The following is a 115,343-nucleotide window of genomic DNA, read 5'->3' on the forward strand; positions in this document are numbered from 1 at the left end:
GCGCTACGGCTTGCGAGATCAGAGTCAGGCCGATGACGTACGCCTGCTGTCTCGGCGCGATCCCCCAACTACGGGCGAAGACCAGTTCGTACACCAGGATCAGCGCGACCATGGCGATGCGCACCAGCGCCTGACCGTGTTCGCTGTCGGTACGGTTCGAAAGTCGATGTCGGAACCAGGCGATCGCTGACCTCACGTCACACCCCCGGCCGCACCGACGCCGTCGAGAACTTCTCGCAGATCATGTGCAGTTGCTCGCGCCCGCGGAACAGCGCGTCGACGCAGCGCGGGTCGAACAGGCGCCCGCGTTGGGCGTAGAGATAAGCTAGGGTTGCGTCCATGGTCCATGCTTCCTTGTAGGGACGCGGCGAGATCAGCGCGTCGAAGACGTCGGCGACCGCGACGATCCGCGCTTCCAGCGGGATCGCTTCGCCGACCAGCCCGTCGGGGTAACCGCTGCCATCGTAACGCTCATGGTGGCGCAGCGCGATCAGCGCGCCGACCTGGATGAAGCGGTTCTGGCTGCCGCTGAGCAGTTCGTAGCCGATGCGCGGGTGCATGCGCATCACCGCCATCTCTTCCTCGTTGAGCTTGCCGGGCTTGAGCAGCACCGCATCGGGAATGGCGATCTTGCCCATGTCGTGCAGGCTCGCCGCCATCTCGATGACCCGCACCTCGTCCTCGGACAGGCCGAGCTGCTCGGCGATCAGGCCGGCCACGTGCGCCATCCGCTCCAGGTAGGCGCTGGTGCCGGCGTCGCGGTACTCGATCGCCCGCGCCAGCCGCGACAGGGTTTCGCGTTCGCGCTCCTCGACCTCGCGCATGCTGGCCAGCAGGCGCTGCTCCAGCGACATCGCGCGCTGCTTGATGTTCTCGCTCTGCAGCCGCAGCTGCAGCAGGTTGTGGCAACGCGCGCGCAGCTCGCGCGGGCGGATCGGCTTGACCAGGAAGTCGATGACCCCGGCTTCCAGCGCGGCCTGGCGGATCGGCTCGTCGCCGACCACGGTGATCAGGATGATCGGAATGTCGCGGTGCTTGGGCTGGCGCCGCAGCCGGCGCGCGAATTCCAGCCCGTCCATGCCGGGCATGCGGTAGTCGAGCAGCAGCAGGTCGACCTTGCCGGCCTCGCACCAGGCCAGCGCGGCCTGCGAGTCGCCGAAGTCGCGCACGGTGAGTTCCGGGGCGACGTCCTCGATCACGTGGCGCAGCATCGTGCGCGCAGACGTCTGATCGTCGACGATGACGATGTTCAAGCGATGGTCCGTCCCCTCCGCCCAGTCTGGGCGGTCGCCGCTGGAGGATACTCCGGACAGGCTCATGCTGGCATCTTGCATCTGCGATCCTCCCGCCCACGCGCACCGGGCTGCTGAGACAACAACGGGAAACGCTCCGGTGCCGGCCACGCCGACCCGATCGCCTCACTTCAGCTGACTTGCCAACCGCCTGCTTGCCGACGCACGATACAAGAACCACGCCAGGGCTGCGCCCCTGGTTAGATTAAGCCTCCGGCCGCATGTACGGAAACAGCAGCACATCACGGATCGAGCTGCTGCCGGTCAGCAACATTACCAGCCGGTCGATGCCGATGCCCAGGCCGCCGGTCGGCGGCAGGCCCACTTCCAGCGCGCGGATGTAGTCGGCATCGAAGTGCATGGCCTCGTCGTCGCCACCCTCCTTCGCCGCCACCTGGGCCTGGAACCGGGCCGCCTGGTCCTCCGGATCGTTGAGCTCGGAGAAGCCGTTGGCGATCTCCTTGCCGTTGATGAACAGCTCGAAGCGGTCGGTATAGCCGGGTTCGGTGTCGCTGGAACGGGCCAGCGGCGACACCTCGACCGGGTGGTCGGTGATGAAGGTGGGCTGGATCAGGGTGTGCTCGACGGTGGCCTCGAAGATCTCCAGCAGCAGCTTGCCCCAGCCGTAGGACGGCTTGGTGCGGATCTTCAGCCGCTCGCAGTGGCGCAGCAGCGCGTCGCGGTCGGTGCAGTCGGCGACGCTGATCTGCGGATTGTGGTGGCGTACCGCCTCGTCCATGCGCCAGCGCCGGAATGCCGGCGCCAGGTCGATGTCGGCGCCGTCCCAGTGCACCTGGGTGGTGCCGAGCACTTCCTGGGCCACGTCGCGGATCACGTTCTCGGTCAGGTCCATCACCTCGTGGTACGTGGCGTAGGCCTCGTACAGCTCCATCATGGTGAATTCGGGATTGTGCCGGGTGCTGACGCCTTCATTGCGGAAGTTGCGGTTGATCTCGTAGACGCGTTCCAGGCCGCCGACCACCAGCCGCTTCAGGTACAGCTCCGGCGCCACGCGCAGGTACAGGTCCAGGTCCAGCGCGTTGTGGTGGGTGGTGAACGGCTTGGCGGTGGCGCCGCCGGGGATGTAGTGCATCATCGGCGTCTCCACTTCCAGGAAGCGGCGCGCGTCCAGCCAGGCGCGCATCGCGCGGATGATCTTGGACCGCTTGACGAACACCTCGCGCGCCTCCGGCGACACGATCAGGTCGACGTAGCGCTGGCGGTAGCGCTGCTCCACGTCGGACAGGCCGTGCCACTTGTCCGGCAGCGGGCGCAGCGCCTTGGTCAGCAGCCGCAGCGCGGTCGCGCGGACCGACAGTTCGCCGGTCTTGGTGCGGGTCAGCCCGCCCTCCACGCCGATGATGTCGCCGATGTCCCAGCCCTTGAAGGCGTCGTAGGCCGGGCCCAGCGCGTTGGCCTGCAGGAACAGCTGGATGCGCCCGGACTCGTCCTGCAGCTGCACGAAGCTGGCCTTGCCCATCACCCGCTTGGCCAGCAGGCGCCCGGCCAGGCGCAGGGTGCGGCCTTCGGCCTCCAGCGCCTCGGCGCTCCAGCGCTCGGCATCGGCGAACTCGGCCTGCAGGTCGCCGGCGAAATCGTGACGGCGGAAATCGTTCGGATAGGCCACGCCCTGCGCGCGCAACGCTCCCAGCTTGGCGCGGCGTTCGGCGATGAGGCCGTTCTCGTCGACGGGAAGGGACGGCGCGGGGGTCTGCTCGGTCATGGCAATGGGTACGCGGGAAGAAGGGAGAGGATGCAGCAGATGCGGGTGCCGCGGCGCCGGTCCGGGTCGGCCTGCGCCCGTGCCGGGCGCAGGCCGACGGTTCAGGCGTCGCTGCGTTTGGCGCCGACTTCCAGGCCGGACTTGAGGCTGGCCTCGACGAATTCGTCCAGGTCGCCGTCCAGCACCTTCTGGGTGTCGGTGCGTTCGATGCCGGTGCGCAGGTCCTTGATCCGGCTCTGGTCGAGCACGTAGTTGCGGATCTGGCTGCCCCAGCCGATATCCGACTTGGTCGCCTCGACCGCGTCGCGCTCGGCGTTGCGCTTCTGGATCTCCAGCTCGTACAGCTTGGCGGCGAGCATCTTCATCGCGTTGTCGCGGTTCTGGTGCTGGCTGCGCCCGGTCTGGCAGGCGACCACGATGCCGGTCGGCACGTGGGTGATGCGCACCGCCGACTCGGTCTTGTTGACGTGCTGGCCGCCGGCGCCGGAGGAGCGGTAGACGTCGGTCTTCAGGTCGGCCGGGTTGATGTCGATGTCGATGTTGTCGTCCACTTCCGGCGACACGAACACCGAGGTGAAGCTGGTGTGCCGGCGGTTGTCCGAATCGAACGGCGACTTGCGCACCAGCCGGTGCACGCCGGTCTCGGTCTTCAGCCAGCCGTAGGCGAAATCGCCTTCCACGCGCAGCGTGGCCGACTTGATCCCGGCCACTTCGCCGCCGGAGACTTCCATCAGTTCGGTCTTCCAGCCGCGCGACTCGCACCAGCGCAGGTACATGCGCAGCAGGATCTCGGCCCAGTCCTGCGCCTCGGTGCCGCCGGCGCCGGCCTGGATGTCGACGAAGGCGTTGCTGGCGTCCATCTGCCCGGAGAACATGCGCTGGAATTCCAGCTTCTCCACGTGCGCCTGGAAGCGCTCGACGTCGGCGACCACCGCCAGCGCGGTGTCCTCGTCGTTCTCGCTCTCGGCCAGTTCAAGGAACTCCAGCGCCTCGTTGAGCCCGTCGAGCACGCTGGCGATGCCGCCGACGGTCTTCTCCAGGTTGGCGCGTTCGCGGCCCAGGCCCTGGGCGCGCTCGGGGTCGTTCCAGACGTCGGGGCTTTCCAGCTCCCGGGTGACTTCCTCTAGGCGTTCCTTCTTGACGTCGTAGTCAAAGAAACCCCCGAAGCGACAGCACCCGATCGGACAGATCGGCGATGCGGTGGCGGATGGGATTGAGTTCGATCATGGTGGCATTCCGGCAAACAAGAGCGCGATTCTAGCAATTCCGGCCGCCGCGCCACAGCGCGCGCCGCCCTTCCGGCGCGGACGGCACGCCGAATTCACTCGGCGAGCGGCGCCGCCTCACCCTCCCCGGCCGCCGCGCGCAGGGCGGCGCGGTAGCGGCGACTGCACGGCACATGGCTGCCGTCGCGCAGGTGCACGCGGGCCTCGCCGGCGTCCAGCGGCTCGATCGAGACCACGCACGCCAGGTTGACCATGTAGCTGCGGTGGATGCGCACGAACCGCGCCGGATCGAGCCTGGCCTCGATCGCGGCCATCGTGCTGCGCAGCGGGTAGTCGTGGCCGCGCACGCGCAGGTTGACGTAGTTGCCCGAGGCCTGCAGCCATTCGATGTCGGCGGCGGCGACCAGGAACTCGCGGCCGAGCTTGCGTACCAGGAAGCGCTCCGGGCGCTCCAGCGGCTCCACCGGCGGGCCTTCGTCGGGCGCGCCGAGCAGGGCTGCCTCGCCCTGCCAGCGGCGCAGCAGGAAACGGTACATCTCCACGCACAGCAGCATCGAGGCCAGACTGCGCACGTCCTTCAGGTATTCGTAGGCCAGCCCCTGCGGCCACGGCCCGAAGTCGTAGTGCAGGCCCTGCAGGCGGTACACCGCGCTGCGGATCGCGACCATGCCCAGCACGTGCAGCACCGACAGCGCGACGCTGCCCAGCAGGTAGGCCGGCAGCCGGCGCCGCCAGTTGTCCCAATGCAGCGGACAGTGCCGGGTCAGCAGCACCAGCAGCGGCACGATCAACAGGAACACCAGGCCGCTGGACCATTCCCACAAGGCCGGCTCCCAGGCGGCGAAATGCAGCCCGGTGCGGCGGATGTCGATCAGTACGGTGATGCTGTTGGCGATGCCGTTGACCAGGGTGAGCGCGACCCAGAAGCCGATCTCGAAGCTGCGGCGCCACGGCAGGAAACGGGAATAGACGCTGGTGGCGGGTGCGGGTTCGGACATGCCGCGCATCTTAGCGGCAGCGGGTGCGGGCGCCACGCCGGCAGGGCGATTGCGGCCCTCCCGAAGTCCAGTCGCGCCCCCTTGTGGGAGCGACTTCAGTCGCGACGCATGAGGCCCACTGCGAACCGCCACTCCCGACACCGGCGCCTTGCATCTGCAGGGGCGCCAGCGCCGCCGGGCGGGCTCCGTGCTGCCGATGCGCCTGTGGCCAAGGCGAGAGCGCGGTGTGCGGAGGGGACATCAGGCCATCGGTGGCGACCGGCCGCCCCGGTACCGTCCATGATGATTGGAAAGCCCCAGGGCCATCGTCGATGACGAACGGATAGAGAAGCGCGCCCGACCGCTTGCGGCGGCCGGACGCAGCGGCCTCAGCGCACCTCGAACTCGCCGACCAGGATGGTGTCCTTGCGGTCCTTCAGCCGCAGCGTCACCTGCTGGTCGCGCTGCGCGGCGGTCCCCCAGCCGGTGCTCAGCTGCAGGTGCAAGGTGGTGGCGCCGGTGACCAGCGGCTGGCGGTCGCCGAAGAAATTGGCCTCCACCTTGTACTTGCCCGGCTTGGCCCGGCGCAGCGAGAACTCTTCCGGCCCGTAGCCGCCGGTGAAGTCCTGCGACAGCTGCCCGCCCTGGTACGTGGAGCGGTGCGCGTAGTAGCAGCGCTCGCCGTTGGGATCGGTCACCCACAGGTCCATGTCGCTGTTGTCGCTGTCCCAGTTCAGCACCACGCGCAGGTCCAGCGGCAGGTTGCGCAGCAGGCGCGGATCGACGAAACCGGTCTGCAGCGGGTGCGGCGCGCGCGCCACGATCGCGTTCAACTCGTTCAGTGCGATCAGCGCCACGCCGTCGAAGCGCGGATCCCAGTCGCGCGCGACCACCTGGTACAGCTGTTCGATCGCGGCCTGTTCGTTGCCCGCCGCGGCCTGGGCCAGGCCCAGGTCGCGGAAGCTCTGCGGCTCCTCCTCGCCCAGCCGCAGCACCTGCTCGAACACCGGCACCGCCAGGTCCGCCCTGCCCGCCTGCAGCAACCGGTAGCCGAGCACGCGCAGCACGTGGCGGTTCTCCAGCTGCAGCTCGGCCAGGTTGGACAGCACGCGCAGCGCCAGGTCGCGCTGGCCGCGTTCGAACAGCACGTCGGCCACGTCCAGGTAGAACGCCACGCTGCCGGCATGCGCGGCGCGCTCGCTCAGGTACAGCGGATAGACCGTGTCCGGCGCGGCCGCGCGCAGGCGCCGGGCGTACGGCGAATCCGGCTGCCAGGGCTGCAAGGCCAGCGAGATCGTGGGGGGCGCGCGCCTGCCGGCGCGGTCGGCGGCATCCGCCGCGGGCGCTGCCGATGCCGCGACCGCGCCTCTGACGACCACCGCCTCCAGCGCAGCAGATTCTGCCGCCTGCATCGGCGCGGCGGGTGCCGGGGACGGCGCCATGGCCATCGCCGGCATCGGCCGCGAAACCTCGTCCCGCCGCTGCCGGCGGGCAGCGTCCTCCTCGCCTTGCGGCTGGGCCTGCGGCGGCGCGCTCTTCGGGAACGCGCGCTGCCACCAGGCGATGCGCTGCGCGAACTCCTCGGCGACGCGATCGATGCGCTGCTTGCGCTGCTCGCCTTGTTCCTGCTGGCGCTGCGCCTGCGCGCGCGCGACCGCCTCGCGCAACGCCGGCGGCGGCGCGATGTCGTAGCGCACGTAGTCCTCGACGTTCTCCAGCACCAGCAGCGAGGTATCGGCGCTGACCAGGCCGAAGCGGCTGGCCAGCTGCTGGCGGCGCGCGGCATCGCCGAGCGGATCGGCGGCCAGGCTGCGCAGCATGGCCCGCGCCCAGGCGCCGGGCACCAGGTCGCCGGGCACCTCGCTGGCGCCGCGCAATGCGATGCGCAGGCGGCGCGTGCTGGCGGCGGTGGCGATCTCCAGCTGCAGCGTCGCGTCGTCGGCGAGCAGCCGCCCTGCGACGCGCAGGTAGCCGTCGTCGGCATGGCGCGAGTCGGCGACCAGGTCCGCGACCTTGTCGCCGCTCAACGCGACCAGTTCGCCGCCACGCTGCAGCAGCCGTTCGCTCGCCTGCGGCACGCCCTGCGTGCCATGCAACTCGATCAGGCGTCCGCCGCGCGCTTCCGCCGACGCGGCCAGGCGCGCGGCATCGGCGTGCATGCCGGCCGAATCGATCGCGTACAGGCGCTGGCCCGGCGCCAGCGCCGGCAGCGTTTGCGCGCCGTAGTTGCCGAGGCCGTCGCTGAACAACAGGTACTCCTGGATCTCCGCCGCCGGCCGCCAATCTCCCAGCGCGCTGGCGCCATCGGGCTGCAGCTGCTGCAGCGCGGCCTTCAGGGCGCTCCAGTCGCCGCCGCGGACCTGGAAGCGCCGCGGCGCCTCGGCGCGGTCGCGCAGCACCAGCAGATCCACCTGCGCGTTGTCGACCGCGGCGAAATAGCGCTGCAGCAAGGCCAGCTCGGCGGGAATGTCGCGTTGCCGTGCCGAGCCGGAGGCGTCCCACAGCAGGCCGATGCGCTGCGGCAGCGGGCGCGCGCCATGCAGATCGGCGATCGGTACCAGCGCCTGGAAATAGCGCTGGCCATCGTGGCTGCCCGCGGCGACGCGCGGTTCGCCGGCCGCGCGCAACGGCAGCGACAGCTCCGTCGGCAGCTGCGCCGGCGTGCCCGACCACGATGCCGCGTAGCCGCCGGGCGTCGGTTGCAGACGCAGGCCGGCAGGCAGCCCCGCGGTATCGACCGGCGCGGCCTGCGTGCTCAATTGCAGGCGCAGCGTCTGGGCGCCGGCCGCATAGCCCAGCGGCAGCCGCCACTGCCAGCCGGCCGCGGTCCGCGCCAGCGATTCGCGATAGACCAGGCGCACGCGGCGGCTGCCGTGCGCGGGGAGCGGATACAACCGCAGCTGGAACTGGTTGCCGGCGGTCTGCTCGACCAGGCCAGGGTCCACGCCACGCCGCTCGATCGCCTCGAACACCTGGCGTCCGCGCGCCTTCGGCACCGGCACCGCATCGCGCATCCGTCCGTCGACGTCCAGCGCGAAACCGCTGATCTGCTGCCCGTCGCGCAGCGGGAACGCCAGTTGCCCTTCCAGCACCCGTGCGTTGGGGTTGAAGAACACCAGCTCCACCGTGGTCTCGGCCAGGCCCGCCGCGGCATGCGCGCTCACCGTCGCCGAGCGCAGTTCGACCGGGCGCTCGCCCCGCTCGGTGTGCAGCAGCGGTGCGACGAGGTGCCGCTGTGGCGCGGACTGTGCCCGGACCGGCAGGCAGATCGCCGGCAATAGCGACAGCAACAACAAGCACAGGCCTTTGCGCGCGACGTACGGCATGGATCACTCCTTGATGGGACGGTACTGGTTGAACGTGCGGCGTGGCGCTGCGGGGTTATCCCAATCTTTCGCGCGGCGAGCTCCTGGGAGAGAACGAATTCGTGCACCCGACTCACCCTCACCCCAACCCCTTTCCCGATGGGAGAAAGCTAAAGCGGCGCTGCTGTTCCTTCTCCCCCTCGGGACCACGGTCCCTTTCGAGGGGCGAAGGTGCCCCGCAGGGGCGGATGAGGGTACGCACGCCGCCGACTGCTGCAACCGTGCGCATGGCCCTACCCTCACCCCAACCCCCTCTCCCGGTGGCAAAGGGGCTAGAGCAGCGCTGTTCCTTCCCTTTGCCGCAGAGGTCGGATGTCGCTCGCCGTCGGGCCGATCCCGATACGGAGAGCACCCCCTTTCCATTTAACGGTGGAGTGCTCGGTCAGCCGCCCAGGCTCTGGCAGTGCTCCACCACCAGTTGCACCGCCCCGCCGCCGCGGTAGTCGTCGGCGACCAGGCGGTAGGCGATGTGCACGCGGCGGCCGGGTTCGCTGCCGCGCCAGCCGTTGAAGTGGATCGCGTTCAACGGGTCGCTGCGGCCGGCGCAGCGCAGGCTCAGCTTGAGGTGGCGCTCCTTCAGCACGCGCCACTGCAGCACTTCGAACTCGCCGTCGAACAGCGGCTCGGGGAAGCCCTGGCCCCACGGCCCGGCCAGGCGCAGGGCCTCGGCATGGCGATGGTCGAGCTCGTGCGGATCCAGCGCGCCGTCGCTGAGCAGTTCGGCCTGCAGCAGCGTCGCGTCCAGGCTGGCCAGCGCGTGTTCGCGGAACAGCTGTTCGAACTCGGCCAGCGCGTCGTGGCGCAGGCTCAGCCCGGCCGCCATCGCATGGCCGCCGAACTTCTCCATCAGCCCGGGCTGGCGCGCCTCCACCGCCGCCATCGCATCGCGGATATGGAAGCCGGGAATCGAGCGCGCCGAGCCGCGCAACTGGTCGCTGCCCGGTTCGGCCGGGGCGAAGGCGATCACCGGGCGGTGCAGCCGGTCCTTCATCTTCGAGGCGACCAGGCCGATCACGCCCGGATGCCATTGCGCATCGAACAGGCACACCGCCACCGGCGGCGCGTCGGGCGCGGCCAGCAACGCCCGCGCCACTGTGGCCTCGGCCTCGTCGGTCATCTGCTGCTGCACGGCGCGGCGCTCGCCGTTGATCTGCTCCAGGGTCGCTGCGATCTCGCGCGCCTGCTGCGGGTCGTCGCACAGCAACAGTTCGATGCCCAGCGCCATGTCCTCGAGCCGGCCGGCGGCGTTGAGCCGCGGCGCCAGCGCGAAGCCGATGTCGCTGGCGCTGAGCCGGGCCGGATCGCGGCCGCTGGCCTCGATCAGGGCGCGCAGCCCGATGCAGCCGTCGCCGCGCTGCAGGCGGCGCAGCCCGGCCGCCACCAGCGCGCGGTTGTTGGCGTCCAGCGGCACCAGGTCGGCGACGGTGCCGACCGCGACCAGGTCCAGCAGCACGGTCAGGTCCGGCACCTGCGCTGCGAACGCGCCGCGCTCGCGCAGGTGCCGGCGCAAGGCCAGCAGCACGTAGAAGATCACGCCGACGCCGGCCAGCGCCTTGCTCGGGAACGCGTCGCCGGCCAGGTTCGGATCGACGATCGCGTCGGCCGGCGGCAAGACGCTGCCCGGCAGGTGGTGGTCGGTGACCAGCACCTGCCAGCCCAGCGCCTTAGCCGCGGCCACGCCGGCGTGGCAGGCGATGCCGTGGTCGACGGTGACCAGCAGGTCCGGCTGCAGCGGCGCCAGTTCGGCGACCAGCGCCGGCGACAGGCCGTAGCCATGCACCATGCGGTTCGGCACCGCGTGCAGCACCTGCGCGGCGCCGAGCAGGCGCAGCCCGCGCACCGCGACCGCGCAGGCGGTGGCGCCGTCGCAGTCGAAATCGCCGACCACCAGGATGCGCTTGCCCGCCGCGATCGCATCGGCCAGCAGCGCGACCGCCGCCGCGATGCCGCTCAGCGTTTCCGGCGGCAGCAGCTGCGCCAGCTTCGGCTGCGCCAGGCTGGCGTCGTGCGCGCCGCGCGCGGCGTAGATGCGGCGCAGCAGCGGCAGCACGCTGTCCGTCCACGGCCCGCCTTCGGCGGATGGCCGCCGGGCGATGCGCAGCGACGGGCTCATGCGTCCAGGCGCGGCAACGGCTGCCGCCAGAAACGCCAGCGCTGGCCGCGCGCGATGCGGAAGCGCGCGCCGTCCTCGAAATCCAGCAGCAACTGCTGCAGTTCGCCGCGGCGCAGCGCTTCGAGCAACGGTTGCATCACCTCGCCGACGAACTGCTCGGGCGCGCGCAACTGGCGCAGGTCGACCAGCGCATCCACCCGTGGCGCCTGCTCCGTGCCGATGCCGGCGGCCTGGGCCAGCGCGCGCAGCAGCGGTTCGCGGCTGCGTACCTGCGCATGCGTGGTGCCGACCGCGGCCGGCAGCGCGCCGCCGCCCCAGAACCACAGCGAGTTGATCGCCGGCTGTCCGCGCGCGGCGCGTTCGCGGTTCCAGGGATGCTGGTGCAGCACGATCTGCGCTTCGGTCAGCAGCGCCCGCCAGCGGCGCGCGCCCTCGCCCTGCGGCAGGTGGTCGAACAGGTCGGCGCCGAGCACCTGCGCCGGCGCGGTGAACTCGGGCAGCGCGCTGCCCGGGTCCAGGCGCAGATACCAGCGGGTGGGTTCGGGCGCGTCCAGGGCCAGGCCGGCCTCGGCGAACGTGTCCTGCAGCGCGGGCAGCAGCGCGGCCAGGTCGGCGGCGTCGATCGCGAGCATGTCGCCATGCGCCATCAGCCGCGCGCCCTGCATGTCCGGCACCACGTAGGCCGGATCGGCGCGCAACCACACGCCGTCGCCGGCGTCGCCGGCATCCAGTTGCCGGGTCAGTGCCGCCACCGGCCATTGCCCGGGCGGCAACGCGAAATGGCGGCGCAGTTGCGCTTCGGCGCCGGCATCCAGGCGCTCGCGCTCGGCGCGGCCGAGCGCCCGCGCCACCTCGCCGGTGAGCGCCGGCGCGGCCAGGCGGGCCCGCTCCGGCAACAGCAAGGTGGCGACGGCCACGGCGTCAGCCGAGGTACTGGACGCTGACGATCTCGTACTCGCGGCGGCCGGCCGGCGCGTCGATGCTGACGCTGTCGCCTTCCAGCTTGCCGATCAGCGCGCGCGCCAGCGGCGAGGAGATCGCGATCAGGCCCAGCTTGATGTCCGCCTCGAGGTCGCCGACCAGCTGGTAGCGCTTCTCTTCGTCGGTCTCCACGTCGGCCAGGGTCACGGTCGCGCCGAACACCACCTTGCTGCCGACCGCCAGCTTGCTGACGTCGATGACCTCGGCGTGCGACAGCTCGCTCTCCAGCTGCTTGATGCGGCCTTCGATGAAGCCCTGCTGCTCGCGCGCGGCGTGGTACTCGGCGTTTTCCTTCAGGTCGCCGTGCGCGCGCGCCTCGGCGATCGCGGCGATGACCTCCGGGCGCTTGACCGACTTCAGCTGGTCCAGTTCCTCGCGCAGCCGCTGCGCGCCTTGCATGGTGATCGGGGCTCTCACGCTTCCAGCTCCTTGTGCAGTTCCTGCAGCGCCCAGACCGGACCGGTGCCGCGGAATTCCAATGAATGCACCAGCGCACGCGCGCCGGCAACGGTGGTCGAATAGGTGACGCGCTGCTGCAGGGCTTCGCGCCGGATCGAGAACGAATCGGAGATCGCCGCGCGACCTTCGGTGGTGTTGACGATATACACGATTTCGCCGTTCTTGATCAGGTCGACGATGTGCGGGCGGCCCTCGGCGACCTTGTTGATCTGGTCGCACTGCAGGCCGTTCTGGCGCAGCCACGCGCAGGTGCCGCTGGTCGCCACCAGGGTATGGCCGCGCTCGACCAGCGCCTGCGCCACCGGCAGCACGCGCTGCTTGTCCGGGTCGCGCACCGACAGGAACGCCTTGCCCAGCGGCGGCGCCTTGATCCCGCCGGCTTCCTGCGCGCGCGCGAAGGCGGCGCCGAAGCTGCGTCCCACGCCCATCACCTCGCCGGTGGAGCGCATCTCCGGGCCGAGGATCGGGTCCACGCCCTGGAACTTGGCGAACGGGAAGATCGCTTCCTTCACCGAGTAGTAGTCCGGCACGATCTCCTTCAGCGCGCCCTGCTCGGCCAGGGTCTTGCCGGCCATGCAGCGCGCGGCGATCTTGGCCAGCGCCATGCCGGTGGCCTTGGACACGAACGGCACCGTGCGCGAGGCGCGCGGGTTCACTTCCAGCAGGAATACGATGTCGTCGCCGGCCTCGTCCACCTGCACCGCGAACTGGGTGTTCATCAGCCCGACCACGTCCAGGCCCTTGGCCAGCATCACCACCTGGCGGCGCAGTTCGGCCTGGGTCTTGGCCGAAAGCGAGTACGGCGGCAGCGAGCACGAGGAATCGCCCGAATGCACGCCGGCTTCCTCGATGTGCTCCATCACCCCGCCGATCAGCACCTGGCCGTCCTTGTCGGCGATGATGTCCACGTCCACTTCCACCGCGTTGTCGAGGAAGCGGTCCAGCAGCACCGGCGAATCGTTGGACACCTTGACCGCGTCGCGCACGTAGCGCGCCAGGTCCGATTCGCCGTAGACGATCTCCATCGCGCGGCCGCCGAGCACGTAGCTCGGGCGCACCACCAGCGGATAGCCGATCTCGCGCGCCAGCACCAGCGCCTCCTCGGCGTTGCGGGCGATGCGGTTCGGCGGCTGCTTCAGGCCCAGCTTGTCGACCAGCTGCTGGAAGCGCTCGCGGTCCTCGGCCAGGTCGATCGAGTCCGGGCTGGTGCCGATCACCGGCACGCCGTTGGCTTCCAGCGCGCGCGCCAGCTTCAGTGGGGTCTGCCCGCCGTACTGGACGATCACGCCCTTGGGCTGCTCCAGTTCGACGATCTCCAGCACGTCTTCCAGGGTCAGCGGCTCGAAGTACAGGCGGTCGGAGGTGTCGTAGTCGGTGGACACGGTCTCCGGGTTGCAGTTGACCATGATGGTTTCATAGCCGTCCTCGCGCAGCGCCAGCGCCGCGTGCACGCAGCAGTAGTCGAACTCGATGCCCTGGCCGATGCGGTTGGGGCCGCCGCCGAGGATCATGATCTTGTCGCGGTTGCTCGGCTTGGCCTCGCACTCGTCCTCGTAGGTCGAATACAGGTAGGCGGTGTCGGTGGCGAATTCGGCCGCGCACGAGTCCACCCGCTTGTACACCGGGCGCACCTTGTGCGCGCGGCGCAGCGCGCGGACCGCGGCTTCGTTGGTGCCGGTCAGCTGCGCCAGGCGCGCGTCGGAGAAGCCGGCGCGCTTGAGCTTGCGCAGCCGCGTAGCGTCCAGCGAGCCCAGGCCGTCGCTGGCCAGTTGCTTCTCCTGCGCGATCAGGTCCTCGATCTGGTCCAGGAACCACGGATCGATGAACGACAGCGCATGCACCTGCTCCACGCTCATGCCGGCGCGGAACGCATCGGCCACGTAGAACAGCCGTTCCGGGCCGGGCGCCTTCAGCTCGCGCTTGAGCGCGGCCAGGTCGTCCTCGCTGCCCAGGTCCAGGCCGGTCGGGTCGAGCCCGATCTTGCCGGTCTCCAGGCCGCGCAGCGCCTTCTGCAGCGATTCGGAGAAGGTGCGGCCCATCGCCATCACCTCGCCCACCGACTTCATCTGCGTGGTCAGGCGCGCGTCGGCCTGCGGGAACTTCTCGAACGCGAAGCGCGGGATCTTGGTCACCACGTAGTCGATCGACGGCTCGAACGAGGCCGGGGTCAGGCCGCCGGTGATCTCGTTCTTCAGTTCGTCCAGGGTGTAGCCGACCGCCAGCTTGGCGGCGACCTTGGCGATCGGGAAGCCGGTGGCCTTGGACGCCAGCGCCGAGGACCGCGACACGCGCGGGTTCATCTCGATCACCACCACACGGCCGGTCTGCGCGTTGATGCCGAACTGCACGTTGGAGCCGCCGGTGTCCACGCCGATCTTGCGCAGCACCGCGATCGAGGCGTCGCGCAGGCGCTGGTATTCCTTGTCGGTCAGGGTCTGCGCCGGGGCCACGGTGATCGAGTCGCCGGTGTGCACGCCCATCGGGTCCAGGTTCTCGATCGAGCAGACGATGATGCAGTTGTCCGCGGTGTCGCGGACCACTTCCATCTCGAACTCCTTCCAGCCCAGCACCGATTCCTCGACCAGCACTTCGCTGGTCGGCGACAGCTCCAGGCCGCGGGTCACGATCTCGATCAGCTCCTCGCGGTTGTAGGCGATGCCGCCGCCGCTGCCGCCGAGGGTGAAGCTGGGGCGGATGATGGTCGGGTAGCCGACCCGGGTCTGGATCTCCAGCGCTTCCTCGAGGGTGTGCGCGACCGCCGCCTTCGGGCACTCCAGGCCGATCTCGCCCATCGCCACGCGGAACAGCTCGCGGTCCTCGGCCATCATGATCGCCTCGCGCTTGGCGCCGATCAGCTCCACGCCGTACTTCTCCAGCACGCCGTGGTCGGCCAGGTCCAGCGCGCAGTTCAGCGCGGTCTGCCCGCCCATCGTCGGCAGCAGCGCGTCGGGCTTCTCCTTGGCGATGATCTTCTCGACCGTCTGCCAGTTGATCGGCTCGATGTACACGGCGTCGGCCATGTTCGGGTCGGTCATGATCGTGGCCGGGTTGCTGTTGACCAGCACCACGCGGTAGCCCTCGTCGCGCAGCGCCTTGCACGCCTGCGCGCCGGAATAGTCGAACTCGCAGGCCTGGCCGATGACGATCGGGCCGGCGCCGATGATGAGGATGGTTTTTAGGTCGGTGCGCTTGGGCATGGGGATTCTCAGTAAAGTCGGTCCTGCCACGCCGCGGGGGCGCGCCAGGTGATCTGGTCGGACGATCGGGCGTCGATCGCACCATGGTCGACCGCGGCGCGAACCTCGCGCTGCATCGCGGCCCAGCTGGGAGCGGCGGCGCCGATGCGCGCGCCGATCCGGTTGTTGTGGGCGTCCATCGCCCGGCTCGCGTTGCCGCGCCCGTCGCGCTCCATCGCCGCCGTCACCCAGTCCACGCAGCGCGGCGACAGGGTGTAGGCGACGATGGCGCTGGCCAGGCTGTGGCGGTACGCATCGGCCGGGCCGTTGCGTCCACCCGGCAGGCCGGCGCCGAGCCACTGCGCATAGACCGCGACCAGCACGAACAGCGGATACGCCGCCAGCACCAGCAACGCCAATGCGCCCCGCCGCCAACGGCGCGGGCGCAGCGGCGATGCCGGCGCGGCGTGCATCAGGCGGCGGCCGCCATCAGCGCGGTGAAGCGGTCGAACAGCGGCGCCACGTCGCGCGGGCCCGGCGAGGCTTCCGGGTGGCCCTGGAAGCTGAAGGCCGGCGCGTCGGTCAGTTCGATGCCCTGGTTGGTGCCGTCGAACAGCGAGCGGTGGGTCACCCGCACGTTGGCCGGCAGCGACGCTTCGTCGACCGCGAAGCCGTGGTTCTGCGAGGTGATCATCACCCGGCCGCTGTCCAGGTCCTGCACCGGATGGTTGGCGCCGTGGTGGCCGTGGCCCATCTTCAGGGTCTGCGCGCCGGCGGCCAGCGCCAGCAGTTGGTGGCCCAGGCAGATGCCGAAGGTCGGGATCTTCCTGGCCACGAATTCCTTGATCGCCGCGATCGCGTAGTCGCACGGCGCCGGATCGCCCGGGCCGTTGGACAGGAACACGCCGTCCGGGTTCATCGCCAGCACTTCCGCCGCGGGCGTCTGCGCCGGCACCACGGTGACCTCGCAGCCGCGCTCGGCGAGCATGCGCAGGATGTTGAGCTTCACCCCGTAGTCGTAAGCGACGACCTTGTACTTCGGCGCGGCCTGCGCGAACGCGTTGCTGTCCAGGTCGAGCTGGCCGTCGCGCCACGGGTAGGCCTTGTCGGTGGACACCACCTTGGCCAGGTCCATGCCCTTCAGGCCGGGGAACTTGCGCGCCGCTTCCAGCGCCGTGTCCACGTTCACCTCGCCGGCCATCAGCGCGCCGTTCTGGGCGCCCTTCTCGCGCAGGATGCGGGTCAGCTTGCGGGTGTCGATGCCGGCGATGGCGACCACGCCGCGCTGGATCAGCCAGTCCGGCAGCGACACCTGGCTGCGCCAGCTGCTGGGGCGGCGCGGCACGTCGCGCACGATCAGGCCGGCCGACCAGACCTGGGCGGCCTCGTCGTCCTGGTCGGTGCAGCCGGTGTTGCCGATATGCGGGTAGGTCAGGGTGACCAGCTGGCGGGCGTAGGACGGATCGGTCACGATCTCCTGGTAGCCGGTCATCGCGGTGTTGAACACCACTTCGCCGACCGACAGGCCGGTGGCGCCTACGGATTCGCCCTCGAACACGGTGCCGTCTTCAAGGACAAGGATTGCGGGTTGAGTCACGGGGTTCGCCTTGGGGAGAGAGGAACCCTGCCCCACCAACTTGCGGCTGCAAGAAACCGCGAACTCGGCGCTTCTCCGGGTCCGTGGCGATGGGTAACAGGCGAGCGAGAATTGTACCGGCGCGGCCCCGTCCGCGCCAGACGTTTATGTGAAAGCGCCGTTCAGCCGAGCAGGTCGCGCAGCCGGTAGGCCCCGGGCGCGCGGCCCGGCAGGCGCGCGGCGGCGTGCAGTGCGCCGCGGGCGAAGATGTCGCGGTTGCTGGCGCGGTGCACCAGCTCCACCCGCTCGCCGAGCCCGGCGAACTGCACCAGGTGCTCGCCTACGATGTCGCCGGCGCGCAGGCTGGCGTAGCGCGGCTGCGCGCCGCCGTGCGCGGCCGCCTCGCCCAGGGTCAGCGCGGTGCCGGAGGGGGCGTCCTGCTTGTGCACGTGGTGCGATTCGACGATGTCGCAGTCCCAGCCCGGCAGCGCCGCGGCGGCGCGTTCCACCAGCTCGTTCAGCACCGCCACGCCGAGGCTGAAGTTCGACGCCCAGATCAGCGGGATGCGCTCGGCCGCGGCGGCCAGCGCCTGCCGCTGCGCCTCGTCCAGCCCGGTGGTGCCGGACACCAGCGCCGCACCGCGCGCCACGCACAGCGCCAGCACCGGGTCGAAGCCCTGCGGCAGGCTGAAGTCCACCGCCACGTCGAACGCCGGCGCGCCGTTCAGCTCAGCCGCGGCGAAGTACGGCACCCCGTCGGCGACGCGCTGCGCCGGCGCGCGACGGATCACCGCCGCCACCACCTGCAACGCCGGCTCCTGCACGGCCAGCCGCAACAGCGCCTGGCCCATGCGGCCGGACGCACCATGTATCAACACACGCACGGGGGAAGTCGTCATCGCGCAAGGCTAGCGGTTTGTGGCGGTGGGCGACAGGGGCGAGGCATGGGCGGCAGGCCTGCGGAGGGCATTGTGGCGCGGCTCATTCCTATCCGGATCAGCTTGGACGGCGCTGGAGCCTGAAGACGGATCGCTCCGTTCGTCGCGGCTGAAGCCGCTCCCACAGGGACTTGCGGCCAGCACACGGGTGCAGTGCAGGAAGGGCTTCAGCCCTGACAGCATCTGACGCCGGAAGGGTCGTCGCTCCGCCCGTCGCGGCTACTGTGGAAGAGACTTCAGTCCTGACGGGGTCGGAAGCCGGAAGCCCCACTGCTGCGTTCGTCGCGGCTGAAGCCGCTCCTACAAGGAGCTGCGACTAGCAGGCTGGGCGCACTGTAGGAGGGGCTTCAGCCCCGACAGTATCCGAAGGCGGGCAGTCCACCGCTCCGTTCGTCGCGGCTGAAGCCGCTCCTACAAGGACTTGCGGCCCGCATGCCCGGCGCATTGTGGGAGGGACTTCAGTCCCGACGGCATCCGCGGCCGGAAAGCCCAACGCTCATTCGCCGCGGGATCAGTGGCGCGCCCTACTCCGCCGCCGGTTGCCCCAGCAGGCGCTTGTCCCAGCTCTCGACCTCGCGCTGGGCCAGGCGTCGCTCGAACAGCACGCGCCAGTTCGGTACCAGCGGCAGCTCCAGCACCTGCTCCAGCTGCGTCGGGTCCACCTCACGCCGATACAGCAGCTGGACCAGGCGGGCCAGCGACCACGCCGGATACGGCCGCTCCAGCAGGGTCAGGCGGTCGCCGGCGGCGACCTCGCCCGGTTGCAGCACGCGGTAGTACCAGCCGGTGCGGCCGCTTTCCTGCACGCGCCGCGCCAGCGTCGCCACACCGAAACGGTCCGACAACTTCCAGCACGGCTGCCGCGACTGCGACACCTCGACCAGCGCCGTGCCCAGCCGCAGCCGGTCGCCCAGGCACAGGTCGGCCTCGGTGGCGCCGTGCGTACTGAGGTTCTCGCCGAAGGCGCCGGGCGCGTCCAGCAAGGCGTGCGCGCCCAGTTCGTGGCGCCAGGCCGCGTAGTGGTCGCGCGGATAGTGGTGCAGCGCCTTGTCCGGGCCGCCGTGCACGCGGCGGTCGCCCTGCTCGTCCAGTTCCAGGCCTTCGGGGCCGATCCGCAGCCGGCCGGGCTGCGGCCGCTTGTCGATCGCGCTGCGGCTGCCGGGCCGGGTGAAGTCGCGCGCGCGGCCGACCAGCACCGCCTCCACGCCCAGGTCCAGTACCGCCGACGTCATGCGCGGGCGCCCGCGTGGCGCATCAGGCCGCGACGCCGCGAAGCGCGGCGACCTCGGCCTGCAGCAGTTCGCCGAGGATGCGCACGCCGGCGTCGATGCGCGCTTCCGGCACGGTCACGAACGACAGGCGCAAGGTGTTGCGCTGCGGCTCGACCGCGAAGAACGGCGCGCCCGGGACGAAGGCGACGTTGCGCTCGATGGCCTTGGCCAGCAGCGCGCCGCCGTCCATGCCCGCCGGCAGTTCGACCCAGATGAACATGCCGCCGGCGGGACGGTTCCAGCGCACCTGCGAAGGGAAGTACTTCTCCAGCGCTGCGAGCATCTGCTGGCAGCGGCTGGCGTACAGGCTGCGGATGCCGGGAATGTGCGCATCCAGGAAGCCGTCCTGCACCGCCTCGTGGACGATGCGCTGGCTGAACGAGGGCGTGTGCAGGTCCGCCGCCTGCTTGGCCTGCACCAGCTTGGCGTGCACCGCCTCGGGCGCGACCACGAAGCCCAGCCGCAGGCCCGGCGCCAGCACCTTGGAGAACGAGCCCATGTAGATGACGCCGTCCGGATGCATCGACAGCAGGCTCGGCAGCATGTCGCCGCTGTAGCACAGCTCGCCGTAGGGATCGTCCTCGACGATGGGCACGCCGGCGGCGGCCGCACGCTGCACCAGCGCCTGGCGCCGGTGCAGCGGCAGGCGCCGCCCGGTCGGGTTCTGGAAGTTCGGCAGGCAGTACATGAAGCGCGCGCCGGCCAGCTGCGCGTCGTCCAGCGCGTCCACCACCAGCCCGTCGTCGTCCGACCGCATCGCCGCGAACGCGGGCTGGAACAGCGAGAACGCCTGCAGCGCGCCGAGGTAGCTCGGGGTCTCCACCAGCACCTTGCTGCCTTCGTCGATGAACACCTTGCCGAGCAGGTCCAGGCCCTGCTGCGAGCCGGTGGTGATCAGCACCTGGCTGGGGCGGATGCTGGCGCCGTCGCGGCTCAACCGCGCCGCCACCCATTCGCGCAGCGGCAGGTAGCCTTCGGTCGGGCCGTACTGCAGCGCCGCCTGCGGCGCCTCGCGCAGCACCTTGTCGCAGGCGTACTGCATGCGTTCGATGGGGAAGGTGTCCGGCGACGGCAGGCCGCCGGCGAAGGAGATCACCTCGGGGCGTTCGGTGACCTTGAGGATTTCGCGGATCGCCGAACTGGTCAGCGCCTGCGCACGGCGGGAAAACTGGAAGGAGGTCGTCATCGGCATAGGATAAGCGCGGGCGTGCCGGTGCGCATTGGCGACGCACCGGCACGCCCGTGCCGGGCTTGGGCGTCTCGCTGCCGCACGCCGCCGGCATCGCGCGCAGGCCGCTGCAAACGCCCATCCGGCACGCGCGTGGCGCGCCGATGCCGCATGGAATGCCGTGTAACGGCCTGGGTCAGGTCTCGGCCGCGGCGCGGCGCAATTGCTGCAATGCGGCGGGCGCATACACCCGCACGTCCGACACGGCCGGCACCGGCCCGGCGAACAGGGTCTCGTCCAGCTGCAGGATCGGCCCGTAGGCGATCGCCGTCTGCGCGCCGACGCCGCACAGCTGGCGCAGCACGGTCAACCGGTAGCCCTGCCCCAGGTAGTAGCAGGTGCCGCCATCGGCCGGCAGCGGCGCGTCGGCATCGAGCCGCGCGTGCGGCGGCGCCCGCCCCGCGGCGACGGCACGGACGTCCTCGCCGGCCTGGCGCAGGGCGGAGCGCTGCGGTGGCGTGAGCGCTTCCAGGTCGAGACCGACGAAGACGCCGGCCGACGGTGCGTCAGGCGACAGGTCGGCCATTGCGCTCAGCGTCCACGATTCGCGACGGACCGACCGCGACTCACTGCCGCCGCGGCGGCGTCGGACCGCAGCTGTCACAACCGCCGCAGGCTCCGCCGCCGCCCGTGGCCGCCGGCGCGATCCTGCGGCCCACCGCCTGCAGCCACGCCGCGCGGCCCGGCCTGAGCAGGCGCAGGGCGATGGCGCCGCGCAACTTGCGCGCGGTGCCGGGAAACTGCTTCTTCAGCACCACCCAGGCGCTGACCAACACCGCCAGCGCGATCACCAGGTACTGCAGCAGCAACGAAGTGCTCATCTCAGCCCGCTCCCAGCGCCACCGCGACCTGGTAGGTGAACAGCGAGGCCAGGTAGGCCAGCGCGAACAGGTAGAACGCGGCGAAGCTCATCTGCTTCCACGAGTTGGTCTCGCGCTTGATCGTGGCCAGCGTGGAGATGCACATCGGCGCGTAGATGTACCAGACCAGCAGCGACAACGCGGTGGCCAGCGACCACCCATCGTGGATCAGCGGCGACAGCGCCTGCGCGGCGGCATCGTCGTCGACCTCCGACAGCGCGTACACCGTCGCCAGCGACGCCACCGCCACCTCGCGCGCGGCCAGGCCGGGAATCAGCGCGATGCAGATCTGCCAATTGAAGCCCAGCGGCGCGAACACCGTGGTCATCGCATGGCCGATGCGCCCGGCGAAGCTGTAGTCGATCGCCGGCAGCGTGGCGTCGGCCGGCGCGGCCGGGAACGACAGCAGGAACCACAGCAGGATGGTCAGCGCCAGGATGATGCCGCCGACGCGCTTGAGGAAGATCGCCGCGCGCTCCCACAGCCCCAGCGCCAGGTCGCGCAGGTGCGGCACGCGGTACGAGGGCAGTTCCAGCAGCAGCGGATGCTCGCCCTTGTCGCGGCGCCACTTCTTCATCGTCCACGACACCGCCAGCGCGCTGGCGATCGCGGCGAAATACAGCCCGAACAGCACCAGCCCCTGCTGGTTGAACACGCCCCACACCTGCTTCTGCGGGATGAACGCGCCGATCAGCAGCGCGTACACCGGCAGCCGCGCCGAGCAGGTCATCAGCGGCGCGACCAGGATCGTGGCCAGGCGGTCGCGCGGGTCCTGGATGCTGCGCGTGGACATGATCCCGGGCACCGCGCAGGCGAAGCTGGACAGCAGCGGGATGAACGAGCGCCCGGACAGGCCGGCCGCCGCCATCATGCGGTCGAGCAGGAACGCCGCGCGCGGCAGGTAGCCCGATTCCTCCAGCGCCAGGATGAAGGCGAACAGGATCAGGATCTGCGGCAGGAAGATCACCACCCCGCCGAGGCCGGCGATGATGCCGTTGACCAGCAGGCTGTTGAGCGGGCCTTCCGGCAGGGTCGAGCCGACCCAGGCGCCGAGCGCCTTGCTGCCGCCGTCGATCAGGTCCATCAGCGGCGCCGCCCAGGCATACACCGCCTGGAAGATCAGGAACATCACCACCGCCAGGGTCAGCAGCCCGAAGACCGGGTGCAGCAACCAGCGGTCCAGCGCGTCGTCGATGCGCGAGGTGCGGCTGGGCATCGACACCGCCGCGGCGAGGATGCGCCGCACCTGCTGGTGGTAGTCGCCCTGCCCTTCGGCCGGCGCCACCGGCGGCGGCAATGCCGGCGCCAGCGCGTCGAGCCGCTCGACCAGCGCCCTGGCGCCGTTGCGGCGCACCGCCACGGTCTCGATCACCGGCACGCCGAGCGCGTCTTCCAGCGCCTGGCGGTCGATCCGGATGCCGCGTCGCTGCGCGGCGTCGACCATGTTCAGCGCCACCAGCATCGGCTTGCCCAGCTCGCGCAGCTCCAGCGCGAAGCGCAGGTGCAGGCGCAGGTTGGTGGCGTCGACCACGCACACCAGCACGTCCGGCGCCGGTTCGCCCGGGTAGAAGCCGCGGCACAGGTCGCGGGTGATCGCCTCGTCCAGGCTGGCCGGCTGCAGGCTGTAGGCGCCGGGCAGGTCGAGCACCGCGAAGTCGCGCCCGGACGGCGCGCGGAAGCGGCCTTCCTTGCGCTCGACGGTGACGCCGGCGTAGTTGGCCACCTTCTGCTTGCTGCCGGTGAGCTGGTTGAACAGCGCGGTCTTGCCGCAGTTCGGGTTGCCGACCAGGGCCAGGCGCAGCGGTGCGCGTTCGGCGCTCATGGCTGCGCCCCGGCGCTGGCGCTGACCTGTACCCGCGCCGCTTCGCTGCGGCGCAGGGCGAAGCGCGTATAGCCGACCTGCACCAGCAACGGCTCGCCGCCGACCGGGCCGCTCGCCAGCACCTGCACCTGCTCGCCGGCGACGAAGCCCAGCTCGCGCAGGCGGCGCGCGATGGCGTCGTTGGGCTGGCGGTCGTGCACGGTCTCGACGAGGGCGGTGCTGCGCAACGGCATATCGGACAACGTCACGGAACGTTCCGTCAATAAGAATGGTTATCAATTGTAGCATCGCCGCATCGCGACATGGCGCCGCCGGCGCGGCCCGTTATCATCGTCGTATGGCTGCCGTTATCCCTCCCGCACGAGAACCGCCGATGAGCGATGCACTGCTGCTGGAACGCTCGGGCAAGGTCCTGACGTTGCGGCTGAACCGACCCGAGGTGCGCAACGCGTTCGACGCGGCGCTGATCGCGCAACTGACCGCGACGCTGCAGCAGGTCGGTGCCGACCCGAAGGTCAAGGTGGTGGTGCTGGCCGGCGCCGGCGCCGCGTTCTCGGCCGGGGCCGACCTGCAATGGATGCGCTCGATGGCCGACGCCAGCGAGGCCGAGAACCTGGCCGACGCGCTGGCGCTGGCGCAGCTGATGCGCACCCTGGACGAGCTGCCCAAGCCGACCGTGGCGCGGGTGCACGGCGCCACCTTCGGCGGCGCGGTCGGGCTGGTGGCCTGCTGCGACATCGCCATCGCCTCCACCGACGCCCGCTTCGGGCTCAGCGAGAGCCGCCTGGGCCTGCTGCCGGCGGTGATCTCGCCGTACGTGATCGCCGCGATCGGCGCGCGCCAGGCGCGGCGCTGGTTCGCCAGCGCCGAGGCGTTCGACGCGGCCACCGCCACCCAGATCGGCCTGGTGCACCAGGCGGTGGCGCCGGGCGCGCTGGACGCGGCGGTGCAGCGCCAGGTGGAGCTGCTCGGCCAGGCCGGCCCGCTCGCCGCCGCCGGCGCCAAGGCGCTGGTGCGCCGCGTCGCCGCCGGCGGCGACAGCGCCACGCTGGATCGCGACAATGCCGCGCTGATCGCGCGGCTGCGGGTCTCGGCCGAAGGCCAGGAAGGGCTGGGCGCATTCCTGGACAAGCGCGACCCGGACTGGATCGGCTTCTGGTGAGCGCGCTCGACCACATCGGCCTGCGCTGCGCCGACCTGGAGCGCAGTCTGGCCTTCTATCGCGCCGCACTGGCCGCGCTCGGGCTGGACATCGTGATGGAAGTGAGCGCGGCGCAGAGCGGCGACCGCCACCACGTCGGCTTCGGCCGCGACGGCAAGCCCAGCTTCTGGCTGACCGACGGCGCGCCCGGCCCCGGCGGCGCGCTGCACCTGGCCTTCGTCGCCGCCAGCCGCGCGCAGGTGGACGCGTTCCATCGCGCCGGGCTGGCCGCCGGCGGCCGCGACCATGGCGCGCCCGGCCTGCGCGCGTATTACCACCCCGACTACTACGCGGCCTTCGTGCTGGATCCGGACGGCCACAACATCGAGGCCGTCTGCCACCGGCCGGCAGGCGCCTGAGCCGCGCCGCCCGATGCGCCGCACCACACCTGGGCGCGCCGCGCCGGCACGGCGCGCAGCCATCCACTCCAAGGAATGCATGTGACCGCCCATCCATCGCCATCGCCCTGCCCCGCGCACCCCGCCCCGGTGGCGCCGGCTTGCGCGCCGCCGCACAGGGGCCGCCGATGAGCGACTTCGTCCGCCTGGTGGAAGTCGGACCGCGCGACGGCCTGCAGAACGAGAAGGCCTGGGTCGCCACCGCCGACAAGATCGAACTGATCGCGCAGCTGTCGCGCACCGGCCTGCGCAGCATCGAGGCGACCAGCTTCGTCAGCCCGAAATGGGTGCCGCAGCTGGCCGACGCGGCCGAGGTCTATGCCGGCATCGTGCCGGCGCCGGGCGTGGACTACCCGGTGCTGGTGCCGAACCTGCAGGGCTACGAGCGCGCGGCCGCGGTCGGCGTGCGCGAGATCGCGGTGTTCACCGCCGCCTCGGAGGCCTTCAACCGCACCAACACCAATGCCGGCATCGACGAATCGCTGGCGCGCTTCGAACCGGTGCTGGCGCGCGCCGCCGCCGACGGGGTCAAGGTGCGCGGCTACGTCTCCACCGTGCTCGGCTGCCCCTACCAGGGCGCGGTGCCGCTGGCCGACGTGGTACGGGTGGCGCGGCAGCTGCACGCGATGGGCTGCTACGAGATCTCGCTGGGCGACACCATCGGCGTCGGCACCCCGGGCAAGGCGCGGGCGATGCTGCGCGCGGTCGCCGCCGAGCTGCCGATGGCGGCGCTGGCGGTGCATTTCCACGACACCTACGGCCAGGCCCTGGCCAACATCGCCGCGTGCCTGGAGGAAGGCGTGCGCGTGGTCGATGCCGCGGTGTCCGGCGCCGGCGGCTGTCCGTACGCCAAGGGCGCCAGCGGCAACGTGGCCAGCGAGGACGTGGTCTACCTGCTGCACGGCAACGGCGTGGACACCGGCATCGACCTGGACGCGCTGGCCGCGACCGGACGCTGGCTGGCGCACAAGCTCGGCCGGCCCACCGGCAGCAAGGTCGGCCAGGCGCTGGCAGCGGCATAACCGGGCGCGAGCGGCGCGCCATCGCCACACGGCAGCGCCCGGCTTTCGCGCGCGCTCCCTGCCCACCGCCGCCTGCGGCGCGCATCACCGAGCGGCGCAGGATCGGTCGCGGTCGCTGACGCGGACACCCAGCGGCGACGCATGCGTTGCTCGGCTACGCCTACCGAGCTGTCGAGAGATAACCAGGCCTTTCCAAGAAGCGTTCTTCGTCCCCGCTCCCTGTCCCCGCCTTCAGGCCGCGTGGAGTCGGCTAAAATGCGCGCTTTCCTGGGAGGGAACACCCAATGCAGCTTGCCGATATCCGCGCGGTGGTCACCGGCGGCGTTTCCGGTCTCGGCCTGGCGGTCGCGCAGCGCATCGTCGCCGACGGCGGCAAGGTCGCGCTGTTCGACCTCAACGACGACAAGGGCGCGGCCGCGGTCGCCGCGCTCGGCGCGGCGCAGGCGCGCTACTTCCGTACCGACGTCGCCGACGAGGCGCAGGTGGCGTCGCAGCTCGGCGCCGCGCGCGACTTCCTCGGCGGGCTCAATGCCGCGATCAACTGCGCCGGCATCCTCGGCGCCGGCCGCGTGCTCGGCAAGGAGGCGCCGATGGCACTGGCCACGTTCCAGGGCACGGTGATGGTCAACCTGGTCGGCAGCTTCAACGTCGCCAAGGCCGCCGCCGACCTGATGCAGCACAACCCGCCGGGCGAGGACGGCGAGCGCGGCGCGATCGTCAACACCGCCAGCGTCGCCGCCTACGAAGGCCAGATCGGCCAGGCCGCCTATGCCGCCTCCAAGGGCGGCGTGGTGGCGATGACCCTGCCGATGGCGCGCGAACTGGCGCGCTTCGGCATCCGCGTCAACACCATCGCCCCGGGCATCTTCTGGACCCCGATGGTGGACGGCATGCCCGAGGCGGTGCAGCAGTCGCTGTCCGCCTCGATCCCGTTCCCGCCGCGGCTCGGCCGCCCGGAGGAATTCGCCGACACGGTGATGTTCCTGCTGCGCAACCGCTACCTCAACGGCGAGGTCATCCGCCTTGACGGGGCGGTACGCTTGGCGCCCAAGTAGCCGGGATTCGTGATTGGGGATTGGGGATTCGTAAAAGCGCCCCGCCCCCTTCGCTCGCCGCCCTGCTCTTTACCAATCCCGAATCTCCAATCCCCAATCCCGGCTCCCACCCATGAAAGCCAACGAAATCAAGAAAGGCAACGTCGTCGAGTACAACAACGGCGTGTACCAGATCCGCGACATCGAGCGCAGCTCGCCGCAGGGCCGCGGCGGCAACGTGCGCTTCCGCTTCGTGATGTACAGCGTGCCGGGCGGCAACAAGCTCGACGCCAGCTTCGACGGCGACGACGACCTGCGCGAGGTGGAGCTGATGCGCCGCCAGGCCACCTTCTCGTACAAGGACGGCGAGGCGTTCGTGTTCCTGGACGACGAGGACTACACCCCGTACACGCTCGACGCCGACGTGATCGGCGACGACGCCGGCTACATCACCGAGGGCCTGACCGGCATCTACGTGCAGGTCATCGACGACCTGCCGGTGGCGGTGCAGCTGCCGCAGAGCGTGACCCTGGAAGTAGTCGAGACTCCGCCGGAGCTCAAGGGCGGCACCGCGACCAAGCGGCCCAAGCCGGCCAAGCTCAACACCGGGATCGAGATCATGGTGCCGGAGTACATCGGCAACGGCGAGCGCGTGCTGGTCAACACCACCACCGGCGAGTTCGCCGGACGCGCGGACTGAGCGCATGCGCGCGCGCCGCGGCGTTGTCCTGGCTGCGCTGCTGACCCTGCCGGGCCTGGCGGCCGCCGCGCCCGCGGCCGAACCGGCGCGCGCGACGGCGGCCTGCACGATTCCCGAGGACGTGGACCCCGAGCACCACGCCGGCTTCTGCGCGATGCCGCCGGCGGTCCGCGCCTTCGTCGCACGCCAGGACGTGTGCAACCATTTCGCCGGCGAGGAGCCCTACGACGCCGCGCGGCGCCGCGAGCTGGACAAGGCGATGGCGAAATACTGCGACGGCAACGAAGCGACCTGGGCCAAGCTGCGCGCGCAGTACCGCCAAGACCCTGTCCGCGACGCCTGGCTGCGCCGCTACGGCGAGGACGCCGGCCTCGACCTGCCGTAGCGGCGACCGTACGGCATCGCCGGTTGCGCGACACCATGCGGGCGACGATATCTGCCTTGCCATCGATCGCAGCGAGCGACGCGATGCCTGCCGCTCCGGAAAGCATCGGGGCTGAAGCCCCTCCTACAGTGCACCCAGCCAGCCCACCGCAAGCCCCTGTAGGAGCGACTTCAGTCGCGACGGACGGAGCCATCGAACTACCCGGCTCCGGCAGCAGTCGGGGCTGAAGCCCCTCCTACAGTGCACCCAGCCAGCCCACCGCAAGCCCCTGTAGGAGCGACTCCAGTCGCGACGGACGGAGCCATCGAACTACCCGGCTCCGGCAGCAGTCGGGGCTGAAGCCCCTCCTACAGTGCACCAGCCGGCCCACCGCAAGCCCCTGTAGGAGCGACTTCAGTCGCGACAAACGGAGCCATCGAACTACCCGGCTCCGGCAGCAGTCGGGGCTGAAGCCCCTCCTACAGTGCACCAGCCGGCCCACCGCAAGCCCCTGTAGGAGCGACTTCAGTCGCGACGAACGAAGCCATCGAACTACCCAGCTCCGGCAGCAGTCGGGGCTGAAGCCCCTCCTACAGTGCACCAGCCGGCCCACCGCAAGCCCCTGTAGGAGCGACTTCAGTCGCGACGAACGAAGCCATCGAACTACCCAGCTCCGGCAGCAGTCGGGGCTGAAACCCCTCCCACAGTGCACCCAGCTCGGCCCGCCACGAGTTCTTGTAGGAGCGACTTCAGTCGCGACAAACGAAGCCATCGAACTACCCGGCTCCGGCAGCAGTCGGGGCTGAAGCCCCTCCTACAGTGCACCCAGCCGGCCCACCGCAAGCCCCTGTAGGAGCGACTTCAGTCGCGACAAACGAAGCCATCGAACCACCCAGCTCCGGCAGCAGTCGGGGCTGAAGCCCCTCCTACAGTGCACCCAGCCGGCCCACCGCAAGTCCCTGTGGGAGCGACTTCAGTCGCGACGAACGGAGCCTGCCGACGTCTTCGGCTCTGGATCGGCCTGGCGGCCGTCAAAGCCCCTTCCACAGCGCGTCCGGTCAGCGCGCCGCAGAAGCCCTGGATCGCCTTTCAACCGATCATTCCGCTCCCGCAGGGTGCAGCAGCGACGGCGTGGCCAGCTGCAGTCCGCCGCCGTCGCGATTGAGTTCGCGCAGGCGCGACCCCAGCGCCGTCAGGTTCGCGTCGATCTGCTGCAGTTCCGCGCGCAGCGGGGGCGGCAGCAAGCCGTGCAGCCGTGCCTGCAAGGTGGCGCCGTCGCTGCGCAGCGCGTCGATCCGTGCCTGGCCCTGGCGTTGCAGCCATGCGCGCTCCTGCGCCTGCGGCAGCCCGTAGCCGGGCTGGCCACGCAGCAGCGTCGAGGGCTGGCTCAGCAGGCCTTGCTGCGCCAGCACCGCACGGACGGCGGCGGCCGCATCCTCGGTCTCGGCAGCGGCAACGGCTGCGTGGGTAACCGGGATGACGGTGCCGGCATCGGCATCGGCGTCGGCGTTGACGCCGGCACCGGCACTCCCGGCACCAGAACCGGAACCATCGCCCTCCCTCCCGGGCAGATGCGCCGCGGCCAGGTAGCGGCGCTTCAATGCGTCACGGCCGCGTTGCTCCTGGCGCCGGCGCGCGGCGTTCTCCAGCAGCAGCAGTGCGGCGCTGGCGCGCAGGTCGCCGCGTTGCAGCCAGGGCGCGCGCTGCGCCGCCGGCAGGTCCAGCCAGCGTTCCACGCTGCGCGCGGGCAACGCCAGCTGCGCGCGCGCCACCGCGAACATCGCCGCGTAGTGCGCGCTCGCCGGCGCGAAGTAATAGCCCTGGCGCGCGGCGGCGTCGGCATCGTCCAGCACCGCGCTGTCGGCGATGCCGGCGCGGGCCAGGCGCCGCAGCAGGCCGGTCGGGCTGATCCCGGACAGGCGCGCGCCGGCCAGCCGCGGCACGCCGTCGTGCAGCAGCTTGTAGGTCTCCACCGCACAGTTGTTGCTGAGGAAGTAATAGCGGCCGTCGTAGCTCCAGTGCAGTTGCGCGGCGCGTTCCAGCAACGCCGCGATCTCCTCCGGCGCCAGCCGCAGCGGGATCGACTGCAGCCCGCGCAGTTGCACCTGGGTGTATTCGTCGACCACCTGCCGCAACGGCAGCACGAACAGCCGCGACGGATACGAACCGACCAGGCCGCGCACGCTGGAGATCTGCACGTCGTCGACGAAGGCGCGGAACGACAGCACCTTGTGATACGCCAGGTCCAGGCGGCAATCGGGACCGGGCGTGCGCCCCGGCGCGCAGATCACCAGCCGCAGCATGCTGTGGCCCCAGTGGCTCATCGGCTGCGCATTGCCCTCGGCCAGCAGGTAGTCCACCGCGTAGACCCGCGCCGGGTCCAGCTGCAGCAGCGCCGCCTCGTCGGCCAGCGGATCCTGCAGGTAGACCAGGCCGGGTGCGCAGGCCGGCGCCGGCGGCGACCAGGCCAGGCGCTGCGCGAAATAGCGCGCCAGCGCCGGGCGCCGGCACGCGTAGTCCGGATCGAGCAGGAAGTGTTCCAGGTTGACCGCGACGAATTCCGTCGGCGACGCCAGTTCGTACCGGTCCGGACTGCGTTCGCTGAAGCCGTTGCGGCCCACGCGCAGGCCCAGCCGCATCGGGCTGACCTGCCAGCCGGCCAGATCCAGCAGGCGCGGATCGGCCGACAGCCGGCCCGCCGCGGAGCGGTCGTAGAAATGCGCCAGTTCGTGCAGCAGCGCCGCGATCGCCGGCCGCCTCGCCGTCAGCTGGATCTCGGCGTCGGTCAGGTCAGCGCCTGCTCGCGCGCCGACGCGGTCTTTCTGTTCTGGGCGACGGCCGCCGGTACCGAGGTCGGGATCGACATCGGCTGCGCCGGCAGGCTGCGCCATCCACGCGCGCAGCAATGCCTTGTTCAACAGCAGTTGCCGCGCCTGCGCCCTGCCGTGCACCTGCGGCGGCAGGTCGTCGCGCCATTGCAGCGTCAGCGGCAGATCGATCGCCGCGCTCCAGGCCGTCGGCAACATCGGCAGCGTCGCATCGAGCAACGCCTGGCTGGCGGCGCGCTCGGGCGCGCTCAGTCCGTTCGCATCGACCTGCAACCGCAAGGCCTGCACCGGCGATGCGCAGGCCAGCCAGGCCAAGGCCAGCCACGCCAGCCGGCGCAGCGGCCGGCGCGGTCTCACAGCGCCAGGATGGCCTGCGCCAGTTGCAGGTCGCTGGCCTGCTGCGCCTGCGGATTGCGCTCGCGCAGCACGCGCAGCGCCGCTTCCAGCTGCGCGCCGCGGATGCGGCCGGCGCTGGCGACGAAGCCGGCCGCGTCGTCGCGCGCCTGCAGCACCAGCTTGTCGTCGCCGGAGCTGCTGTCCGAGGACGCCGAACTGCCGGCCGAACCGGCCGAGGCCGAGCCGGCGGAGGTGCCGGCGAAGCTGGAGGCCTGCGCGAACGCCGGGACGGTCAGGATCAACAACAGGGCGCAGCGCAGGGTCACTCGGTTCATCGCATCGGTTCCAGCGGGATCGGGAAAGGGACGCGGCCGGGCCGCGTCGGCATAGCCTAGCCGGCCGCTGCCGCGAGCGCCAACCGCAGCGCCGCTGCCTGCGCGGCGCGCGGTTCAGGGATCGAACAGCTTGCCTGGGTTGAGCAGCCCGGCCGGATCGAACACGCGCTTGACCGCGCGCATCAGCGCGATCTCCTCGGCGCTGCGGGTGCTGTCCAGATACGGCTTCTTGACCAGGCCGATGCCGTGTTCGGCGGAGATGCTGCCGCCGTGCTGCGCCAGCACCTGCGCCAGCAGCTTGGTGACCTGCTCGCAGGCGGCGATGAACTCGGCGTCGGCGGTGGCGTCGGGCTTGAGCACGTTGATGTGCAGGTTGCCGTCGCCGATGTGACCGAACCAGACCACGTCGAACTGCGGATAGGCCTGGCCGAGCAGCGCCTGGGTCTGCGCCAGGAACGCCGGCATCGCCGAGATCCGCACCGACACGTCGTTCTTGTACGGCTTGTAGCGCGCCACCGCCTCGGTGATGCCTTCGCGCAGGCGCCACAGCTGCGCCGCCTGCGCATCGCTCTGGCTGATCACCCCGTCCAGCACCCAGCCCTGCTCCATGCACGCCTCGAACGCGGCCAGCGCCGCGGCCTCCTGCGCCTCGTCGCCGCTGGCGTACTCGGTGACCACGTAGTACGGGTAGACCGTGTCGAACGGCGCCTGCGCGCCATGCGCCAGCACGTGCTGCAGCGCGCGGTCGGTGAAGAATTCGAACGCCTCCAGCTGCAGCCGGCCGCGGAACGCGGCGAACACCTGCATCAGCACCTCGAACGAAGGCAGCGCCAGCAGCATCACGTTGCTCGGCGGCGGCGGATCGGTCAGCCGCAGCGTGGCCTCCACCACGACGCCCAGCGTGCCCTCCGAGCCGATCAGCAGCTGGCGGAAATCGTAGCCGCTGGAATTCTTGATCAGCCCGCGGTTGAGCTCGAGCAATTCGCCGCTGCCGGTGACCACCTTCAGTCCGGCGATCCACTCGCGGGTGTTGCCGTAGCGGATCACGCGGATGCCACCGGCATTGGTGGCGATGTTGCCGCCGATCGAGCACGAGCCGCGCGCGGCGAAATCCACCGGATACACCAGCCCGTGCTCGCGCGCCGCGTTGTGCACCGCTTCCAGCGGCATGCCGGCCTGCACGGTGAGGGTGCGGTCGACCGCATCGAACGCCAGCGCCTTGTTCATCCGCTCCAGGCTCAGCACCAGCTCGCCGTGCGCGGCCACCGCGCCGCCGGACAGCCCGGTGCGGCCGCCGGAGGGCACCACCGCCACCGCGTGGTCGTTGGCCCAGCGCAGCACCGCCTGCACCTCGTCCACCGTCGCCGGCAGCGCGATCGCCAGCGGCGCCGGCGTCCAGCGCCGGGTCCAGTCGCGGCCGTAGTGCTCCAGGTCGGCGGGGTCGGTCTTCAGGCGCAGTCCGGGAACGGCGTGCGTCAGGGCGTCCAGGCGCGGGTCGGTCATGGGTTGGGAGCCGGGCGAAAGCAAGCGTTCAAGCGTGCCAGCGTTGCGTGGCGGCGTCCAGTTGGGGCTGCGGATTCGGGATGCGGGATTCGAGGTTCGGGATTCGACGCGAATCTCCACGAGCGGGCAAAGCCTGCACGCTATCCCGAATCCCCCGCCCAAACATCGATGCAGCTGAAACCTTTGTCGGCATTGCGTTCGCGCCGCCCGGCGTCCTACTGCGACGCACCAAAGCGCGCAGGCATCTGGCATAGTGACCGGCCCGCTCGCCTCGCCCCTGTGCCCGCAATGTCGCCCAAGAAGACCTCGTTTCCGAAGCAGGATATCCGTGTGCTGCTGCTCGAAGGCATCAGCCAGACCGCCGTCGACGTGTTCCGCGCCGCCGGCTACTCGCAGATCGAGCTGCACGCCAAGTCGCTGCCGGAAGAGGAACTGAAGGCGCGCATCGCCGAGGCGCACATCGTCGGCATCCGCTCGCGCACCCAGCTCAGCGCCGAGGTGCTGGCGCACGCCAAGCGGCTGATCGCGGTCGGCTGCTTCTGCATCGGCACCAACCAGGTGGACCTGGACGCGGCCGAACTGGCCGGCATCCCGGTGTTCAACGCGCCCTATTCCAATACCCGCAGCGTCGCCGAGCTGGTCATCGCCGAGGCGATCCTGCTGCTGCGCGGCATCCCGCAGAAGAACGCCGAATGCCACCGCGGCGGCTGGTCGAAGTCGGCCGCCGGCAGCCACGAGACCCGCGGCAAGGTGCTGGGCATCGTCGGCTACGGGCACATCGGCACCCAGGTCGGGGTGCTGGCGGAATCGCTGGGCATGCAGGTGATCTTCCACGACATCGAGGCCAAGCTGTCGCTGGGCAACGCGCGCGCGGCGACCGACCTGGACGAGCTGCTGGCGCGTTCGGACGTGGTCACCCTGCACGTGCCGGAAACCGCCGCGACCAAGGACATGATCGGCGCGGCGCAGATCGCGCAGATGAAGCCCGGCGCGCACCTGATCAACGCCTCGCGCGGCACCGTGATCGACATCGCCGCGCTGGACGCGGCGCTGAGCTCCGGCCACATCGGCGGCGCCGCGGTGGACGTGTTCCCGGTCGAGCCCAAGGGCAACGGCGACCTGTTCGAATCGCCGCTGGCCGCGCACGACAACGTGATCCTGACCCCGCACGTGGGCGGCAGCACGCTGGAAGCGCAGGACAACATCGGCGTGGAAGTGGCCGCCAAGCTGGTGCGCTACAGCGACAACGGCAGCACCCTGTCGGCGGTGAACTTCCCCGAGGTCACCCTGCCCGAGCACGCCGAGAGCCTGCGCCTGCTGCACATCCACCGCAACGTGCCGGGCGTGCTGTCGCAGATCAACGAACTGTTCTCGCGCCACAACGTCAACATCGACGGCCAGTTCCTGCGCACCGACCCCAAGGTCGGCTACGTGGTGATCGACGTCGCCGCCAGCGAGGAACTGGCGGGGGTGCTGAAGGACGAACTGGGGCAGATCGCCGGGACCTTGCGCACGCGGATTCTCTACTGACGGGGAGTCGGGATTGGGGATTGGGAAGAGCGGCGGCGCTGGCGAGTCCGTTCACCGACTGCGATCGGGCCTGGATCGATCGTGGCGGCGCAGACGCGCGAGGGAGCGCAAGGCTTGGATCAAGCGCGGAAAATCGGATCAAGCACCCCAGCTCTAGCGAATCCCAAATCTCGAATCCCGGCCCCTCAGGGCTGCAGTTCGGCACGCAGCCCTTCGCTCAACAGATAGTCGTCGGCCTTCAGGTACCAGCGCTCCGGGCCGGTGGTGACCGCTTCCATGTACAGGCCGCCGCCGTCCTCGCGCGGCGGGCGCTGCAGGCTGACGATCGCCACGCCATGCGGCGGCCGGCTCAATGCCAGCAGCGTGCGTTGCACGGTGCGCGCCAGTTCGGCCGACTCCATCCGCTCGTCGAGCGGGCGGAATGCCAGGCGGTAGGTGAACGACGCAGCGGCGCGGGACATGGGCATGGACAGGCAACGGGCGCCCAAGGGTACCCAATCCGGCCAGGCCCGCCCAGCCGGCGCCGCGCGCGCCCCGATTAGCCTATGCGGCAGCGCCCGTTGCCGGGTGCGTCAGCTTCCGCCGCGCGCCAGCCACTTGCCGGCCATCCGCCGCAGCGACGGATCCAGGTCCGGCTCGGCCAGCAGTTCGGCGATCGGGCGCCAGGCCAGGGCCAGCGACTCGGCGCTGACCGCGAACGTTTCGTCGGCGCCGGCGCGCACCACGTAGCGCGCGTCGAAGTGCCAGTGCCCGGGCACCTCCTGGCGCGCGGGGATCCAGTGCCGGTCCAGGTCGAACACGGCGCCGTCCTCCAGCGCCAGCCCGGGCAGCCCGGACTCCTCCTCGGCTTCCTTCAGCGCCACCTGCGCCAGGTCGCGGTCGCCGTCGGCATGCCCGCCCAGCTGCAGCCAGCGCTGCAGCTTGCGGTGGTGGGTCAGCAGGGTGCGTGCGCCGTCGGCGCTGACCAGCCAGGCCGAACCGGTGAAGTGGCCGTCCAGGCGCGCACGCACGAACGGGTCGTGCGCATCGTCCAGCAACGCCAGGAATTGCGCGGCAACCTCGGCCTCCTGCGGCCAACGGACGGCATAGGCCTGCAACTGGCGGCGCAGGGAGAGGTCCGGCATGGGGCATTCTCGCGATCGGGGCCGGCCATTATCGCCGCCGACGGTGCGGCGCGGCTTGTGGCGGCCGTCCGGCTTTGGCATGGTACGACGCTTGCGTGGCCCGCTTGGGCCTAGCGCACCATCTTTACCGGGGCACGACAGCCCCGATCGCCACCAGGGGATGCACCGCATGCTGAAGTCTCTGTTGAGGGTCAAGCCGATCGAACCGGCCGGGCACGTCGATGCCGGCGAACCGTTCGAAGGCAGCCTGGAAGGCGAAGCCACGCTGAAACGGACCCTCACCGCCAGGCACCTGATCCTGCTCGGCATCGGTGCGGTGATCGGCGCGGGCATCTTCGTGCTGACCGGCCAGGCCGCTGCCAACCACGCCGGCCCGGCGGTGATGCTGTCGTTCGTGTTCGCCGGCATCGCCTGCGCCTTCGCCGGCCTGTGCTACGCCGAGTTCGCGGCGATGATGCCGGTCTCCGGCAGCGCCTATTCCTACTCCTACACCACCCTGGGCGAAGGCGTGGCCTGGTTCATCGGCTGGTGCCTGGTGCTGGAATACCTGTTCGCCGGCTCCAGCGTCGCGGTCGGCTGGTCGGCCTACCTGATCAGTTTCCTGACCGGCACCCTGGGGCTGCCGTTCCCGGCGGAACTGGCGAGTTCGCCGCTGGCCTGGAACGGCCACGCCTTCGTCGCCTCCGGCGGCATCGTCAACCTGCCGGCGGTGCTGATCGTCGGCGCGGTCAGCATCCTGTGCTACGTCGGCGTCACCCAGTCGGCGTTCGCCAACGCCATCGTGGTGGCGATCAAGGTCCTGGTGATCTGCCTGTTCGTCGGCTTCGGCGTGTCCCACGTCGATCCGGCCAACTGGCATCCGTTCATCCCCGAAAACACCGGCCCGGGCGAGTTCGGCTGGAGCGGCGTGTTCCGCGCCGCTTCCATCGTGTTCTTCTCCTACATCGGCTTCGACGCGGTCTCCACCTCCGCCGGCGAGACCAAGGACCCGCAGCGCAACATGCCGATCGGCATCCTGGTGTCGCTGGCGGTGTGCACGGTCATCTACATCATCGTCTGCGCGGTGCTGACCGGGCTGCTGCCCTACACCCAGCTCGGCACCGCCAAGCCGGTCGCCACCGCGCTGGAGCACTATCCCAGCCTGGCCTGGCTGAAGACCTTCGTGGAGATCGGCGCCATCGCCGGCCTGTCCTCGGTGGTGCTGGTGATGCTGATGGCGCAGCCGCGCATCTTCTACACGATGGCGCGCGACGGCCTGCTGCCCAAGCTGTTCGGCAAGGTCCACCGCAAGTTCCACACGCCCTACGTGGGCACGATCGTCGTCGGCGTGGTCGCCGCGCTGCTGGCCGGGCTGATCCCGCTGGACGTGCTCGGCGAACTGGTGTCGATGGGCACCCTGCTCGCCTTCGCCACCGTGTGCGTCGGCGTGCTGGTCCTGCGCTTCACCAAGCCGGACCTGCCGCGGCCGTTCCGGGTGCCGTTCGCGCCGGTGGTCTGCACGCTCGGCGCGCTGTTCTGCGTCGGCCTGTTCCTGCAGGCGTTCCAGGAACACTGGAAGGTGTTCGTCGGCTGGACCCTGATCGGCCTGGTCATCTATTTCGGCTACGGCATCCGCCACAGCCGCCTGGCCGGCAAGGCTTAATTGCGAGTCCCTCGCAAGAGCCCGCACATCCATGTGCGGGGATTCAACTCTCGAGTCCTCCCTCGCAAGAGCCCGCACATCCATGTGCGGGATTCAACAGGAACCGCTCCATGCTCAAACAACTCTGGGCCACCAAACATCCCCATGCCAGCCACGAGGACGCCGGCGGCCTGGGCCTGCAGCGTGCGCTCGGCCCCTGGGGCCTGACCGCGCTGGGCATCGGCGCGGTGATCGGCGGCGGCATCTTCGTCATCACCGGGCAGGCCGCGGCCAACCATGCCGGCCCGGCGATCATGCTGTCGTTCGTGCTGGCCGCGCTGTGCTGCGCGTTCTGCGCGCTGGCCTACGCCGAATTCGCGGCGATGGTGCCGGTGTCCGGCAGCGCCTACACCTACACCTACGCCACCTTCGGCGAACTGGCGGCCTGGTTCATCGGCTGGATGCTGGTGCTGGAGTACGGCGTGTCGGCCTCGGCGGTGGCGGTGAGCTGGACCGGCTACTTCCTGAGCCTGCTCGACCATTTCGGCATCCACCTGCCCGCGGCGCTGGTCAACGCGCCGCTGGACGGCAAGCTGCAGCGCACCGGCGCGATCGCCAACCTGCCCGCGGCCGCCATCGTGCTGCTGCTGACATGGCTGTGCTACGTCGGCATCCGCAAGTCCTCGGCGATGAACATGGCGATGGTGGTGCTCAAGACCGGGCTGATCCTGCTGGTGATCGCGGTGGGCTGGAAGTACGTGGACACCGCCAACTGGCACCCGTTCATCCCGGCCAACGAAGGCCCGGGCAAGTACGGCATGGAAGGCGTGCTGCGCGGCGCGGCGATGGTGTTCTTCGCCTACATCGGCTTCGAGGCCGTCTCCGTGGCGGCGCAGGAATCGCACCGGCCGCAGCGCGACCTGCCGATCGGCATGATCCTGTCGCTGGTGATCTGCACCGTGCTGTACATCGCGATGGCCGCGGTGATGACCGGGCTGGTGCCCTACACCCTGCTGGGCACCGACGAGCCGGTGGTGACCGCGGTGGGCGCGCATCCGCAACTGGCGTGGCTGCGGGTGGTGGTCGAGGTCGGCGCGCTGATCGGCCTGTCCTCGGTGGTGCTGGTGATGATCATCGGCCAGCCGCGGATCTTCATGATCATCGCCCGCGACGGGCTGCTGCCGCCGGTGTTCACCAAGATCCATCCCAAGTACCGCACCCCGCACGTCAACACGGTGATCACCGGCATCGGCATCGCGCTGCTGGCGGCGCTGTTCCCGCTGGACGTGCTCGGCGAGCTGACCTCGATGGGTACCCTGATCGCCTTCGCCGCCGTCTGCGCCGGGGTGCTGATCCTGCGCCGCACCCAGCCCGACCTGCCGCGCCCGTTCCGCATCCCGTTCGCCTGGCTGATCTGCATCGCCGGCGTGCTCAGCTGCCTGGCGCTGCTGTCGGCGATGACCGCGCACAACTGGCTGCTGATGGGCGGCTGGACCGTGCTCGGCCTGCTGATCTATTTCGGCTACGGTTTCCGCCACAGCCGCCTGCGTGCCACACAGCCTCGCTAGAATAGGGGCATGAACGCACAGCCCTACGATACCGAACGCCTGCGCACGCTGGCCCAGCTGCTGATCGGCAACATCCGCGAACTGTCGGCGGCCGGCTGGACTCCGGCCACCAGCAGCAACTTCTCGCACCGGCTCGACGCCGCGCATGCCGCGATCACCGTGTCCGGCCGCGACAAGGGCCGGCTGGTCGAGGCCGACATCATGGTGGTGGACTTCGACGGCAAGGCGGTCGGCAGCGATCACCGGCCGTCGGCCGAGACCCTGCTGCACACCCAGCTGTACCGCCGCTTCCCGGAGATCGGCTGCGTGCTGCACACGCATTCGCCGGTGCAGACCGTCGCCTCGCGGCTGTACGCGCCCGCCGGCCACGTGCGCCTGGAAGGCTACGAGCTACTGAAGGCCCTGCATGGCAACCAGACCCACGAGACCGCGGTGGACCTGCCGGTGTTCGCCAACACCCAGGACATGACCGTGCTGGCCGCGCAGGTGGACGCGCTGCTGGACCGCACCGCGCTGTGGGGCTACCTGATCGACGGCCACGGCCTGTACGCCTGGGGCCGCGACATGGCCGAGGCGCGCCGCCACCTGGAAGCCATCGAGTTCCTGCTGCACTGCGAACTGGAACTGCGCAAGCTGCGCGCGGCGGGCTGAGCGCCCCCCGCGCGGCCCGCGCAACAGCGTTCCAGCGCCGCAACGGCGGCCCCTCCGCCAGCTGCTACTCTTTTCCTCCCCTCGACGCCCTCGCCCGCCGCCATGAGCCGACTCCGCATCTTCGCCGAAACCACTCCCGACGCGCCGCTGTTCGACAGCCGCGATGGCGACGCGATCGCCGCCGAGCTGCGCAAGATCGGCGTCACCTTCGAACGCTGGCAGGCCGACCAGCCGATCGAGGCCGGCGCCACGCCGGAGGCGGTGATGGCCGCCTACAGGACCGACATCGACCGGCTGGTGGCCGAACACGGCTTCAAGACCGTGGACGTGGTCAGCATCGCCCCGGACCACCCGCAGCGCGAGGAGATGCGCAGGAAGTTCCTCGAGGAGCATTTCCACAAGGAGGACGAAGTGCGCTTCTTCGTCGCCGGCTCGGGCCTGTTCACTCTGCACGTGGACGGCAAGGTCTACGAGATCGAATGCGTGCAGAACGACCTGATCGCGGTGCCGGACGGCACCCACCACTGGTTCGACATGGGCCCGGAGCCGCGCTTCGTGGCGATCCGCTTCTTCACCGAGCCGGACGGCTGGGTCGGCCACTTCACCGGCACCGACATCGCCCAGCGCTTCCCGCGCTACGAAGCGGCGCTGCGCGGCGAGGCGGACTGAGCATGAGCGCGCCACGCGTGATCCTGACCGACATCGAAGGCACCACCAGCAGCATCTCCTTCGTCAAGGACGTGCTGTTCCCCTACGCGCGCCGCGCCCTGCCCGAGTTCGTGCGCGAGCACGGCCAGCAGCCGCAGGTGCGGCAGTGGCTGGACGCGGTCGCCACCGAGTGCGGCGGCATCTGCACCGATGCGGTGATCGTGGAGACGCTGCAGGGCTGGATCGACCAGGACCGCAAGCACACCGCGCTGAAGGCGCTGCAGGGCATGATCTGGGAAGCCGGCTACCGCGACGGCGACTACCGGGCGCACTTCTACCCGGACGCGGCGCAGGCGCTGCAGGGCTGGCATGCGGCCGGCCTGCCGCTGTACGTGTATTCCTCCGGCTCGGTGCCGGCGCAGAAGCAGTTCTTCGGCTACAGCGACGCCGGCGACCTGACCGGCCTGGTCTCGGGCTGGTTCGACACCGAGATCGGCGGCAAGCGCGAGGCCGGCAGCTACCGCAACATCGTCGCCGCGATCGGGGTGCCGGCCGCGCAGATCGTGTTCCTGTCCGACGTGGTCGAGGAACTGGATGCCGCGCGCGAGGCCGGGCTGCAGACCCGCCTGCTCGACCGCCGCGAGGATTACCCGCAGCCGCGCACCGGCGCGGCCACGCACGGCCACGATCGCGCGGAGAACTTCCAGCAGATCGTGCTCTGAGCCGGTCGCCGCGCGAGCGGCGGATCCGGGCAGGCCAGCGGCCGCGGGCTCGCGACCGGCCACCAGGTTCTCCGGACGCGCCGCGCGCGGCGGGCCGACCAGCGGCCGGCCGCGCCGCCGGCGGTTGCGCCTACCAGGTCCGCCGCAGCGGATGCGCCTCGGTGTTGAACACCACGCGGTCGAACTCCAGCGCGCTGGCCGGCGCGAACAGCAGGTAGTAGTACTTGAAGGTCTCGGCGAACAGGAAGCTCTCCATGGAGTCCTTCTTCTGCTTGCTGCGCACGTCCTTCAATGCGGCGAACCCGTGTTCGGTGCGCGTGTGGCGCACGAAATCCTCGAAGAACACCTTGCCCATGCCGCGGTAGCGCGCATCGCCGGTGTAGCGGTACAGGTAGTACGCCGATTCGACGATCTCCGGACGCAGCGCGTAGCCCGGCGAGCCGACCTTCATCGTGGCGTAGTCCAGCGATTCGGGCTCGATGCCGTGCAGCCGCCACATCTTCAGCCCCGACTCCTGCAACCGCTTGGCGCGCGGCAGGTCGCCGCCGAGCGCGAGCATGCCCGGCATGAAGGCATCCAGCGCGCCGTAGACGGTGCGCGTGCGCTTGCCGGTGTGCATGTCGGCGTGGCCGTACCACAGCTCGCCTTCGCGCACCTCGTCGGCCAGGTGCGCGTTGACCGGGCCGATGCTCTGCTCCCACATGCGCTTGCAGTCCGGATCGTCGAACAGCTTCCAGCACTTGAGCAGGTACTCGTAGTACGAATCGATGCCGCCGGCGATGGAGCTGTCCGGGTCGGTCCACTTGCCGGTCTCCACGTCTATGTTCAGGCCGACCAGCCCCACCTCGGAGCGCCGGTTGAAGGTTTCCACCAGCGCGCGCTTGGCCTTGTCGTAGTACACCGGGTTGCCGGTGAGCTTGCTCAGCGTGCCGAACTCCAGCAGCAGCGTGCCGGTCTCGGCCGGGTTGCTGACGGTGCCGCTGACCTTGCCGGTGCGCAGGTTGACGTGGGTGTACGGCAGGCCGGTGGGGCTGTCGAACACCGGCAACAGGCGCTTGCCCAGGTCCTCGGCCAGCGCCAGCAGGCGCGCATCGCCGGTCATCTGGTGGGCCGAGAGCAGCCCGCCGAGCAGGCGGATGGTGATCTCGAAGTTCTGCACGTCCATGTCGCGGTCGAACGACAGCTGGGTGACGATCAACTCGCGCGCCTCGGCCGCTTCCTTGTCCAGGCCGAGCAGCAGCAGCGTGTCCAGCGCATCCACCGGCGACATCAGCAGCGGCTCCCGGTACCAGTCGTGCGGCTTGCCGCTGATCGGCTTGAGATCGTCGTGGCCCTTGGCGTAGCGCATGTAGCCCTGCCACGCGTGGCGGGTCTGTTCGCGCACCTGCTCGGCCAGGCGCGCGGCCTCCTTGGCGTCCACCGCGGGCACCGGCGCGAGCGCGGCGGCGGACGCGGCCGGCGCCGCGGCGCGCGGCGGCGCCACCGCGTCGCTGGCGCAGGCGGACGATGCCAGCAGCAGGGCGCTGGCCAGGGAGGCAAAGGGAACGGCTCGCATCGTCATCGTCGGGTCCTCGGGTGGGAAACGGTGTGGGCAGCGCAACGCCGGTCCAGGCTGCGGCGCAGCGCGGACGGACCGGCGGAGACGGACGCGCAGCGGCGCGGATGCGGTCCGCGGCCTCTGCCGAAAAAGGAAGCGCGGGAACTGCGGCGCGGCGCACGCATCGTGCGCGCCGCCGCAACCAACCTCAGGCGGCAGGGGCGCCGCTGCTCTCGCGCACGCACAGCCGCACCGGCGCGACGGTGCGCTGCGGCGCGGCGTCCGGATGCGCCACGCGCTGCAGCAGCAGTTCCGCCGCCTGCCGCCCGCGCGCGCGCGGGTCGACGGTGAGCGTGGTCAGGGCCGGCGAGGCCACGGCGGCCTCGGAGATGTCGTCGAAGCCGGTGACCGCGAATTCGCGGCCCGGCTGCACCCCGCGCCGGGCCAGGCCGAGCATCAGGCCCAGCGCGACGCTGTCGTTGTAGCAGACCGCCGCGGTCGGCACGGCGGGGTGTGCGAACAGCTCGCCGGTCCGCGCCGCGGCATCCACCCGGCTGGGCGCCGATTCGACCATCCACTCCGGCCGCAGCGCCACCCCGGCCTCGCCCAGCGCCTGCGCATAGCCGCGGCGGCGCTGGTCGCAGGAACTGGAGGCGGCATGGCCGCCGAAGAACGCGATGCGCCGGTGCCCGCGTTCGAGCAGATGGCGGGTGGCCAGGTAGGCGCCCTGCTGGTTGTCCAGGGTGAGGAAGTCCCAGTCCGCGCCGGCCAGCTCGCGGTTGAACAGCAGCACATGCGCCTGGCCCAGCACCTGGCGCAGTTGTGCCGCGTCGCTGCCTTCGGCCGGCGACAGGATCAGCCCGGCCGGGGTGTGTTCCATCAAGGTGGCCAGCACCGCCTGCTGGCGCTGCGGCGATTCGCCGGTACTGCCGAGCAGCGTCACATAGCCCTTGCCGCCCAGCGCCTCGTCCACGCCGGCGGCGAATTCGGCGAAGAACGGATTGGACAGGTCGTTGATCACCAGCGCCACGCTGGAGGAGGTGCGCCGGCGCAGGTTGGCGGCGCCGCGGTTGTAGACGTAGCGCTGGCGCCGCAGCTCGGCTTCGACCCGCGCGCGGGTGTCCACGTTCACCAGCGGGCTGCCGCGCAGGACCAGCGAGACCGTCGCGCGCGACACGCCGATCGCCTTGGCGATGTCGGTCACGGTGACTGCGCGTGCGCCCTTTCCGGCAGGAGTGGTGTTGTCGTTCATCGTCTCGCCAGGGCGCTTCGGCATGGCGCAAGCCTAAACGATCGGGGGGGTTCGGGATTGGCGGCCGGCATGGCGCGCTGGCGCCACGCGACGGCGCGGGCGCGACGCAGGGGCGGCCGGCATGCGCGTCGCTCATTCCAGCGCCGCGCCGGGCGTGGCGCAGAACGAGGCCGGCAGCGCGTCGGCCTGCGTGCCCCAGCCGGCCTGCGGCGCCTGCGCGCCCAGCGCGAAGGCGACGGTGCCGCCCTGGCGCAGGCGCGCCCAGTCCAGCCACACCGGCGCATGCGCGCGGCCATCGACCCGCACCTGCTGGATGTACTGCAGCTGGCGGCCGTCGGCGCCGGGCGCGCGCAGGGTCAGTGTTCTGCCCGTTCCAAGATCGACCTCGGCCTGCGCGAAGCGCGGCGTATGCAGCAGGAACTGGCCGCTGCCCGGCACCGCCGGGTACAGGCCGAGCGCGCTGAACAGGTACCAGGCCGACATCGTGCCCAGGTCGTCGTTGCCGGTGACGCCGTTGGGCGCGTTGGTGAACAACTGCTGCGCCGCGCGCACCACGGTCGCCGTCTTCCACGGCTGGCCGATCAGCGTGTACATCCACGGCGCATGCAGGTCCGGCTCGTTGTTCGGGTTGTAGCGGAACTGGTTGTAGTAGCTGTACGGCCCGACCACCCACTCCTTGCGCGCGGCGGTCAGCGGCGCCTGGCGCAGCGCGTCGTAGGCGAAGAAGGCGTCCAGCCGGCGCGCGGCCTGGTCGCGGCCGTGCATCGCCTGGACCAGGCCGGGCACGTCCTGCTGCGCCAGCCACTGGTACTGCCAGCCGGTGCCCTCGTGGAAGCCATGCTGCGAACGCGGGCTGTAGTGCCCGTCGGCCGGCGTATACCAGCTGCCGTCCTGCATGCGCGGCCGCGGGAACCCGTCGAACCCGCTCTGCGCGTCGCGCACCTGCGGATCCCACACCTTGCGCCAGTTGCGCCCGCGTTCGCGCAGCGCGCCGGCATCGTCGGCATGGCCCAGGCCGGCGGCCATCTGCGCCAGCGCGCAGTCGGCCAGCGCGTATTCGAGCGTGGCCGACCCGCCGTGGTGCGGGTCCACGTCCATGCCCTTGGACGGAAACGCGCGGTCGTACTGCACGAAGCCGCTGGCCAGGTAGTTCGGATTGCCCGAGCGGCCGGCGTGGCGCGAATTCAGCGGCGGGATGCCGAAGGCGTTGCGGCGCAGCGCGGCGTAGGCCTCCTCTTCGCGCCCGGCCAGCGCGCCGGCGCGCCACAGGTCGACCAGGAACGGCGTCACCGGATCGCCGGTCATCACGTTGGTTTCGAAATTGGCATAGCCCCAGCGCGGCAACCAGCCGCCCTGTTCGTCGATCGCCAGCACGCTGCGGGCGATGTCGCGCGCGACCTGCGGCCTGGTCAACGCCAGCCACTGGTTCTGCGCGCGGTAGGTGTCCCACAGCGAGAAATACTCGTAGTAGGTCCAGCCATCGGCGCGATGGATGCCGTCGTCGTAGCCGCGGTAGCGGCCGTCGGCGTCGCTGCCGGTCAGTGGCTGCAGCAACGCGTGGTACAGCGCGGTGTAGAACACGGTGCGGTCGTCGCCGCTGCCGCCGCGCAGGCGCACCGAAGCCAGTTCCTGCCGCCACTGCCGCTGCGCCAGCTGCCGCATCCGCTCGAAGCCCAGCAGCCTGCCGTCCTGCATGCCGTCGCTGCGCAGGTTGGTGCGCGCGCCTTCGGCGTCCACGTGCGAGATCGCGCTGACCGCGGTCACCGCGCGGCCTCCGGCCAGGTCGAAGCTGAGCCAGGCGCCGCTCGGCTTGAGCTCGCCTTCCATGCCGTGGCGGGCGCCGGGCACCCCGCCGGCCTCGCCCCAGGTGCCGAACGCCGTGAACGGGCGGTCGAACTCGATGCGGAACCAGGTGGTGTACTGATGGCCGCCGCAGAAGCTGTCGGTGACCAGCTTGCCTTCCACCACCCGGTCGCCGACCACCTCGATCGCGCTGCCGATCACCCGGTGGCGGTCGTTGGCCTGGCCGAGGTTGACCAGCAGGTGGCCGCTGCCCGCCGCGGCCGGGAAGGTGTAGCGCTCGGCCGCGGCGCGGGTGCGCGCGGTGGCCTCGACGTCGATGCCGCCGTAGTCGGTCAGGCGCACCTTGTAGTACCCGGCCTGCCCCACTTCGCCGGCGTGGGTGTACGCCGCCGCATAGCGCGTGTGGTCGAAGCTCTTGGCGTCGCCGGTATCGAAATCGCCGCCTGGGCCGATGCGGCCGGTCACCGGCAGCACCGACACCTGGCCGCCCTGCTCCCAGCACCCGGCGCCGGACAGGAACGAGTGGCCGAAGCCGCGGATCTTGGGGTCGTCGTAGCGCCACCCGGCGTAGTGCTCGCCGATCGGGCTGACCTGGATCAGGCCGAACGGCGCCGACGCGCCGGGGAACGTGTTGCCGTCGTCCTTGCTGCCGATGAAGGTGTTGACCTCGCGTTCCAGCGCCTGCGGCGCGGCCTGCAGCGACGGCGCGAACGACAGCGCCAGCAGGCAGGCCAGCCCGGCCAGCCGGTGCCGGGACCCGGCGGCAGGGGCAGCGGGTGTTGGTGCAGCGACCGCTGCCACAGGCCCATGGCAGTGCGGCCGCGAACCGCCCGCCGAGTGGCGCGCGGCCTTGGATCGCGCCGCAAACCCCAAGCCGACCAACGAAGCAGCAACCATGCGGACTCGTCTCCCCGGGAATTTAGATCGATTCAAGTAAACAGGAGAATGGTGGCTGGCGCATTCTGCGGCGCACCATCGGATCCCTTGCTCCGGTTCGGTCCGCATATTGCGGGGCAGCATGCGCCCCCCGATGTGCCGTGTTACACATCTGCCGCCGTTTAGATCGATTCAAGCTCAACGATCGGTCTCGCCCGTGGTGGCAAGGGGCCAGTGCGGCCAAGCCAACAGGTACATCGTCACGGAGATGCCGGCACCAGATTTGGATCGATAAAAACCAAGACCGTGCAAGCCACCGTTCAATCCAGGAGAGGGAGAGAGGGGAATGAAACAGACTTCACGCAAGCAGGGCCGCGACGCATTGGCCGCCGCCATCGGCTTCGCCCTGGCCGCCGCGCTGGCGCCGGCCGGCGCGTTCGCGCAACAGGCCGCACCGGCCACCGCCCCGCCGGCCGCCGCGGCGTCGCCCGACGCGACCACGCTCGACAGCGTCAACGTCACCGGCTACCGCTACGCCATCGAAAAGAGCCTGCAGCAGAAGCGCGACGCCAACGCCGTGGTCGAGGTGATCACCGCCGAGGACGTGGGCAAGTTCCCCGACAAGAACGTGGCCGACGCGCTGCAGCGCGTGCCGGGCGTGGTCATCACCCGCGACGGCGGCGAAGGCAAGAGCGTGAGCGTGCGCGGCCTGGCGCCGGACCTAACCCTGACCCAGTTGAACGGCAACTACGTCGCCACCTCGGAAACCAACGACGAGGCCACGCGTTCGTTCAACTACACCCTGCTGCCGTCGAACATGCTGTCCAGCGCGGAACTGTTCAAGTCGCCGGAAGCGCGCATCGACGAAGGCGGCATCGGCGGCACGGTGATCCTGCATACCCGCCGCCCGCTCGACATGGAATCCAACTCCGGCTACGTCAACGTCGAGGGCACCTCGTCCGACACCAGCCACGACGTCGATCCGCAGCTGTCGGCGCTGTACTCCTGGCACAGCAAGGACGAACGCTTCGGCGTGCTGGTCGGCGTGACCCAGCAGAAGCGCACCAACCGCAGCATGGAGGCCAGCACCGAGGACTACCAGTGGTACGGCAACGGCACCGATGCGCTCGACGCCCACGGCAACCCGCTGACCCAGGACGGCATCCACTACTGGTGGGGCCAGTCCGGCTTCAACGACCAGAACGGGCGCAACTACAGCGAGTTCTTCCTGCCTACCTCGGTCAACTTCGCCGTGCGCGACGAACAGCGCGAGCGCAAGGGCGGGCAGCTGACCTTCCAGTTCAAGCCGCTCGACAACCTGACCCTGACCGCCAACTACTTCCGCTTCGAACTGCAGGGCAACTACACCGAGAACATGCTGAAGATTCCGGAGTGGAACCTGGCGCGCTTCAACGGCGACGGCAACTGGGCCGGCGGCCGCCTGCTCGACGGGCTCAGCTTCGATCCCAGCGGCAGCGTGGTCACCGGCGCGCAGTACGAGAAACTGGCCGGCAAGACCTACTACTGCAGCGAGGAACAGGCGGCCGCGGCCGGCCTGGCGCCGGGCGGCTGGGGGCCGGACGACTGCACCATCCCCACCCCGCAGCTCACCGGCACCTACAGCCGCGAGAAGGCGCTGTCGCAGACCGCCGACCTGTCGATCGACTGGGAGATCAGCCCATTGTGGAAGGCCTCGTTCACCGGCGGCCGCACCTGGTCCGAAGGCGGCCCGTCGATGAGCTTCCGCATGTCGGCCAAGCCGCGCCGGCAGGTCGACGGCGTGTGGCAATCCGGCAACGGCTACAGTGCCTGGGACCTGACCGGCACGCCCAGCGCGACGTTCTCGCCGAACCTGCAGGACCAACTGATGGCCGGCATCGCCGAGATCGATACCGGCTCGACCGACTCGTCGTGGATGCAGACCAGCATCAAGCAGAACTACTTCCAGGCCGACATCAGCAAGCTGTTCGAGAACGGCTGGCTAGATTCGATCCAGTTCGGCGCCAAGTACCGCGACGGGCAGGTGCACCGCAACACCGGCAACACCTACTGGGTGTGCCAGGGCACCGATCCGGCCGACTACGACAACAACCGCTACCAGTCCGGTTGCGACCCCGCCGCCGGCGTGGCCCAGCCCGGCTTCTTCCTGTCCAGCCCGATCGACAACATCCGCGGCGGCTTCAACGCCAACGTGTTTCCCGGCATCGACTACCCGGCCTACATCGACTACCTCAACGAGCGCTACGGCGGCTCGCACAACCGCCGCGAGGACGACTTCGTCTACAACGTCGACGAGAAGATCTTCTCCGGCTACTTCCAGGCCAACTTCCGCACCGAGCGCGTGCGCGGCAACCTCGGCGTGCGCGTGGTGCGCACCAAGCAGTTCGCCGAATCCAGCGATTCGGTGGAGCGGTTCAACGACTACTTCCAGGACAACGCGGCCGGCGACCCGATGGGCTGCAACGACCCGGCCGCCGCCGCCCTGATCGGCTCCGGCAGCGGCTACGTGTGCCAGAGCGGCTTCGTCCGCGTGCCCGATGCGCTGGCGCGCGCGAAGACCTATGCGCTGAGCTCGATGGAGAAGACCTATACCGACGTGCTGCCCAGCTTCAACATCGCCTGGGACATCACCGACACCCTGGTGCTGCGTGGCGCGGCGTCCAAGGTGATCGCGCGGCCGAGCTACACCAGCATCGCCTACCCGGGCAGCCTGCGCTTCGTCAGCGACGAGTACAGCAACGACCGCCGCGTCGCCGGCGGCACCGACACGCCCGGCTGGCACGGTTCGGGCAGCAACAAGGGCCTGCAGCCGTTCGAGGCGACCCAGTACGACCTCGGCCTGGAGTGGTACTTCACCCCGGGCGCGGTCGCCGGCGTGGCGCTGTTCCGCAAGAACGTGGACAACTTCACCGTGCCGGTGGTGCGCGACCAGCAGATGAACGTCGGCGGCCAGACGGTCACGGTGCAGCGCTACGAAACCGAGGCCAATGGCCAGGACGGCGTGTCGCAGGGCGTGGAACTGTACGGCCAGTACACGCTCGATTTCGGTCTCGGCTTCCAGGCCAACTACACCTACAACGACACCAACCTGGCCGCGATCGTGCTGGACGGCCAGGCGATCGGTTCCTCGCCGCTGGTCGGCAGCGCCAAGAACCAGGCCAATTTCACCGTGTTCTACGAAAACGAGAAGTTCCTGGCGCGCGCCTCGTACAACCGGCGCGGCGAAGTCGTCGGCGGCCTCAACAACGGGCTGACCGAGTATTCCGAGCCCTACGATCAGCTGGACCTCAACGTGGCCTACAACGTCACCGAGGCCCTGACCGTGACCGCGTCGGTGCTCAACGCGACCGAGTCCGAGCAGCGCATCCACCTGGGCAACGACACCAAGGCCCGCCTGCTGTCCAACACCTACACCGGCCGCCAGCTGTATCTGGGCATGAACTGGAAGTTCTGAGCACTCGCCTTGCGCTTGGACGGGTCGGCCTGTCCACGGCAGCCGCGCTGGCGCAGGCGGCTGCCGTTCCCGCCGACGTGCGGGTCACCTGGATGCGCCCCGCTGCGGTGATCGAAGCGTTCGCCCTGCCTGGTACGGCAAGGCGCGGACATTGATGTGGCCGAACCGCGCCCGCAGCATGGGATCGGCGACTGGGCCGCGCGCACGATCGCCGCGGTCGAGAACCGTGTGCGGCACGGCGCATCGACGAGGCGGCCACGTCCCTGCTTCCACATCCGCGCGCGGCGATTGCCGGGCCTCCCGTTGCGCGCGATCATCCGCGCATGGCCGCCCCTTCCCGCCCGCGTTTCCGCCCATACCGGTATCTGCTGGCCGCGGGCCTGATGCTGTGCTGCGCCTGGCCGCACGCGGCCGTGCCGCCGCCGGTGCCGGGCACGCTGGCCGCACCTGCCACGGCCGATCCCGGACGGGATCCGCTGCTGCAGGCGCAGCTGCGCGCCTTGCAACCGCAGCGGCCGGGGGTGACCGACCTGTACGTGGTCGGCTTCGCCGGCGACGCCAGCGAGGACGTGTTCCGCAACGAGACGCTGTACCTGCGCCAGCTGTTCGCGCAGCGTTTCGACGCCGGCGGGCGCATCGTCACCCTGATCAACCACGCCGACAATCTCGGCAACCGCGCCTACGCGCCGCAGGCCTCGTACGACAACCTGGCCGATACGCTGCAGCGGATCGGCCAGCTGATGGACCGGCGCGAGGACGCGCTGCTGCTGTTCCTGACCAGCCACGGCACCGAGCAGCACGAACTGTATGTGCAGTTCGGTCCCGGCGAGGATGCTGACTACGATTACATCGCGCCGGCGGAACTGCGCGAACTGCTCGACGACGCCGGCATCGGCAACCGGGTGATCGTGCTGTCGGCCTGCTACTCCGGCGGGTTCGTGCCGGCCTTGAAGAGCCCCGACACGCTGGTCATCACCGCCGCGCGCCGCGACCGGCCCTCGTTCGGCTGCGGCAACACCGCCAGCGCCACCTACTTCGGCCGCGCCTGGCTGATCGACGCGCTGGCGCGCACCAGCGACTTCGTCGAGAGCTACCGCCTGGCCAGCGCCGAGATCACCGCGCGCGAACGCGCCGAAGGCGAAGCGCCGTCGTATCCGCAGCTGTACGTCGGCGCGCGGATCGCGCCGTTGCTGCAGCGCTGGCGTGCGCAGTTGCGGCCGGTCGCTGCGCCGGCGTATCCCTATCCGGAGCCCGAGGCGGAGACGGAAACCGGGACGCCAGCGAACGCGGAGAAGGCAACGGCAGCAGTGCCCGGACCGGTTGCCGACGGCAGGGCCGGTGCGAACGGCACGGTCGGCGCGAAGCCGGAAACGGCGTCGGTTCCGAATGCCGATGGCACGACCAGGGCAGCGGCCGCAGGGTCGGCGCACGCGCCGGCCTCGCCAGCGCCGTCCGCGACCGCGCCCCGCCATTGAGGTCTGCGGCGCTGCTGCACAGACATCGCACCCACGAGCGCCTGTTGCGGCGTCGGCGGCAGGTCCTTCTTGCGCCTCCCCGCCACAAGATGCGAGTGATTCGCGTTTGATCGCGGTTCGATGCGGCTCGCTAGACTTGGGTCCGCAGCAAGCCCGCCCGCCTCACGCCAGCCAGCTGCTCCCGATCCTTCCGCCCGCTCGCCTTCGCTCGCCAGCCAGGATCACCCCGCTTTCGCCGGCCTCCCTAGTGGAGGCGTTTTTGTTTTCGGGCCGGCGCAACTCGACTGCATGCGCCGCGGCCGATGTGTCGCGACATGCTGGGCCGCGCTCAGAAAGAGGCTTCAACCGCGCGCGGCGACCGAAGTACAGAGCGATGCATTGCAGGAGGGTGTCGGCCCCGACTGTATCCGAGGCCTGATGAGTTCCCACTTCGCTCGTCGCGACTGAAGTCGCTCCTACAGGGGCATCCGGCAGCCAGGCCGGGTGCACTGTGGGAGGGGCTTGAGCCCCGACTGCATCCAAGCCGGGGCGCTTGCCGCTTCGCTCGTCGCGACGGAAGTCGCTCCTACAGGGAGGTCGATGGCTTGTGCCGTGCCTGCGCACAGGCCTGGCGAATGCCGGCGCCGCGCCCGTCAGGGCGTCGCGTCCTGCAGGCGGTATTGCGTGCTCGCGCGCTGTTCGCCACGCCATGGGTCGAAGGCGCGCACCTCGATGCGGTGGTCTCCGGCGCGCAGGTCGGTCGGCAAGGCGCCGCGCCACAGGTGCTGCGACGGGGTGGCTTCCGGCGAGCGGTCGTAGCCGCGCAGCGTCTCGGCGGCGTCGTCGCGTGCGTTCTCGGCGAGCAGGTCCGGATCCGGCTGCTCCACGCGCAGCATCGGCTTCCATGCGCCGTCGTCGATGCGGTATTCCACGCGGCTGTCGTCCTGGCCCATGAACACGTTCGCGTACACCGCCCAGGCCGGATAGGCGCCGCGGCGCAACACCTTGGGCGCATGCAGGGCCATCGGCGCATCGTCGGCGGCGCGTGCGGCGTGATAGGCCAGCGCATAGCGGCCGTCGCGCCGCACGGTCAGCACCGCGTAGCCGTTGGGGGTGCCGTCGGCCATCGTCGCGGCGGGGATGCCGTCGGCATCCTTGGCCCCGGACCAGAACGCGCCGCAGGCCGCGCCCACGTTGTATTCGTGCAGTGGCTGCGCGCCATGCCAGCCGTCGCCGGCGCCGTGGTGGTAGTGCCGCTGGGTGTGGCTGTGGCCGCTGAGCACCAGCACGTGCGGAAACCCCTGCAGCAGCGCGAACAGGCGCGTGCGGTCGGCATGGCGGAACGTCTCCTTCCCCGGCGCGGCGTCGAACAGCGGGATGTGCAGGCCCAGCACCAGCAGCCGCTGCTTCGGCAACGCCGCCAGGTAGGCCTGCAGGAACGCGAACTGGTCCTCGCGCAGGCCGCCGACGTACCTGGGCTGCTGCTGCGGCTGGTAGACCACGTCGTCCAGGAACACGAAGCTGGCGCCGCCCTCCTCCACCGCGTAGGTGTCCGGGCCGTAGGTCGCGCGCCAAGTGGACAGCGAGCCGGCGTCGTCGGCCGCGTCGAAGTTCAGGTCGTGGTTGCCGGGCACATGGAACCACGGCACGCCAAGCCTGGCGGTTTCGGCATTCAGCGCCGGATACAGCGACAGGTCGTCGTTGACCACGTCGCCGAGCGTGGTGCCCAGGCGCGCGCGGGTCTTGCCGACCAGCGGGGCGACGATGTCGCGCGCGTAGTAGCCGACGTCGGTGGCCGAGGCGGTCTGGGTGTCGGCGAACACCAGCACCTCGGTGCTGGCCGCGGCCGGTTGCGCGCGCAGCGCGAAATCCCAGCCGTCGGGGGCGCCGCCGGTCGGCGCGATGCCGGGGTACTTGAGCGCCGGCGATCCGGCCGGCGCGTAGTGCCGCCAGTACGCCGGCAAGCCGTTGCCGGCGCTGGCGAAGGCGTAGCCGTCGGGCTTGATCACGAACACGGTGCGCCCCGGCTCCACCTGCAGGCGGTAGCGGCCCTGCGCGTCGGTGCGCACGATGTGCACGCCGTCGGAGACCTGCACGCCGGCGATGCCGCGTTCTCCCTTGCCGCGGCCCGCCTGGCCGTCGCGCTCCTGATAGACGCTGCCGCTGATCGTCGCCGGCTGCGCCAGCGCGGGCGCGGCGGCGGTCAACAGGCAGAGAAGCACTACGGCGCGCAGCGGCATGCGTGAAGTCCGGCAATCGGGGAACCGCGATTGTAGCCATCCACCGCGGCACGGCGATGACCGCCATCGCGCGCCTACTTGTGCCGCGCTTCCAGCACCGCGACCGCGTCGGCCAGGCCCAGGCCGCGCGCGCGCAGCAGCACGGTCAGGTGGTACAGCAGGTCGGCCGATTCGCCGAGCAGTTCGGCGTCGCCTTCGGCCACGCCCGCCAATGCGGTTTCCACGCCCTCCTCGCCGACCTTCTGCGCGATGCGCCGGATGCCCTTCTCGAACAGCTGCGTGGTGTAGCTGCCGGGCGGCCGCTCGCGTTCGCGCTGTGCGACCAGCCGGTCGAGCGCGCCCAGGAACTGGCCCGGCGCCTGCGGAAAGCAGCTGCTGCGGCCCAGATGGCAGGTCGGGCCGTGCGGGTGCGCGGTCACCAGCAACGTATCGCGGTCGCAGTCGGTCTGGATCGAGACCAGGTCCAGGGTATGGCCCGAGCTTTCGCCCTTGGTCCACAGGCGCTGCTTGCTGCGGCTGTAGAAGGTGACCTTGCCGCTGGCGCGGGTCGTGGCCAGCGCCTCGGCGTTCATGTAGCCGAGCATCAGCACGCGCAGCGTGGCCGCGTCCTGCACCACCACCGGCAGCAGGCCGTCGCCCTTGCTCCAGTCCAGTTCCGCGTCCGCGGTCGCGGCGGCGGGTTCGTGCTCAGGCGCCATCGCGCACCTCGATCTGTCGTTGGCGCAGGAAGCGCTTGAGGTCGGGAATCGGGATCGCGCCGCTGTGGAACACGCTGGCGGCCAGCGCACCGTCCACGTCGGCCTGCTCGAACACGTCGGCGAAGTGCTGCATCTCGCCGGCGCCGCCGGAGGCGACCAGCGGCACCTTGCACAGCGAGCGCACCTCGAACAGCTGGGCGATGTCGTAGCCGCGGCGCACGCCGTCGTTGTCCATGCAGTTGAGCACGATCTCGCCGGCGCCCAGCTGCTGCGCCTCCACCACCCAGTCGACGGTGCGCACGCGCAGCGCCTGGGTCTTGCTCGGGTCGCCGGTGAAGCGGCGCACGCGCCACTGGCCGTCGTCCTCGCGGATCGAATCGATGCCGACCACCACGCACTGCACGCCGAAGGCCTCGGCCAGTTCGGCGATCAGCGCCGGCCGTTCCAGCGCCGGCGAGTTGATCGAGATCTTGTCGGCGCCGGCGTGCAGCACCGCACGCGCGGTGGCCACGTCGCGGATGCCGCCGGCCACGCAGAACGGGATGTCGATCAGCCGCGCCACGCGCTCGACCCAGGCGTAGTCCACCGAACGCCCTTCCGGGCTGGCGCCGATGTCGTAGAACACCAGTTCGTCGGCGCCCTGGTCGCGGTAGCGCAGCGCCAGTTCGACGATGTCGCCCATGTCGACGTGGTCGCGGAACTTCACGCCCTTGACCACGCGGCCGTCGCGCACGTCCAGGCACGGGATGATGCGCCGGCTCAGCATGCCAGCGCCTCGTCCAGCGTCAGCCGCCCTTCCAGCAGCGCCTTGCCGAGCACCGCGCCGGCGCAGCCGGCCTCGCGCGCGGCGCGCACGTCGGCGGCGTCGCGGATGCCGCCGGAGGCCTGCACGTCCACGCCCGGCGCGATCTGCCGCAGGTAGGCGTACAGCGCCAGGTTCGGCCCGGACAGCATGCCGTCGCGGGCGATGTCGGTGCACAGCAGGTGCTTGAGCCCGGCGGCGGCGTACTCGGCCGCCAGCGCTTCCAGGGTCAGCGCGGAGGTCTCGGTCCAGCCCAGCACCGGCAGCCGCCACACGCCCTGCGCGTCCTGGCGCGTGTCCAGCGCCACGGTGATGCGCTCGGCGCCGAACTCGGCCAGCCACTCCAGCACCGATTCGCGGTCGCGCACCGCCAGCGAGCCGATCACCACCCGCGCCGCGCCGGCGTCGAGCATGCGCTGCACGTCGGCGCGCGAGCGCACGCCGCCGCCGGTCTGCACCTGCAATCCGGTCTGCGCCCGGATCTGGCTCAGCAGCGGCGCCAGGGTGTAGCCGCCGGCGCGCGCCGCGTCCAGGTCGACCAGATGCATCCAGCCGGCGCCGGCGTCGGCGAAGGCCTGCGCGCGCGGCAGCGGATCGTCGCCGTAGTGGGTTTCGCGGGCGTAGTCGCCCTGCGCCAGCCGCACCACGCGGCCGTCGCGGATGTCCAGCGCGGGATAGACGATGAAGCTCATGGGAAATCGGTCTCGAGGAAGTTGCGCAGGATGCGCGCGCCGGTGCTCGCCGAACGCTCGGGATGGAACTGCGCGCCGCAGCGGCGGCCGCGCTGCACCACCGCGGTGAACAGGCCGCCGTGGTCGCAGGCGGCCACGGTGTCGGCGGTGACCGGCGCGGCGTAGCCGTGCACGAAATAGGCATCGGCGCGCTCGGCCAGGCCGTCCAGCAGCGGCGAGGCGCGCATCGGCAGCAGCCGGTTCCAGCCCATGTGCGGGATGCGGATGCCCAGCGCCGGCGGCATGTGCCGGACCACGCCGGTCAGCAGGCCCAGGCAGTCGACGTCGCCTTCCTCCGAGCGCTCGAACAGCAGCTGCATGCCCAGGCAGATGCCGATCAGCGGCACCTGCAGCGCACGCAGCGGTTCGACCAGCCCTTGCTCGCGCAGCCGCGCCATCGCATGCGGCGCGGCGCCGACGCCTGGCAGGATCACCCGCTCGGCGCCCTGCAGCCCGGCCGCGTCGCGCACCAGCCGCGCTTCCACGCCCAGGCGCTCCAATGCGTAGCGCACCGAGCCGAGGTTGGCGCCGCCGGCATCGATCAAGGCGACGTCGGTCATGGTGCGCTCCCCGCAGGACCGGCGCGCATCACAGCACGCCCTTGGTCGAGGGCAGCGCGGCGCCGTCGCGGCGCAGCGCCTGGCGCAGGGCGCGCGCCAGCGCCTTGAAGCAGGCCTCGACCTTGTGGTGGTCGTTGTCGCCATGCACGCGCAGGTGCAGGTTCAGGCCCGCCGCATCGCACAGCGAACGGAAGAAATGCGGCACCAGCTCGGTCGGCAGGTCGCCGACGCGCTCGCGCCTGAAGTCGCCTTCGAACACGAAATATGGGCGGCCGCTGAAATCCAGCGCGGCGCTGGCCAGGGTCTCGTCCATCGGCAGGGTGAAGCCGGCGCGGCCTGCGTCGCCGGCCGCCTGCCACGGACTGTCCGGCGGATCGAAGCCGTAGCGGCCGATGCCCCGCTTGTCGCCCAGCGCCTGGCGCAAGGCCTGGCCCAGCGCCAGGCCGGTGTCCTCGATGGTGTGGTGTTCGTCGATGTGCAGGTCGCCGGCGGCGCGCACGTCCAGGGCGAAGCCGCCGTGCTTGCCGATCTGCTCGAGCATGTGGTCGAAGAACGGCAGGCCGGTGGCGCAGTGCGGGTCGCGCGCCAGGTCCAGGTCCACTTCGACGCGGATCCGGGTTTCCTTGGTGTCGCGCTGCACCGTGGCGCGGCGCGGCGCATCGGCCAGTTCGTGGGCGATGCCGGCCCAGTCCCAGTCGCCGCCGAACTGCTCGGTCTTCAGCTGGAAACCGCGGATGCGCAGATTCTCGGCGAACTGGATGTCGGTGAGGCGGTCGCCGACCATCGCCGAGCGCGCCCAGTCGATGCTGCGGTCCTGCAGGTACGGCAGCATCAGGCCGATGCCGGGCTTGCGCGTGGGGGCGTTGTCGGCCGGCCAGCTGCGGTCGATCAGCACCTCGCGGAAGGCGATGCCCTGGCTGGCGAAGATCTGCAGCATCAGGTCGTTGGGGCCGTCGAACGCGGCCTGCGGATAGGCCGCGCTGCCCAGTCCGTCCTGGTTGGTGACGATGACGAACTGGTAGCCGGCGTCGCGCAATTTCAGCATCGCCGGGATCACGCCCTGCACGAAGCGCAGCTTCTCGTAGGCGTCGATCTGGAAATCGGCCGGCTCCTCGATCAGGGTGCCGTCGCGGTCGACGAACAGGATCGGGGTCATGCCGCCGCCCTCCCCGCCTGCAGCGCGCCGAGCACGCGCTGGTTCTGCTCCGGGGTGCCGAGGGTGATGCGCAGCGCATCGCCCAGGGTCGGCGCGGCACGCTGGTCGCGCACCACCACGCCGGCGCCGAGCAAGGCGCGGAACGCGGCCTCGGCATCGTCGAAGCGCAGCAGCAGGAAGTTGCCCTGCGAGGGATACACACGGCGCACGCCGGGCAGCGCCGCCAGCGCGGCGGACATGCGTTCGCGTTCGCGGCGGATCTCGGCCACGCGCGCGGCGGTCTGGCGCAGCGGCTCGGGCTGCAGCGCGGCCAGCGCCAGCTGCGTGCACGGCGCCGGGATCGGGTACGGCGCCTGGCAGCGGCGCAGCACCGCGACCAGCGCCGGATCGGCGATCACGCAGCCGATCCGCGCCGCGGCCAGCGCATGCGCCTTGGACAGCGTGCGCAGCACCGCCAGGTTGGGGTGGCGCGCCAGCAGCGTGGTCGCCGACGGCATGTCGGAGAATTCGCCATAGGCCTCGTCGACCACCAGCAGGGCGCGCCCGTGCAGCCGTTCGGCGGCACGTTCGATGTCGGCCAGCGGGATCGCCGCGCCGCTGGGATTGCCCGGCGAGCACAGGAACACCAGCTTGGCCATCTGGCTCAGTGCCGCCTCCACCACCGCGTCGACATCGGTGAGCAGGCCGGCGGCGTCTTCGCGCAAGGGCACCTCGACGATGCGCGCATTCTGCAGCCGCGCGCAGACCGCATACATGCCGAACACCGGCGGACTGATCACGATCGCGTCGCGGCCTGGCTCGCACAAGGCGCGCAGCAGCAGGTCGATGGCCTCGTCGCTGCCGCGGCCGAGCAGCAGTTGCTCCGGCGCGCAGGCGTACAGCGCCGCCAGCGCCGCACGCAGCGCCGGCGGCTGCGGATCCGGATAGCGGCGGTTGCCGGCGTCGCGGTCGGCGGGGTTGGCCCAGGCCGACTCGTTGGCGTTGAGCCAGACCTCGCCCTGCAGCGCGCTGCTGCGCGCCGACGAATATCCGGCGAAGTCGCGCAGGTCGGGACGCACCAGCGCCAGCATCGAGCCAGGCGTCACCGCAGTGGTTGCCGCGCTCATGCCGCCTTCTCCATCCGCAGCGCCACCGCGTTGGCATGCGCGTCCAGGCCCTCGGCGCGGGCCATGGTCACCGCGCAGGCGCCGATCGCGGCGATGCCGGCGCGGCTGGCCGCCTGCACGCTGACGAAGTTCTGGAAGCTGGCGACGCTGACCCCGCTGTAGGCGCGCGCCGCGCCGTTGGTCGGCAGCACGTGGTTGGTGCCGCTGCAGTAGTCGCCCAGCGCCTCGGGGGTGAAATCGCCGAGGAACACCGAGCCGGCCGCCTCGACCCGCTCCAGCCAGGCGCGCGGTTCGCGCAGCGCCAGGATCAGGTGTTCGGGCGCGTAGCGGTTGCTGATCGCGAAGGCGTCCTCGAGCGCGCCGACCTGGATCAGTCGCGACGCGGCCAGGGCCTGGCGCGCGATCGCCGCGCGCGGCAGCGTCGCCAGCTGGCGCTCGATCTCGTCCTCGACCGCGTCGATCAGCTCGGCGCTGTCGGACAGCAGCAGCACTTGCGAATCCGGGCCGTGCTCGGCCTGCGACAGCAGGTCGGCGGCGACGAATGCGGCGTCGGCGCCGACGTCGGCGATCACCAGCACCTCGGACGGGCCGGCCGGCATGTCGATCGCCGCCGCGCCGGCCTGCGCGATCTGCTGCTTGGCCTCGGTCACGTAGCCGTTGCCCGGCCCGAACAGCTTGTCGCACGAGGGCACCGACTCGGTGCCGAAGCCCATCGCCGCGATCGCCTGCGCGCCGCCGAGCTTGAACACCCGATCCACGCCGGTCAGTTTCGCGGCGACCAGCACCGCCGGGTCGGCCGAGCCGTCGGCGCGCGGCGGCGTGCACAGCACCACCTCGCGGCAGCCGGCCAGCGCCGCCGGCACGCACAGCATCAGCGCGGTGGACGGCAGCGGCGCGCTGCCGGCCGGTACGTACAGGCCGACCCGGCCGATCGGCCGCACCACCCGCTCGCAGACCACGCCCGGCGCGGTTTCCACCGCATACGGTTGCGCCATGCCGGCGCGGTGAAAGGTCTCGATCCGTGCCGCCGCCTGCGCCATCGCTTCGCGCAGCACCGCCGGCACTGCGGCCTCGGCGGCGGCGAACTCGTCGGCGCCGACTTCGAACCCCTGCAGCACCACCCCGTCGAAACGCGCGGTGATCTCGCGCAACGCGGCATCGCCGCGGCCGCGCACGTCCTCGAGCAGCTGCGCCACCGCCGCGCGGGTCTGCGCGGCGACGGTCTGCGCCGGGCGGGTCAGGGCCTGCGTGCGCGCCTGCGCGTCGAGCGAATTCCACTCCAATCGGTTCATGCCAGCGAACGCTCCACCGTCAATACCATTAGCCCCTGCGCGCCAGCGCGCTCCAGTTCCTCCATGCGCTGCCAGGTGATCGCGCCATGGCACATGGTCTGCAACTGCAGCGGGCCGTCGCCGTCGCCGGGCAGTTGCACCAGCGGGTCGGCGTCGGGCAGCAGCCGGGTCAGCTCGGCGACGTGGTCGCGCGAGGCGCGGAACATCAGCAGCTTGCTGTCGCGCAGCTTGAGCACGCCGTCGAGCCGGCGCAGCAGCATCGCCGCCAGCCCGGCGCGGGCGTCGCCCGGCTCGCGCACCGGCCCGGCCAGCACCGCCTCGCTTTCCAGCAGCGTCTCCACCGGCTTGAGCTGGTTGGCGGCCAGGGTCGCGCCGCTGGAGACCAGGTCGCAGATCAGGTCGGCGGTGCCCAGCCGCGGCGCGATCTCCACCGAGCCGGACAGCTCCACCACCTGCGCATCGAGGCCGCGCGCTTCCAGCCAGTCGGCCAGCACCGCCGGATAGCTGGTGGCGATGCGCTTGCCCTGCAGTTGTTCCGAACCTGTCCATTCCCAGCTGTCGGGCACGGCCAGCATCAGCCGGCACTGGCCGAAGTTCAGCCCGCGCAACGCGCGGTACGCCTCCGGCAGGCCATTGCGGCGGCGCTCGCCGGCCTGCTCTTCCAGCTCGTTGCGGCCGACGATGCCGAAATCGCAGACGCCGTCGGCGATCAGCCCGGGGATGTCGTCGTCGCGCACCAGCAGCAGGTCCACCGGCAGCGACTCGCCGTAGCAGAACAGCTTGTCGCGGCTCTCGCGCCAGCTCAGCCCGCAGGCGGCCAGCACCGCGCGCGCCGGCTCGGCCAGGCGGCCGCTCTTCTGGATCGCGATACGCAGCCGGTCACGCGCCGGCGCTGCCAGGGAAGCACTCATCAGGACATCTCAATGGGAATCGGAGGGACGCGCCGCTTGCCGGCGCAGCGCCGCGGCATAGCCGCCGGCGCCGTATTCCAGGGTCCGCGCGACGCGGCCGATGGTGGTGACGCTGACCTGGGTCAGTTCGTGGATCTCGCGGTACGGCACGCCCTTGAGCAGCAGCGGCACCACCCGCCAGCGGTCGGACATCGCCTCCAGCTCGGCCGGCGTGCACAGGTCCTGCAGGAATGCGGCGACCTCCTGCGGCTTGCTCAGGTGCGCCAGGGCGCGCGACAGCGCCTTGAACGAGGTGTCGTTGTCGCGATCGGCAGTGGGGGCTGGGCGTTGTTTCATTGCGATAATGTAATAGCGTGTTAGTACATTAGCGCGATTGGACAGACCGGGTCAAGCCGCAGCGCGCGGGCGTTCTGTGGATGTGGTCGATCGCTGCTGGGCGGCGAGGTCGCCATGCCGTTCTGTCGCGGCTGAAGCCGCTCCTACAAAAGCGCATGCGCGTCGCTCCCTGTAGGAGCGGCTTCAGCCGCGACAGGCACTCGCATCCCATGCCGGCCCAGGGCGCAGGCACCGCTCCGGTCGCCTTCCATAGGGACGCATGGATGCAGGCGGCGAGCACGCATTGCGCTCGCCGTTGCGTGGGCGGCTTCAGCGGCGGCAGGCTCCGGTCATCCGCGTCGCGACTGACGTCGCTGCCACAAGGGGTACGCGGCGCGACCGTCCAGCTTGCGCCAAGACCGGCCCCGCCGGTCGGCTCAGGGCATGACCTTGGCCTGCTCCAGCTCGACCAGCAGGGTGCTGGCCAGTTCGTCGCGGGCGACGTCGAACTGCTGCTCGCGCACCAGGTCCTTGACCGCGACCACGCCGCGCGCCAGTTCGTCGTCGCCGGCCAGCACCACGAAGCGGATCCCGGCGCGCGCGGCGTACTGGAACTGCTTGCCGACCTTCTTCGGCTCCATCTGCACTTCGGTGTTGATCCCGCCGGCGCGCAGGCGGCGGGCGATGTCCAGCGCGTCGTCCAGCTTGGCCTCGTCCATCAGCGCCACCATCGCCTGCACGCTGCTGGAGGCGATGCCCTCGATCAGCCCGGCCTCGCGCAACTGCCAGAACAGGCGGGTCAGGCCGATCGAGATACCCACGCCCGGCAGCCTGGACTTGCTGTAGTGGCTGGCCAGGTCCTCGTAGCGGCCGCCCGAGCAGATCGAGCCGATCTGCGGGTAATCGGTCAGCACGGTCTCGTAGACGGTGCCGGTGTAGTAGTCCAGGCCGCGGGCGATGGAGAAGTTCAGGCAGTACGCGGTCTCCGGCACCCCCAGCGCCTTGACCAGGGCCAGCACCTCGCGCAGTTCGGCCACGCCTTCGCGCAGCGTCGCGCTGGCCGCGGCGCCCGCGGCCAGCGCGTCCAGCCGCGCCAGCGCGTCGGCGTGACCGCTGGAGCGCACCGCGACGAAGGCGAGGATCTGCTCGACCTGCTCGGCGGCAATGCCGAAACCCTCGCCGGCCAGCGTCTCGCGCACGTAGTCGGCGCCGCGCTTGTCCAGCTTGTCGACCTCGCGCAGCACCGCCAGCTGGCGCTCGCCCTCGGCCACGCCCAGGCTCTCGAAGAAGCCGCGCATCAGCTTGCGGTTGTTCAACTGCACCGCGAACGCGCCGATGCCCAGTTCGGCGAACACCGCGTGGATCACCGCCAGCACCTCGGCGTCGTAGCGGATGCTCAGCGCGTCCTTGCCGATCACGTCGATGTCGCACTGGTAGAACTCGCGGAAACGGCCGCGTTGGGCGCGCTCGCCGCGGTACACGCGCTGCATCTGGTAGCGGCGGAACGGGAAGCTCAGCTCGTGCTCGTGTTCGGCCACGTAGCGCGCCAGCGGCACGGTCAGGTCGAAGCGCAACGCCAGCTCGGGCAGCCCGCCCTCGGCGCCGGCGTCGGCCGCGGCATTGGCCAGCGCGCCGGTGGACTGCACGAAATACACCTGCCGCTCGGTCTCCCCTCCGGACTTGGTCAGCAGCACGTCCGACAGCTCGAACACCGGCGTCTCCACCGGCAGAAACCCGAACCGCTCGTAGTTGCGGCGGATGACGTCCAGCATGCGCTGGAACGCGATCTGCTCGCGCGGCAGCAATTCCATGATGCCGGGCGGCGTACGGGGCTTGATCACGTGCAAAACTCCTGCGTCTTGGGGGCGAACAGACGCCAATTCTAGCCGTACTGGGTGCCACCATCGTATCGGCGTATCATCCTGGCGTGACCATTCCGCCCGCCGAGCGCATGCACCGGACCGCCTCCCGCTTCGCCCTGCCCTACGCCGAGCCCGCCGCCGCCCGCGATCCGAACGCGCGCGAGTGCATGCATTGCGCGGTGCGGCACCTGGCGATCTGTTCGGCGCTGGCCTGCGACGAGGTGCAGGCGCTGGAACGGGTGACCACCTCGCTGTCCTACGCCGCCGGCGCCACCCTGGTCCGCACCGGCGAGGCGCGGCAGGCGGTCTATACCGTCACCTCCGGCGCGCTGCGCCTGGTCCGCAACCTGGCCGACGGCCGCCGCCAGGTGGTGGGCTTCGTGCTGCCGGGCGACTACGTGGGGCTGAGCGAATCGGCGAAATACCGCAACGACATCGAAGCGATCGCCGACACCCGCGTGTGCCGGGTCTCGGTGGCGGACATGCGCCAGCTGCGCGCGCAGTACCCGCAACTGGAGCGCAAGCTGCTGCAGCGCGCCTGCCTGGAACTGGACGCGGCGCAGGACGCGGCGCTGGCGCTGGCGCGGCTGCAGCCGATGGAAAAGCTCGCCGACTTCCTGCTGAAGCTGGCCGCGCGCACCGCCAGCCGCGGCGATCCGGGCAACACGGTGACCTTGATGATGGGCCGCGGCGACATCGCCGACCATCTCGGCCTGACCATGGAAACGGTCAGCCGCACCTTCACCAAGCTGCGCCAGCAAGGGTTGATCGCCCTGCCCCAATTGCACGTGGTCGAGATCCGCGACTTCGCCGCGCTGCACCGGCTGGCCTCCGACGAAGGCTGAGCCTGCCGCCGCGCGGCGGTTTTTTCGCCAGGCCGTGCCGGCGCCTTGCGCGACCGCGCCCACGCCGACTTATCCACAAGTTTCCAGGACAATGCTCCACATGCGTTGTGGACAACCGGCGCCAGGCGGCGGGCGCCTACGGCAACGACTCGGCATTTCGCCCGAGCCAGCCTCGGGCGAAAAATGCCGAGGGACGGGCACCGGGGGTTGCCATCGCCAACCCGCGGGCCGCGCGCAGGCAGGCGCTGGCGTAGAGCGGCCGACCGGGTGAGCGGCACGGTCCGCTTGGCGCGCGATGCACGCGGGCCGCCGCCCATGAATGCTTCAGACACCGCCATGCGCCTGTCGTGTGCCGGGCATAGACTTGCGCCGGCAACACACCTGCGGCGCCGCCGCGGTGCCGGTGGGGGGGAACCATTCGGAGGGCCGCCATGGCCGTCGCCGTCGATATGCACGACGCACCACGCGCCTGCGTGATGCTGGATCGCGAAAGAGAGCTGGATTTCTGGAAGGCGCATTTCGCGCAGGCCCCGTTCCATCGGCCCGGGCACGTGTTCGCCGACTACGAGCCGGCGCTGAAGCTGGCCTACGACGCCTACCTCAAGTACCACGGCCAGCGCTTCGACGATGTGGTGCCGCAGCTGCGCGACGTGTTCCTGCGCGACCACCCGCGCTCGCGCCTGGATTGGCTGCAGGCACGCAACGTGGTGCAGGCCGCCTGGCAGCGGCTGCAGCCCGAAGACGCGGCTTGAACCTGCGCACCTGAGTTTCCGCGCCGCGCGCAGCCTGGACGGCAGCGCGGCCCAGGGCGGCATTGCCGCCCCCTGGGCCATGGCGGCCGCAGGCGTCAGCCGGCCAGCAGGCGCGCGCGCAGCGCCGCGTAGTCCGGCGCGATCGGCTCGGCGCGCGCCGGGCGCTGCAGCAATGCCGCCAGCGCCGGCGGCACCGGCACCGGCTGGCCGATCAACGGCTCGACCACCGCCTCGAACTTGGCCGGATGCGCGGTCGCGGCCACCGCCCAGTCGCCGGCATCGGCCTCGGCGCCCTCGGCACGGATCTGCTGCAGCACGTGCAACGCGGTGGCGGTATGCGGGCAATGCACCTCGCCGTAGCGGCGGAAGCGCTCGTCGATCACCTGGCGGATCTGCGCATCGTCCACCGAGTAGGACTGGAACTGCGCGCGCAGTGCGGCGTCGTCGCCGCGGTACAGCCAGCGCAGGCGCTCGAAGTTGCTCGGCGCGCCGACGTCCATCGCATTGGCGACGGTGGCCACGCTGGGCTGCGGCGCGTAGTCGGCACCGGCGAAATAGTCCGGCAGCACGTGGTTGGCGTTGGTCGCCAGCACGATGCGGCCCAGCGGCACGCCCAACCCGCGCGCCAGGATCGCGGCCAGCGCATTGCCGAGGTTGCCGGTCGGCACCACCAGGTTCAGCGGCTGCGCACGCCCGGCGTAATGCAGCAGCGCGCCGTGCGCGTAGTAGCTCATCTGCGGCAGCAGCCGGCCCAGGCTGATGCTGTTGGCCGAACTCAGCGGCGCCTGCGCCTGCAGCTCGACATCGTTCAAGGCCTGCTTCACCAGTGCCTGGCAGTCGTCGAAGCTGCCGGCCACGCGCAACGCCTGGATGTTGTCGCCGAAGCAGCCAAGCTGGTGCGCCTGGCGCGGCGACACGCGCCCGTCCGGATACAGCACCACCACGCGCAGGCCGGGCTGGCGATGGAAGGCGGCGGCGACGGCGGCGCCGGTATCGCCGGAGGTGGCGACGAGGATGGTCAGCGGCGTGGCGGCATCGCGGCGCAGCCGCGCCAGGCATGCGGCGAGGAAGCGCGCGCCGAAGTCCTTGAACGCGGCGGTGGGCCCATGGAACAGCTCAAGCGCGTGGTCGCCGGGCGTGGCCAGCGGCTGCAGCGGCGCCTCGAAATCGAAGGCCTCGGCGCAGATCGCCGGCAGTTCGGCGGCGAGCGCGTCGCCGTCGAAGAACGGCGCCAGCACGGTGGCGGCGGTCGCGGCCAGGCTGGCGCCGGCCTGCAGTTCGCGCGACGCCGGCATGCGCTCGGGCACGTACAGCCCGCCATCGGGCGCCAGGCCGGCGGCGATGGCCTGGCTGAGCGTGGCGGCGGGTGCGGCATTGCGGGTGGAAATGAAGTTCATGGTGGTTCCATCAACAGGGGGAGTTCGATCGCGCTGTCATCCGTGACTGTGGCACTGCTTGGTTGCTGCTCTTGTTGCTGCTCTTGATTGTTGCTCTGCCCTTGCTTCGGCTGTGGCTTTTTTTGTTTTTCGATCTCCCGTGAGGCGCGGCAAGCAGGATGGGTACAACCCCCGCAGGGGGCGACGCGCAGGATGCGCGTCGTTTTCGGCAGGCACATGGATGTGCCTTCCGAAAATTCCCATCCTGCTTGCGGACCCGCGCGTAGCGCGGGCGCGCCGCCCGGGTGTGCTTTCTTTTGGTTACTTTTCTTTGCACAAGCAAAGAAAAGTGACCCGCGTCAGCGGAAGCTTTGCTCTTGCTCCTGCTCTTGCTTTGAATCTTCAGACCAAAACAGAAGCAGAGGCAAAGGCTTTCGCCTTGCGGCGAGTCACTTTTCTTTGCTCGCGCAAAGAAAAGTAACCAAAAGAAGCGCTCTACCACAGCCGAAGGCTGGTCAAGCGCGCCCTGTCTCGCGCCCTCCGCGCTGCGCGCTCCGGGTCCGCGTCCATGACGGGGATTCGCGGAAGGGGCATCCTGCCCCTGCCGCGAACGGCGCACATCCATGTGCGCCGCCCCTGCGGGGTTTTTCCCCGCCATGGCCGCCGCTACGGAAGGGAACCCGGTACGGCAACAGCAAAAGCAACAGCAAGAGCAAGAGCAAGAGCAAAAACAACCTCGAAAGCAACAGCAACAGCAACAGCGAGGCTACGCGGCGCTACAGCAATCGGGCGCCCGGACACTGCAGCGGCGATACCCAATGCTGGCTGTCGAAGCCGGCCGCTGCGAATGCCGCCTGCACCGCCGGCGCAGCCGCCTCCGCCGCCGCGCGCGTCGCGAACCAGGCGAACACGCTGGGGCCGGCGCCGGAAATGCTCGCGCCCATCGCGCCCGCGGCCAATGCCGCCGCCTTGGCCGCCGCGAAACCGCCGATCAGCGGCGCCCGCCGCGGCTCGATCAGCACGTCGCGCAGGCCCGCGCGCACCAGCGCTTCGTCGCTGGCGTGGCAACCCGCCAGCACCAGCGCCAGATTGGAACTCTGCGCGACGAACTCGCCGAGCCGGTAGTCGCCGGCCAGCGCCTCGCGCGCGCGGCGCGTCTCCAGCACCGCGTCCGGGTGCACCAGCAGGCTGTGCCAGGCCGCCGGCACCGGCACCGGCACCATCCGCTGCAGCGTGGACAGCACCAGCCCGCCCAGGAACATCGGGCCGAGGTTGTCGCCGTGGCGGCTGCCGCTGGCCACCGCTTCGCCTTCCAGCGAATACAGGTACAGCTGCTCGCGCGACAACGGCGCGTCCAGCAGCGCGTTGGCCGCCACCAGCGCGGCCACGCACGAGGCCGCCGAACCGCCCATCCCGGAACTGAGCGGGATGCCCTTGTCGATCTCCAGCTCGAAGCCGAACGGCAGCGCCAAGGCCTCGCGCAGCGCGATCAGCGCCGCGCCGGCGGTGTTGCGCGCGGCCTCCAGCGGCAGCGCCACGGTGGTGCCGCGGATCGCCGCGATGCGCACCTGCGGCGTGTCGATGCGGCGCACCGTCACCGTGTCGCCGACCCCCTGCACCGCGTAGCCGAGCAGGTCGAAGCCCACCGCCACGTTGGCCACCGAGGCCGGCGCGAACGCGCGCGCCTCGCGCGGCACCGCGCGCGCGCCAGGCTGCGGCGCCGGCGACAGCTGCGCCTGGCTCACAGCCGTGCGCCCTCGCCCGCCGCCACGCGCAGCAGGTCGGCGAACACGCCGGCGGCCGTGACCTCCGGTCCGGCGCCCGGTCCCTGCACCACCAGCGGGTTGTCGCAGTAGCGGCGGGTGGTGAACTGCACCACGTTGTCGGTCAGGCGCAGGTTGGCGAAGGCGTGCGCGGCCGGCAGTTCCACCAGGCCGACGCTGGGCGCGCGGTCCGGCGCCAGCTGCGCCACGTAGCGCAGCACGCAGCCGCGTTCCCTGGCCGCCTGCAGGCGCTGCGCGAACGCCGCATCCACTTCGTGCAGGCGCGCCATGAAGTCCTCCACGCTGGCCTGGCGCAGCGCTTCCGGCACCAGGCTCTCCACCGCCACGTCCTCCAGGCTCAGCTCGCGCCCGGCCTCGCGCGCCAGGATCACCAGCTTGCGCGCCACGTCGATGCCGGACAGGTCGTCGCGCGGGTCCGGCTCGGTATAGCCCATGCCGCGCGCGTCGGTGACCAGCTGCGAGAACGGCACGCTGCCGTCGTACTTGTTGAACAGCCAGGCCAGGGTGCCGGAGAAGATGCCCTCGATCGCGGTGACCGCGTCGCCGGTGTCGACCAGGTCGCGCAGCGTGGTGATCACCGGCAGCCCGGCGCCGACCGTGGCCTCGTAGCGGAAGCGCGCGCCGCTGCTCTCGGCGGCGGCGCGGATCGCGTGGAACCGCGCCAGCGGGCCGGCGCCGGCCTGCTTGTTGGGGGTGACCACGTGGATGCCGGCGGCCAGCCAGGCGGCGTAGCGGTCGGCGACGTCGGCGCTGCCGCTGCAGTCGATGATGACCGCGTGCGGCAGGTGCGCCGACAGTAGGTGCGCAGTAAACGCATCCAGGTCGGTGGGCTGCTGGCCGCTGGCGAAGGCCTGCCGCCAGTCGCCGGTGATCGCGCGGGTTTCCAGGCGCATCGCGCTGCGCGAGGCGATCGCGCGCAGGCGCAGGTCGAGGTTGGCCTTGGCCAGCAGTTGCGGCAGCGCCACGCGCAGCTGGTCCAGCAGCGCCGCGCCGACGTTGCCCGGGCCGATCACCCCGACCGAGAAGGTCTGCGGCGACAGCCAGAACCCGGCGTGCGCGGCGCGCAGCGCCTTGGTCGCGTGCGCGCTGTCGATCGCCACCGAGATGTTGCGCTCGGAGGAGCCCTGCGCGATGGCCAGGATGTTGACCTGGGCGCGGCCCAGCGACTCGAACAGGCGCGCGGCCACGCCCGGTTGCCCGGCCATGCCGTCGCCGACCGCGGCCAGCACGCTGATGCCGGTGGTCAGCTGCACCCGCTGCACCTGGCCGACCACCAGTTCGTGCGCGAACGCCGACAGCAGCGCGTCGCGCGCGCGCTCGGATTCGTTCTGCCGCACCACGCAGCAGATCGAATGTTCCGAGGAGCCCTGCGAGATCATCACCACCGACACCCGCGCGTTGCGCAGCGCGGCGAACACGCGTTCGGCGGTGCCGGGCACGCCGATCAGGCCGGTGCCCTCCAGGTTCAGCACGGCCAGGTCCGGGCTCAGGGTCAGGCCCTTGATCGGCCCGCTGGAGGCGCTGCTGGCGGTGATGCGGGTGCCCGGATGCTCGGGCTGGAAGGTGTTGCGGATGATGATCGGCAGGCCGCGCTCGATCGCCGGCGACATGGTCTGCGGATGCACCACCTTGGCGCCGAAATAGGCCAGCTCGCAGGCCTCGTCGTAGCTCAGCGTCTCCAGCTGCACCGCCTCGGGCACCACCCGCGGATCGGCCGACAGCACGCCGTCCACGTCGGTCCAGATATGCAGTTCGTCGGCATCGAACAGGGCCGCGAAGATCGCGCCGGAGTAATCGCTGCCGTTGCGGCCGAGCGTGGTGATGCGCCCGGCGCGGTCGCGGGCGACGAAGCCGGTGACCACGATGCGCCGTTGCGGGTGTTGCGCGCGCCAGTCGGCCAGGCGCCGCGCGCTGGCCTCCCAGTCCACGTCCACGCCCAGTTCGCCGCGATCCACCACCAGCACCTCGCGCGCGTCCAGCACCGCGCAGTCCTCGCCCAGCGCGCGCAGGTGCTCGCCGAGCAGTTGCGCCGAATACACCTCGCCCAGGCCCTGCACCCGGTCCAGCACCTCGCGCGGCAGTTCGCCGATCACCGCCAGCGCGCCGAGGATCTCGGCCAGGTGCTCGAAACGCGCGTCCAGCCATTCCACCGTGGTCCCGGAATGCTCGCCGAGCAGCGACACCGCCGCGGCGCGATGCCGCGCGCGCGCCTCGTGCCAGCGTTCGCGCCAGTCGCCATCCTCGCTGGCGGCCAGTTCGGCCAGTTCGATCAGCGCGTCGGTGACGCCCTTCATCGCCGAGACCACGGTGACCTGCAGGGTCTCCGGACGCGCCAGCAGCAGCTGCGCGACATGGCGATAGCGTTCGGCATCGGCCACCGAGGTGCCGCCGAACTTGTGGACGACGGTGCGCGGGGGTTCTGCAGCGGGAGCGGAAGCGACAGCGGGGGACGGCATGGGAGACCTCGGAGTGGAGGCCCCGCTCGCATCAGGCCGGCGGGTTCCCCCGCATCCTGATCCGGGTGCGGGGCCGTGGGTTTCGACAGTTACGCGAAAACGACGGGCCGCACCGGGCGAATGGTGTGGGTGGTAATACCGGTGGTAATGCCCGCGCAGCACGCGGCCGGACGCCGCAGCGCGGGCGGCACGAAGCTGGCGACGAGGGCGGAAACGTTGGGCATGGACGCAAGAGGACATCATGCGCCGGGGTGCTGTCAAGCGCCGCATGCGCCCTTGCCGCACCTGCGCTGCGTGCGGCGCGATAGGTTGCAGAAGTTACTATCGGCGCAGGGGAAGACCGAATGGCGGTGGCCCGATCGCTGCAATGCGGGTTGCCGTGGTCGACGACGCAAAAAGGCCCATGGCGAGTCGCCTCGCGCATGGGCCACGACCTCACGCGGACGGACGTCCGCCGGTCGGGTCAGTGCTGCTGGTTGTCGGCCGGCGGCTGTTGCTGCGGGTCGCTGGTGGGCTGCTGCGTGTCGGTCGCCGGCGGCGGCGTGGTGCCGGTGGCATCGGTCCCGGTCGCCGAGCCCTGCGCGCCGGTGTCGCCGGTGGCCGAGCCGGTGGTCGCATCGCCGCTGGTGGTGCCTGCAGCCGGTGCGGTGGCGCCCGTCGCGCTGCTGTCGGGGGCCGTGGCCGGCGCTGCCGTGCTCTGGTCCTGGGCGGCCTTGTCTTCGTCGCGATGGCAAGCGACCAAGGCGGCCAGGATCGAACCGATCAACGCGACTTTCAATGTTCTGCTCATGAGTGACTCCTGCTTCGCATGCGTCTTACATGGTGGGTGGAGCGGCCGCCCATGGACGGCCGGATGACATGAAGCCCGCAATCGAAACGCCGGCACCGCCAGTGCGTGCACCAGACCAGCGGTTGCGCGTCTCGGCACGCCGGAGCGACAACGCGACCTTATCGTCGCGATCCGGCCGCTCCTGCATTGACGGACAGGCGCAGGCTACGCAGGGCGATGCTCAGAAAACGTCGGCATGGGGTGTAGACGGCGTTATGGATCGTCGTCGGCCGATGCCTCCATCGCCCGGTACGGAACGCGGGCAGCCCGACGTCTTTGCGCGCGATGGCCTACGCGATCACGCTTGCGCCCGCAAATTCCACGGGTCGCAACCCGCAGCGCGGACGCCCGATGCGCATCACCGCCGCGCGCGGCAGATGCGCGGATCCTGGCGATGGTGACCCCGGCGCGATTCGAACGCACGACCTGTCCCTTAGGAGGGGACCGCTCTATCCAGCTGAGCTACGGGGCCTTTGCCGGCGCATTGTCGCACGATCGCCGCGCTTGCCAAGCCCGGGCCGGCGCGCGGCGGCTGCGGCCCCACGCGCCCGGTCTGCTAAAATTGCCGGCTAATCGCGCCCCGCGTCCCCCGCCTGCGGTCGCTTCCCTGTCGCAACGAACCCAGGAGATTCCATGTCCGCTGATCTGCTCAAGGCGCTCGGCCTGACCGCGTCCAATTCCGGCACCTACCTCGGCAACGGCGAGTGGTCCACGGCCACCGGCGCCGGCGTGCTGCAGCCGCTGAACCCGTCCAGCAACGCGGTCATCGCCGAGGTCCAGGCGACCACCAGGGACGACTACGAGACCGTCGTCGCCCGCGCCCAGGCCGCGTTCAAGGTCTGGCGCACCACCCCAGCGCCCCGGCGCGGCGAGGCGGTGCGGCTGTGCGGCGATGCGCTGCGCCGGAACAAGGACGCGCTGGGTTCGCTGGTCGCGCTGGAGATGGGCAAGAGCAAGCCCGAGGGCGACGGCGAAGTGCAGGAGATGATCGACATCGCCGATTTCGCGGTCGGCCAGAGCCGCATGCTGTACGGCTACACGCTGCACTCCGAGCGTCCCGGCCACCGCATGTACGAGCAGTACCAGCCGCTGGGCCTGGTCGGCATCATCAGCGCGTTCAACTTCCCGGTCGCGGTGTGGGCGTGGAATGCGTTCCTGGCGGCGATCTGCGGCGACATCTGCCTGTGGAAGCCGTCCAACAAGACCCCGCTGACCGCGATCGCGTCGATGAAGATCTGCAACGACGCGCTGCGCGACGCCGGCTTCCCGGACATCTTCTTCCTGGTCAACGATGCCGGTACCGAACTGGCCGAAACCCTGGTCGAGGACAAGCGCATCGCGCTGATCAGCTTCACCGGCTCGACCCAGGTCGGCCGCAACGTCGCCGAGAAGTGCGCGCGGCGCCTGGGCCGCTGCCTGCTGGAACTGGGCGGCAACAACGCGATCATCCTCGACGAGAGCGCCGACCTGAAGCTGGCGATCCCGGGCATCGTGTTCGGCGCGGTCGGCACCGCCGGCCAGCGCTGCACCACCACGCGCCGGCTGATCGTGCACGAATCCATCTACGACACCGTGCTGGCCACGCTGCTCAAGGCGTACAAGCAGGTCGAGGGCAAGATCGGCGACCCCACCGACCCGGCCAACCTGATGGGACCGCTGAACAGCCGCGGCGCGGTCGAGCAGTTCCTGGCCTCGATCGCCAAGGCCAAGGCCGCCGGCGGCACCGTGGAGACCGGCGGCACCGCGCTGGACCGCCCCGGCAACTTCGTGCTGCCGGCGATCGTCACCGGCCTGCGCAACAGCGACGAGGTCGTGCAGCACGAGACCTTCGCGCCGATCCTGTACGTGATGAAGTACAGCACCCTGGACGAGGCCATCGACATGCAGAACGGCGTGCCGCAGGGCCTGTCCTCGTCGATCTTCACCCAGAACCTGAAGGCGGCGGAGAAGTTCCTGTCGGCGGCCGGCAGCGACTGCGGCATCGCCAACGTCAACATCGGCACCTCCGGCGCCGAGATCGGCGGCGCCTTCGGCGGCGAGAAGGACACCGGCGGCGGCCGCGAATCCGGCTCGGACGCGTGGAAGGTGTACATGCGCCGGCAGACCAACACGATCAACTACTCCGACTCGCTGCCGCTGGCGCAGGGCATCAAGTTCGATCTTTGACACAATGGCCGCGGCGTCCCGCCGCACGTAGACCGTTCGTCTCCAGGAGTCCTGCCGATGAGTAGCGTCCGTGAAACCAATTCGCTCGCCGTGGTCAGCCTGGTCGCCGGCATCCTCGGCTGGACCCTGCTGCCGGTGCTCGGCAGCCTCGGCGCGATCGTCACCGGGCACCTGGCGCGCGCGGAGATCCGCCGCCAGCCGCAGCGTTTCCAGGGCGACGGACTGGCGGTGGGCGGGCTGGTGCTGGGCTGGGGCGCGGTGATCGTGGCGATCCTGTCGGTGCTGGTACTGGTGCTGTTCTTCGGCGGGCTGGCGTGGTTCGCCAGCAGCCAGGGCTGAGCCGATGGACGCCTCCGCCCCGCGCGAACGCTTCAGCGACCGCGTCGCCGACTACGTCCGCTACCGCCCCGACTACCCGCCGGCCTTGCTGGACTGGGTACACGGCAAGCTCGGCGTGGCGCGCGACGCGCAGGTCGCCGACATCGGCGCCGGCACCGGCATCTCCACGCGCATGTTCCTGGAGGCCGGGCATCCGGTGCTGGCGGTGGAACCGAACACGGCGATGCGCGCGGCCGCGGAGACCTTGCTGCACGAATTTCCCGGCTTCGCCGCGATCGACGGCAGCGCCGAGGCCACCACCCTGCCCGCGGCCAGCGTCGACCTGATCAGCGCCGCGCAGGCCTTCCACTGGTTCGACCTGGAGGCGGTGCGGCGCGAATGGGCGCGGGTGCTGCGCCCCGGCGGGCTGGCGCTGGTGTACTGGAATTCGCGGCTGCTGGAGGGCACGCCGTTCCTGCACGACTACGAGCGGCTGCTGCTCGACTACGGCACCGACTACAGCGCGGTGGCCGAGCGTTACCACGACGATGCGACGATGCAGCGCTGGTTCGGCGCCGGGCTGCGCGGCAGCGCCCAGTTCCCGAACGTGCAGCGGCTGGACTACGACGGCCTGCGCGGGAGGCTGCTGTCCTCCTCCTACGCGCCGCTGGCCGGACATCCGCGCCACGAGGCGATGCTGGCCGCGCTGCGTGCGCTGTTCGATCGCCACCAGGTCGATGGCCTGGTCGATGTCCACTACCGTACCCGTGCCTTCGCCGGCACGTTGAACTGAGCTGCGCCGCATGTATTCCCTCGCCCGCCCGTTCCTGTTCGCCTTCGATGCCGAGCGCGCCCACGCGCTGGGCCTGCGCGCGATCGAACTGGCCTACCGCACCGGCACCAATCCGCTGCTGGCCAGGGCGATCGCGCCGATGCCTACGCGCGCGTTCGGCCTGGAGTTCCCCAACCCGGTCGGGCTGGCCGCCGGCCTGGACAAGAACGGCGAGCACATCGATGCGCTGCTGGCGCTGGGCTTCGGTTTCGTCGAGATCGGCACCGTCACCCCGCGGCCGCAGCAGGGCAATCCGAAGCCGCGCATGTTCCGGCTGCCGCGCGAGCAGGCGGTGATCAACCGCATGGGCTTCAACAACCTCGGCGTGGACGCGCTGGTGCGCAACGTCGAACGCGCGCGCCGCCGCCACGGCCTGCTCGGCATCAACATCGGCAAGAACAAGGACACCCCGAACGAGGACGCCGCGTCGGACTACCTGCATTGCCTAGAGAAGGTCTACGCGCTGGCCGACTACGTCACCGTCAACATCTCCTCGCCCAACACCGCCGGGCTGCGCGAGCTGCAGGAGGAGCAGGCGCTGCGGCAGCTGGTGTCGCAGCTGCGCGAAGCGCAGGAAGCGCTGGCCGCGCGCCACGGCAAGCGCGTGCCGATGCTGGTCAAGGTCGCGCCGGACCTGAGCGACAGCGACATCGACGCGGCGGCGCGGGTACTGTCGGACCTGCAGGTGGACGGAGTCATCGCCACCAACACCACCATCGCCCGCCCCGGCCTGGAACAGAACCGGCTCGGCGCCGAAGCGGGCGGCCTGTCCGGCGCGCCGCTGCTGGGCCAGTCCACGCTGGTGCTGCGCCGGCTGCGCGCGCGCCTGCCCGAGGCGATCCCGCTGGTCGGGGTCGGCGGCATCCTCTCCGGCGCCGATGCGGTGGCCAAGATGGCCGCCGGCGCGGCGCTGGTGCAGTGCTACAGCGGGCTGGTGTTCCGCGGCCCGGAGCTGATCGGCGAATGCGTCGAGGCGATGCGCCGGCGCCGCGAGGCGCCCAGCCGCGGCGCGGTCGCCGCGCTATGAGCAACGCCTGGTCGCTGACCGCCAATGCGCCGCTGCAGGCGCTGAATACCTTCCACGTCGCCGCGCAGGCGCCGTGGCTGCTGCAGATCTTCGCCCCCGAGGCGCTGCCCGAGGCGCTGCTGGCGCCGGAGCTGGCCGGCGCGGCGCTGCTGCCGCTGGGCAGCGGCAGCAACGTGCTGTTCGCCGGCGACGCGCCCGGGGTGGTGCTGGCCTTCGCCAACCGCAGCATCGACACGCTCGAACACCGCGCCGACTACGCCATCGTCCGCGCCGGCGCCGGCGTGGGCTGGCACGAACTGGTGATGTGGTCGCTGGCGCAGGGCCTGTCGGGGCTGGAGAACCTGGCGCTGATCCCGGGCACGGTCGGCGCCGCGCCGATCCAGAACATCGGCGCGTACGGCGCGCAGGTCGGCGAGTTCGTGCACGTGGTCGAGGCCTACGACCGCGCCGACGCGCGCTTCGTGCGGCTGGACGCGGCGGCCTGCGAATTCGGCTACCGCGACAGCCTGTTCAAGCGCCAGCCCGACCGCTACCTGATCGCGGCGGTGGAATTCAACCTGCCGCGGCTGCATGCGCTGCGCCTGGACTACGCCGGCATCGGCGAGGAACTGGACGCGCTCGGCATCGCCACGCCCGGCGCGCCGGACGTGGCGCAGGCGGTGATCAACATCCGCCGCCGCAAGCTGCCCGACCCGGACGTGCTCGGCAACGCCGGCAGCTTCTTCAAGAACCCGCTGCTGCCGGCCGAGCAGGCGCAGGCGCTGCAGCACGCCTACCCGGCGCTGCCGGTGTTCCCCGGCGACGCCGCGGACCAACGCAAGCTCTCGGCGGCATGGCTGATCGAGGCCTGCGGCTGGAAAGGCCATCGCGACGGCGACGCCGGCGTGTCCGCCGCGCACGCGCTGGTGCTGGTCAACCACGGCCAGGCCAGCGGCGCCGAGCTGCTGGCGCTGGCACGGCGCATCTCCGCCTCGGTGCTGGAACGCTTCGGCGTGCTCCTGGAGCCGGAACCGCGCATCGTCGGCGCGCAGTGGTGAGCGACGCGCCGTCGCTGCGCGCGGCCGCGCTGATGCTGGCCAGCACGCTGGCGTTCGGGCTGATGGTGATTGCGATCCGGCTGGCGTCGGCGCACCTGTCCACGGTGGAGATCGCGTTCTTCCGCAACCTGTTCGGCCTGCTGTTCCTGCTGCCGATGCTGCTGCGCCCGGGCCAGCCGCTGCCGCGCACCGCGCAGCTGCCGCGCTACCTGCTGCGCACCGCGATCGGCCTGGTGTCGATGCTGGCCGGCTTCTGGGCGATCGGCCACCTGCCGCTGTCGCAGGCGATCGCGCTGTCCTACTCCACGCCGCTGTTCGTGACCCTGGCCGCGGCGCTGTGGCTGGGCGAGAACGTGCGCCTGCGGCGCTGGATGGCGGTGCTGTGCGGTTTCCTCGGCGTGCTGGCCATCGTCCGCCCCGGCGCGGCGACGTTCAGCGCCGCCACCCTGGTCGCGCTGCTGGCGGCGGTGATGAGCGCGCTGGTGGCGATCCAGATCAAGCAGCTGGCGCGGGTGGACTCGGCCAACACCGTGGTGTTCTACACCTATGCGTTCTGGGTGCCGATGTCGCTGCTGCCGGCGCTGTTCGCCTGGACCTGGCCGCACGGCATCGACTGGCTGTGGCTGCTCGCCACCGGCCTGTTCGGCACGCTGGGACAACTGCTGTGGACGCGCGCGCTGCGCATCGGCGAGGTCTCGGCGCTGACCCCGATCAGCTTCGTCCAGCTGCCGTTCGTGGCGATATTCGGCTGGTGGCTGTTCGACGAAGCGCCCGACCGCTGGACCGTACTCGGCTCGCTGATCATCCTTGGCGCCAACGCCTACATCGCCCACCGCGAAGCGATGCTGGCACGGCGCGCGGCCAGCGCCGCACCCACCGCCGCGGCCAAGCCGGGCGAATGAGCGCGCCTGCCCGACCATGCCGGCGCGACGCTCGCAGGCCGTGCACGAACCAGCGACATTGCGCGATCATCGCCGTCCGCACCCGGCGAGCGAGCGACGCGTGGAGGACGGTATGAAGACCATCGGCCTGATCGGCGGCATGAGCTGGGAATCCACCCTGCCCTACTACCGGCACATCAACGAAACGGTCCGCGCGCAGTTGGGCGGGCTGCATTCGGCCAGGCTGTTGCTGTACAGCGTGGACTTCCACGAGATCGAGCAGTTGCAGCAGGCCGGCGACTGGGACGCGGCCGGCGCGGCGATGGCTGCCGCGGCGCGCTCGCTGCAGGCCGGCGGCGCCGATTTCCTGGTGCTGTGCACGAATACCATGCACCGCGTCGCCGACGCGATCGCCGCCGCGGTGCCGTTGCCGCTGCTGCATATCGCCGATGCCACCGCCGACGCGCTGCAGGCCGCCGGCATGACCCGGGTCGGGCTGCTCGGCACCCGCTTCACCATGGAGCAGGACTTCTACCGCGCGCGGCTGCAGCGGCGCGACCTGCAGGTGCTGGTACCGGACCTGCCAGGGCGCGAGGACGTCCACCGCATCATCTACGACGAACTGTGCCAGGGCGTGATCCGCGACGCCTCGCGGGCGCGCTACCGCCAAGTGATCGCGGCGCTGCAGGCGCAGGGCGCCGAGGCGGTGATCCTGGGCTGCACCGAGATCTCGCTGCTGATCGGCGCAGGCGACGCCACGCTGCCGCTGTTCGATACCACCGCGCTGCATGCGCGCGCGGCGGCGCTGCACAGCCTGGCCTAGCGCGCGGCAGCGCAGAAGCGTTGCCCGGCCCGGCATGGAGCGGCAAGCGCCTGCCTGCATGCGGCGACACGTCCGGCAAACTCCATAATGGGCGCACGTCCGATTGCAAAGACCACCATGCGCGCCCTCCGCCTGCTCGCCCTCGCCGCACTCGCCCTGCTGCTGTGCCCGGCATTGCCCGTCCGCGCCGTCGAGATTCCGGAGTACACGCCCAACGTGGTCGATCCCGCCGGGATCCTGAGCGCGTCGGACCGGCAGCGGGTGAACGCATCCCTGCAACAGGTGCGCGATACGCAACGGATCTGGGGCGCGGTCTACATCGTGCCCGCGCTCGACGGCGACACCATCGAGGAGCTTGCCGAGCGCGCGTTCAAGACCTGGCGATTGGGGCAGAAAGACGCCGACAACGGCCTGCTGCTGGTGCTGTCCATGCACGAGCGCCATTCGCGCTTCGAGGTCGGCTACGGGCTGGAGGGCCGCCTGCCCGACGTGGTCGCCAGGCATGCGCTGGACGATTACCTGGCGCCGAAGATGCGCCAGGGCGACACCGCCGGCGCGATCATCGATGCCTTCGGCTTCATGGCGCGCGTGGCCGCGCAAGACCCGGCCAGCCTCGAGGAACTGTCGGCACAGACCGCCACGTCCGACGAAAACGAGCATCGCCACTGGGCTCGCGGCGGCATCGCCTGGGCCGGCCTGGTGGTGCTGGTCTGGCTGCTGCCGCCGCTGCGCCGGTGGTGGATGCGGTACCTGCGCGTGCGTCTGCTGCGGAACCATCCGGACTTGGCCGGCAAGCCCGAAGACATCGCCAAATCCAAGCGCGGGTCGGGGTTCTTCGGGGTGTTCATCAAGCTGTTCCTGAGCGTCAACCCGGGCGTGTTCGTGCTGATCCTGTCGGCGCTGTTCCCGCTGGCGTTCGTGCTCTCCCTCGGCATCGAGCTGCTGGTGCTGGGATTGGCCCTGGCGCTGGCCCGCCGCCGCTATTCCTCCCCGGAGGAATACCGCGACTTCCTGCAGCAGCGGGCACGCGCGCGCAAGGCACTGATCCGCAAAGGCCATGTGGTCGAAACCGCACCCGGCGCCTACGCCTATACCTCGGCCTACTACGCCAGCCAGGCCGCGTCGTCGTCTTCCTCGTCTTCCTCGTCTTCCTCGTCCAGCAGCTCCGGCAGCGACTCGTCTTCCGGCGGCGGCAGCTCCGGCGGCGGCGGCGCCAGTTCCAGCTGGTAGCCGCCGCTCAGGCGGACACAGGGCGGCGGCGCCAGCGCGGGCGCCGTTCGCCGCGGAACATCAGCAGGTACAGCCCGACCACCCACACCAGCGCCGCGCACCAGCCGCCGAGGATGTCGGAGGGGTAATGCACGCCCAGGTAGATCCGCGATACGCCGACCAGCAGCGCGAACGTGCCCGCCAGCAGCAGCACCGGCCAGCGCCAGCGGGTGCGCCAGGCCAGCGCGACCAGCACCGCGGCCAGGGTCATCGAGCCCATCGCGTGGCCGCTGGGGAAGCTGAAGGTGTGCTCGGGCGCGATCGACTCCCACAGGCTGGGCCGGTCGCGCTGGAAGAACTGCTTGGCGCCCATGTTCAGCAGGGCCGAGCCGACGAACGAGAACGCGGCGAACATGGCCTCGCGCCAGCGGCGCAGGCCCAGCAGCGCCAGCACGATCAGCGCATCCAGCGGGATCACCCCGTACTGGTAGCCGGCCTCGGTGACCACGGTGAAGAACCGGTCCCAGCCCGGCGAGGCCAGCCCGCGCATGCCCCACAGCATCGGTTCGTCGAAATAGAAGTTCTCCAGCTCGTGGACTTCGTCGGCCAGCTCGACGAACACGCCCATCGGCAGCAGCACCCCGGCGAACAGCAGGCCGATGCGCCAGGCGTTGCGGCGCAGCCAGTGGCGTACGCCGACAGCCGGCTCGGCCGGGGTCTCACCCGGCGCGGCGGGCATATTTGGTGTCGACGTAGTCGTCGATCAGGGCCACGAACTCGTGGGCGATGTTCTCGCCGCGCAGGGTGACGGTCTTCTCGCCATCGACGAACACCGGCGCCGATGGCGCCTCGCCGGTGCCGGGCAGCGAGATGCCGATGTTGGCGTGGCGCGATTCGCCCGGCCCGTTGACCACGCAGCCCATCACCGCCAGGGTCATGCTCTCGGCGCCGGGATGGGTCACCTTCCACTCCGGCATCTTCGCGCGGACGTGGTTCTGCACCACCTTGGCCAGCTCCTGGAAGAACTCGGAGGTGGTGCGGCCGCAGCCCGGGCAGGCGGTGACCAGCGGGGTGAAGGCGCGCTGGCCGGTGGTCTGCAGCAGCTCCTGGGCGACGATCACCTCCTGCGTGCGCGACTGGCCCGGTTCGGGGGTCAGCGAGATGCGGATGGTGTCGCCGATGCCTTCCTGCATCAGCACCGCCAGCGCCGCGCTGGAGGCGACGATGCCCTTGCTGCCGATGCCGGCCTCGGTCAGGCCCAGGTGCAGCGCGAAATCCGAGCGCTGCGCCAGGTCGCGGTACACCGCGATGAGTTCCTGCACGCCGCTGACCTTGCAGCTGAGCACGATGCGGTCGCGGCCCAGGCCCAGTTCCACCGCGCGCTCGGCCGAATCCAGCGCCGAGCGGATCAGCGCCTCGCGCAGCACCCGGCCGGCGTCCCACGGCGTGTCGCGGCGCGAATTCTCGTCCATCAGCTGCGCCGCCAGCGCCTGGTCCAGCGAGCCCCAGTTGGCGCCGATGCGCACCGGCTTGTCGTACTTCAGCGCGAACTCGATCAGCTGCGCGAACTGGGTGTCCTTCTTCTTGCCGAAGCCGACGTTGCCGGGGTTGATCCGGTACTTGGCCAGCATCTCGGCGCAGGCCGGTTCGGCGGCCAGCAGCTGGTGCCCGTTGTAGTGGAAGTCGCCGATCAGCGGCACCTCGATGCCCATCATCCGCAGCTTGTCGACGATGCGCGGGATCGCCGCGGCCGACTCGGCATTGTTGACGGTCAGCCGCACCAGTTCCGAGCCGGCGCGCCACAACTCGGCCACCTGCTTGACCGAGGAGGCCACGTCGGCGGTGTCGGTGTTGGTCATCGACTGCACCACGATCGGCTTGCCGCCGCCCACGACGACGCCTCCGACGCGGACCGGCTGGGTGGAACGGCGCGCCCAGGGCGCGGCGTCGGAAGGGGGGGTGGGTCGGCTGACGGCGTCGTACATGCGTCCATTTTAGCGTGAGCGGCGCCCCGGCCCCACTCCCCTGCGCCCTCGGTTCAGCCATGCGGCCGGCGCTGCGACGGTTTGTCGCAGACAGCCGCCGGCGCCAGCGCATACGATGCGCGCCATGACTTCCACCGATGCCTCGTTCCTGCGCACCCTGTGCAGCCTGCGCTGGCTGGCCACCGCCGGCCAGGCGGCCACGATCCTGGTGGCGACCTGGGCGATGCGGCTGCCGCTGCCGCAGGCGCCGCTGTGGTCCGGCGTGGCCGCCCTGGCGCTGTTCAACCTGTACGCGCAGCTGCGCCTGCGCCATGCCGACACCGCCTCGCCGGCCACCGCCTTCGGCCACATCCTGGTCGACGTGACCGTGCTGACCTGGATGGTCGGCTGGAGCGGCGGCATCGGCAACGCCTTCGGCTCGCTGTTCCTGGTGCTGATCGCGCTGGCGGTGCTGGCCCTGCCGCTGCGCTGGGCGCTGGCGGTGGCGGTGGCCTGCGTGGCCGGCTACGCGGTCAGCGCGCTGTTCGGCCTGCCGCTGCCGCGCGGCCCGCACCAGGCGCTGGACCTGCAGCGCTGGGGCATGGCCGCCAACTTCCTGCTGTCCACCATCGTGGTGCTGGTGTTCTCCACCCGCCTGGCGCTGGCGCTGCGCGAACGCGAGCGCGAGCTGGCGCTGCTGCGCGAGCGCTTCACCCGCAACGAGGGCATCGTCGCCCTGGCCACCCACGCCGCCTCGGTCGCACACGAACTGAACACGCCGCTGGCGACGATGACCCTGCTCACCGACGACATCGTCGAACAGATCGAGCAGCCGGAACTGCGCGAGGACCTGGAAACCCTGCGCGAGCTGCTGGTGCAGTGCCGCGAGCGGGTGCTGGCGCTGGCCGCGCCGGCGCAGCGCGCCGGCGGCGGCACGGTGTCGCTGGCGCACGTGCTGCACCAGTGGCAGCTGGTGCGCCCGACCGTGCAGCTGCGCCGCAACGACGACGCGCCGCTGCAGCTGCGCCTGGAAAGCGCGATCGGGCACCTGCTGCAGGTGCTGCTCAACAACGCCGCCGATGCCGGCGAACGCGCCGGCCACCCGCAGGTGGACCTGAGCGTGCGGGTCACCGGCAGCGAACTGGTCGGTGAGGTGCGCGACTACGGCGGCGGCTTCGACGCCAACCAGGTCGCGCTGCCGGCCACCCTGTTCCGCAGCGGCAAGCCCGACAGCATGGGCGTGGGCCTGGCGCTGTCGCATGCGACCATCGAACGCCTGGGCGGCGAACTGTGGACCCAGCCCGCGCCCGGCCACGGCGCGCGGGTCGGTTTCCGCCTGCCGCTGCTCGCCCTGGAGACGCCCGCATGAGCATCGACGCCCCGCTGGGCCTGCTGGTCGACGACGACCCGCTGTACCTGCGCACCCTGCAACGCACCCTCGCCCGCCGCGGGCTGGAGACGCTGACCGCCGACAGCGGCGCGGCGGCACTGGCGCTGGCCGCGGCGACGCCGCCGGACTACGCGCTGATCGACCTCAAGCTCGGCGACGAATCCGGTCTGGCGCTGATCCAGCCGCTGCGCGCGATCCGCGCCGACATGCGCATCCTGCTGGTCACCGGCTACGCCAGCATCGCCACCGCGGTGGAGGCGATCAAGCTCGGCGCCGACGACTACCTGCCCAAGCCGGCCACGGTGCCGATGATCCTGCGCGCGCTGAGCCTGGAGGCGGACAGCGCCGAGGACGAGGACGGCGTCGAGCTGCCCGACGCGATGACCCCGCTCAGCCGCCTGCAGTGGGAGCACATCCAGCAGGCCATGCACGAGACCGGCGGCAACGTCTCGGCGGCGGCGCGCCTGCTCGGCATGCACCGCCGCTCGCTGCAGCGCAAGCTGGCCAAGCGCCCCAGCCCGCAGCGCGACCCGCCGCGCTGAGCGGGGGCACCACGCCGCCGCGCCGCGCTCACGCCACCCTCACCTTCCCGACTGATCGCTGTTCGGTCCCGGCGCGCCGGCCCTACCAGCGGTTCAAGTGGCGCCGCGGCGCGCCGCTAACCTGGCATGGATTCCTCTCCTCCGCCGCTACCCGACGAGTCGAAGAGGCTGGCCACCCTGCGCCAGCTATGCCTGCTCGATACCCCGGCCGATCACGTCTTCGACCTGATCACGCAGCTGGCCGCACGCACCCTGCACGCGCCGATCGCGCTGGTGTCGCTGATCGACGAGCAACGCCAATGGTTCAAGTCCAGGACCGGCCTGGACGTCTCGCAGACGCCGCGCAGCCAGGCCTTCTGCGCGCATGCGATCCACAGCCCGGAGCTGATGGTGGTGGCGGACGCGCGCGAGGATCCGCGCTTTCGCGACAACCCGCTGGTCACCGGGCCGCCGTTCATCCGCTTCTATGCCGGCGCGCCGTTGCTGCTGGCCGACGGCACCGGCCTGGGCACGCTGTGCGTGATCGACACCGAGCCGCGCGGCGCGTTCGACGCGCAAGCGCGCCGCACCCTGCAGGAGTTGCGCGACCTGCTGATGGTACGGATCGAGACCCTGCGCAACACCGGCTTCGTCGACGCGTTGACCGGCCTGCCCAACCGCAGCCGCTTCAACGAGGACCTGACCATGTGGCTGTCGGTGCAAAGCGCGGACCAGCACGACACCGGCGTGGCGATCGACGTCTGCGGCGCCGAATACTTCCGCGACATGGTCAAGGCGCTGGGCTGGGAATACGCCGAGGGCTACCTGCTGGCCGCGCGCGACCGCCTGCTGGCGGCGCTGGGCGGACGGCCGCTCTACCGCATCGACACCACCAGTTTCGCCTTCGTCGTGGAGGGCAACGACCCCGCGCGGCTGGCGCAGCGCTGCACCCACGTGTGCGGCGCCTTCGCCGAGGCGATCGAGCACCAGGGCATTCCGCACGCCGCGACCCCGTCGATCGGCGCGGTGCGCCTGGACGGTGCGCTGAGCGCCAACCACACCTTGCGCTCGCTGACCACCGCGGTGGACATGGCGCGCCAGCGCGGCCTGCCGTGGAGCCTGTACGAACGCGGCCACGACGCCAGCCAGCGCAACGCCTTCCGCATCCTGGCCGCGCTTCCCGAGGCGCTGGACGCGCGCGAGCAGCTGAGCCTGCATTACCAGCCGCGGGTCAGCCTGCGCAGCGGCGACTGCGTCGGCGTGGAAGCGCTGCTGCGCTGGCGGCATCCGCTGCTGGGCATGGTCGCGCCGAACGAATTCATCCCGCTGGCGGAGAAGACCGCGCTGATGTGCCGGATCACCGCCTGGGTGCTGCAGGCCGGCATCGCCCAGGCCGCACTGTGGCAGCGGCAGGGACATCGCTTCAGCGTCGCGCTGAACGTCTCGGCGGTGGACCTGGAACAGGACGACTTCATCGCCACGCTGCGCGCGCAACTGGCGCGCCATGCGTTGGAACCGGGCCGCATCGAGATCGAATTCACCGAGAGCGCGATGATCCGGCATCCGCAACGCGTGGCCGAACAGCTGCAGGAGATCAGCGCGCTGGGGGTGAAGATCGCCATCGACGACTTCGGCAGCGGCTACAGCAACCTCGGCTATCTCAAGCGCGTGCCGGCCAACGCGCTGAAGATCGACCAGTCGTTCATCCGCTCGCTGCCGGGCAGCCCCAAGGACTGCATGATCGTGCCGTCGATGATCCGGCTCGGCCACGACTTCGGCCAGCAGGTGGTGGCCGAAGGCATCGAGACCGAGGAGATCCACGACATGCTGCGCGAATGGGGCTGCGACGAGGGCCAGGGCTACTGGATCGCGCGGCCGATGCCGGCGGCGGCGCTGGAAACCTGGCTGGCCACGCCCTGGCGCCGCGGCTGACGCGCGCGCCAGCGGCAACGGCCGCGACCGCCGCGACCGCGCCCTACCAGAACACCGTGTACAGCGCGATCAGGATCGCGACCACGCCGACCGCGCCGATCTTGAAGCCGAGCGTGGTGGCATAGCCGACGTCGTCGGTGCGGATCAGGTCGTGCGCCTGCCGGGCCGGTGTCGCCAGCGACACCACCACCGCCAGCACCAGCGCCGCCACGAACACCACGCCGATGCGGTCCATGAACGGCAGTTCCGGCCAGGCGAACTTGAGCGCGAACGACAGCACCACCGACCCGATCGCCGCGGTCAGCGCGCCGGCCTCGTTGGCGCGCTTCCAGAACAGGCCGAGCATGAAGATCACCACCACGCCCGGGGTGAAGAAGCCGGTGAATTCCTGGATGAACTGGAAACCCTGGTCGAAGTTGCCCAGCAGCGGCCGCGCGGTGAGGATGCCGACCAGCACCGACGCCACCGCGGCGACGCGGCCCACCCGCACCAGTTGCTTCTGCCCGGTCTGCGGGCGGAACTTGGCGTAGAAGTCCAGGGTGAAGATCGTCGCCACCGAATTGATCTTCGACGCCAGCGAGGCCACGATCGCGGCCACCAGCGCGGCGAACACCAGGCCGAGCACGCCAGTGGGCAGCAGCTGCATCATGGTCGGATAGGCCTGGTCGGGCTTGGCCAGGTCCGGCGCCAGCACCACCGCGGCGATGCCCGGCACCACGATCACCACCGGCATCAGCAGCTTCAGGAACGCGGCGAACACCATGCCCTTCTGCGCCTCGCCCAGGTCCTTGGCGGCCAGCGCGCGCTGGATGATGTACTGGTTGAAGCCCCAGTAGCTGATGTTCATGACCCACAGCCCGCCCAGCAGCACGCTCAGGCCCGGCAGGTCCTTGTAGAACGGGTTGTCCTTGGACAGGATCATGTGGAAGTGCTCCGGATGCGCATTCCACAGCTGCTTGAAGCCGGCCAGCATGCCGGCGCCGTCGCCGATGCGCGACAGCGTCAGCCCAGCCACCAGCAGCCCGCCCAGCACCAGCAGGGTGACCTGCACGATGTCGGTCAGCGCCACCGCCTTGAGCCCGCCGTACAGCTGGTAGACCAGGGCGAACACGCCGATCAGGGCCAGCGCCAGGGTCTGGTCCATGCCGGTGACCTGGCTGACCGCGATCGAGCCCAGCCACAGGATCGAGGTCAGGTTGACGAACACGTACAGCAGCAGCCAGAACACCGCCATCAGCGTGCGGATCCACTTGCCGTAGCGCTGCTCCAGGAACTGCGGCATGGTGTAGATGCCGTTGCGCAGGAAGATCGGCAGGAAGAACTTGCCGACGATCAGCAGGGTCAGCGCCGCCATCCATTCGTAGGACGCGATCGCCAGGCCGATCGCATAGCCGGAACCGGCCATGCCGATGATCTGCTCGGCGGAGATGTTCGCGGCGATCAGCGACGCGCCGATCGCCCACCACGGCAGGGTCTTGCCGGCCAGGAAGTAGTCCTCGGCGCTCTTGCTGTGCCCGGCCTTCTCCCGCGAGACCCACTGCGCCAGCACGAAGATGCCGGCCAGGTAGACCAATACGATCGCCACATCCAACGTCGCCAGACCCACTGCACTTCTCCCACGGGCCGCAGCCCTTTCGCCTGTGTATCGATGAACCCGTCCCGGCGGGACAGAGCGCCTGCTTGAACCTGCTGCGCACTGACCGTCGGCGATCGGGCGCTGGAGACACACCTGCTTCGGAGGCAGGTTGTTGCGGGTGGAGCTTCAGCCCGGATGGCGTTGCCGGCCTGCTGGCAAGGCTGAAACTCCTCCCACTCGGAATTGCTGACGGTGCTTGCCGATCGGATGCCCGATGTCCGAACACGGCCGCGGCGGCCGCGCCGCAGGCGAATCGTGCGGCACACCGCCTGCAGCGCTGGCGTTGCTTCCTTGCGAGCCTGCATCCGTTTCGGCAGGCGACGGCGCCGTTGATGGGCACGGCGCCGTCTCGTGCTCGGCGCGCGGCTCAGCGCACCGGGCAGTCCACCACGCTCTGCGCGTCGTTGCTGGCGCCCAGCGCGATCCGCGACAGCGCCAGGTCTAGCGTGCCGTCGCTCTCGATCACCGGCAGCCGCTCCAGCTTGGCCACGTCCGCGCCGGCCACGCTGAAGCACTTCAACGGCACGCCCAGCGTGCGCCACTCGCCCTTGGGCAGCGCCGCCAGCGCCTTGCCCAGGTCGACCTGCGCCGCACAGCCGGTGCCGCAGCCCACGCCGATGCGGGTGCTGCCGCTCGGCGCCGCAGCCACCTTCAGGGTCAGGATCAGCTGCACGTCGCCGTTGCTCTCGCGCGACACGTCCACCGGCCGGGGCAGCACCAGCGCCATCCCCGCCTTGCCCTTGCCCGACCATTCGAAGCGGCGCGCATCCTCCTGCGCCTTGTGGTCGATCGCGGTGACCTTGAGCGAGCCGTCGGCCAGCGCCGCCGGCGTGGTCGCCGCCGGCAGATTGGCCTGGCTGGCGCCCTGCAGGATCAGGTTGATGCCCGCTGCCGGCTTGCCGCGCTCGAAGTACACCCCGCCCACCGCCTGCGCGCCGGACACGCCGGAAACCTCCGACAGCCGCGGCAGTTCGCCCTTGTCGGCATAGGTCAGGCCGTAGCCGAACGCGAACTGCGGGTTGTAGTTCTTCTGCCCGACGTTGTTGGCGTACTGGGTCGCGCTGCGCGGCCAGGAGAAGCTGAGCTTGCCGTGGAAGTCGTACTGGATGCCGCCATCGGGCTTGCGCAGCAGCACGTCGGCGATGCCGCCGCCTTCCGAGCCCGGCAGCCACGCGGCGACGAAGGCATCGGCGGCGTTGATCTCGCGGTTCACCCACAGCGGGCGCCCGCTCAGGAACACCGCCACCACCGGGATGCCCTCGGCCTTGAGCTTCTTGATCAGCTGCAGGTCGCTGTCGTCGCCGGGCTTGTACAGCAGCGTGGCGATGTCGCCCTGGAACTCGGCATACGGGTTCTCGCCGAACACCACCACCGCCACGTCGGGCTTGGCCTGGTACTTGCCGTCGATCGCCAGCTCGGCGCTGCCGCCGGCGGCCTTGACCTGCTCCTGCAGGCCTTCCCAGATCGTGTTGCCGTTCGGGTAGTCGGCGCGCTTGGTGCCGGTGCCCTGCCAGTTCAGGGTCCAGCCGCCGGACTGCTTGCCCATGTCGTTGGCGCCGTCGCCGGCGACCAGCAATTTGGTCTGCGGCTTCAGCGGCAGCAGCTGCTTCTGGTTCTTCAGCAGCACCAGCGACTCGCGCACCGCCTGCCGCGCCACCGCGCGGTGCTCGGGCGCGCCGAGCAGCTCGAACTTGCCGCCGAGCGGACGCTGCGACGGCTTGCCGGCCTCGAACAGGCCCAGCCGCAGCTTCACCCGCAGGATGCGCCGCACCGCCTCGTCCAGCCGCGCCATCGGGATCTGGCCCGACTGCACCGCCTTCAGCGCGCTTTCGTAGTAGCCCTTCCAGCTGTCCGGCGCCATCAGCATGTCCACGCCGGCATTGAACGCGGCCGGGCAGTCGTCGTTGCGGCAACCGGGTACCTGGCCATGGCCGTTCCAGTCGCCGACCACGAAGCCGCCGAAATGCATCTGCCCCTTCAGCACGTCGGTCAGCATCGGCTTGTTGCCGTGCATCTTGACGCCATTGAAGCTGTTGAACGAGGCCATCACCGTCTGCGCGCCGGCGGCGATCGCCGGCGGATAGCCGGCGCCGTGGATGTCGCGCAGCTGCTGTTCGCCGACCCGGGTGTCGCCCTGGTCCTTGCCGTCGGTGGTGCCGCCGTCGCCGAGGAAATGCTTGACCGAGGCGATCACGTGCGAACCGTCGAGGAAACCGGGCTGCCCGGGCACGCCCTGCAGGCCTTCGACCACCTTGCCGGCGAAACTGGCGACCACCTCGGGCGATTCGGAATAGCCCTCGTAGGTGCGGCCCCAGCGATCGTCCTGCGGTACCGCCACGGTCGGCGCGAAGGTCCACTCCATGCCGGTGGTGCGGGTCTCGGCCGCGGTGACCGCGCCGATCCTGCGCATCAGCTCCGGGTTGCGGGTGGCGCCCAGGCCGATGTTGTGCGGGAACAGCGTGGCGCCGACGATGTTGCTCTGCCCGTGCACCGCGTCGATGCCGAAGATGATCGGGATCGCCGGGCCCTTGCCTTTCTCCATCGACGCGTCGTAGTAGGCGTCGGCCAGCTTCAGCCATTCGGCGGGGCTGGCGTCGTACTTGCCGCCGGGATCGGAATTGCCGCCGGCCAGCACCGAGCCGATGTGGTACTTGCGCGCATCCTCCGGGGTCATGCTGGCGATGTCGCCCTGCACGATCTGCCCGACCTTCTGTTCCACCGACATCTGCGCCATCAGCTTGGAAATGCGCGCCTCCAGCGCCGCATCCTCGGCCAGCGGCCAGGCCGGCGACGGCCACAGCTGCGGATGGATCGCCGGCGGCGCGGCGGACGCGGCCGCGGCCGGAGCCGACTGGCCGGGACCGGCCGCGGCCAATGCCAGCAGGCCCAGCGCGGCGGCGGTCGCCAGCGCATTGCGAATCGGCGCGGACACGCCAGCGGACTGTTTTTGCAAGGTCTTCCCTCCCAGGAACGGCGAATGCGCGGCACACGGCGGTCCACGCGCCCTCCCGGGACGCGCGGCCGATGCCTACGCTTCATTAATCGCCCCGATGCTGTCAACAACGCCACGAGGTATGCCTGGTCCGGCGACGGATATTGGATTGCGCTATAACGATGGAATACCGGCAAGGCCGGCCGGCCGCACGATCGCAGCGTCCGCCGGCCGCCGCCACGGCCGCGCCGGCGAACGTGCTTGTTGCGGCGCAACACTGCCGTATCGAAGGAGTGCGCAAACTTTGCCTTGGCGGTGACCGCCCTGCTGGACGGCCCAAGGCGCAGGCGAACGCGGCTTCGGCGCCGATCCGATCGGACGAGTGCAGTTTCCCATCTCCGCTCGTCGCGACCGAAGTCGCTCCCACAGGCTTCCCTCGCCGTCGCGCGTTGCGTCAACCGGTAGCAACGTGCGGGAGCCGCTCTGTTGTGGAGCCGCTTCGTTGTCTTGGGCGATCGGTCCAAGCAATGCCGGGCAGGACCAGCCGTTCGCGGACAGCGACCACATGGCGCGCGTCAAAAACGAACGGGGCCCGAAGGCCCCGTTGCACGACACCCGACAGCGCGCCTCAGCCGCGCAGCCGCGCCAGCACCGCGCGCGTCACCGGGTCGGCGACCTCGGTGGTTTCGCCCTGCAGCGCCGGCAGCAGCTGGCTGGCCAGTTGCTTGCCCAGTTCCACGCCGAACTGGTCGAAGGCGTTGATGCCCCAGATCACCGACTGCACGTAGACGCTGTGCTCGTACATCGCGATCAGCGCGCCCAGCGCCTGCGGGGTCAGCGCGTCGAGCAGGATCAGCGTGCTCGGGCGGCCGCCCGGGTAGTCGCGGTGCGGGTCGTCGCTGCCCTGCCCGTTCGCCAGCGCCTCGGTCTGCGCCAGCAGGTTGGCCAGCAGCGCCTGGTGATTGACGGTGTACGGGTCGTCGTTGCGGATGCAGCCGATGAAGTCGGCCGGCACGATGCTGGTGCCCTGGTGCAGCGCCTGGAAGAAGCTGTGCTGCACGTCGGTGCCGGCGCCGCCCCACCACACCGGCACGGTATCGGCCTGCACCGGGGTGCCGTCCAGCTGCACGCGCTTGCCCAGGCTCTCCATCACCAGCTGCTGCAGGTAGGCCGGCAGCAGCGCCAGGCGCTGGTCGTAGGTCATCACCGCCTGGGTGGCGTAGCCGAGCACGTTGCGGTTCCACAGCATGGTCAGCGCGTGCAGCACCGCCACGTTGCGCTCCAGCGGCGCGTTCAGCGCATGGGCGTCGAACTGCGCGGCGCCGGCCAGCAACTGCTCGAAACCGTCGGCGCCGATCGCCAGCGCGATCGGGAAGCCCACCGCCGACCACAGCGAGTAGCGCCCGCCGACCCAGTCCCACATCGGCAGCACGCGCCCGGCGGCGATGTCGAAGGCCTTGGCGGCGCGTTCGGGATTGGCGCTGACCGCATACAGGCGCTCGCTGCCGCCAAGCCAGTCGCGCAGGATCTGGCCGTTGAGCAGGGTTTCCTGGGTGCCGAAGGTCTTGGAGATCAGCACGCCGGCGGTGCGCGCCGGATCCAGCGTGGCCAGCGTGCGCTGCATCGCCGCGCCGTCGACGTTGGAGACGAAATGCACGCGGAAGCGCGCGCCCTCGACCGGGCGCAGCGCATCGGCGACCAGGCGCGGGCCCAGGTCGGAACCGCCGATGCCGACGCTGACGATGTCGGTGACCTCGGTCTGCGCCAGCGCGTCGATCAGCGCGCGCATGCGCTGCTGCACCTCGCGTGCGCTGGCGTTCGCGTCGGCGGCCACCGGCGCGCCGCTGAGGTCGCCGCGTAGGGCGGTATGCAGCGCGGCGCGGCCCTCGGTGACGTTGACCGTCTCGCCCCGGAACAGGCGCTGGAACGCACCGGCCACGTCGTGTTCGGCGGCCAGCGCCAGCAGCGCGTCGAGCGCGGCGCGGTCGTATTTCTGCCGCGCGAAGTTGAAGTACAACGGTCCGACCTGCACCGCCAGGTCTTCGACCCGGCCGGGCTCGGCGGCCAGCAGTTCGGGAAGGCGCGCCCCGCGCAAGCGCTGGGCGTGGGAGTGCAGTGTGTCGAAACCGTTGGACTGTGTCATGCGGCCTGCTTCGGGATGCTGTGGTTGGTGTGGGTGATCTTGTTGGCGCCGTCCACGTAGACCAGGGTCGGCTGGAAGCGCGCGGCCTCCTCTTCGCTCATGCCGGCGAAGGCGGCGATGATGATCAGGTCGCCGACCTGCACGTGGCGCGCGGCGCCGCCATTGAGCGAGACGATGCCGCTGCCTTCGTCGGCGCGGATCGCGTAGGTGCTGAAGCGTGCGCCGTTGGTGACGTCCCAGATGTGCACCTGCTCGAACTCGCGGATGCCGGTGGCGTCCAGCAGCAGCCCATCGATGGCGATCGAGCCTTCGTAGTTGAGCTCCGAATGGGTGACGGTGGCGCGGTGGATCTTGGTCTTCAACAGGCTCAGTTGCATGCTTGCGATGCTGCGGTGGGGAAAGAGGCGCAGTTTAGCACCGCGGGGTTAAGCGGCAGTGGCAGCAAGGGCTTGCCGCGGCGCGTGTGGCGTTGTCCGCTGCGCGTCCCGGCATGCCGGCCGCAGGCCATGATGTGACGGCGCGATGCGGCAAGACGCGATGCGAGCGACACCGGCCGCAGCCGGCCGGGCGGCGAATCCTGCAGTTGCCGGTGGCATCGCGAAGCGGCGGGCCTGACGGCTTCGGACAGCGTCGGGGCTGAAGCCCCTCCTACCGTGCACCCAGCCAGCTCGCCGCAAGCCTCCTTTAGGAGCGGCTTCAGCCGCGACGAACGAAGCGGCAGGCTCGACGGCTCGGATACAGTCGGGCTGAAGCCCCTCCCCCAGTGCACCCAGCTGGCTCGTCGCAAGCCCCTGTAGGAGCGGCTTCAGCCGCGACGAACGAAGCGGCAGGCTCGACGGCTTCGGATACGGTCGGGGCTGAAGCCCCTCCCACAGTGCACCCAGCCAGCTCGCCGCAAGTGCCTGTAGGAGCGGCTTCAGCCGCGACGAACGAAGCGGCGGGCTCGACGGCTCCGGATACGGTCGGGGCTGAAGCCCCTCCTACAGTGCACCCAGCTGGCTTGTCGCAAGCCCCTGTAGGAGCGGCTTCAGCCGCGACGAACGAAGCGGCAGGCTCGACGGCTTCGGATACGGTCGGGGCTGAAGCCCCTCCCACAATGCACCCAGCTGGCTCGTCGCAAGCCCCTGTGGGAGCGGCTTCCGTCGCGACCCGCCAAGCCAACCGGCGATCCGCCACTCGACTGCATTCGGCGCGGTGCCGACGCCGACGCCGCGGCAGCCGCGACACGCCGCCGCGCTCAGAATTCCAGGTTGTCGATCAACCGGGTCCGTCCCAGCCGCGCGGCGATCAGCGCCACGCGCGGGCCGGCGTGGTCCTGCGGTTCGCTCAGGTCGGGCAGGCGCAGCACGGTGTAGTCGACGTCGAAACCGGCGGCCTGCAGCTGCGCCGTCGCCGCCGCCTCGATCTCGGCGCGCCGGCGCCCGGCCATGTGGCCGTCGCGCATCGCCAGCAGGGTCTGGCGGATCTGCGCCGCGCGCGGCCGCTCCTCGGCCGACAGGTACTGGTTGCGCGAACTCATCGCCAGGCCGTCGGCCTCGCGCACGATGCTGCCGCCCAGGATCTCGATCGGGAACGCCAGGTCGGCGACCATCTGCCGGATCACCGCCAGCTGCTGGTAGTCCTTCTTGCCGAACGCGGCCAGGTCCGGCTGCACCTGGTTGAACAGGCGCGCGACCACGGTGCACACGCCGTCGAAATGGCCCGGGCGGCAGGCGCCCTCCAGCACTTCGCTGACCCCGGGCGTGTGCATGCGCAGCGCCAGTTCCACGCCCAGCGGGTACATGCTCTCCACGGTCGGCAGCCACAGCACGTCGCAACCGGCGTCCTCCAGGCCGCTGGTGTCGGCCTCGGGGGTGCGCGGGTAGCGGGTGAAGTCCTCGTTCGGGCCGAACTGGGTCGGATTGACGAACACGCTGGACACCACTCGGTCGGCGTACTGCCGGGCCAGCATCACCAGCGAGAAGTGCCCGGCGTGCAGGTTGCCCATGGTCGGCACGAAGGCCACGCGCAGGCCCTGCCGCTTCCAGCCGGAAACGACGGCGCGCAGCCGGGCCAGGTCGGTGATGGTCTCGATCATTTGGCGTAGGCGTGTTCGGCGTCGGGGAAGGTGCCGGCGCGCACCGCGTCGGCGTAGGCGCGCACCGCGCCGGCGATGGAGCCGCCCTCGGCCAGGAAGTCCTTGACGAAGCGCGGCCGGCGGTGGCCGCTGTCCAGGCCCAGGAAGTCGTGCAGCACCAGCACCTGGCCGTCGCAGTCGGGACCGGCGCCGATGCCGATGGTGGGGATCTCCACCTCGGCGGTGATCCGCGCCGCCAGCGGCGACGGCACGCATTCGAGCACCAGCAGCGCGGCGCCGGCGGCGGCCACCGCCTTGGCGTCGGCCAGCAGCTTGGCCGCAGCGGCCTCCTCGCGGCCCTGGATCTTGTAGCCGCCGAAGGTCAGCACCGATTGCGGGGTCAGGCCCAGGTGCGAACAGACCGGGATGTCGCGCTCGCTGAGGAAGCGGATCACCTCCAGCTTGTGCCCGGCGCCCTCCAGCTTGACCATCTCCGCGCCGGCCTGCAGCAGCCGGGTCGAGGCGTCCAGCGCGCGCTCGGGGGTGGCGTCGGACTGGAACGGCAGGTCGGCCACCAGCAGCGCGCGCTGCAGCACCCGCGCCACCGCGGCGGTGTGGTAGGCGATGTCGTCCACGGTCACCGGCAGGGTCGAGTCGTGGCCCTGCACCACCATGCCCAGCGAATCGCCGATCAGGATCAGGTCCACCCCGTTGGCGTCGAAAACGCGCGCGAAGCCGGCGTCGTAGGCGGTCAGCATCACCAGCTTCTGCTGGCGGCGCTTGGCCTCGGCCAGGGCGGGAACGGTCCAGGGCTTGCTGTCGGCGTGACTGCTCATTAGCTCATGCGATGCGGTGATAAGCCGGGCATTATCTACCGATTGGCGCGATTCCGTCGGATTCGATGCGGTCGCGTATGTCACGCACCGTTCCATGGCCGGGGATCGTCGCCTCGGCGGCGATCTCGGCCAGCGGCAGCAGCGCGAAACCGCGCTGGTGCAGGTACGGGTGCGGCACCTGCAGCCCGGGCAGGTCGATCACCGCGTCGGCGTACAGCAGCAGGTCCAGGTCCAGGGTGCGCGGCCCCCAGCGCTCGCCGGGGTCGCGGCGGCGGCCGTGGCGGGCTTCCAGCGCCAGCAGCGCCTGCAGCAGCGCGGGCGCCGGCATGCGGGTGCTCAGCACCGCGGCGGCGTTGATGAAGTCCGGCTGCGCCTGGTGGCCCCAGGCCGGGCTGCGGTACAGCTGCGAGGCGCGCAGCAGGCGGGTGTGCGGCAGCGTGTCCAGTTCGGCGATGGCCGCGCGCAGGGTCGCCACCGCATCGCCGAGGTTGCCGCCCAGGCCGATGCAGGCCTGCACCGGCGCGGCGGAGAGCGGCTCGCTCACTCGGCCGGGGCGGCGGCATCCGGACGCCGGCGCCGGCGCCGGCGGCGCTTGGGGGTTTCTTCGCTGTCGGCCGGGGCCATCGCCACCTCGTCGCCGACGTAGTCGATCTCCGGGTCGAAGCCGCGCGGCGGCGGCGCATAGCCCGGCTGCTGCTGCAGTTCGCGCCAGTAGGCGATGTCGGCCTCGTGCTCGGCCGAGGCCGACTGGCGCAGGATCAGGAAATCGAACGCGGCACGGAAGCGCGGATGCGACAGCGTGCGCACCACCCGCTTCTTCTGGCGCGAGGTGAAGCGCGACTGCAGCAGCCAGATCTCCTGCATCGGCAGCGAGAAGCGCCGCGGCAGCGCCACCGTGCTCAGCTGGTGCAGGGTGACCCGGTCGGCGGCGCGGCGCTGCGCTTCTTCCAGCTGCATGCCCTGCTTCTGCAGCGCCATCAGCGCGCGGCAGTAGGCCGGCCACAGCAGCAGCGCGAACAGGAACGCCGGCGATACCGGCTCGTCGTTGGCCACGCGCGCATCGGTGTTGCGCAGGCCTTCGACCAGCATCCGCCGCAGCGCGCCGCTGCGGTTGGAGTTCAGCGCCGCCGCGCTTTCCGGGAACAGCGCGGCGAGCAGGCCGTAGCGCTCCAGGCCCTCGAAGCTGGCCACGCCGTTGCCGGACAGGAACAGCTTCAGCACTTCCTCGAACAACCGCGCCGGCGCCGCCTCGGCCAGCAGCCCGGCCAGGCGCGGGATCGGCTCGGCGGTGGCCGCCTCGATCTGGAAATCCAGCTTGGCCGCCAGGCGCACCGCGCGCAGCATGCGCACCGGGTCTTCGCGGTAGCGCTGCTCCGGGTCGCCGATCAGGCGCATCAGCCGCGCCTGCACGTCGGCGAAGCCGCCGGTGTAGTCGCGCACCGAGAAATCCTCGATCGCGTAGTACAGCGCGTTGCAGGTGAAATCGCGGCGCACCGCGTCGTCCTCGATGCTGCCGTAGACGTTGTCGCGGACCAGGCGGCCGTTGTCCAGTTCGCGGTCGCCGCTGCCGTCGTCGACGTTGGCGCGGAACGTGGCCACCTCGATGATCTCGCGGCCGTAGACCACGTGCGCCAGGCGGAAGCGGCGGCCGATCAGGCGGCAGTTGCGGAACAGCTGCTTGACCTGCTCGGGGGTGGCGTCGGTGGCCACGTCGAAGTCCTTGGGCTGCAGCTCGACCAGCAGGTCGCGGACCGCGCCGCCGACCAGGTAGGCGCCGAAGCCGGCTTCGCGCAGCCGGTACAGCACGCGCAGCGCATTGGGACTGATGTCCTTGCGCGAGACGTTGTGCTGATCGCGCGGGATCAGCTGCAGAGTGAACGGCGATGGAACTGGCGGATTGATGATGGCGCTTCCGTATCGAGTTGCGGGATTGCCGGCGGGCGGCTAGCCCCATATACTAGCGCCCTGCAATCGACGCGACCAACCTGCTCCCTTCGTCTAATGGTTAGGACGTGGCCCTCTCAAGGCTAAAACAGGGGTTCGAGCCCCCTAGGGAGCACCATCGCCGCTTCGCCTGCAGTGAAAACCACAAAAGCCCCGCAGCTGCGGGGCTTTTGCGTTGTGGGCCCGGCATTCGTCACGACGCCGTGCGCTGGTCGCGCGGGCGGCGCTCGCCGTGAACCCGGCCGTGCGGCGGCCAGGCCTGCCGCCCGCCGCCACGGTGCGCCGGCGCGGCCGGGGCCGCGCCGGCGACGGTTCAGCCCTGCATCTGCTCCAGTTCGCGGCCCTTGGTCTCGTACACGTACTTGAGCACGAAGAACACCGAAACGAACGCGGCCACGGTGTAGATGCCGTAGGCGCCGGCCAGGCCGATGCTGCCGAGCAGGACCGGGAACGAGACGGTGATGAGGAAGTTCGAGGTCCACTGCGCCGCGCCCGCCACCGCCAGGCCGGAGCCGCGGATCTGGTTGGGGAACATCTCGCCCAGCATCACCCACATCACCGGGCCCCAGGACATGTTGAAGAAGATCACGTAGACGTTGGCCGCGATCAGCGCCAGCCGGCCCATGCCCGGCGACATCGCCAGCTTGCCGGCCTCGTCCAGCGAGGCGCTGGCGAAGGCCAGCGTGACCAGGGCCAGCGACACCGCCATGCCGGCCGAGCCGACCCACAGCAGCGGCTTGCGCCCGATCCTGTCGATCAGCATCACCGTGATCAGGCAGGCGCCGATGCTCAGCGCGCCGGACAGCACGTTGATCAGCAGCGAGTCGCTTTCGGAGAAGCCCACCGCCTGCCACAGCACCGCGCCGTAGTAGAACACCACGTTGATGCCGACCAGCTGCTGGAAGGTGGCCAGGCCGATGCCGATCCACACGATCGGGCGCACCTTGCCGGTGACCTTGCTGACCAGGTCCGACAGCTTGGGCTTGTGCTGGTCGGCCGCCAGCGAGGCGGAGATCTCGGTCAGCTTGGCCTGCGCCTCGCGCGGCCCGTAGAGCTTGGTCAGCACCGCCAGCGCGGCCTCGCGGCGGCCCTTGACCACCAGGTAGCGCGGGCTCTCCGGGATCGCCAGCAACAGCAGCAGGAACAGCAGCGACGGGAACGCCTGCATCCAGAACATCCAGCGCCACGCGGCCTGGCCCAGCCACAGCGGCTCGGTCGAGGCGCTGGCCAGCTTGACCAGCACGTAGTTGCTCAGGAACGCGGTGAACAGCCCGCTGATGATGGCGATCTGCTGCACCGTGGCCAGCCGCCCGCGGTAGCGCGCCGGGGCGACCTCGGCGATGTACGCCGGCGACATCACGCTGGCCGCGCCGACCGCGAAGCCGCCCATGACCCGGGCGAAGATGAAGAAGCCGGAGCTGTGCGCGGCGCCGGCGCCGAGCGCGGACAGCAGGAACAGCACCGCGGAGATGATCAGCACCGCGCGGCGGCCCCAGCGGTCGGCCAGGCGGCCGGCGAAGAACGCGCCGATCGCGCAGCCCAGCAGCATCGAGGCGACCTCGAAGCCGGTGCCGGCGGCGCTGGAGTGGAAAGTCTCCTTCAGGCCGTCGACGGTGCCGTTGATCACGCCGCTGTCGAAGCCGAACAGGAAGCCGCCGATGGTGGCGACGCAACTGATGAGGATGATGAGGCGCGTGTTCTCGCCTGCGCCATCGGCGTGGCGGTCTAGGGATACGCTGGACATTGAGTCACCTGGTGTCGTGCAGAAGGAAGAACGGCCATCGCGGGGGAGAGACGGCACGGCCGGCGGCGGCGCGGCCGCCGGCCGTCGCGCATCAGCGGATCAGGTACTGGTTGATCAGGTTCTCGTAGGCTTCCTGGCGGCCGCTGGCCTGCTTCGGTTCGCCGGCCTTGGCCGCGTGCGCCGCCAGGTCCGCCAGCGAGCTGCCGCCGGAGGCGAACGCCGCGCCGGCGCCGCTGTCGAAGCTGGCGTAGCGCTCGGCGCGCCACTGCTCCAGCGGCGAGGACGTCAGCAGCGCATGGGCCACCTCCAGGCCGCGCGCGAACGCGTCCATGCCGCCGATGTGGGCCAGGAACAGGTCCTGCGGATCGGACGACTCGCGCCGCACCTTGGCGTCGAAGTTCAGACCGCCCGGCGCCAGCCCGCCCTGCCGCAGCACCACCAGCATCGCCCCCACCGTGTCGTACAGGTCGGTCGGGAACTGGTCGGTGTCCCAGCCGTTCTGCGGGTTGCCGCGGTTGGCGTCGATGCTGCCCAGCAGGCCCGCATCGGACGCCACCTGCAGGTCGTGCTCGAAGCTGTGGCCCGACAGCGTGGCGTGGTTGGCCTCGATGTTGAGCTTGAAGTCCTTGTCCAGCCCATGCTCGCGCAGGAAGCCGATCACCGTGGCGCTGTCGAAGTCGTACTGGTGCTTCATCGGTTCCATCGGCTTGGGCTCGATCAGGAAATTGCCCTTGAAGCCGATGCTGCGGCCGTAGTCGCGCGCCAGGGTCAGAAATCGCGCCATGTGCTCCTGCTCGCGCTTCATCTGCGTGTTGTGCAGGCTGGCATAGCCTTCGCGGCCACCCCAGAACACGTAGTTCTCCCCGCCCAGCTCCACCGTCGCGTCCAGCGCGGCCTTGACCTGCACCGCCGCACGCGCGACCACGTTGAAGTCCGGGTTGGTCGAGGCGCCGTTCATGTAGCGCGGGTGCGAGAACAGGTTGGCGGTGCCCCACAGCAGCTTGATGCCGGTGTCGGCCTGGCGCTGCTTGGCGATGCCGACCATGTGCCTGAGGTTCTTCTCGTACTGGCCCACGTCCTCGGCGTCCGGCGCCAGGTCCACGTCGTGGAAGCAGTAGTACGGCACGCCGAGCTTGGTGAAGAACTCGAACGCCGCATCGGCCTTGGCCTCGGCCCGGCCCAGCGCATCGCTGCCGGCGTCCCACGGATAGGCGCGCGTGCCCGGCCCGAACGGATCGGCGCCGTTGCCGCAGAAGCTGTGCCAGTACGCCACCGCGAAGCGCAGGTGCTCGGCCATGGTCTTGTCGCCGATCTTCCTGTCGGCCTCGTAGACCTTGAACGCCAGCGGATTGTCCGAGGCCTTGCCTTCGAACGCGATGCGGCCGATGCCCGGGAAATATTCCTTGGCGCCGATGTAGACGGAATTGCTCATAACGAAGTCCTGGTGTGCGTTGCGGGGGAAAAAGCGGGTCAGCCGGCGTAGAGCGGGCCAATGGCATGCAAGTGTTTCAGGAAGGTCTGGTAGTGCGCCTGGTACTGCGCGCCGCGTTGCGGATCCGGCTGCGCCGCCAGCGCGGCGTCATCCTGCTGGTGCTGCAGCACCACCTCGGCCAGGCTGGCGCGGTCGCCCTGCGCGTGGCCGTCGGCCCACAGCGCCTGCAGCGCGGCGCCGAACGCGGCGCCCTCGGCCTGCGCCGGCACGTGCACCGGCAGGCCGAACAGGTCGGCGATCAGCTGCCGCCAGCCGGCGCTCTTGCTGCCGCCGCCGGTGACGTAGATCGAGTCGAACGCCAGCCCGGCGTCGACGAAGGCGTCGTAGCCGTTGCGCAGGCTGTAGGTCGCCCCTTCCATCGCCGCGCGATAGAAATGCGCTGGGGTGGTGTTATGCAGGTCCATGCCGGTCATGCAGCCGCGCGCGGCCGGCAGGTTCGGGGTGCGCTCGCCGTTGAAGAACGGCAGCAGCACCAGCCCGCCGGCGCCCGGCGCGGTGGCTTCGAGCAAGGCTTCGCCCTGCCCGGTCTTGATCCCGAACAGGCGCGCGATGGTCTCGGTGGCCACGGTGCAGTTCATCGTGCAGATCAGCGGCAGCCAACCGCCGCTGGACGAGCAGAACGCGGCCCAGCGCGCGGCGTCGTCCACCACCGGGCGGTCGGCGTACGCGAACAGCGTGCCGGAGGTGCCCAGGCTCATGGTCAGCCGCCCGGACACCACGTTGCCGGTGCCGATCGCGGCCATCATGTTGTCGCCGCCGCCACTGGCCACGCGCACCTCGCGCGGCAGCCCCAGGGTCTGCGCCGCCGCCGCGGACAGGGCGAAGGTGGTCTCGGTCGGCACCAGCGGCGGCAGCGCCGCGGCCAGGTCGCGCTGCGGATCGATCGCCTGCAGCAGCGGCGCCGACCACTGCCGCGTGCGCACGTCCAGCCAGCCGCTGCCGGAGGCGTCGCCGAACTCGGTGTAACGCTCGCCGGTCAGCCAGAAATTGACGTAGTCGTGCGGCAGCAGCACCGAGGTCATGCTGGCGTACGCTTCGCTGCGGTGCTTGCGCGTCCACGGCAGCTTGGAGGCGGTGTAGCCGGCCAGGATCGGGTTGCCGGCCAGTTCCACGCAGCGCTGTTCGCCGCCGGCGGCCTGCATGATCTCCTCGCACTCGCGCTGGGTGCTGGTGTCGCACCACAGCTTCACCGGCGCGGTCACCTGCCCCTGCGCGTCCACCGGCACGAAGCCGTGCTGCTGGCCGGACACCGAGATCGCCCGCACCTGCGCGCGCTGCTCCGGCGTCAGCGCGGCGAAGCAGGCGACGATGCCGTCGATCCACCACTGCGCCTGCTGCTCGCGGGTGCCGTCGTCGCGGCTGATCAGTTCCAGCGCATGGCCATGCGTGGCGACCACGCGGCGGCTGTCCGCATCGTAGGCCAGCAGCTTGACGCTCTGCGTGCCGACATCCAGGCCGATGTACAGACTCATTGCCGCACCAGCCGATCGTCGCGTAAACCCAGTTCCATCGTCGCTCCAGGAGAAAGGTCGGCGGTCAGGGCCTGCCCGCCGTAAACCAAAGTGTAGTGCCCGCCACGTTCGCTGCTCAGCCGCGCATGCTGCAGGCGTCCGTCGCGCCAGGCCAGATCGACGCCGGCCGCGCCGCGCACGCGCAGGCCGCGCACCTGCCCGTGCGGCCAGGCCTGCGGCAATGCCGGCAGCAACCAGATGCTGTCGCCCCAACTCTGCAGCAGCATTTCGGTGATGCCGGCGGTGCCGCCGAAGTTGCCATCGATCTGGAACGGCGGATGCGCGTCGAACAGGTTCGGATAGGTGCGTTCGGGCGACAGCAGCATCGTCAGAATACGCTGCGCGTGCTCGCCGTCGTGCAACCGCGCCCACAGGTTCAGGCGCCAGCCGAGGCCCCAGCCGGTAGCGCTATCACCGCGGACCTGCAGCGAGCGCCGGGCCGCGGCGGCCAGCGCCGGGGTGTCGCGCAGGTTGATCTGGCTGGACGGATGCAGCGCATACAGATGCGAGACGTGGCGATGATGGATTTCCGGGGCCTGCATGTCCCAGTCCTGCTGCCACTCCTGCAGCTGCCCGGCGCCGCCGATGCGGTCCGGCGGCAGCTGCGCGCGCAGTGCCGCCAGGCGCTCGCCGAAGGCCTTGTCCACGCCCAGCAACTCGCCCATTTTGATGCACTGCGCAAAAAGATCGCGCAACAATTGCGCGTCCATCGCCGGCCCGGCGCACAGCGCGGCGCCGAACGGATGCCGGTTCTCCGGCGACATCGATGGGTTGGTCACCATCGCGCCGGTCTGCGGATCGCGTACCAGGGTGGCGACGAAGAACTCGGCCGCGCCCTTGAACAACGGATAGATGCGCCGCAGGTAGGCGCGATCGCGGCCGTAGTCCCAGCGGTCCCACAGCTGTTGCAGCAGCCAGACGCCGCCCATCGGCCACAGGCTCCACTTCGCGCCGTCGATCGGCCCGGCCTGGCGCCACAGGTCGGTGTTGTTGTGCACCACCCAGCCCGGCGCGTCGTACATCGCTCGCGCGGTGCGGGCGCCGGTCTCCGCGAGATCGAACAGCATGGCTTCGAGCGGTTCCACGCACTCGTGCAAGGCATTGGCCTCACTGGGCCAGTAGTTCATCTCGGTGTTGATGTTGATCGTGTACTTGCTCTCCCACGGCGGCTGCATCAGGTCATTCCAGATGCCTTGCAGGTTGGACGGCTGGCAGCCCGGCCGCGAGCTGCTGATCAGCAGGTAGCGGCCGTACTGGTGGTACAGCGCAGCCAGTGCCGGATCGCCGCCGTCGGCGTAGCGCTGCACGCGTTCGTCGGTGGGCAGCTGCGCGGCGGCGCTGCTGCCCAGGTCGATCGCCACCCTGCGGAACAGGCGCCGGTGTTCGGCCAGATGCCGCTCCAGCAATTTCGCGTAGGACAAGGCGGCCGCCTTGCGCAGCTGCGCGGCGCTGAGCGCAAGCGGATCGCCGCCGACGTCGTCGTAGCGCCGATAGCTGGTGGCCGCGGTCAGCAGCAGCACCACCTCGTCGGCGCCTTCGATGCGGATCCGCCCGCGCTCGATGCGGGTCTGCCCGCCAGTGGCCAGCGGCAGCACGCGCAACGCGAAGCGCAGCCCGCCCTCGATGCCGGCAAACCCGGCGTTGCGCCCGGCGAACAGCAGCGCGCCCTGCTCTTCCGTGACCTCGCCGGCCTGCGGGCTGTCGATGCCGATGCGCAGCGCGATGCGGCCGGGCTTGTCGCAGGACAGGCGCACCACGATGCACTGCTCGGTCGGCGAGACGAACACCTCGCGGACATGCGTGGCGCCGCCCGAGGCAAAGCGGGTGCTGGCCACCGCGGTGTCCAGATCGAGTTCGCGCCGATAGCCGTCGATGCCGTCGGCGCGGTCGTAGTCCAGCAGCAGGTCGGCCAGCGGCTGGTACGGCATCTGCTTGGGCGGGCGCGACAGCAGCTTCGCGTCGGCCAATGCTTCGGCCTCTGCGTAGCGGCCGGCGAAGATCAGCGCACGTACCTGCGGCAGCGCCGCCAACGCCTCCGGCGATGTCGCATCGTAGGGCTGGCCCGCATACAGCGTGTCTTCGTTCAACTGCAGGCGTTCGTGGGCGATGCCGCCCCAGACCATCGCACCCAGCCGGCCGTTGCCGACCGGCAGCGCCTCCACCCACTGCGTGGCCGGACGCGGGTACCACAAGGTCAGCGCGGCCGGATCGGCCGGCGCTGCCGCAGTGGCGGCCGCCGACGCAGTGCGCCCGGCGGCCGCGGCTGCGGCCGGCGCGACCGGCACGGCCAGCCCGGTCACCAGGCCGGCGCCGATCGCCTTGCACAGTTCGCGGCGGGTCAGCGCGATGCTCACCCTGCGTCCCCGCGCGGACTGCCGTACGACGCGGGCATCACTTCGCCTTGCTCTTGCGCTTGGCGCCCTTCGCCGCCTTGCGCGCCACGCTCAGGCTCTTGCCGCTGTACTGCACGCTGGCATCGGCCTTGGGCTCCAGCGCGCCGGTCTCCTCGCGCACGCCGTCGACGAAGCGCACGTTGATGGTGCGCTTGGCCTGCATGCCCGGCCAGCTGCCCTGGCGCGCGCCGATGGTCAGCACGCCCTTGGCCTGGTTCCAGCTCAGCGGAATGCGGCTGAACTCGCCCTTTTCGTAGCCGTAGCCCTTGCCGTCGTCCTCGTACAGCGAGAACTGGCCGTCGGCGCCGGTGTAGACGACCACGGTCAGCGGCGCATTCGGCACCTCGTCCACGTACTGCTGCACGGTGGTGGTGGGCACGATGGAACCGGCGCGCACGAACAGCGGCATGCGCTGCAGCGGCGCGGCGGCGTCGATGCTCTGGCCGCCTTCGTAGCGCTTGCCGCTGTTGAAGTCGATCCACGAGGTGCCGGCCGGCAGGTAGACCTGGCGCGAGGTGGCGCCGAAGCGGGTCACCGGCGCGACCAGGAACGCCGGGCCGAACAGGTACTGGTCATTGATGTCGGCGACCTTGGGATCGTTGGGGAAATCCATCGGCAGGCCGCGCATCATGCTGCCGTCGCGATGGTAGGTGTCGCCTGCCAGCGTGTAGATGTACGGCAGCAACGCATAGCGCAGGCGGCTGTAGTACGCCATGCTCGAATAGTACGGGGTGCCTTCCGGGGCGATGTTCCAGATCTCGCGGAACGGGAACTGCCCGTGCGAGCGGAACAGCGGCACGAACGCGCCGAACTGGAACCAGCGCGTGTTGAGCTCGCGCCATTCGGCCTGGTGCGCCGGGTCCTGGTCCTCGTAGCGCTTCTCCACCGCGAACCCGCCGATGTCGAAGGTCCAGTTCGGCAGGCCGGACATGGAGACGTTGACGCCGGCGGAGATCTGGTCGCGCATGTCGTCCCAGCGCGAGACGATGTCGCCGCTCCACACCGCCACCGCGTTGCGCTGGGTGCCGGCATAGCCCTTGCGCGAGAGGATGAACACGCGCTTGCCGTCGGCGGCGCGGTCGCCTTCGTACACGCCATGGGTGTGCGGCAACGGATAGGAATTGAAGAACTCGGTGGACGGGCCCAGCGCGGTCGGCGTGGTGCGCGCCTTGCGCTCGCCGATGTCCAGGTTGGAGTGCACGTCCGGCTCGTCGGCGTCCATCCACCAGGCATCGAAGCCCTTGCGGTTGAGCTTTTCGTTGATCTGCCGCCAGTAGATCGCCTGCGCGCCGGCCGAGTACGGATCGTAGAACGAGTTCTTGTAGCCCTTGCCGATCCAGTCCAGTTCGCCGACCTCGACGTTGCGCTTGTACATGTACCCGGCCGCGTCGAGTTCCTTGTAGTTGGCGGTGGTCGGATAGAACTTGGGCCAGATCGAGATCATGATCTGCGCGTGCATGTCGTGCACCGACTTGACCATGCCGTCCGGGTCCGGGAAATGGGTCGTGTCGAAGTCGTGCGAACCCCACGCGTTCTCCGGCCAGTACGACCAGTCGAGCACGATGTTGTCGATCGGCAGCTTGCGCTTGCGGTACTCGGCCAGCGCGCCGACCAGTTCGTCCTGGCTCTTGTAGCGCTCGCGGCTCTGCCAGAAACCGTAGGCCCACTTCGGCAGCAGCACCGCCTTGCCGGTCAGTTCGCGGTAGCCGGAGATGACCTGGTCGGCGTCGGCGCCGGCGACGAAATAGTAGTCGATCATCTGCCCGGCCTCGGACCACAGCGACAGGTCCTTGGCCTCGGCCGCCGGCAGCGGGTCGCGGTGCAGCAGCGCGATGTAGCTGGGATCGATCAGATCCCATTCGACCTTGACCTTGTGGCGCTGGCCCGGCTGCAACGCGAGGGTGAACTCGTTGTGCCACGGGTTCCAGTTCTGGCGCCAGCGGTCGACCACCAGCTTGCCGTCCACGTACAGCTTGGCGTACTCGCTCGCGTACAGCGAGAAGCTGTGCTCGCCGCCGCTCCTGGCCTCGATCTCGCCTTCCCAGGTGACCTGCATGCGGCTCTTGTCGCTGGGCTTGGCCTTCTTCGGAAACTTGCCCAGGTCCTTCAGGTACTGGTAGTTGAGCTCCTTCTCGCGGCGCTCCAGCACCTGCTTGCCGTTGACCGAATAGCGCGCGGTCAGCGCGCCCGGCTTGCCCTTGGCGTCGTACAGCTTCAGCGACGCCGGCAGCGGCTGCAGGCCGCGCGGATCGCCCATGCGGGTGATCGAGTTGTTGTCCCACAGGATGCCGTAGTTGCGACTGGACACCAGGTACGGCACCGCCAGGTCGATATTGCTCTGCAGCAGCTCGACGTTGCGGCCCTTCTGGTTCATCCAGCCCTGCTGGTGCTGACCGAAGCCGTAGAAGGCCTCGTCGTCGGGCGAGGCGAAGCGCTGGCGCGTGCTCAAGTAGGACTTGCCCTCCACCTTCAGCGGCGCAAAGCTGCGCCCGCCGGCCACTTCCGCCAGCAGCGGCTTGCCGTTGGCGTCGACGAAGCTGACGTGGCCGTCGACCGTGGACACCTGTGCGGTGACCTTGGCGGTCCTGATCCGCACGGTGTCGCCCTGCTCGTCGAACTGGTAGGCGGTGTCGCCCTGCACCGGCACCCGCATCAGGCTCGGGGTGCGCTTGAAATCGCCGTCCGGATCGGCGCTGACGCGGATGATGCCGCTGTCCACCACCTGCAGGCGCACCGGCGCGGCGCCCTTGGCGCTGGGGCGCACGGTGACGCCGTCGGCGTCCTTCTTCACTTCCTGCGCATGGGCGCCGGCGGCGAGCACGGCCAGCGACAGGGCCAGCAGGCGCGGCAGCGGCTTCAGCGCCAGGCGGACGGGGCGGTTCGGGTTGTGCATGTTCACTCCCTCTGTAGCGGGTGACGGCGCCGCACGCTGGCGGCGCCGAGATGTCAGTAGGTGGCCAGCTTGATCTTCAGCAATTGCGGCATGTCGGAGAAATTGACCCCGTAGTCGGTCTGGTCGCCGTTCCAGTTGCGCTGGAAGCGCCACTGCCCGCCATCGTAGAAGCCTTCCTCGACCCGGTCGTAGACCATGTTGGCGGTGGCCTCGCTGGCCGGATGCAGGGTCACCCGCACGTGGTAGCCGGTGACCAGGAACTCGTCCGGACCCAGCTCGGCGATCAGCGCCGCGCCGCTCGGCTCGGGGTTGCCCGGCGGCGTGCCCTTGAACCAGAACTGCGGCACGCCGTAGGTGATGGTCGCGCTCCAGCGTTCGTTGAGGCGCAGTTCCTGCACCGCCTGGCCCGGCTCCTCGGCGGTGCCGTGCAGCTTGCCTTCCGAGGCGGCCTTGGCGAACGCGCGCATGCCCAGGCCCACCGCCTTGAAGCCGAGCGCGAACGGCGCCATGGTCGGCTCGTCCACCTTCTTGGCGCCCAGCGGCCAGTTGGAATACCCGCTGTAGTCGATGCCGAAGGTCGACCAGCCGATGCCGTCGTGGCCCAGCGCGGGGTACAGGTAGCGCGCGTATTCCGGGCGGTTGCCGGTTTCGGCCACGAACAGCGGGTTGTCCGGCCGCGCGTAGCGGTCGAGCACGGTGGTGTACGGGGTGTAATCGGGCAGGTAGATGTCCGGCGCCAGCAGGTCGATGTGCGGCGCGGCCGCCTTCCACACGTCGAGCACGTTGTCGGTGGGGCCGCCGCTGGCGTACTGGCCGGGCTGGCCGGGATTGAACGGGCCGCGCAGCGCGGCGTTGACGTACATCGGCAGCGGGTACTCGGCCTTGCCGGCCGCGGCCACCTGGTCGATGAAGTGGCCGATATGCCAGGCGTGGAAGAACTCGTCGGCGTCGGCGCCGAACACCTGCGCCCAGCTGCCCGGCTGCTTGCCCAGCTTCTGCAGCAGCGCCTCGGGCACCGGGCCGTCGAAGGCCTGCTGCGCCAATGGCGAGAAATCGCGCACGCTGCCGTAGGTGCCCGGCTCGTTCTCCGGCTGCACCATGATCACGGTGCGCTGCGGGTCGGCCTGCCTGAGGTGCTTCATGAAGGCGACGAAGGCCTTGCGGTCCGCTTCCAGCGTGGCCGGCGCCAGCGGCGACAGCGAGCCGAGGGTCTTGCCGTCGCGGGTGACCACCCGCGGGAAACGCGCGTTGTCGGTCTTGACCCAGTGCGGCGTATAGGCCGGGCCGTTGTTCTTCCAGGTGGCGAACCACAGCAGCACCAGCCGCACCTTGTGCTCGCGCGCTTGCGCCAGCAGCGTGTCGACGAAGGAGAAGTCGAACTTGCCCTCTTCCGGTTCCACCTGTTCCCAGGCGATCGGCACCTGCACGGTGTTGGGGCCGAGGAACTGCATCGCCGGCCACACCTTCTCCAGCGCCGCCGGGTAGTTGCTGGAATTGTTGACCTGCGCGCCGAGGATCAGGAACGGTGCGCCGTCGACCAGCAGCGTGTGCTTGCCGTCCTTGCTGATCAGCTGCGGGATCGGCGCCTGCGTGGCCGACGCGTCCGGCGCCGGCGCGGGGGCGGTGCCCGCCGGCTGCCTGGCACCCGTGGCGGCGCCGCTGGCGGCGGGCGGTTCCGGTTGCTCGGACTGGCAGGCGGCCAGGCCCAGCAGCAGCGCGGAGATCAACAGCGGACGCCAGCGCGCGGGCGCGGCGCGATTGCGCGGAACGGAAAATGTCATGCGGCTAGCACTCCGTGTCACCAGGTGTCGGTTCGGAAGGGGGAAACGGGCAGTTGTTCGCGATTGACCAGGTTGGCCTCGGCCGGGTTCTCGCTCCAGGCATAGCGCACCGCCTGCGGCTGCGCCACCTCGGCGCTCTCCACCAGCACGCTGTCGCCCTCGATGCGCGCCTGCGCCGGATGGAAGCGGCGGTCGGCGCCGGCAATGCTGAAGCCGCGCAGCGGGCCGCCGCCGCGCACCGCCAGCGCGCTGCCCATCGGATCGAAGCGCAGCCGCGCGGCGCCTGCAGCGAACTCGGCGCGCTGCAGCGTCGGCGCGCTGTACACCAGCGATTCGCCATAGGCGACGTGGCGCGCGGCCAGCGCCAGGCGATGGCCGACGTCCTGCTTGTTGGTCGGGTGGATGTCGCCGGGCGCGCCGATGTCGATGGTCACCGCCTGCGCGGTCGCCGGCAGCGCCAGGGTCTTGGATTGCGATTCGCGCAGCAGCGCCCACGGGCTCAGATCGCCCTTGTCCGATCCGGCGCGGAAATTGGCCAGCTGCACCCACAGGAACGGCAGCTGCGGCTGCGCGCGCTCCTGGCGCCAGCTGCCGATCATCGCCGCGAACTGCTCGCGGTAGCGCAGCGCGCCGCGCGCGGTCGCATTGCTCTCGCCCTGGTACCAGATCACGCCCTTGACCGGGAACGGCTGCAGCGGATGGATCATGCGGTTGTACAGCAGCGTCGGCTGCTGGTTCCTGCCGTCGTCCAGCGCCACCACCACCTTGGCCGGGCGGAACGTCCAGCCCTGCAGCGGGCGCTTGGCGCCCTGCCCGACCTGCACGAAGCGCTCCTCGTCCTCGCCATGCAGGCCGCCGCCGCCGCTGAGGTCGGTGACCTGCACCGCGATGCGGTTGACCCCGGCCTTCAGCACCGCCGCCGGCACCCGGTACACGCGCGGCAGGTTCCATTGCTTTTCGGTGCGCCCGACCGGCTGGCCGTTGACGTAGGTGACGTCGGAATCGTCGATCTGGCCCACGCCCAGGGTGATGCCGGCCTTGGCCTCGGCGGCACTGAGGGTGAAGGACGTGCGGTACCAGGCGATGCCGTCCATGCCGTCGTAGCCGCTGGCCTCCCAGTTGCGGTCGACCGGGATGCTGTCCCAGTCATGGTCGTCCAGGTCGGCGGCGCGCCATTGTTCGGCACCGTCCTGCACCGCAGGCCAGCGCGCGATGCGCTGTCGCACCGCGGCCAGGGTGCGCGCGTCCTGCGCCTGCAGCTCGGCGACGCTGCGCGCGGCCTGCGCCGCATCCATGCCCAGCGCGGCCGCGTCCATCCATGCCTCGATCGCGCTGCCGCCCCAGGTGCTGTCGACGATGCCGATCGGCACGCCGGTGTGCGCGCGCAGCTCGCGCGCGAAGAAGTAGCCGACCGCGGAGAACGCGCCGGCGTTGTCCGGCGTGGCGGCTTTCCATGCGCCGCCGGCCAGGCGCTGTTGCGGCTGCGGCGACCACGACTTGGGCACCTTGAAGTGGCGCAGCTGCGGATCGTTCGCCGCGGCCACTTCGCGCGCGCCGTCGCGCGCCTGCGCCAGCGGCCATTCCATGTTGGACTGGCCGCTGGCCAGCCACACGTCGCCGACCAGCACGTCGACGATGCGGCGGCGCGCGCCGTCGCCCTCCACCTCCAGCACGTACGGGCCGCCGGCCGCATGCGCCGGCAGCTGCGCCTGCCAGCGGCCGTCGCGGGCGGCGACGGTACTCGCCGTGGCGCCGTCCAGGCGCACCTGGATGCGCGCGCCGGGCGCGGCCCAGCCCCACACCGGCATCGGCACGTCGCGTTGCAGCACCGCGCCGTCGGCGAACAGCAGCGGCAGTTCCAGTTTTGCCCAGGCCGAGGCCGGCAGCGCCGCCAGCGCCAGCGCGGCCAGCCATGTCGCGGTGCGGTGCAGCGTTGCGGTCATTGCGTCGGTCCTGTGCTGTTGGATGTGGTGGAGTGCGATGCGCCAGCGGCCGCGTTCGCAGGCCGGCCGCAAGCGCCGAGCGCGTGCCGGACCGGCACGCGGTTGCCCGGCGGGCTAGCGCGCATCGCCATAGAAGATGCCCCGGCCGCCGGTGGCGAAGTAGACCCGGCCGATCACCCGCGGATCGCCGGTGACGGCGTAGGGGCGGCCGAAGCGGTGCGCATCGTCGTCGATGCGCTGCCAGCGCCGGCCCTCGTCCTCGGAGCGGAACAGCCCGCTGACGCCATCGACGCTGCCGGCGAGGAACAGCATCGGCGGCGCGCCGTCGCGCGGCGCGCGGCCCAGGCCCAGCGAACGCGCCTGCTGCACCTTCGCCAGCACGGCGAGCCTGCCGTCCTGCCAGCGCATCACCCCGTGGCTGGGACTGGCCAGGTACACCACGCCGGCGCGCCGCGGGTCCGGGCGCAACTGCGGGCGGCTGCGCTCGGCGTCCGCCGGTACGCCGACGTCGACGCCGCTGTCGCGGAAATGGCGGCCGCCGTCCTCGCTCAGATGGAAGCGGCCGCTGGCCGCATCCACCGCGTACCAGCGCTGCGCATCAACCCGGTCGGCCTCGATCAGCCAGCTGCCCGAGGCGCCCTCCACGCGCTTCCAATGCCGGCCCCAGTCGTCGCTGGCCCAGGCGCCGCCGCCGTTGCGCGGCGACCAGATCACGCGGCTGCCGTCGGCGTTGATCGCGATGTGCCCGGCGCCCTCGCCCGCCGGCGGCTCGCTGGCGAACGCGCTCCAGCTGGTGCCGCCATCGCGCGACCAGGCGGCGCGGACCTCGTCGTGGTGGCGCTCGCGCAGCGTGCCGCTGCGTACCACCAGCTGCGGCGCCTGCCCGGCCGCATCGATGCTCTCGCCGTTGGTCAGCCGCGGCCCGGCGTACTGCGACTGCGCGCGGTCCAGGCTGTCGTGGCGGAAGCCGTCGATATCGCCGAGCGCGCTGAGCAACGGCGCGCCCTGCGCCGGGCTGAGCAGGTCCAGCGGCACCGTTTCCTCCAGGCCGGCGTCGGCGAACCGCCACTGCACCACGCCGCCCTGCGCATCGAACGCACGCAGGTTGCGCGAGGCCCACACGCCGTAGCCGGTGACGAACCAGGCGCGGTCGCTGTCGAACGGATCGATCGCCAGCGACGCCATCCAGTGCGGGCGGGCCTGCGCGGTCCACGGGGCGTTGTCGTGGGCGAAGCGCGAGCGCGGGAACAACGGCGCCCAGCTGCGCCCGCCATCGGTGCTGCGGTAGATGTCGTCGCCCGGCGTGTAGCGGCGGAAGGTGCTGGCGATCAGCGTCTGCGGCCGGCGCGGGTCCACCGCCACCGCGCCCCAACCGAAGCCCGGCCCGCTGCGCGGTTGCGGCACCGGGGTGATGTCGGTCCAGCGCCGCGCGGCCGGCGCGTATTCCCACAGTGCGCCGTTGGCCATCAGGTCCGGCCCCGGCTGGTCGCCGTAGCTGAGGTAGTAGACGCCGGCGCCGGAACGCACCATGTGGCTGGGGCGCAGCCCGGTGGGCTGCCCCGGCAGCGGCTGCCAGCTGCGCCCGCCGTCCTCGGACACGAACACACTGCGTTCCTGGGTGGACACGCCGACGTAGATCCGCTGCGAGCCGCCGCCGGCGGCGGCGCTGTCGGGATCGAACAGCACGAAGGCGATGCCCACCTGCTGGCGGCGCCCGGCATGGTTCACCGCGCTGGCCGCCGCGCTGGTGGCCACGGCCGGGAACGACGCCACTTGCTGCCAGTGCGCGCCGCGATCGGCGCTGCGCCACAGCCCGGCATCGCGCGAGCCGAGCAGCAGCACGCGGCCGTCGTTGGGATCGACCGCGAGCCGTTCGCCGTTGCCGCGGCCCAGTTCGTTGCCGCCCAGCTTGAACGGCAGATCGGTGCGCGCGAAGCTGCGCCCCTGGTCGTGCGAACGCAGCAGCGCGGCATTGCCGGCGCGCGCGTGCAGGTAGGTGCCCGCGGCCAGGTACAGCGCCTGCGGATCGTGCGGATCGATCGCGAACGCGTCGATGCCCATCAGGTTCTGGTCGTCCGCGCCGAGCCAATCGGTCAAGGCGATCCAGCGTTCGCCCGCCGCGTCCCAGCGGTAGGCGCCGCCGACGTCGGTGCGCGCGTACAGCAGGCCCTGCTGCGCCGGATGGAACAGCAGGCCGGAGACGAAACCGCCGCCGCCGATGGCGACGCTGCGGAACTGGTACGGCGCCGGCGCCGCCGCCCACGCCGGCAGCACGCTCCACAGCAGCGCCAGCAGCAGCGCCGGCCAGACCGAACGCGGCCGCACGGCACGCCGGAACGTGCCGGGCATTGCCTCAGGTCTCAGCAAGCGATGTAACCGCATCGTGCGTTCCGCTCCGGTTGCAGCCGACGGCCAGGCCGTCGGCAGGACGTCACCCCGCTCCGGCCACGCCATGCGCGCCGGAGCGAAGGCCCGCGCGCCGTGCTCAGAAGCTGGCGCGCAGGGTCAGGCCGTAGCGACGGTCGTTGATGACGAAGTCGCGGTAGCGCGATTCCACGCCCAGGTAGCTCTCGTTGCGGGTATCGAGCAGGTTGACCCCGTCCACCGACACCGACCACACGTCGTCGATGTTGTAGCGCACCGACGCGTCCAGCTGGCCGAAGCCCTTGTTGTACACCGGCAGGTTGCCGGTGCCGTTGCCGGCCGTGGTCACCAGCCAGTCGCTGCGCCAGTTGTAGGCCACGCGCGCCTGGAAGCGCGACATCTCGTAGCTGAGGATCAGGTTGTAGCTGTTCTTGGACAGCCCCTGCAGCGGCACCGTCAGCGCCTGGCCGTTGGTGTCGGTGGCGGTCGGGCTCGGCGCCTCGCTGTCCACGTAGGTGTAGTTGGCCTGCAGGCCGAAGCCGCTCAGCCAGCCCGGCAGGAAATCGAAGAACTGCGTATAGCCCAGTTCCGCGCCCTTGATCCGGCCGTCCTTGCCGTTGACCGGGCGGGTGATCTCCCAGGTCTGGCCGCCATAGACTTCCTCGAACACGGCATCGGCGATGAAGCCGTCGACCTTCTTGTAGAACACCGTGCCGTACATCATCGAGCCCTTGCCGAAGTACCACTCCAGCGCGGTGTCGAACTGGTCGGCCTTCATCGGGGTCAGGTCGGGATTGCCGGCCGACCCGGTGCGGCGGGTGGTGCCGTCGCTGCCGGTGGCGGTGCCCAGGCTCAGGTTGGGGTTGAGCCTGTTGAGGTCCGGGCGCGAGATGCCGCGCGAGGCGGCGAAGCGCCACTGCAGCCTGTCGGTGAGCATCCACCGCAGGTTCAGGCTCGGCAGCACGTCGGTGTAGGTCTGGCGCACGTCCACCGGCAGCAGCCCGCCGCCCTCGGCATCGGTGCCGGTGCGCACGCCGGTCGAATCGACCTTGGTGCGCACGATGCGGATGCCGATGTTGCCGTCGAACGGCACCGCGCCGTCGTCCACGCCGAAGCGCAGCACGCCGTAGGCGGCGTAGGTCTTCTCGCCCTGGTCGTTGATGTTGTTCGGCGCGAAGGCCAGCGGCGAGGCGCCGAACAGCGCCAGGGTCTGCTCGTAGTCGCCGACCAGCGCGTCGGACGGAGTGAGCCTGGGACCGAAGGTGTGCGAGTCGCCGCGGAAGAAATCGGTGATCGGATTCTGCATCAGCTGCGCATCGGGGTACTGCGAGAACGGCGCGCCCAGGTACATGTAGCGCCACACGTTGCCCTTGTTCTGCGCATCGCGGTCGGTATAGCGCACGCCGGCCTTGAAGCTGCGCGCGAAGCTGTCGTCGAACGCCAGGTCCATGTCGCTGCGCCATGCGAACTCGGTGGCCTCGTTGTCGTCCTTGTTGTCCAGGTGGAACTTCCAGCCGCTGTAGTTGGCCTGGTCGGCCAGGTAGCCCGGATTGCCGGCCGCGTCGCTCACCGACAGGCGCGGCAGGTCGCCGCGGAAGTCGATGGTGTAGCGCGGCGTGGTGTCCATGCCGGTGCCGAGGATGTAGCGCGTGCCCTTGGTGGTGGCATCGATGTACTGGAAATCGGTGCTCAGGGTCAGGTTCGGCGACACCGTCCACTTGGCGCCCAGCGAGTAGTCGGTGGTGACCGAATGGCGCTTGGTCAGGCTGGTGTTGGAATCGGCCGGGGTGTTCTGGAACGTGCCGCTGACGAACTCGTTGCGGTCGTTGACCACGATGTCGTCGTAGCCCTGCATCGGGTTCTGCCCGCTGTAGGCGAAGAACGAATAGTCGTGCCAGCTGAAGTCGTAGTCCGAGCGCAGCACCTGCGCGGTGACCTCGACGTCGTCGTTGGGCCGCCACTGCAGCGCGAACGCGCCGGTCTTGCGCTTGCGCTCGCCGACCGTGGTGTTGGTGCCGGCGCCGTGCGGCACCGAGATCTCCTGCCCTTCGTAGCCCGGCAGGTCGGTCTGCGTGTACCACGGCTCGATGGAGATGGTGTCCTGGCGGAACGGGCTGGTCTGCTGCGAATAGTTCACCAGCAGGCCGATCTCGCCGATCCCGGTCTGCCAGCGGTCGCTGTACATGCCCGAGAACGCCGGCTTGCTGTCGTCGGCCAGGTCGTAGTGGTTGTACTGCACGCTGCCGGCGATCTTGCGCCCGTCGTAGTCGAACGGCAGGCGCGTGCGCAGGTCGACGGTGCCGCCCAGGCCGCCTTCGATCATGTCGGCGGACGGATTCTTGTAGACGTTGACGCCGGCCAGCAGTTCGGCCGAGACGTCCTCGAAGCTCAGCCCGCGGCCGTCGTTGGCGGTGAAGATGTCGCGGCCGTTGAGTTCGGTGCGGACCTGGGTCAGGCCGCGGATGGCGATGCTGCTGCCCTCGCCGTAGTTGCGCGCGATCTGCACGCCGGAGATGCGCTGCAGCGCCTCGGCGACGTTGTTGTCGGGCAGCTTGCCGATGTCCTCGGCCACGATCGAATCGACCAGCTGCTCGGCGTTCTGCTTGACCATCTGCGCCTTGGTCACGCTGCTGCGGGTGCCGCTGACCTGCACCGTGTCCAGCTGGGTGGTGGCATCGTCGGCCTGCGCAGGCTGGGCCTGCCCGGCTTGCTGGGCTTGCGCGGCGGACGCGGCGACCAGCGCGGCGACGGCCAGGGCGATCGCGGAACGGCGCACGCCGCGGTCGGAAACAACACGGGTAGAACGGAGCGCCACGGTCCGCGCATGCGGACAATGGCTGTGAGACGCTGACATGGTGCTTCCCTCCCAGGACACATGTACAAACGGGTTCG

General features: G+C 70.6%; 90 protein-coding genes and 2 tRNA genes (1 of these 92 only partly in view). 28 read left to right on the forward strand and 64 right to left on the reverse strand.

The window, feature by feature from the left end:
• From OCJ37_RS10995 to OCJ37_RS11085, 19 genes are all read right to left on the reverse strand, one after another.
• Positions 1-196 carry the 5' end (the start) of an ATP-binding protein gene (locus OCJ37_RS10995; protein ID WP_263109451.1) on the reverse strand. Its footprint begins 1,982 nt before the window's first position, so only the first 196 of its 2,178 coding nucleotides appear in the window; the start codon lies at positions 194-196; its stop codon lies off the left edge, out of view.
• Position 197: 1 nt separating this feature from the next.
• Positions 198-1,334 carry a cyclic di-GMP phosphodiesterase response regulator RpfG gene (locus OCJ37_RS11000; protein WP_263109452.1) on the reverse strand — a complete coding sequence of 379 codons (1,137 nt, stop codon included), beginning with the start codon at positions 1,332-1,334 and terminating at the stop codon, positions 198-200.
• Between the two features lie 163 nt (positions 1,335-1,497).
• Positions 1,498-3,015: a lysine--tRNA ligase gene (lysS, locus tag OCJ37_RS11005; protein WP_263109453.1), complete on the reverse strand. Its 1,518-nt coding sequence runs from the start codon at positions 3,013-3,015 to the stop codon at positions 1,498-1,500.
• A 101-nt stretch (positions 3,016-3,116) separates the two neighbouring features.
• Positions 3,117-4,242 (reverse strand): peptide chain release factor 2 gene (gene prfB, locus OCJ37_RS11010; protein WP_263109454.1). Its coding sequence is split into 2 segments (ribosomal slippage): positions 3,117-4,166 and positions 4,168-4,242, totalling 1,125 coding nucleotides; the frame shifts between segments, so codons are not numbered across the junction.
• 94 nt (positions 4,243-4,336) lie between these two features.
• Positions 4,337-5,239 carry a LytTR family DNA-binding domain-containing protein gene (locus OCJ37_RS11015; RefSeq protein WP_263109455.1) on the reverse strand — a complete coding sequence of 301 codons (903 nt, stop codon included), beginning with the start codon at positions 5,237-5,239 and terminating at the stop codon, positions 4,337-4,339.
• 368 nt (positions 5,240-5,607) lie between these two features.
• Positions 5,608-8,544 carry a DUF2135 domain-containing protein gene (locus OCJ37_RS11020; protein WP_263109456.1) on the reverse strand — a complete coding sequence of 979 codons (2,937 nt, stop codon included), beginning with the start codon at positions 8,542-8,544 and terminating at the stop codon, positions 5,608-5,610.
• A 421-nt stretch (positions 8,545-8,965) separates the two neighbouring features.
• Positions 8,966-10,696 (reverse strand): single-stranded-DNA-specific exonuclease RecJ, encoded by a 1,731-nt coding sequence (recJ, locus tag OCJ37_RS11025; RefSeq protein WP_263109457.1) that lies wholly within the window; start codon positions 10,694-10,696, stop codon positions 8,966-8,968.
• Complete coding sequence (locus OCJ37_RS11030) at positions 10,693-11,613, reverse strand: phosphoglycerate mutase (RefSeq protein WP_263109458.1); 921 nt, start codon at positions 11,611-11,613, stop codon at positions 10,693-10,695. Before OCJ37_RS11030 ends, recJ begins: the two co-directional genes overlap by 4 nt.
• A gap of 4 nt (positions 11,614-11,617) precedes the next feature.
• A complete protein-coding gene (gene greA / locus OCJ37_RS11035) occupies positions 11,618-12,082 on the reverse strand; it encodes a transcription elongation factor GreA (protein WP_263113654.1) in 465 nt (154 codons plus the stop codon).
• A gap of 8 nt (positions 12,083-12,090) precedes the next feature.
• Positions 12,091-15,333, reverse strand: coding sequence for a carbamoyl-phosphate synthase large subunit (gene carB / locus OCJ37_RS11040; protein ID WP_263109459.1), 3,243 nt, complete (start codon positions 15,331-15,333; stop codon positions 12,091-12,093).
• A gap of 8 nt (positions 15,334-15,341) precedes the next feature.
• Positions 15,342-15,785 (reverse strand): DUF6973 domain-containing protein, encoded by a 444-nt coding sequence (locus tag OCJ37_RS11045; protein ID WP_263109460.1) that lies wholly within the window; start codon positions 15,783-15,785, stop codon positions 15,342-15,344.
• Complete coding sequence (carA, locus tag OCJ37_RS11050; RefSeq protein ID WP_263109461.1) at positions 15,785-16,909, reverse strand: glutamine-hydrolyzing carbamoyl-phosphate synthase small subunit; 1,125 nt, start codon at positions 16,907-16,909, stop codon at positions 15,785-15,787. The genes OCJ37_RS11045 and carA overlap by 1 nt, the downstream gene beginning before the upstream one ends.
• Before the next feature lie 161 nt (positions 16,910-17,070).
• Positions 17,071-17,787 (reverse strand): 4-hydroxy-tetrahydrodipicolinate reductase, encoded by a 717-nt coding sequence (gene dapB / locus OCJ37_RS11055; RefSeq protein WP_263109462.1) that lies wholly within the window; start codon positions 17,785-17,787, stop codon positions 17,071-17,073.
• Between the two features lie 563 nt (positions 17,788-18,350).
• Complete coding sequence (locus OCJ37_RS11060) at positions 18,351-19,058, reverse strand: MOSC domain-containing protein (RefSeq protein WP_263109463.1); 708 nt, start codon at positions 19,056-19,058, stop codon at positions 18,351-18,353.
• A 22-nt stretch (positions 19,059-19,080) separates the two neighbouring features.
• Entirely contained in the window at positions 19,081-20,289 is a 1,209-nt protein-coding gene (locus OCJ37_RS11065) for an aminotransferase-like domain-containing protein (protein WP_263109464.1), read from the reverse strand.
• Positions 20,290-20,461: 172 nt separating this feature from the next.
• Positions 20,462-20,851 carry a hypothetical protein gene (locus tag OCJ37_RS11070; protein ID WP_263109465.1) on the reverse strand — a complete coding sequence of 130 codons (390 nt, stop codon included), beginning with the start codon at positions 20,849-20,851 and terminating at the stop codon, positions 20,462-20,464.
• A 40-nt stretch (positions 20,852-20,891) separates the two neighbouring features.
• On the reverse strand, positions 20,892-21,146 hold the full coding sequence (locus OCJ37_RS11075) for a DUF6587 family protein (RefSeq protein ID WP_263109466.1): 255 nt from the start codon (positions 21,144-21,146) through the stop codon (positions 20,892-20,894).
• Between the two features lies 1 nt (position 21,147).
• Complete coding sequence (locus OCJ37_RS11080) at positions 21,148-23,007, reverse strand: ferrous iron transporter B (RefSeq protein WP_263109467.1); 1,860 nt, start codon at positions 23,005-23,007, stop codon at positions 21,148-21,150.
• Positions 23,004-23,255 (reverse strand): FeoA family protein, encoded by a 252-nt coding sequence (locus tag OCJ37_RS11085; RefSeq protein WP_263109468.1) that lies wholly within the window; start codon positions 23,253-23,255, stop codon positions 23,004-23,006. The genes OCJ37_RS11080 and OCJ37_RS11085 overlap by 4 nt, the downstream gene beginning before the upstream one ends.
• A 125-nt stretch (positions 23,256-23,380) precedes the next feature.
• Here OCJ37_RS11085 and OCJ37_RS11090 point away from each other — a divergent pair, with 125 nt between their 5' ends.
• The 6 genes from OCJ37_RS11090 to OCJ37_RS11115 all read left to right on the forward strand — a co-directional run bounded on the left by OCJ37_RS11090 (position 23,381) and on the right by OCJ37_RS11115 (position 27,747).
• Entirely contained in the window at positions 23,381-24,169 is a 789-nt protein-coding gene (locus OCJ37_RS11090; RefSeq protein ID WP_263109469.1) for an enoyl-CoA hydratase-related protein, read from the forward strand.
• On the forward strand, positions 24,166-24,567 hold the full coding sequence (locus OCJ37_RS11095) for a VOC family protein (RefSeq protein ID WP_263109470.1): 402 nt from the start codon (positions 24,166-24,168) through the stop codon (positions 24,565-24,567). The genes OCJ37_RS11090 and OCJ37_RS11095 overlap by 4 nt, the downstream gene beginning before the upstream one ends.
• Positions 24,568-24,734: 167 nt before the next feature.
• The gene (locus OCJ37_RS11100) at positions 24,735-25,628 is read left to right on the forward strand and encodes a hydroxymethylglutaryl-CoA lyase (RefSeq protein WP_263109471.1); all 894 of its coding nucleotides are present in this window, start codon (positions 24,735-24,737) and stop codon (positions 25,626-25,628) included.
• Between the two features lie 284 nt (positions 25,629-25,912).
• Positions 25,913-26,683 (forward strand): SDR family oxidoreductase, encoded by a 771-nt coding sequence (locus tag OCJ37_RS11105; RefSeq protein WP_263109472.1) that lies wholly within the window; start codon positions 25,913-25,915, stop codon positions 26,681-26,683.
• A 112-nt stretch (positions 26,684-26,795) separates the two neighbouring features.
• The gene (yeiP, locus tag OCJ37_RS11110) at positions 26,796-27,362 is read left to right on the forward strand and encodes an elongation factor P-like protein YeiP (RefSeq protein ID WP_263109473.1); all 567 of its coding nucleotides are present in this window, start codon (positions 26,796-26,798) and stop codon (positions 27,360-27,362) included.
• A gap of 4 nt (positions 27,363-27,366) precedes the next feature.
• Positions 27,367-27,747 (forward strand): hypothetical protein, encoded by a 381-nt coding sequence (locus OCJ37_RS11115; RefSeq protein WP_263109474.1) that lies wholly within the window; start codon positions 27,367-27,369, stop codon positions 27,745-27,747.
• Between the two features lie 1,076 nt (positions 27,748-28,823).
• On the opposite strand, the gene OCJ37_RS11120 is transcribed toward OCJ37_RS11115, so the two are convergent.
• The 3 genes from OCJ37_RS11120 to OCJ37_RS11130 form a co-directional block, all read right to left on the reverse strand.
• Positions 28,824-30,911 (reverse strand): Lnb N-terminal periplasmic domain-containing protein, encoded by a 2,088-nt coding sequence (locus OCJ37_RS11120; protein ID WP_263109475.1) that lies wholly within the window; start codon positions 30,909-30,911, stop codon positions 28,824-28,826.
• Positions 30,908-31,225 (reverse strand): DUF2388 domain-containing protein, encoded by a 318-nt coding sequence (locus OCJ37_RS11125; protein ID WP_263109476.1) that lies wholly within the window; start codon positions 31,223-31,225, stop codon positions 30,908-30,910. The genes OCJ37_RS11120 and OCJ37_RS11125 overlap by 4 nt, the downstream gene beginning before the upstream one ends.
• Positions 31,226-31,339: 114 nt before the next feature.
• Positions 31,340-32,728 (reverse strand): D-2-hydroxyglutarate dehydrogenase, encoded by a 1,389-nt coding sequence (locus OCJ37_RS11130; protein ID WP_263109477.1) that lies wholly within the window; start codon positions 32,726-32,728, stop codon positions 31,340-31,342.
• Positions 32,729-33,016: 288 nt separating this feature from the next.
• Between OCJ37_RS11130 and serA the strand changes: the two genes are divergently transcribed.
• Positions 33,017-34,258: a phosphoglycerate dehydrogenase gene (serA, locus tag OCJ37_RS11135; RefSeq protein WP_263109478.1), complete on the forward strand. Its 1,242-nt coding sequence runs from the start codon at positions 33,017-33,019 to the stop codon at positions 34,256-34,258.
• Between the two features lie 185 nt (positions 34,259-34,443).
• On the opposite strand, the gene OCJ37_RS11140 is transcribed toward serA, so the two are convergent.
• Both OCJ37_RS11140 and OCJ37_RS11145 read right to left on the reverse strand, forming a co-directional pair.
• Complete coding sequence (locus OCJ37_RS11140) at positions 34,444-34,725, reverse strand: hypothetical protein (protein ID WP_263109479.1); 282 nt, start codon at positions 34,723-34,725, stop codon at positions 34,444-34,446.
• A gap of 105 nt (positions 34,726-34,830) precedes the next feature.
• Entirely contained in the window at positions 34,831-35,382 is a 552-nt protein-coding gene (locus OCJ37_RS11145; RefSeq protein ID WP_263109480.1) for an NUDIX hydrolase, read from the reverse strand.
• Positions 35,383-35,551: 169 nt separating this feature from the next.
• Here OCJ37_RS11145 and OCJ37_RS11150 point away from each other — a divergent pair, with 169 nt between their 5' ends.
• The 5 genes from OCJ37_RS11150 (at position 35,552) to mtnC (ending at position 40,592) form a co-directional block, all read left to right on the forward strand.
• Positions 35,552-37,024 (forward strand): amino acid permease, encoded by a 1,473-nt coding sequence (locus tag OCJ37_RS11150; protein WP_263109481.1) that lies wholly within the window; start codon positions 35,552-35,554, stop codon positions 37,022-37,024.
• Between the two features lie 110 nt (positions 37,025-37,134).
• Complete coding sequence (locus tag OCJ37_RS11155; RefSeq protein WP_263109482.1) at positions 37,135-38,571, forward strand: amino acid permease; 1,437 nt, start codon at positions 37,135-37,137, stop codon at positions 38,569-38,571.
• A gap of 9 nt (positions 38,572-38,580) precedes the next feature.
• Positions 38,581-39,222 (forward strand): methylthioribulose 1-phosphate dehydratase, encoded by a 642-nt coding sequence (locus OCJ37_RS11160; protein WP_263109483.1) that lies wholly within the window; start codon positions 38,581-38,583, stop codon positions 39,220-39,222.
• 102 nt (positions 39,223-39,324) lie between these two features.
• The gene (locus tag OCJ37_RS11165; RefSeq protein ID WP_263109484.1) at positions 39,325-39,891 is read left to right on the forward strand and encodes a 1,2-dihydroxy-3-keto-5-methylthiopentene dioxygenase; all 567 of its coding nucleotides are present in this window, start codon (positions 39,325-39,327) and stop codon (positions 39,889-39,891) included.
• A gap of 2 nt (positions 39,892-39,893) precedes the next feature.
• Positions 39,894-40,592: an acireductone synthase gene (gene mtnC, locus OCJ37_RS11170; protein ID WP_263109485.1), complete on the forward strand. Its 699-nt coding sequence runs from the start codon at positions 39,894-39,896 to the stop codon at positions 40,590-40,592.
• Positions 40,593-40,722: 130 nt separating this feature from the next.
• Here the strand turns inward: mtnC and OCJ37_RS11175 are convergent, their stop codons facing one another.
• The 3 genes from OCJ37_RS11175 to OCJ37_RS11185 form a co-directional block, all read right to left on the reverse strand.
• A complete protein-coding gene (locus OCJ37_RS11175; protein WP_263109486.1) occupies positions 40,723-42,153 on the reverse strand; it encodes a glycoside hydrolase family 47 protein in 1,431 nt (476 codons plus the stop codon).
• A gap of 184 nt (positions 42,154-42,337) precedes the next feature.
• Entirely contained in the window at positions 42,338-43,381 is a 1,044-nt protein-coding gene (locus OCJ37_RS11180; RefSeq protein WP_263113655.1) for a LacI family DNA-binding transcriptional regulator, read from the reverse strand.
• 132 nt (positions 43,382-43,513) lie between these two features.
• Positions 43,514-45,910: a GH92 family glycosyl hydrolase gene (locus OCJ37_RS11185; protein WP_263113656.1), complete on the reverse strand. Its 2,397-nt coding sequence runs from the start codon at positions 45,908-45,910 to the stop codon at positions 43,514-43,516.
• Between the two features lie 496 nt (positions 45,911-46,406).
• Here OCJ37_RS11185 and OCJ37_RS11190 point away from each other — a divergent pair, with 496 nt between their 5' ends.
• Positions 46,407-49,514: a TonB-dependent receptor gene (locus OCJ37_RS11190; protein ID WP_263109487.1), complete on the forward strand. Its 3,108-nt coding sequence runs from the start codon at positions 46,407-46,409 to the stop codon at positions 49,512-49,514.
• A 323-nt stretch (positions 49,515-49,837) separates the two neighbouring features.
• A complete protein-coding gene (locus OCJ37_RS11195) occupies positions 49,838-50,989 on the forward strand; it encodes a C13 family peptidase (protein WP_263109488.1) in 1,152 nt (383 codons plus the stop codon).
• Between the two features lie 632 nt (positions 50,990-51,621).
• On the opposite strand, the gene OCJ37_RS11200 is transcribed toward OCJ37_RS11195, so the two are convergent.
• The 11 genes from OCJ37_RS11200 to hisS all read right to left on the reverse strand — a co-directional run bounded on the left by OCJ37_RS11200 (position 51,622) and on the right by hisS (position 62,620).
• Entirely contained in the window at positions 51,622-53,208 is a 1,587-nt protein-coding gene (locus OCJ37_RS11200) for a calcineurin-like phosphoesterase C-terminal domain-containing protein (protein WP_263109489.1), read from the reverse strand.
• A gap of 74 nt (positions 53,209-53,282) precedes the next feature.
• Positions 53,283-53,906, reverse strand: a complete 624-nt coding sequence (gene hisIE / locus OCJ37_RS11205; protein WP_263109490.1) for a bifunctional phosphoribosyl-AMP cyclohydrolase/phosphoribosyl-ATP diphosphatase HisIE — start codon at positions 53,904-53,906, stop codon at positions 53,283-53,285.
• Positions 53,896-54,672 (reverse strand): imidazole glycerol phosphate synthase subunit HisF, encoded by a 777-nt coding sequence (gene hisF / locus OCJ37_RS11210; RefSeq protein WP_185813000.1) that lies wholly within the window; start codon positions 54,670-54,672, stop codon positions 53,896-53,898. Before hisF ends, hisIE begins: the two co-directional genes overlap by 11 nt.
• On the reverse strand, positions 54,666-55,400 hold the full coding sequence (gene hisA / locus OCJ37_RS11215; protein ID WP_263109491.1) for a 1-(5-phosphoribosyl)-5-[(5-phosphoribosylamino)methylideneamino]imidazole-4-carboxamide isomerase: 735 nt from the start codon (positions 55,398-55,400) through the stop codon (positions 54,666-54,668). The genes hisF and hisA overlap by 7 nt, the downstream gene beginning before the upstream one ends.
• A complete protein-coding gene (gene hisH / locus OCJ37_RS11220; protein ID WP_263109492.1) occupies positions 55,397-55,999 on the reverse strand; it encodes an imidazole glycerol phosphate synthase subunit HisH in 603 nt (200 codons plus the stop codon). The genes hisA and hisH overlap by 4 nt, the downstream gene beginning before the upstream one ends.
• A gap of 28 nt (positions 56,000-56,027) precedes the next feature.
• Positions 56,028-57,155, reverse strand: coding sequence for a bifunctional histidinol-phosphatase/imidazoleglycerol-phosphate dehydratase HisB (gene hisB / locus OCJ37_RS11225; RefSeq protein ID WP_263109493.1), 1,128 nt, complete (start codon positions 57,153-57,155; stop codon positions 56,028-56,030).
• Positions 57,152-58,240 carry a histidinol-phosphate transaminase gene (gene hisC, locus OCJ37_RS11230; RefSeq protein WP_263113657.1) on the reverse strand — a complete coding sequence of 363 codons (1,089 nt, stop codon included), beginning with the start codon at positions 58,238-58,240 and terminating at the stop codon, positions 57,152-57,154. The genes hisB and hisC overlap by 4 nt, the downstream gene beginning before the upstream one ends.
• Before the next feature lie 17 nt (positions 58,241-58,257).
• Positions 58,258-59,553 carry a histidinol dehydrogenase gene (gene hisD, locus OCJ37_RS11235; RefSeq protein ID WP_263109494.1) on the reverse strand — a complete coding sequence of 432 codons (1,296 nt, stop codon included), beginning with the start codon at positions 59,551-59,553 and terminating at the stop codon, positions 58,258-58,260.
• On the reverse strand, positions 59,550-60,464 hold the full coding sequence (gene hisG, locus OCJ37_RS11240) for an ATP phosphoribosyltransferase (RefSeq protein WP_185813006.1): 915 nt from the start codon (positions 60,462-60,464) through the stop codon (positions 59,550-59,552). The genes hisD and hisG overlap by 4 nt, the downstream gene beginning before the upstream one ends.
• 9 nt (positions 60,465-60,473) lie before the next feature.
• Positions 60,474-60,800 (reverse strand): YerC/YecD family TrpR-related protein, encoded by a 327-nt coding sequence (locus tag OCJ37_RS11245; protein WP_263109495.1) that lies wholly within the window; start codon positions 60,798-60,800, stop codon positions 60,474-60,476.
• Between the two features lie 416 nt (positions 60,801-61,216).
• Positions 61,217-62,620 carry a histidine--tRNA ligase gene (gene hisS, locus OCJ37_RS11250; protein ID WP_263109496.1) on the reverse strand — a complete coding sequence of 468 codons (1,404 nt, stop codon included), beginning with the start codon at positions 62,618-62,620 and terminating at the stop codon, positions 61,217-61,219.
• Between the two features lie 110 nt (positions 62,621-62,730).
• On the opposite strand from hisS, the gene OCJ37_RS11255 reads away from it, so the two are divergent.
• On the forward strand, positions 62,731-63,486 hold the full coding sequence (locus OCJ37_RS11255) for a Crp/Fnr family transcriptional regulator (protein ID WP_263113658.1): 756 nt from the start codon (positions 62,731-62,733) through the stop codon (positions 63,484-63,486).
• 431 nt (positions 63,487-63,917) lie between these two features.
• Entirely contained in the window at positions 63,918-64,238 is a 321-nt protein-coding gene (locus tag OCJ37_RS11260) for a hypothetical protein (RefSeq protein ID WP_263109497.1), read from the forward strand.
• Between the two features lie 95 nt (positions 64,239-64,333).
• On the opposite strand, the gene thrC is transcribed toward OCJ37_RS11260, so the two are convergent.
• The 7 genes from thrC to OCJ37_RS11295 form a co-directional block, all read right to left on the reverse strand.
• Positions 64,334-65,635, reverse strand: coding sequence for a threonine synthase (gene thrC, locus OCJ37_RS11265; RefSeq protein ID WP_263109498.1), 1,302 nt, complete (start codon positions 65,633-65,635; stop codon positions 64,334-64,336).
• Complete coding sequence (locus OCJ37_RS11270; RefSeq protein ID WP_263109499.1) at positions 65,632-65,853, reverse strand: hypothetical protein; 222 nt, start codon at positions 65,851-65,853, stop codon at positions 65,632-65,634. Before OCJ37_RS11270 ends, thrC begins: the two co-directional genes overlap by 4 nt.
• A 537-nt stretch (positions 65,854-66,390) precedes the next feature.
• Positions 66,391-67,359 (reverse strand): homoserine kinase, encoded by a 969-nt coding sequence (locus OCJ37_RS11275; protein WP_263109500.1) that lies wholly within the window; start codon positions 67,357-67,359, stop codon positions 66,391-66,393.
• Complete coding sequence (gene thrA / locus OCJ37_RS11280) at positions 67,356-69,854, reverse strand: bifunctional aspartate kinase/homoserine dehydrogenase I (RefSeq protein ID WP_263109501.1); 2,499 nt, start codon at positions 69,852-69,854, stop codon at positions 67,356-67,358. Before thrA ends, OCJ37_RS11275 begins: the two co-directional genes overlap by 4 nt.
• Positions 69,855-69,943: 89 nt before the next feature.
• The gene (locus OCJ37_RS11285; protein WP_263109502.1) at positions 69,944-70,078 is read right to left on the reverse strand and encodes a hypothetical protein; all 135 of its coding nucleotides are present in this window, start codon (positions 70,076-70,078) and stop codon (positions 69,944-69,946) included.
• A 239-nt stretch (positions 70,079-70,317) separates the two neighbouring features.
• Positions 70,318-70,644: a hypothetical protein gene (locus OCJ37_RS11290; protein ID WP_263109503.1), complete on the reverse strand. Its 327-nt coding sequence runs from the start codon at positions 70,642-70,644 to the stop codon at positions 70,318-70,320.
• A gap of 434 nt (positions 70,645-71,078) precedes the next feature.
• A tRNA-Arg gene (locus OCJ37_RS11295) sits at positions 71,079-71,155 on the reverse strand.
• A gap of 161 nt (positions 71,156-71,316) precedes the next feature.
• Here OCJ37_RS11295 and OCJ37_RS11300 point away from each other — a divergent pair.
• The 8 genes from OCJ37_RS11300 (at position 71,317) to OCJ37_RS11335 (ending at position 78,997) form a co-directional block, all read left to right on the forward strand.
• On the forward strand, positions 71,317-72,849 hold the full coding sequence (locus OCJ37_RS11300) for an L-piperidine-6-carboxylate dehydrogenase (protein WP_263109504.1): 1,533 nt from the start codon (positions 71,317-71,319) through the stop codon (positions 72,847-72,849).
• 57 nt (positions 72,850-72,906) lie between these two features.
• Complete coding sequence (locus OCJ37_RS11305) at positions 72,907-73,188, forward strand: DUF4190 domain-containing protein (RefSeq protein WP_263109505.1); 282 nt, start codon at positions 72,907-72,909, stop codon at positions 73,186-73,188.
• A gap of 4 nt (positions 73,189-73,192) precedes the next feature.
• The gene (locus tag OCJ37_RS11310; protein ID WP_263109506.1) at positions 73,193-73,960 is read left to right on the forward strand and encodes a class I SAM-dependent methyltransferase; all 768 of its coding nucleotides are present in this window, start codon (positions 73,193-73,195) and stop codon (positions 73,958-73,960) included.
• A 10-nt stretch (positions 73,961-73,970) separates the two neighbouring features.
• Entirely contained in the window at positions 73,971-75,026 is a 1,056-nt protein-coding gene (locus OCJ37_RS11315; protein WP_263109507.1) for a quinone-dependent dihydroorotate dehydrogenase, read from the forward strand.
• Positions 75,023-76,063, forward strand: a complete 1,041-nt coding sequence (gene murB / locus OCJ37_RS11320) for a UDP-N-acetylmuramate dehydrogenase (protein WP_263109508.1) — start codon at positions 75,023-75,025, stop codon at positions 76,061-76,063. The genes OCJ37_RS11315 and murB overlap by 4 nt, the downstream gene beginning before the upstream one ends.
• Positions 76,064-76,095: 32 nt before the next feature.
• Positions 76,096-76,965 (forward strand): DMT family transporter, encoded by an 870-nt coding sequence (locus tag OCJ37_RS11325; RefSeq protein WP_263113659.1) that lies wholly within the window; start codon positions 76,096-76,098, stop codon positions 76,963-76,965.
• 112 nt (positions 76,966-77,077) lie between these two features.
• The gene (locus OCJ37_RS11330) at positions 77,078-77,767 is read left to right on the forward strand and encodes an aspartate/glutamate racemase family protein (RefSeq protein ID WP_263109509.1); all 690 of its coding nucleotides are present in this window, start codon (positions 77,078-77,080) and stop codon (positions 77,765-77,767) included.
• Between the two features lie 117 nt (positions 77,768-77,884).
• Positions 77,885-78,997, forward strand: a complete 1,113-nt coding sequence (locus tag OCJ37_RS11335) for a TPM domain-containing protein (protein ID WP_263109510.1) — start codon at positions 77,885-77,887, stop codon at positions 78,995-78,997.
• 7 nt (positions 78,998-79,004) lie between these two features.
• On the opposite strand, the gene OCJ37_RS11340 is transcribed toward OCJ37_RS11335, so the two are convergent.
• Entirely contained in the window at positions 79,005-79,715 is a 711-nt protein-coding gene (locus OCJ37_RS11340; RefSeq protein ID WP_263109511.1) for a phosphatase PAP2 family protein, read from the reverse strand.
• Positions 79,696-80,961, reverse strand: a complete 1,266-nt coding sequence (gene ispG, locus OCJ37_RS11345; RefSeq protein ID WP_263109512.1) for a flavodoxin-dependent (E)-4-hydroxy-3-methylbut-2-enyl-diphosphate synthase — start codon at positions 80,959-80,961, stop codon at positions 79,696-79,698. Before ispG ends, OCJ37_RS11340 begins: the two co-directional genes overlap by 20 nt.
• 124 nt (positions 80,962-81,085) lie before the next feature.
• Between ispG and OCJ37_RS11350 the strand changes: the two genes are divergently transcribed.
• The 3 genes from OCJ37_RS11350 (at position 81,086) to OCJ37_RS11360 (ending at position 84,783) form a co-directional block, all read left to right on the forward strand.
• Positions 81,086-82,309, forward strand: coding sequence for an ATP-binding protein (locus tag OCJ37_RS11350; protein ID WP_263109513.1), 1,224 nt, complete (start codon positions 81,086-81,088; stop codon positions 82,307-82,309).
• A complete protein-coding gene (locus tag OCJ37_RS11355) occupies positions 82,306-82,872 on the forward strand; it encodes a response regulator transcription factor (protein WP_263109514.1) in 567 nt (188 codons plus the stop codon). Before OCJ37_RS11350 ends, OCJ37_RS11355 begins: the two co-directional genes overlap by 4 nt.
• Positions 82,873-82,998: 126 nt before the next feature.
• Positions 82,999-84,783 (forward strand): putative bifunctional diguanylate cyclase/phosphodiesterase, encoded by a 1,785-nt coding sequence (locus OCJ37_RS11360; RefSeq protein ID WP_263109515.1) that lies wholly within the window; start codon positions 82,999-83,001, stop codon positions 84,781-84,783.
• Positions 84,784-84,826: 43 nt separating this feature from the next.
• On the opposite strand, the gene OCJ37_RS11365 is transcribed toward OCJ37_RS11360, so the two are convergent.
• From OCJ37_RS11365 to pcnB, 8 genes are all read right to left on the reverse strand, one after another.
• The gene (locus tag OCJ37_RS11365) at positions 84,827-86,389 is read right to left on the reverse strand and encodes a sodium/sugar symporter (RefSeq protein ID WP_263109516.1); all 1,563 of its coding nucleotides are present in this window, start codon (positions 86,387-86,389) and stop codon (positions 84,827-84,829) included.
• 397 nt (positions 86,390-86,786) lie between these two features.
• Entirely contained in the window at positions 86,787-89,372 is a 2,586-nt protein-coding gene (locus OCJ37_RS11370) for a glycoside hydrolase family 3 protein (protein WP_263109517.1), read from the reverse strand.
• A gap of 607 nt (positions 89,373-89,979) precedes the next feature.
• Positions 89,980-91,494, reverse strand: a complete 1,515-nt coding sequence (pgi, locus tag OCJ37_RS11375) for a glucose-6-phosphate isomerase (RefSeq protein ID WP_263109518.1) — start codon at positions 91,492-91,494, stop codon at positions 89,980-89,982.
• Positions 91,491-91,871 carry an aspartate 1-decarboxylase gene (gene panD, locus OCJ37_RS11380; protein WP_003470181.1) on the reverse strand — a complete coding sequence of 127 codons (381 nt, stop codon included), beginning with the start codon at positions 91,869-91,871 and terminating at the stop codon, positions 91,491-91,493. The genes pgi and panD overlap by 4 nt, the downstream gene beginning before the upstream one ends.
• An 860-nt stretch (positions 91,872-92,731) precedes the next feature.
• Positions 92,732-93,571 carry a pantoate--beta-alanine ligase gene (gene panC / locus OCJ37_RS11385; protein WP_263109525.1) on the reverse strand — a complete coding sequence of 280 codons (840 nt, stop codon included), beginning with the start codon at positions 93,569-93,571 and terminating at the stop codon, positions 92,732-92,734.
• Positions 93,568-94,386 carry a 3-methyl-2-oxobutanoate hydroxymethyltransferase gene (gene panB, locus OCJ37_RS11390; protein ID WP_263109527.1) on the reverse strand — a complete coding sequence of 273 codons (819 nt, stop codon included), beginning with the start codon at positions 94,384-94,386 and terminating at the stop codon, positions 93,568-93,570. Before panB ends, panC begins: the two co-directional genes overlap by 4 nt.
• Before the next feature lie 31 nt (positions 94,387-94,417).
• Positions 94,418-94,930, reverse strand: a complete 513-nt coding sequence (gene folK, locus OCJ37_RS11395) for a 2-amino-4-hydroxy-6-hydroxymethyldihydropteridine diphosphokinase (protein WP_263109529.1) — start codon at positions 94,928-94,930, stop codon at positions 94,418-94,420.
• On the reverse strand, positions 94,927-96,291 hold the full coding sequence (gene pcnB, locus OCJ37_RS11400; protein ID WP_263113660.1) for a polynucleotide adenylyltransferase PcnB: 1,365 nt from the start codon (positions 96,289-96,291) through the stop codon (positions 94,927-94,929). The genes folK and pcnB overlap by 4 nt, the downstream gene beginning before the upstream one ends.
• A gap of 82 nt (positions 96,292-96,373) precedes the next feature.
• Between pcnB and OCJ37_RS11405 the strand changes: the two genes are divergently transcribed.
• A tRNA-Glu gene (locus OCJ37_RS11405) sits at positions 96,374-96,448 on the forward strand.
• A gap of 195 nt (positions 96,449-96,643) precedes the next feature.
• Here the strand turns inward: OCJ37_RS11405 and OCJ37_RS11410 are convergent.
• The 9 genes from OCJ37_RS11410 to OCJ37_RS11450 all read right to left on the reverse strand — a co-directional run bounded on the left by OCJ37_RS11410 (position 96,644) and on the right by OCJ37_RS11450 (position 115,305).
• Positions 96,644-98,074 (reverse strand): sugar porter family MFS transporter, encoded by a 1,431-nt coding sequence (locus OCJ37_RS11410; protein ID WP_263109530.1) that lies wholly within the window; start codon positions 98,072-98,074, stop codon positions 96,644-96,646.
• Between the two features lie 91 nt (positions 98,075-98,165).
• The gene (gene xylA / locus OCJ37_RS11415) at positions 98,166-99,506 is read right to left on the reverse strand and encodes a xylose isomerase (protein ID WP_263109531.1); all 1,341 of its coding nucleotides are present in this window, start codon (positions 99,504-99,506) and stop codon (positions 98,166-98,168) included.
• A gap of 38 nt (positions 99,507-99,544) precedes the next feature.
• A complete protein-coding gene (xylB, locus tag OCJ37_RS11420; RefSeq protein WP_263109532.1) occupies positions 99,545-101,038 on the reverse strand; it encodes a xylulokinase in 1,494 nt (497 codons plus the stop codon).
• Entirely contained in the window at positions 101,035-103,431 is a 2,397-nt protein-coding gene (locus OCJ37_RS11425; RefSeq protein ID WP_263109533.1) for a glycoside hydrolase family 95 protein, read from the reverse strand. The genes xylB and OCJ37_RS11425 overlap by 4 nt, the downstream gene beginning before the upstream one ends.
• 37 nt (positions 103,432-103,468) lie before the next feature.
• A complete protein-coding gene (locus tag OCJ37_RS11430; protein ID WP_263109535.1) occupies positions 103,469-106,363 on the reverse strand; it encodes a TIM-barrel domain-containing protein in 2,895 nt (964 codons plus the stop codon).
• Between the two features lie 53 nt (positions 106,364-106,416).
• Positions 106,417-108,144 (reverse strand): DUF5597 domain-containing protein, encoded by a 1,728-nt coding sequence (locus OCJ37_RS11435; RefSeq protein ID WP_263109536.1) that lies wholly within the window; start codon positions 108,142-108,144, stop codon positions 106,417-106,419.
• Positions 108,145-108,161: 17 nt separating this feature from the next.
• A complete protein-coding gene (locus OCJ37_RS11440; RefSeq protein ID WP_263109537.1) occupies positions 108,162-110,087 on the reverse strand; it encodes a sialate O-acetylesterase in 1,926 nt (641 codons plus the stop codon).
• 114 nt (positions 110,088-110,201) lie between these two features.
• Complete coding sequence (locus OCJ37_RS11445; RefSeq protein WP_263109538.1) at positions 110,202-112,436, reverse strand: sialidase family protein; 2,235 nt, start codon at positions 112,434-112,436, stop codon at positions 110,202-110,204.
• A 136-nt stretch (positions 112,437-112,572) separates the two neighbouring features.
• Positions 112,573-115,305, reverse strand: a complete 2,733-nt coding sequence (locus tag OCJ37_RS11450) for a TonB-dependent receptor (RefSeq protein WP_263109540.1) — start codon at positions 115,303-115,305, stop codon at positions 112,573-112,575.
• Between the last annotated feature and the right edge of the window lie 38 nt (positions 115,306-115,343).

This window comes from Xanthomonas sp. AM6, assembly GCF_025665335.1.
Taxonomy (GTDB): Bacteria; Pseudomonadota; Gammaproteobacteria; order Xanthomonadales; family Xanthomonadaceae; genus Xanthomonas_A.

Excerpts from the sequence above, each read along its gene's own strand:
- OCJ37_RS11255 (WP_263113658.1), top strand. The coding sequence starts at position 62,731 with ATGCACCGGACCGCCTCCCGCTTCGCCCTGCCCTACGCCGAGCCCGCC.
- panD (WP_003470181.1), bottom strand. The coding sequence starts at position 91,871 with ATGCAACTGAGCCTGTTGAAGACCAAGATCCACCGCGCCACCGTCACC.
- OCJ37_RS11145 (WP_263109480.1), bottom strand. The coding sequence starts at position 35,382 with ATGCCGGACCTCTCCCTGCGCCGCCAGTTGCAGGCCTATGCCGTCCGT.
- OCJ37_RS11020 (WP_263109456.1), bottom strand. The coding sequence starts at position 8,544 with ATGCCGTACGTCGCGCGCAAAGGCCTGTGCTTGTTGTTGCTGTCGCTA.
- recJ (WP_263109457.1), bottom strand. The coding sequence starts at position 10,696 with ATGAGCCCGTCGCTGCGCATCGCCCGGCGGCCATCCGCCGAAGGCGGG.
- OCJ37_RS11330 (WP_263109509.1), top strand. The coding sequence starts at position 77,078 with ATGAAGACCATCGGCCTGATCGGCGGCATGAGCTGGGAATCCACCCTG.
- OCJ37_RS11315 (WP_263109507.1), top strand. The coding sequence starts at position 73,971 with ATGTATTCCCTCGCCCGCCCGTTCCTGTTCGCCTTCGATGCCGAGCGC.
- OCJ37_RS11045 (WP_263109460.1), bottom strand. The coding sequence starts at position 15,785 with ATGCACGCCGCGCCGGCATCGCCGCTGCGCCCGCGCCGTTGGCGGCGG.
- lysS (WP_263109453.1), bottom strand. The coding sequence starts at position 3,015 with ATGACCGAGCAGACCCCCGCGCCGTCCCTTCCCGTCGACGAGAACGGC.
- OCJ37_RS11340 (WP_263109511.1), bottom strand. The coding sequence starts at position 79,715 with ATGCCCGCCGCGCCGGGTGAGACCCCGGCCGAGCCGGCTGTCGGCGTA.
- panB (WP_263109527.1), bottom strand. The coding sequence starts at position 94,386 with ATGAGCAGTCACGCCGACAGCAAGCCCTGGACCGTTCCCGCCCTGGCC.
- OCJ37_RS11350 (WP_263109513.1), top strand. The coding sequence starts at position 81,086 with ATGACTTCCACCGATGCCTCGTTCCTGCGCACCCTGTGCAGCCTGCGC.
- OCJ37_RS11065 (WP_263109464.1), bottom strand. The coding sequence starts at position 20,289 with ATGCCGATGACGACCTCCTTCCAGTTTTCCCGCCGTGCGCAGGCGCTG.
- OCJ37_RS11105 (WP_263109472.1), top strand. The coding sequence starts at position 25,913 with ATGCAGCTTGCCGATATCCGCGCGGTGGTCACCGGCGGCGTTTCCGGT.
- OCJ37_RS11150 (WP_263109481.1), top strand. The coding sequence starts at position 35,552 with ATGCTGAAGTCTCTGTTGAGGGTCAAGCCGATCGAACCGGCCGGGCAC.
- OCJ37_RS11195 (WP_263109488.1), top strand. The coding sequence starts at position 49,838 with ATGGCCGCCCCTTCCCGCCCGCGTTTCCGCCCATACCGGTATCTGCTG.
- OCJ37_RS11015 (WP_263109455.1), bottom strand. The coding sequence starts at position 5,239 with ATGTCCGAACCCGCACCCGCCACCAGCGTCTATTCCCGTTTCCTGCCG.
- OCJ37_RS11440 (WP_263109537.1), bottom strand. The coding sequence starts at position 110,087 with ATGACCGCAACGCTGCACCGCACCGCGACATGGCTGGCCGCGCTGGCG.
- panC (WP_263109525.1), bottom strand. The coding sequence starts at position 93,571 with ATGATCGAGACCATCACCGACCTGGCCCGGCTGCGCGCCGTCGTTTCC.
- OCJ37_RS11080 (WP_263109467.1), bottom strand. The coding sequence starts at position 23,007 with ATGAGCGCCGAACGCGCACCGCTGCGCCTGGCCCTGGTCGGCAACCCG.
- OCJ37_RS11075 (WP_263109466.1), bottom strand. The coding sequence starts at position 21,146 with ATGAGCACTTCGTTGCTGCTGCAGTACCTGGTGATCGCGCTGGCGGTG.
- mtnC (WP_263109485.1), top strand. The coding sequence starts at position 39,894 with ATGAGCGCGCCACGCGTGATCCTGACCGACATCGAAGGCACCACCAGC.
- OCJ37_RS11060 (WP_263109463.1), bottom strand. The coding sequence starts at position 19,058 with ATGACGTCGGCGGTACTGGACCTGGGCGTGGAGGCGGTGCTGGTCGGC.
- OCJ37_RS11305 (WP_263109505.1), top strand. The coding sequence starts at position 72,907 with ATGAGTAGCGTCCGTGAAACCAATTCGCTCGCCGTGGTCAGCCTGGTC.
- OCJ37_RS11310 (WP_263109506.1), top strand. The coding sequence starts at position 73,193 with ATGGACGCCTCCGCCCCGCGCGAACGCTTCAGCGACCGCGTCGCCGAC.
- OCJ37_RS11130 (WP_263109477.1), bottom strand. The coding sequence starts at position 32,728 with ATGACCGACCCGCGCCTGGACGCCCTGACGCACGCCGTTCCCGGACTG.
- pgi (WP_263109518.1), bottom strand. The coding sequence starts at position 91,494 with ATGACACAGTCCAACGGTTTCGACACACTGCACTCCCACGCCCAGCGC.
- OCJ37_RS11200 (WP_263109489.1), bottom strand. The coding sequence starts at position 53,208 with ATGCCGCTGCGCGCCGTAGTGCTTCTCTGCCTGTTGACCGCCGCCGCG.
- thrC (WP_263109498.1), bottom strand. The coding sequence starts at position 65,635 with ATGAACTTCATTTCCACCCGCAATGCCGCACCCGCCGCCACGCTCAGC.
- OCJ37_RS11155 (WP_263109482.1), top strand. The coding sequence starts at position 37,135 with ATGCTCAAACAACTCTGGGCCACCAAACATCCCCATGCCAGCCACGAG.
- ispG (WP_263109512.1), bottom strand. The coding sequence starts at position 80,961 with ATGTACGACGCCGTCAGCCGACCCACCCCCCCTTCCGACGCCGCGCCC.
- OCJ37_RS11115 (WP_263109474.1), top strand. The coding sequence starts at position 27,367 with ATGCGCGCGCGCCGCGGCGTTGTCCTGGCTGCGCTGCTGACCCTGCCG.
- thrA (WP_263109501.1), bottom strand. The coding sequence starts at position 69,854 with ATGCCGTCCCCCGCTGTCGCTTCCGCTCCCGCTGCAGAACCCCCGCGC.
- hisD (WP_263109494.1), bottom strand. The coding sequence starts at position 59,553 with ATGAACCGATTGGAGTGGAATTCGCTCGACGCGCAGGCGCGCACGCAG.
- OCJ37_RS11160 (WP_263109483.1), top strand. The coding sequence starts at position 38,581 with ATGAACGCACAGCCCTACGATACCGAACGCCTGCGCACGCTGGCCCAG.
- OCJ37_RS11355 (WP_263109514.1), top strand. The coding sequence starts at position 82,306 with ATGAGCATCGACGCCCCGCTGGGCCTGCTGGTCGACGACGACCCGCTG.
- yeiP (WP_263109473.1), top strand. The coding sequence starts at position 26,796 with ATGAAAGCCAACGAAATCAAGAAAGGCAACGTCGTCGAGTACAACAAC.
- carB (WP_263109459.1), bottom strand. The coding sequence starts at position 15,333 with ATGCCCAAGCGCACCGACCTAAAAACCATCCTCATCATCGGCGCCGGC.
- OCJ37_RS11435 (WP_263109536.1), bottom strand. The coding sequence starts at position 108,144 with ATGACATTTTCCGTTCCGCGCAATCGCGCCGCGCCCGCGCGCTGGCGT.
- OCJ37_RS11325 (WP_263113659.1), top strand. The coding sequence starts at position 76,096 with ATGCTGGCCAGCACGCTGGCGTTCGGGCTGATGGTGATTGCGATCCGG.
- serA (WP_263109478.1), top strand. The coding sequence starts at position 33,017 with ATGTCGCCCAAGAAGACCTCGTTTCCGAAGCAGGATATCCGTGTGCTG.
- OCJ37_RS11445 (WP_263109538.1), bottom strand. The coding sequence starts at position 112,436 with ATGCCCGGCACGTTCCGGCGTGCCGTGCGGCCGCGTTCGGTCTGGCCG.
- OCJ37_RS11450 (WP_263109540.1), bottom strand. The coding sequence starts at position 115,305 with ATGTCAGCGTCTCACAGCCATTGTCCGCATGCGCGGACCGTGGCGCTC.
- OCJ37_RS11180 (WP_263113655.1), bottom strand. The coding sequence starts at position 43,381 with ATGAACGACAACACCACTCCTGCCGGAAAGGGCGCACGCGCAGTCACC.
- hisA (WP_263109491.1), bottom strand. The coding sequence starts at position 55,400 with ATGAGCTTCATCGTCTATCCCGCGCTGGACATCCGCGACGGCCGCGTG.
- OCJ37_RS11260 (WP_263109497.1), top strand. The coding sequence starts at position 63,918 with ATGGCCGTCGCCGTCGATATGCACGACGCACCACGCGCCTGCGTGATG.
- xylB (WP_263109532.1), bottom strand. The coding sequence starts at position 101,038 with ATGAGTCTGTACATCGGCCTGGATGTCGGCACGCAGAGCGTCAAGCTG.
- OCJ37_RS11070 (WP_263109465.1), bottom strand. The coding sequence starts at position 20,851 with ATGGCCGACCTGTCGCCTGACGCACCGTCGGCCGGCGTCTTCGTCGGT.
- OCJ37_RS11245 (WP_263109495.1), bottom strand. The coding sequence starts at position 60,800 with ATGAAACAACGCCCAGCCCCCACTGCCGATCGCGACAACGACACCTCG.
- OCJ37_RS11165 (WP_263109484.1), top strand. The coding sequence starts at position 39,325 with ATGAGCCGACTCCGCATCTTCGCCGAAACCACTCCCGACGCGCCGCTG.
- OCJ37_RS11430 (WP_263109535.1), bottom strand. The coding sequence starts at position 106,363 with ATGCACAACCCGAACCGCCCCGTCCGCCTGGCGCTGAAGCCGCTGCCG.
- xylA (WP_263109531.1), bottom strand. The coding sequence starts at position 99,506 with ATGAGCAATTCCGTCTACATCGGCGCCAAGGAATATTTCCCGGGCATC.
- OCJ37_RS11270 (WP_263109499.1), bottom strand. The coding sequence starts at position 65,853 with ATGTGCCTGCCGAAAACGACGCGCATCCTGCGCGTCGCCCCCTGCGGG.
- hisH (WP_263109492.1), bottom strand. The coding sequence starts at position 55,999 with ATGACCGACGTCGCCTTGATCGATGCCGGCGGCGCCAACCTCGGCTCG.
- hisB (WP_263109493.1), bottom strand. The coding sequence starts at position 57,155 with ATGACCCCGATCCTGTTCGTCGACCGCGACGGCACCCTGATCGAGGAG.
- OCJ37_RS11125 (WP_263109476.1), bottom strand. The coding sequence starts at position 31,225 with ATGAACCGAGTGACCCTGCGCTGCGCCCTGTTGTTGATCCTGACCGTC.
- hisG (WP_185813006.1), bottom strand. The coding sequence starts at position 60,464 with ATGAGTGCTTCCCTGGCAGCGCCGGCGCGTGACCGGCTGCGTATCGCG.
- OCJ37_RS11090 (WP_263109469.1), top strand. The coding sequence starts at position 23,381 with ATGAGCGATGCACTGCTGCTGGAACGCTCGGGCAAGGTCCTGACGTTG.
- OCJ37_RS11285 (WP_263109502.1), bottom strand. The coding sequence starts at position 70,078 with ATGCCCAACGTTTCCGCCCTCGTCGCCAGCTTCGTGCCGCCCGCGCTG.
- OCJ37_RS11175 (WP_263109486.1), bottom strand. The coding sequence starts at position 42,153 with ATGACGATGCGAGCCGTTCCCTTTGCCTCCCTGGCCAGCGCCCTGCTG.
- dapB (WP_263109462.1), bottom strand. The coding sequence starts at position 17,787 with ATGACGACTTCCCCCGTGCGTGTGTTGATACATGGTGCGTCCGGCCGC.
- OCJ37_RS11190 (WP_263109487.1), top strand. The coding sequence starts at position 46,407 with ATGAAACAGACTTCACGCAAGCAGGGCCGCGACGCATTGGCCGCCGCC.
- OCJ37_RS11300 (WP_263109504.1), top strand. The coding sequence starts at position 71,317 with ATGTCCGCTGATCTGCTCAAGGCGCTCGGCCTGACCGCGTCCAATTCC.
- OCJ37_RS11360 (WP_263109515.1), top strand. The coding sequence starts at position 82,999 with ATGGATTCCTCTCCTCCGCCGCTACCCGACGAGTCGAAGAGGCTGGCC.
- hisF (WP_185813000.1), bottom strand. The coding sequence starts at position 54,672 with ATGCTGAGCCGGCGCATCATCCCGTGCCTGGACGTGCGCGACGGCCGC.
- OCJ37_RS11140 (WP_263109479.1), bottom strand. The coding sequence starts at position 34,725 with ATGCCCATGTCCCGCGCCGCTGCGTCGTTCACCTACCGCCTGGCATTC.
- hisIE (WP_263109490.1), bottom strand. The coding sequence starts at position 53,906 with ATGGCGCCTGAGCACGAACCCGCCGCCGCGACCGCGGACGCGGAACTG.
- OCJ37_RS11100 (WP_263109471.1), top strand. The coding sequence starts at position 24,735 with ATGAGCGACTTCGTCCGCCTGGTGGAAGTCGGACCGCGCGACGGCCTG.
- murB (WP_263109508.1), top strand. The coding sequence starts at position 75,023 with ATGAGCAACGCCTGGTCGCTGACCGCCAATGCGCCGCTGCAGGCGCTG.
- OCJ37_RS11290 (WP_263109503.1), bottom strand. The coding sequence starts at position 70,644 with ATGAGCAGAACATTGAAAGTCGCGTTGATCGGTTCGATCCTGGCCGCC.
- OCJ37_RS11335 (WP_263109510.1), top strand. The coding sequence starts at position 77,885 with ATGCGCGCCCTCCGCCTGCTCGCCCTCGCCGCACTCGCCCTGCTGCTG.
- OCJ37_RS11000 (WP_263109452.1), bottom strand. The coding sequence starts at position 1,334 with ATGCAAGATGCCAGCATGAGCCTGTCCGGAGTATCCTCCAGCGGCGAC.
- OCJ37_RS11410 (WP_263109530.1), bottom strand. The coding sequence starts at position 98,074 with ATGTCCAGCGTATCCCTAGACCGCCACGCCGATGGCGCAGGCGAGAAC.